At 42.8% G+C, this 115,343-nt stretch carries 114 protein-coding genes, 1 pseudogene and 1 riboswitch (1 of these 116 only partly in view); of the genes and pseudogenes, 21 read left to right on the top strand and 94 right to left on the bottom strand.

What is annotated here, in order from left to right:
* The 3 genes from QFZ78_RS04065 to QFZ78_RS04055 form a co-directional block, all read right to left on the bottom strand.
* On the bottom strand, positions 1 to 568 hold the 5' end (the start) of the coding sequence (locus QFZ78_RS04065; RefSeq protein ID WP_307545602.1) for an amidase family protein. The gene continues 917 nt to the left of window position 1, outside the view; 568 of the gene's 1,485 nt are visible here — the first part of the coding sequence; it begins with the start codon at positions 566 to 568; its stop codon lies off the left edge, out of view.
* Positions 569 to 842: 274 nt separating this feature from the next.
* The gene (locus QFZ78_RS04060) at positions 843 to 1,205 is read right to left on the bottom strand and encodes a nuclear transport factor 2 family protein (protein WP_307545600.1); all 363 of its coding nucleotides are present in this window, start codon (positions 1,203 to 1,205) and stop codon (positions 843 to 845) included.
* A gap of 217 nt (positions 1,206 to 1,422) precedes the next feature.
* Positions 1,423 to 2,085: an HAD family hydrolase gene (locus tag QFZ78_RS04055; RefSeq protein WP_307545598.1), complete on the bottom strand. Its 663-nt coding sequence runs from the start codon at positions 2,083 to 2,085 to the stop codon at positions 1,423 to 1,425.
* A gap of 204 nt (positions 2,086 to 2,289) precedes the next feature.
* Here QFZ78_RS04055 and QFZ78_RS04045 point away from each other — a divergent pair.
* A pseudogene (locus tag QFZ78_RS04045) lies at positions 2,290 to 3,566 on the top strand (IS110 family RNA-guided transposase).
* A 735-nt stretch (positions 3,567 to 4,301) separates the two neighbouring features.
* Here the strand turns inward: QFZ78_RS04045 and QFZ78_RS04040 are convergent.
* From QFZ78_RS04040 to QFZ78_RS04010, 7 genes are all read right to left on the bottom strand, one after another.
* The gene (locus QFZ78_RS04040) at positions 4,302 to 4,823 is read right to left on the bottom strand and encodes a CBO0543 family protein (protein ID WP_307545591.1); all 522 of its coding nucleotides are present in this window, start codon (positions 4,821 to 4,823) and stop codon (positions 4,302 to 4,304) included.
* A 328-nt stretch (positions 4,824 to 5,151) separates the two neighbouring features.
* Positions 5,152 to 5,355, bottom strand: coding sequence for a hypothetical protein (locus tag QFZ78_RS04035; RefSeq protein ID WP_307545589.1), 204 nt, complete (start codon positions 5,353 to 5,355; stop codon positions 5,152 to 5,154).
* Positions 5,356 to 5,448: 93 nt separating this feature from the next.
* Positions 5,449 to 5,883, bottom strand: a complete 435-nt coding sequence (locus QFZ78_RS04030; RefSeq protein ID WP_307545587.1) for a hypothetical protein — start codon at positions 5,881 to 5,883, stop codon at positions 5,449 to 5,451.
* Positions 5,884 to 6,097: 214 nt separating this feature from the next.
* Entirely contained in the window at positions 6,098 to 6,358 is a 261-nt protein-coding gene (locus tag QFZ78_RS04025; RefSeq protein WP_307545585.1) for a hypothetical protein, read from the bottom strand.
* A gap of 185 nt (positions 6,359 to 6,543) precedes the next feature.
* Positions 6,544 to 6,828, bottom strand: coding sequence for a hypothetical protein (locus tag QFZ78_RS04020; RefSeq protein WP_307545584.1), 285 nt, complete (start codon positions 6,826 to 6,828; stop codon positions 6,544 to 6,546).
* A gap of 182 nt (positions 6,829 to 7,010) precedes the next feature.
* Positions 7,011 to 7,460 (bottom strand): NUDIX hydrolase, encoded by a 450-nt coding sequence (locus tag QFZ78_RS04015; RefSeq protein ID WP_307545583.1) that lies wholly within the window; start codon positions 7,458 to 7,460, stop codon positions 7,011 to 7,013.
* A 288-nt stretch (positions 7,461 to 7,748) separates the two neighbouring features.
* Positions 7,749 to 8,321: a GNAT family N-acetyltransferase gene (locus tag QFZ78_RS04010; protein ID WP_307443646.1), complete on the bottom strand. Its 573-nt coding sequence runs from the start codon at positions 8,319 to 8,321 to the stop codon at positions 7,749 to 7,751.
* Positions 8,322 to 8,545: 224 nt separating this feature from the next.
* Between QFZ78_RS04010 and QFZ78_RS04005 the strand changes: the two genes are divergently transcribed.
* Positions 8,546 to 8,821, top strand: a complete 276-nt coding sequence (locus tag QFZ78_RS04005; protein WP_307443648.1) for a hypothetical protein — start codon at positions 8,546 to 8,548, stop codon at positions 8,819 to 8,821.
* Positions 8,822 to 9,318: 497 nt separating this feature from the next.
* On the opposite strand, the gene QFZ78_RS38365 is transcribed toward QFZ78_RS04005, so the two are convergent.
* From QFZ78_RS38365 to QFZ78_RS03905, 21 genes are all read right to left on the bottom strand, one after another.
* Positions 9,319 to 9,507, bottom strand: a complete 189-nt coding sequence (locus QFZ78_RS38365) for a DUF3973 domain-containing protein (protein ID WP_373460017.1) — start codon at positions 9,505 to 9,507, stop codon at positions 9,319 to 9,321.
* 344 nt (positions 9,508 to 9,851) lie between these two features.
* Positions 9,852 to 10,031, bottom strand: a complete 180-nt coding sequence (locus tag QFZ78_RS04000) for a hypothetical protein (protein WP_307443650.1) — start codon at positions 10,029 to 10,031, stop codon at positions 9,852 to 9,854.
* Positions 10,032 to 10,255: 224 nt separating this feature from the next.
* A complete protein-coding gene (locus QFZ78_RS03995) occupies positions 10,256 to 10,648 on the bottom strand; it encodes a hypothetical protein (protein WP_307545581.1) in 393 nt (130 codons plus the stop codon).
* Positions 10,649 to 10,859: 211 nt separating this feature from the next.
* Positions 10,860 to 12,638, bottom strand: coding sequence for a cache domain-containing sensor histidine kinase (locus tag QFZ78_RS03990; RefSeq protein WP_307545579.1), 1,779 nt, complete (start codon positions 12,636 to 12,638; stop codon positions 10,860 to 10,862).
* Positions 12,639 to 12,743: 105 nt separating this feature from the next.
* Positions 12,744 to 13,577: a carbohydrate ABC transporter permease gene (locus QFZ78_RS03985; RefSeq protein ID WP_307545578.1), complete on the bottom strand. Its 834-nt coding sequence runs from the start codon at positions 13,575 to 13,577 to the stop codon at positions 12,744 to 12,746.
* Between the two features lie 29 nt (positions 13,578 to 13,606).
* Positions 13,607 to 14,500, bottom strand: coding sequence for a carbohydrate ABC transporter permease (locus QFZ78_RS03980; protein WP_373460095.1), 894 nt, complete (start codon positions 14,498 to 14,500; stop codon positions 13,607 to 13,609).
* Positions 14,501 to 14,544: 44 nt separating this feature from the next.
* Complete coding sequence (locus QFZ78_RS03975; protein ID WP_307545576.1) at positions 14,545 to 15,921, bottom strand: ABC transporter substrate-binding protein; 1,377 nt, start codon at positions 15,919 to 15,921, stop codon at positions 14,545 to 14,547.
* Positions 15,922 to 16,080: 159 nt separating this feature from the next.
* The gene (locus QFZ78_RS03970) at positions 16,081 to 19,473 is read right to left on the bottom strand and encodes a polysaccharide lyase family 8 super-sandwich domain-containing protein (RefSeq protein ID WP_307545574.1); all 3,393 of its coding nucleotides are present in this window, start codon (positions 19,471 to 19,473) and stop codon (positions 16,081 to 16,083) included.
* A gap of 110 nt (positions 19,474 to 19,583) precedes the next feature.
* Entirely contained in the window at positions 19,584 to 21,677 is a 2,094-nt protein-coding gene (locus tag QFZ78_RS03965) for a heparinase II/III domain-containing protein (protein ID WP_307545572.1), read from the bottom strand.
* Positions 21,674 to 23,329, bottom strand: coding sequence for a response regulator transcription factor (locus tag QFZ78_RS03960; RefSeq protein WP_307545570.1), 1,656 nt, complete (start codon positions 23,327 to 23,329; stop codon positions 21,674 to 21,676). The genes QFZ78_RS03965 and QFZ78_RS03960 overlap by 4 nt, the downstream gene beginning before the upstream one ends.
* A gap of 526 nt (positions 23,330 to 23,855) precedes the next feature.
* Positions 23,856 to 24,623 (bottom strand): hypothetical protein, encoded by a 768-nt coding sequence (locus QFZ78_RS03955; RefSeq protein WP_307545568.1) that lies wholly within the window; start codon positions 24,621 to 24,623, stop codon positions 23,856 to 23,858.
* Between the two features lie 223 nt (positions 24,624 to 24,846).
* On the bottom strand, positions 24,847 to 25,446 hold the full coding sequence (locus tag QFZ78_RS03950; protein WP_307545566.1) for an SMI1/KNR4 family protein: 600 nt from the start codon (positions 25,444 to 25,446) through the stop codon (positions 24,847 to 24,849).
* A 706-nt stretch (positions 25,447 to 26,152) separates the two neighbouring features.
* A complete protein-coding gene (locus QFZ78_RS03945) occupies positions 26,153 to 26,608 on the bottom strand; it encodes a DinB family protein (RefSeq protein WP_307545565.1) in 456 nt (151 codons plus the stop codon).
* Between the two features lie 51 nt (positions 26,609 to 26,659).
* Complete coding sequence (locus tag QFZ78_RS03940; protein WP_307545563.1) at positions 26,660 to 27,001, bottom strand: immunity protein TriTu family protein; 342 nt, start codon at positions 26,999 to 27,001, stop codon at positions 26,660 to 26,662.
* Between the two features lie 189 nt (positions 27,002 to 27,190).
* The gene (locus QFZ78_RS03935) at positions 27,191 to 27,724 is read right to left on the bottom strand and encodes a hypothetical protein (protein WP_307545561.1); all 534 of its coding nucleotides are present in this window, start codon (positions 27,722 to 27,724) and stop codon (positions 27,191 to 27,193) included.
* A 72-nt stretch (positions 27,725 to 27,796) separates the two neighbouring features.
* Positions 27,797 to 28,243 (bottom strand): hypothetical protein, encoded by a 447-nt coding sequence (locus tag QFZ78_RS03930; RefSeq protein WP_307545559.1) that lies wholly within the window; start codon positions 28,241 to 28,243, stop codon positions 27,797 to 27,799.
* 344 nt (positions 28,244 to 28,587) lie between these two features.
* On the bottom strand, positions 28,588 to 29,814 hold the full coding sequence (locus QFZ78_RS03925; RefSeq protein ID WP_307545557.1) for an immunity 26/phosphotriesterase HocA family protein: 1,227 nt from the start codon (positions 29,812 to 29,814) through the stop codon (positions 28,588 to 28,590).
* Between the two features lie 562 nt (positions 29,815 to 30,376).
* Positions 30,377 to 30,967 carry a hypothetical protein gene (locus tag QFZ78_RS03920; protein WP_307545555.1) on the bottom strand — a complete coding sequence of 197 codons (591 nt, stop codon included), beginning with the start codon at positions 30,965 to 30,967 and terminating at the stop codon, positions 30,377 to 30,379.
* Positions 30,968 to 31,116: 149 nt separating this feature from the next.
* Positions 31,117 to 31,491 (bottom strand): hypothetical protein, encoded by a 375-nt coding sequence (locus QFZ78_RS03915; protein WP_307545552.1) that lies wholly within the window; start codon positions 31,489 to 31,491, stop codon positions 31,117 to 31,119.
* Positions 31,492 to 31,761: 270 nt separating this feature from the next.
* Positions 31,762 to 32,094 carry a GNAT family N-acetyltransferase gene (locus QFZ78_RS03910; protein WP_307545550.1) on the bottom strand — a complete coding sequence of 111 codons (333 nt, stop codon included), beginning with the start codon at positions 32,092 to 32,094 and terminating at the stop codon, positions 31,762 to 31,764.
* 441 nt (positions 32,095 to 32,535) lie between these two features.
* A complete protein-coding gene (locus QFZ78_RS03905; RefSeq protein WP_307545548.1) occupies positions 32,536 to 32,943 on the bottom strand; it encodes a hypothetical protein in 408 nt (135 codons plus the stop codon).
* A gap of 1,274 nt (positions 32,944 to 34,217) precedes the next feature.
* On the opposite strand from QFZ78_RS03905, the gene QFZ78_RS03900 reads away from it, so the two are divergent.
* The gene (locus QFZ78_RS03900) at positions 34,218 to 35,555 is read left to right on the top strand and encodes a cation:dicarboxylate symporter family transporter (protein WP_307545546.1); all 1,338 of its coding nucleotides are present in this window, start codon (positions 34,218 to 34,220) and stop codon (positions 35,553 to 35,555) included.
* Positions 35,556 to 35,704: 149 nt separating this feature from the next.
* Here the strand turns inward: QFZ78_RS03900 and QFZ78_RS03895 are convergent, their stop codons facing one another.
* The 5 genes from QFZ78_RS03895 to QFZ78_RS03875 all read right to left on the bottom strand — a co-directional run bounded on the left by QFZ78_RS03895 (position 35,705) and on the right by QFZ78_RS03875 (position 39,346).
* Positions 35,705 to 36,076, bottom strand: a complete 372-nt coding sequence (locus QFZ78_RS03895; protein WP_307545544.1) for a histidine kinase — start codon at positions 36,074 to 36,076, stop codon at positions 35,705 to 35,707.
* A gap of 107 nt (positions 36,077 to 36,183) precedes the next feature.
* Positions 36,184 to 36,966 carry an ankyrin repeat domain-containing protein gene (locus QFZ78_RS03890; protein ID WP_307545542.1) on the bottom strand — a complete coding sequence of 261 codons (783 nt, stop codon included), beginning with the start codon at positions 36,964 to 36,966 and terminating at the stop codon, positions 36,184 to 36,186.
* Positions 36,967 to 37,219: 253 nt separating this feature from the next.
* Positions 37,220 to 38,059, bottom strand: a complete 840-nt coding sequence (locus QFZ78_RS03885) for an immunoglobulin-like domain-containing protein (RefSeq protein ID WP_307545540.1) — start codon at positions 38,057 to 38,059, stop codon at positions 37,220 to 37,222.
* Positions 38,060 to 38,286: 227 nt separating this feature from the next.
* Complete coding sequence (locus QFZ78_RS03880) at positions 38,287 to 38,793, bottom strand: GNAT family N-acetyltransferase (RefSeq protein ID WP_307545538.1); 507 nt, start codon at positions 38,791 to 38,793, stop codon at positions 38,287 to 38,289.
* 142 nt (positions 38,794 to 38,935) lie between these two features.
* Positions 38,936 to 39,346, bottom strand: coding sequence for a MerR family transcriptional regulator (locus tag QFZ78_RS03875; RefSeq protein ID WP_307440055.1), 411 nt, complete (start codon positions 39,344 to 39,346; stop codon positions 38,936 to 38,938).
* A 169-nt stretch (positions 39,347 to 39,515) separates the two neighbouring features.
* Between QFZ78_RS03875 and QFZ78_RS03870 the strand changes: the two genes are divergently transcribed.
* Positions 39,516 to 40,637, top strand: a complete 1,122-nt coding sequence (locus QFZ78_RS03870) for an NADH-dependent flavin oxidoreductase (RefSeq protein WP_307545536.1) — start codon at positions 39,516 to 39,518, stop codon at positions 40,635 to 40,637.
* 569 nt (positions 40,638 to 41,206) lie between these two features.
* On the opposite strand, the gene QFZ78_RS03865 is transcribed toward QFZ78_RS03870, so the two are convergent.
* The 9 genes from QFZ78_RS03865 to QFZ78_RS03830 form a co-directional block, all read right to left on the bottom strand.
* Positions 41,207 to 41,488 (bottom strand): hypothetical protein, encoded by a 282-nt coding sequence (locus QFZ78_RS03865; protein WP_307545533.1) that lies wholly within the window; start codon positions 41,486 to 41,488, stop codon positions 41,207 to 41,209.
* 497 nt (positions 41,489 to 41,985) lie between these two features.
* Entirely contained in the window at positions 41,986 to 42,684 is a 699-nt protein-coding gene (locus tag QFZ78_RS03860) for a response regulator (protein WP_307545531.1), read from the bottom strand.
* Entirely contained in the window at positions 42,671 to 45,349 is a 2,679-nt protein-coding gene (locus tag QFZ78_RS03855) for a sensor histidine kinase (RefSeq protein ID WP_307545529.1), read from the bottom strand. The genes QFZ78_RS03860 and QFZ78_RS03855 overlap by 14 nt, the downstream gene beginning before the upstream one ends.
* Before the next feature lie 38 nt (positions 45,350 to 45,387).
* Positions 45,388 to 47,712, bottom strand: coding sequence for a histidine kinase (locus tag QFZ78_RS03850; protein WP_307545527.1), 2,325 nt, complete (start codon positions 47,710 to 47,712; stop codon positions 45,388 to 45,390).
* A gap of 79 nt (positions 47,713 to 47,791) precedes the next feature.
* Positions 47,792 to 48,355 carry a potassium-transporting ATPase subunit KdpC gene (gene kdpC / locus QFZ78_RS03845; RefSeq protein ID WP_307545525.1) on the bottom strand — a complete coding sequence of 188 codons (564 nt, stop codon included), beginning with the start codon at positions 48,353 to 48,355 and terminating at the stop codon, positions 47,792 to 47,794.
* 25 nt (positions 48,356 to 48,380) lie between these two features.
* Positions 48,381 to 50,423 carry a potassium-transporting ATPase subunit KdpB gene (gene kdpB / locus QFZ78_RS03840; protein ID WP_307545523.1) on the bottom strand — a complete coding sequence of 681 codons (2,043 nt, stop codon included), beginning with the start codon at positions 50,421 to 50,423 and terminating at the stop codon, positions 48,381 to 48,383.
* A gap of 69 nt (positions 50,424 to 50,492) precedes the next feature.
* Positions 50,493 to 52,166, bottom strand: a complete 1,674-nt coding sequence (kdpA, locus tag QFZ78_RS03835; RefSeq protein ID WP_307555474.1) for a potassium-transporting ATPase subunit KdpA — start codon at positions 52,164 to 52,166, stop codon at positions 50,493 to 50,495.
* A gap of 48 nt (positions 52,167 to 52,214) precedes the next feature.
* Positions 52,215 to 52,292, bottom strand: a complete 78-nt coding sequence (locus QFZ78_RS38360) for a potassium-transporting ATPase subunit F (protein WP_373461097.1) — start codon at positions 52,290 to 52,292, stop codon at positions 52,215 to 52,217.
* A 163-nt stretch (positions 52,293 to 52,455) separates the two neighbouring features.
* Positions 52,456 to 52,851, bottom strand: coding sequence for a hypothetical protein (locus tag QFZ78_RS03830; protein WP_307545521.1), 396 nt, complete (start codon positions 52,849 to 52,851; stop codon positions 52,456 to 52,458).
* A 442-nt stretch (positions 52,852 to 53,293) separates the two neighbouring features.
* A riboswitch (cyclic di-AMP (ydaO/yuaA leader) is annotated at positions 53,294 to 53,439 on the top strand.
* Positions 53,440 to 53,494: 55 nt separating this feature from the next.
* Between QFZ78_RS03830 and QFZ78_RS03825 the strand changes: the two genes are divergently transcribed.
* The 3 genes from QFZ78_RS03825 to QFZ78_RS03815 are packed head-to-tail and all read left to right on the top strand — an operon-like array spanning position 53,495 to position 56,783.
* Positions 53,495 to 54,847 carry a TrkH family potassium uptake protein gene (locus QFZ78_RS03825; protein ID WP_307545520.1) on the top strand — a complete coding sequence of 451 codons (1,353 nt, stop codon included), beginning with the start codon at positions 53,495 to 53,497 and terminating at the stop codon, positions 54,845 to 54,847.
* Between the two features lie 14 nt (positions 54,848 to 54,861).
* Positions 54,862 to 55,521 (top strand): potassium channel family protein, encoded by a 660-nt coding sequence (locus tag QFZ78_RS03820; protein WP_307545517.1) that lies wholly within the window; start codon positions 54,862 to 54,864, stop codon positions 55,519 to 55,521.
* On the top strand, positions 55,521 to 56,783 hold the full coding sequence (locus tag QFZ78_RS03815; RefSeq protein WP_307545515.1) for a cation:proton antiporter: 1,263 nt from the start codon (positions 55,521 to 55,523) through the stop codon (positions 56,781 to 56,783). The genes QFZ78_RS03820 and QFZ78_RS03815 overlap by 1 nt, the downstream gene beginning before the upstream one ends.
* Before the next feature lie 83 nt (positions 56,784 to 56,866).
* Here the strand turns inward: QFZ78_RS03815 and QFZ78_RS03810 are convergent, their stop codons facing one another.
* The 4 genes from QFZ78_RS03810 to QFZ78_RS03795 form a co-directional block, all read right to left on the bottom strand.
* Positions 56,867 to 57,028, bottom strand: a complete 162-nt coding sequence (locus QFZ78_RS03810; protein WP_307545513.1) for an N-acetyltransferase — start codon at positions 57,026 to 57,028, stop codon at positions 56,867 to 56,869.
* Positions 57,029 to 57,317: 289 nt separating this feature from the next.
* Positions 57,318 to 57,716, bottom strand: coding sequence for a MerR family transcriptional regulator (locus QFZ78_RS03805; RefSeq protein WP_307545511.1), 399 nt, complete (start codon positions 57,714 to 57,716; stop codon positions 57,318 to 57,320).
* A 27-nt stretch (positions 57,717 to 57,743) separates the two neighbouring features.
* Positions 57,744 to 58,001 (bottom strand): carboxymuconolactone decarboxylase family protein, encoded by a 258-nt coding sequence (locus QFZ78_RS03800; protein WP_307545509.1) that lies wholly within the window; start codon positions 57,999 to 58,001, stop codon positions 57,744 to 57,746.
* A gap of 373 nt (positions 58,002 to 58,374) precedes the next feature.
* Entirely contained in the window at positions 58,375 to 59,004 is a 630-nt protein-coding gene (locus QFZ78_RS03795) for a hypothetical protein (protein WP_307545507.1), read from the bottom strand.
* A gap of 276 nt (positions 59,005 to 59,280) precedes the next feature.
* Between QFZ78_RS03795 and QFZ78_RS03790 the strand changes: the two genes are divergently transcribed.
* Positions 59,281 to 59,982, top strand: a complete 702-nt coding sequence (locus tag QFZ78_RS03790) for a Crp/Fnr family transcriptional regulator (protein WP_307545505.1) — start codon at positions 59,281 to 59,283, stop codon at positions 59,980 to 59,982.
* Positions 59,983 to 60,045: 63 nt separating this feature from the next.
* Positions 60,046 to 60,651, top strand: a complete 606-nt coding sequence (locus QFZ78_RS03785; RefSeq protein WP_307545502.1) for a peroxiredoxin family protein — start codon at positions 60,046 to 60,048, stop codon at positions 60,649 to 60,651.
* Positions 60,652 to 60,985: 334 nt separating this feature from the next.
* Here QFZ78_RS03785 and QFZ78_RS03780 read toward each other — a convergent pair whose 3' ends face one another.
* The 9 genes from QFZ78_RS03780 to QFZ78_RS03740 form a co-directional block, all read right to left on the bottom strand.
* Positions 60,986 to 61,516, bottom strand: coding sequence for a hypothetical protein (locus QFZ78_RS03780; protein WP_307545501.1), 531 nt, complete (start codon positions 61,514 to 61,516; stop codon positions 60,986 to 60,988).
* Between the two features lie 260 nt (positions 61,517 to 61,776).
* Positions 61,777 to 62,133: a DUF3221 domain-containing protein gene (locus QFZ78_RS03775; RefSeq protein WP_307545499.1), complete on the bottom strand. Its 357-nt coding sequence runs from the start codon at positions 62,131 to 62,133 to the stop codon at positions 61,777 to 61,779.
* 148 nt (positions 62,134 to 62,281) lie between these two features.
* Positions 62,282 to 62,743 (bottom strand): hypothetical protein, encoded by a 462-nt coding sequence (locus QFZ78_RS03770; RefSeq protein ID WP_307545496.1) that lies wholly within the window; start codon positions 62,741 to 62,743, stop codon positions 62,282 to 62,284.
* A gap of 388 nt (positions 62,744 to 63,131) precedes the next feature.
* A complete protein-coding gene (locus tag QFZ78_RS03765; RefSeq protein ID WP_307545494.1) occupies positions 63,132 to 63,812 on the bottom strand; it encodes an aspartate/glutamate racemase family protein in 681 nt (226 codons plus the stop codon).
* Positions 63,813 to 63,883: 71 nt separating this feature from the next.
* A complete protein-coding gene (locus QFZ78_RS03760) occupies positions 63,884 to 64,060 on the bottom strand; it encodes a hypothetical protein (RefSeq protein ID WP_307545492.1) in 177 nt (58 codons plus the stop codon).
* 28 nt (positions 64,061 to 64,088) lie between these two features.
* A complete protein-coding gene (locus tag QFZ78_RS03755; RefSeq protein ID WP_307545490.1) occupies positions 64,089 to 64,337 on the bottom strand; it encodes a hypothetical protein in 249 nt (82 codons plus the stop codon).
* A gap of 100 nt (positions 64,338 to 64,437) precedes the next feature.
* Entirely contained in the window at positions 64,438 to 64,545 is a 108-nt protein-coding gene (locus tag QFZ78_RS03750; protein WP_307545488.1) for a YjcZ family sporulation protein, read from the bottom strand.
* A 1,408-nt stretch (positions 64,546 to 65,953) separates the two neighbouring features.
* A complete protein-coding gene (locus tag QFZ78_RS03745) occupies positions 65,954 to 67,507 on the bottom strand; it encodes an alkaline phosphatase family protein (protein WP_373460408.1) in 1,554 nt (517 codons plus the stop codon).
* Between the two features lie 115 nt (positions 67,508 to 67,622).
* Positions 67,623 to 68,087, bottom strand: a complete 465-nt coding sequence (locus QFZ78_RS03740) for a YhcN/YlaJ family sporulation lipoprotein (RefSeq protein ID WP_307545484.1) — start codon at positions 68,085 to 68,087, stop codon at positions 67,623 to 67,625.
* 365 nt (positions 68,088 to 68,452) lie between these two features.
* On the opposite strand from QFZ78_RS03740, the gene QFZ78_RS03735 reads away from it, so the two are divergent.
* Entirely contained in the window at positions 68,453 to 68,965 is a 513-nt protein-coding gene (locus QFZ78_RS03735; protein WP_307545482.1) for a class I SAM-dependent methyltransferase, read from the top strand.
* A 185-nt stretch (positions 68,966 to 69,150) separates the two neighbouring features.
* Here the strand turns inward: QFZ78_RS03735 and QFZ78_RS03730 are convergent, their stop codons facing one another.
* From QFZ78_RS03730 to QFZ78_RS38355, 6 genes are all read right to left on the bottom strand, one after another.
* Positions 69,151 to 69,519 carry a MerR family transcriptional regulator gene (locus tag QFZ78_RS03730; RefSeq protein WP_307545480.1) on the bottom strand — a complete coding sequence of 123 codons (369 nt, stop codon included), beginning with the start codon at positions 69,517 to 69,519 and terminating at the stop codon, positions 69,151 to 69,153.
* 73 nt (positions 69,520 to 69,592) lie between these two features.
* The gene (locus QFZ78_RS03725) at positions 69,593 to 70,573 is read right to left on the bottom strand and encodes an aldo/keto reductase (protein ID WP_307545478.1); all 981 of its coding nucleotides are present in this window, start codon (positions 70,571 to 70,573) and stop codon (positions 69,593 to 69,595) included.
* A gap of 326 nt (positions 70,574 to 70,899) precedes the next feature.
* Positions 70,900 to 71,160 carry a group II intron maturase-specific domain-containing protein gene (locus tag QFZ78_RS03720; RefSeq protein WP_307555471.1) on the bottom strand — a complete coding sequence of 87 codons (261 nt, stop codon included), beginning with the start codon at positions 71,158 to 71,160 and terminating at the stop codon, positions 70,900 to 70,902.
* Positions 71,054 to 71,365: a hypothetical protein gene (locus QFZ78_RS03715; RefSeq protein WP_307556119.1), complete on the bottom strand. Its 312-nt coding sequence runs from the start codon at positions 71,363 to 71,365 to the stop codon at positions 71,054 to 71,056. Before QFZ78_RS03715 ends, QFZ78_RS03720 begins: the two co-directional genes overlap by 107 nt.
* Before the next feature lie 659 nt (positions 71,366 to 72,024).
* A complete protein-coding gene (locus QFZ78_RS03710) occupies positions 72,025 to 72,828 on the bottom strand; it encodes a metallophosphoesterase (RefSeq protein ID WP_307545476.1) in 804 nt (267 codons plus the stop codon).
* Positions 72,829 to 73,129: 301 nt separating this feature from the next.
* Complete coding sequence (locus QFZ78_RS38355; RefSeq protein WP_373460103.1) at positions 73,130 to 73,330, bottom strand: DUF6199 family natural product biosynthesis protein; 201 nt, start codon at positions 73,328 to 73,330, stop codon at positions 73,130 to 73,132.
* A gap of 202 nt (positions 73,331 to 73,532) precedes the next feature.
* Here QFZ78_RS38355 and QFZ78_RS03705 point away from each other — a divergent pair, with 202 nt between their 5' ends.
* Together QFZ78_RS03705 and QFZ78_RS03700 are read left to right on the top strand one after the other, a co-directional pair.
* Entirely contained in the window at positions 73,533 to 74,711 is a 1,179-nt protein-coding gene (locus QFZ78_RS03705) for a CapA family protein (RefSeq protein ID WP_307545474.1), read from the top strand.
* A gap of 236 nt (positions 74,712 to 74,947) precedes the next feature.
* Positions 74,948 to 75,703, top strand: a complete 756-nt coding sequence (locus QFZ78_RS03700; RefSeq protein WP_307545472.1) for a YheC/YheD family protein — start codon at positions 74,948 to 74,950, stop codon at positions 75,701 to 75,703.
* A gap of 139 nt (positions 75,704 to 75,842) precedes the next feature.
* Here QFZ78_RS03700 and QFZ78_RS03695 read toward each other — a convergent pair whose 3' ends face one another.
* The 5 genes from QFZ78_RS03695 to QFZ78_RS03675 all read right to left on the bottom strand — a co-directional run bounded on the left by QFZ78_RS03695 (position 75,843) and on the right by QFZ78_RS03675 (position 79,787).
* A complete protein-coding gene (locus QFZ78_RS03695) occupies positions 75,843 to 76,157 on the bottom strand; it encodes a DMT family transporter (RefSeq protein ID WP_307545470.1) in 315 nt (104 codons plus the stop codon).
* Positions 76,157 to 76,498 carry a DMT family transporter gene (locus QFZ78_RS03690; RefSeq protein ID WP_307545467.1) on the bottom strand — a complete coding sequence of 114 codons (342 nt, stop codon included), beginning with the start codon at positions 76,496 to 76,498 and terminating at the stop codon, positions 76,157 to 76,159. The genes QFZ78_RS03695 and QFZ78_RS03690 overlap by 1 nt, the downstream gene beginning before the upstream one ends.
* A gap of 21 nt (positions 76,499 to 76,519) precedes the next feature.
* Positions 76,520 to 77,098: a TetR/AcrR family transcriptional regulator gene (locus QFZ78_RS03685; RefSeq protein ID WP_307545465.1), complete on the bottom strand. Its 579-nt coding sequence runs from the start codon at positions 77,096 to 77,098 to the stop codon at positions 76,520 to 76,522.
* A 198-nt stretch (positions 77,099 to 77,296) separates the two neighbouring features.
* On the bottom strand, positions 77,297 to 78,547 hold the full coding sequence (locus QFZ78_RS03680; RefSeq protein ID WP_307545463.1) for a S1C family serine protease: 1,251 nt from the start codon (positions 78,545 to 78,547) through the stop codon (positions 77,297 to 77,299).
* 193 nt (positions 78,548 to 78,740) lie between these two features.
* Positions 78,741 to 79,787 (bottom strand): YheC/YheD family endospore coat-associated protein, encoded by a 1,047-nt coding sequence (locus tag QFZ78_RS03675; RefSeq protein ID WP_307555469.1) that lies wholly within the window; start codon positions 79,785 to 79,787, stop codon positions 78,741 to 78,743.
* Between the two features lie 197 nt (positions 79,788 to 79,984).
* On the opposite strand from QFZ78_RS03675, the gene QFZ78_RS03670 reads away from it, so the two are divergent.
* Positions 79,985 to 80,962, top strand: coding sequence for a collagen-like triple helix repeat-containing protein (locus QFZ78_RS03670; protein ID WP_307545459.1), 978 nt, complete (start codon positions 79,985 to 79,987; stop codon positions 80,960 to 80,962).
* Positions 80,963 to 81,181: 219 nt separating this feature from the next.
* Here QFZ78_RS03670 and QFZ78_RS03665 read toward each other — a convergent pair whose 3' ends face one another.
* The 4 genes from QFZ78_RS03665 to QFZ78_RS03650 all read right to left on the bottom strand — a co-directional run bounded on the left by QFZ78_RS03665 (position 81,182) and on the right by QFZ78_RS03650 (position 83,044).
* Positions 81,182 to 81,571, bottom strand: a complete 390-nt coding sequence (locus QFZ78_RS03665) for a hypothetical protein (RefSeq protein ID WP_307545457.1) — start codon at positions 81,569 to 81,571, stop codon at positions 81,182 to 81,184.
* 39 nt (positions 81,572 to 81,610) lie between these two features.
* Positions 81,611 to 82,375: an SDR family NAD(P)-dependent oxidoreductase gene (locus QFZ78_RS03660; RefSeq protein ID WP_307545455.1), complete on the bottom strand. Its 765-nt coding sequence runs from the start codon at positions 82,373 to 82,375 to the stop codon at positions 81,611 to 81,613.
* 85 nt (positions 82,376 to 82,460) lie between these two features.
* Positions 82,461 to 82,787 (bottom strand): TetR family transcriptional regulator C-terminal domain-containing protein, encoded by a 327-nt coding sequence (locus QFZ78_RS03655; RefSeq protein ID WP_307545452.1) that lies wholly within the window; start codon positions 82,785 to 82,787, stop codon positions 82,461 to 82,463.
* A gap of 80 nt (positions 82,788 to 82,867) precedes the next feature.
* Complete coding sequence (locus QFZ78_RS03650; RefSeq protein WP_307545451.1) at positions 82,868 to 83,044, bottom strand: hypothetical protein; 177 nt, start codon at positions 83,042 to 83,044, stop codon at positions 82,868 to 82,870.
* Between the two features lie 179 nt (positions 83,045 to 83,223).
* Here QFZ78_RS03650 and QFZ78_RS03645 point away from each other — a divergent pair, with 179 nt between their 5' ends.
* Positions 83,224 to 84,324, top strand: coding sequence for a GerAB/ArcD/ProY family transporter (locus QFZ78_RS03645; RefSeq protein WP_307545449.1), 1,101 nt, complete (start codon positions 83,224 to 83,226; stop codon positions 84,322 to 84,324).
* A gap of 215 nt (positions 84,325 to 84,539) precedes the next feature.
* On the opposite strand, the gene QFZ78_RS03640 is transcribed toward QFZ78_RS03645, so the two are convergent.
* From QFZ78_RS03640 to QFZ78_RS03625, 4 genes are all read right to left on the bottom strand, one after another.
* Entirely contained in the window at positions 84,540 to 85,712 is a 1,173-nt protein-coding gene (locus QFZ78_RS03640; protein WP_307545447.1) for a Ger(x)C family spore germination protein, read from the bottom strand.
* A complete protein-coding gene (locus QFZ78_RS03635) occupies positions 85,709 to 87,307 on the bottom strand; it encodes a spore germination protein (protein WP_307545445.1) in 1,599 nt (532 codons plus the stop codon). The genes QFZ78_RS03640 and QFZ78_RS03635 overlap by 4 nt, the downstream gene beginning before the upstream one ends.
* Before the next feature lie 227 nt (positions 87,308 to 87,534).
* Positions 87,535 to 89,013 (bottom strand): protein adenylyltransferase SelO, encoded by a 1,479-nt coding sequence (locus tag QFZ78_RS03630; protein ID WP_307555467.1) that lies wholly within the window; start codon positions 89,011 to 89,013, stop codon positions 87,535 to 87,537.
* A gap of 95 nt (positions 89,014 to 89,108) precedes the next feature.
* A complete protein-coding gene (locus QFZ78_RS03625; protein ID WP_307545443.1) occupies positions 89,109 to 90,089 on the bottom strand; it encodes an NAD(P)-dependent alcohol dehydrogenase in 981 nt (326 codons plus the stop codon).
* 276 nt (positions 90,090 to 90,365) lie between these two features.
* Here QFZ78_RS03625 and QFZ78_RS03620 point away from each other — a divergent pair, with 276 nt between their 5' ends.
* Together QFZ78_RS03620 and kamA are read left to right on the top strand one after the other, a co-directional pair.
* Positions 90,366 to 91,772, top strand: coding sequence for a sigma-54 interaction domain-containing protein (locus tag QFZ78_RS03620; RefSeq protein ID WP_373460104.1), 1,407 nt, complete (start codon positions 90,366 to 90,368; stop codon positions 91,770 to 91,772).
* 128 nt (positions 91,773 to 91,900) lie between these two features.
* On the top strand, positions 91,901 to 93,310 hold the full coding sequence (gene kamA / locus QFZ78_RS03615) for a lysine 2,3-aminomutase (protein ID WP_307545440.1): 1,410 nt from the start codon (positions 91,901 to 91,903) through the stop codon (positions 93,308 to 93,310).
* 66 nt (positions 93,311 to 93,376) lie between these two features.
* Here kamA and QFZ78_RS03610 read toward each other — a convergent pair whose 3' ends face one another.
* From QFZ78_RS03610 to QFZ78_RS03580, 7 genes are read right to left on the bottom strand one after another with little or no spacing between them, the layout of a single operon-like run.
* Positions 93,377 to 94,795 (bottom strand): aldehyde dehydrogenase family protein, encoded by a 1,419-nt coding sequence (locus QFZ78_RS03610; RefSeq protein ID WP_307545438.1) that lies wholly within the window; start codon positions 94,793 to 94,795, stop codon positions 93,377 to 93,379.
* A 59-nt stretch (positions 94,796 to 94,854) separates the two neighbouring features.
* Positions 94,855 to 96,225 (bottom strand): 4-aminobutyrate--2-oxoglutarate transaminase, encoded by a 1,371-nt coding sequence (gene gabT, locus QFZ78_RS03605; RefSeq protein WP_307545436.1) that lies wholly within the window; start codon positions 96,223 to 96,225, stop codon positions 94,855 to 94,857.
* A 2-nt stretch (positions 96,226 to 96,227) separates the two neighbouring features.
* Positions 96,228 to 97,508, bottom strand: coding sequence for a peptidase (locus QFZ78_RS03600; RefSeq protein WP_373461096.1), 1,281 nt, complete (start codon positions 97,506 to 97,508; stop codon positions 96,228 to 96,230).
* A 60-nt stretch (positions 97,509 to 97,568) separates the two neighbouring features.
* Positions 97,569 to 98,231, bottom strand: coding sequence for a 3-oxoacid CoA-transferase subunit B (locus QFZ78_RS03595; protein ID WP_307545434.1), 663 nt, complete (start codon positions 98,229 to 98,231; stop codon positions 97,569 to 97,571).
* Positions 98,198 to 98,926 (bottom strand): CoA transferase subunit A, encoded by a 729-nt coding sequence (locus QFZ78_RS03590; protein WP_307545432.1) that lies wholly within the window; start codon positions 98,924 to 98,926, stop codon positions 98,198 to 98,200. The genes QFZ78_RS03595 and QFZ78_RS03590 overlap by 34 nt, the downstream gene beginning before the upstream one ends.
* On the bottom strand, positions 98,926 to 100,278 hold the full coding sequence (locus QFZ78_RS03585) for an aspartate aminotransferase family protein (protein WP_307545430.1): 1,353 nt from the start codon (positions 100,276 to 100,278) through the stop codon (positions 98,926 to 98,928). The genes QFZ78_RS03590 and QFZ78_RS03585 overlap by 1 nt, the downstream gene beginning before the upstream one ends.
* A 34-nt stretch (positions 100,279 to 100,312) precedes the next feature.
* A complete protein-coding gene (locus QFZ78_RS03580; protein ID WP_307545428.1) occupies positions 100,313 to 100,576 on the bottom strand; it encodes a YokU family protein in 264 nt (87 codons plus the stop codon).
* Positions 100,577 to 100,857: 281 nt separating this feature from the next.
* On the opposite strand from QFZ78_RS03580, the gene ablB reads away from it, so the two are divergent.
* Positions 100,858 to 101,715, top strand: a complete 858-nt coding sequence (gene ablB / locus QFZ78_RS03575) for a putative beta-lysine N-acetyltransferase (RefSeq protein WP_307545426.1) — start codon at positions 100,858 to 100,860, stop codon at positions 101,713 to 101,715.
* A gap of 16 nt (positions 101,716 to 101,731) precedes the next feature.
* On the opposite strand, the gene rpoN is transcribed toward ablB, so the two are convergent.
* The 8 genes from rpoN to QFZ78_RS03535 form a co-directional block, all read right to left on the bottom strand.
* On the bottom strand, positions 101,732 to 103,057 hold the full coding sequence (gene rpoN / locus QFZ78_RS03570; RefSeq protein ID WP_307545424.1) for an RNA polymerase factor sigma-54: 1,326 nt from the start codon (positions 103,055 to 103,057) through the stop codon (positions 101,732 to 101,734).
* 419 nt (positions 103,058 to 103,476) lie between these two features.
* Entirely contained in the window at positions 103,477 to 103,779 is a 303-nt protein-coding gene (locus QFZ78_RS03565; protein WP_307545421.1) for a Gfo/Idh/MocA family protein, read from the bottom strand.
* A gap of 98 nt (positions 103,780 to 103,877) precedes the next feature.
* Positions 103,878 to 104,024: a hypothetical protein gene (locus QFZ78_RS03560; protein WP_307545419.1), complete on the bottom strand. Its 147-nt coding sequence runs from the start codon at positions 104,022 to 104,024 to the stop codon at positions 103,878 to 103,880.
* A gap of 192 nt (positions 104,025 to 104,216) precedes the next feature.
* A complete protein-coding gene (locus QFZ78_RS03555; protein ID WP_307545417.1) occupies positions 104,217 to 104,402 on the bottom strand; it encodes a hypothetical protein in 186 nt (61 codons plus the stop codon).
* A 217-nt stretch (positions 104,403 to 104,619) separates the two neighbouring features.
* The gene (locus QFZ78_RS03550) at positions 104,620 to 105,273 is read right to left on the bottom strand and encodes a M48 family metallopeptidase (RefSeq protein ID WP_307545415.1); all 654 of its coding nucleotides are present in this window, start codon (positions 105,271 to 105,273) and stop codon (positions 104,620 to 104,622) included.
* Between the two features lie 169 nt (positions 105,274 to 105,442).
* A complete protein-coding gene (locus tag QFZ78_RS03545; RefSeq protein ID WP_307545413.1) occupies positions 105,443 to 105,979 on the bottom strand; it encodes an NADPH-dependent FMN reductase in 537 nt (178 codons plus the stop codon).
* A gap of 66 nt (positions 105,980 to 106,045) precedes the next feature.
* The gene (locus QFZ78_RS03540) at positions 106,046 to 106,471 is read right to left on the bottom strand and encodes an ester cyclase (RefSeq protein ID WP_373461095.1); all 426 of its coding nucleotides are present in this window, start codon (positions 106,469 to 106,471) and stop codon (positions 106,046 to 106,048) included.
* Between the two features lie 39 nt (positions 106,472 to 106,510).
* Positions 106,511 to 106,858 (bottom strand): ester cyclase, encoded by a 348-nt coding sequence (locus tag QFZ78_RS03535; protein WP_307545409.1) that lies wholly within the window; start codon positions 106,856 to 106,858, stop codon positions 106,511 to 106,513.
* A gap of 228 nt (positions 106,859 to 107,086) precedes the next feature.
* Between QFZ78_RS03535 and QFZ78_RS03530 the strand changes: the two genes are divergently transcribed.
* Together QFZ78_RS03530 and QFZ78_RS03525 are read left to right on the top strand one after the other, a co-directional pair.
* Positions 107,087 to 107,842 carry an ArsR/SmtB family transcription factor gene (locus QFZ78_RS03530; RefSeq protein ID WP_307555462.1) on the top strand — a complete coding sequence of 252 codons (756 nt, stop codon included), beginning with the start codon at positions 107,087 to 107,089 and terminating at the stop codon, positions 107,840 to 107,842.
* Positions 107,843 to 107,946: 104 nt separating this feature from the next.
* Positions 107,947 to 108,099, top strand: coding sequence for a hypothetical protein (locus QFZ78_RS03525; RefSeq protein WP_154669613.1), 153 nt, complete (start codon positions 107,947 to 107,949; stop codon positions 108,097 to 108,099).
* A gap of 486 nt (positions 108,100 to 108,585) precedes the next feature.
* Here QFZ78_RS03525 and QFZ78_RS03520 read toward each other — a convergent pair whose 3' ends face one another.
* Positions 108,586 to 112,284 carry an FIMAH domain-containing protein gene (locus QFZ78_RS03520; RefSeq protein WP_307545406.1) on the bottom strand — a complete coding sequence of 1,233 codons (3,699 nt, stop codon included), beginning with the start codon at positions 112,282 to 112,284 and terminating at the stop codon, positions 108,586 to 108,588.
* 587 nt (positions 112,285 to 112,871) lie between these two features.
* Here QFZ78_RS03520 and QFZ78_RS03515 point away from each other — a divergent pair.
* Entirely contained in the window at positions 112,872 to 113,429 is a 558-nt protein-coding gene (locus QFZ78_RS03515) for an NADPH-dependent FMN reductase (protein WP_307545404.1), read from the top strand.
* 234 nt (positions 113,430 to 113,663) lie between these two features.
* The gene (locus tag QFZ78_RS03510; RefSeq protein WP_307545403.1) at positions 113,664 to 114,734 is read left to right on the top strand and encodes an SDR family oxidoreductase; all 1,071 of its coding nucleotides are present in this window, start codon (positions 113,664 to 113,666) and stop codon (positions 114,732 to 114,734) included.
* A gap of 57 nt (positions 114,735 to 114,791) precedes the next feature.
* Here the strand turns inward: QFZ78_RS03510 and QFZ78_RS03505 are convergent, their stop codons facing one another.
* Positions 114,792 to 115,166, bottom strand: coding sequence for a winged helix-turn-helix transcriptional regulator (locus QFZ78_RS03505; protein WP_307545401.1), 375 nt, complete (start codon positions 115,164 to 115,166; stop codon positions 114,792 to 114,794).
* Positions 115,167 to 115,343 lie beyond the last annotated feature (177 nt).

Below are 115,343 nucleotides of genomic sequence, written 5' to 3'. Positions count from 1 at the left end.
AACCTGCGGTTTCTGTTCCGATCGCTACTGCTGCCAGGTTTGCCGCTACGGCTGCAGCCGATCCTGAACTTGACCCGCTCACGAAGAGCTTGCCAGGTCCATATGGATTCATTACATATCCGCCTCTGGAACTGTATCCAGCTGGCATACGGTTGGACATAAAATTCGACCACTCGGTCATATTTGCCTTACCTAGAAGAACTGCGCCGGCAGCGCGGAGCTTTGCGGCTATGAACGAATCTTCATGAGCAAACGACTCAGCCAATGCGATTGAACCAGCGCTCGTATGCATCCGGTCGTGCGTATCGATGTTATCCTTGAGCAGGATTGGAATTCCGTGCAGCGGGCCCCTACTACCTGTTGTATTTCGCTCAAGGTCAAGATTCCTTGCGATTTCAAGCGCATCTGGATTGATCTCTAATACGGCATTAATCAAAGGATTATACCTATGAATGCGTTCGATATATGCAAGAACGAGGGCTTCGGATGTACATTCACCCAAAGTCATTGCCTTTTGCATGCTCACCAAATCGGCTTCCTGAATCCAATCTTGTAAGTTGATGCTCATATATTAAGAAACCCCCGGTACTGGTAAATTTTCGGACAACAGTAATATGGTAACATGCTGCCTTACCAAGGGGATAGGGAAAGTTTTGATTAGATAAGAAAGTATCGATTGGGCATCGCAATAGAGCTTGTATTTTCCCGAACGTCAATGTTGTAACTAAAGAAATCTGCCCGTTAGCGCAACGACGGCAGCCGATCGCTTGGCCGGCTGCCGTCATGTCGTGATTGAACTAACGTTCACCGTCCAACAATTTTGTGTTGAGCATAGTATTGTATCACGTTACCGAACAACAATGACCTGAGACGATTTGCCATGTCCCAGTACGATTCTGCCAAACACGAGTGTACCAAAACTCACCTTCAAATGGAGTCCCGAAAATACCGCTTAGATTGACTCTTGTAATGGTTACGGCTACCCTATCCAGAAGTCTAATTCTTTGATCCAAAATATCAATTCCAGTCATTTTCAAGTTTCCTGAACGATGTGCTTCAATATCCATTTCTTTTGATAAAACTTGTCCTAAATGATTTACAAAGATAAGGTCGTCAGCAATCAGTTCATCTAAAAGTTCCACATCACTGGATAGCATTGCTGTCCGAAGTCGTTCTTCATAAGCAATGATAAAGGTTTCATCCACAAAAATACCTCCTTTTGGTGTCTTCTCTCCAACTTATGTACTGCTCTAAATATTTTACGTTAGTTTTGTACTTGTACCTATATAAATCAACATACCATAAATTTGGTTATTTTTGGAACGTAAGATTAACCATTACTGCCCGTTTAGTTAGCGGAATAGGCCACCGAATTTATCTCCGGCAGCCTGCTAGATCTTGTTATGAAGCTATCGTTCGCCGTTAGTTGAATTGTTCAATTAGTGATTTTAAACTCATTTGTTTCATTGATATCAATCTTAAATCTATGTCTACATCATCGAATTTTAATTCTTTCGTAATATCGTTGGGAATTACAATACAGTGCATCCCAGCTTGCTTTGCAGCTCGAGCACCATTTGGAGAATCCTCGAAAGCAATTGCCTCTTTAGGCTCGATACCAAAGTAATTTAAAACCTGAAGGTACAGTTCTGGATCAGGTTTTACTTTTTTAACATCATCACGAACACGAATACAATCAAAGTATTCAACTACATTTAAACTCTTTAAATGTTCGGTAACCCAATCCTTGGTCGAGCTTGAAGCTAACCCTATTTTTAATCCTAAATCCTTAGCAACTTTCAAATATTCCTCTACTCCAGGTCTTATTTTTTCTTTAATTATCAAGTTCCCATACTTCTCTCTTCTCAAAGAGCGAATTTCCTCTCGGTTCAATGGTTTACCAACACATTCATCAAGATAATCATAAGGATTAAATCTACTGCTATCTGTTCCTACCCATTGGCCCCACATCTCAATTTTCAATTCTAATCCATGCTCCTCATATATCTCTTGAAATGCTCTAAACTCAGGGGTTTCTGTATCAAAAATAAGGCCATCAAAATCAAATATTATTGCCTTAATCATAACTACTAATCTCCCTCTTAACCTCGAACTAATTGCGATAGTAATACCAATTCTCTATGATTTTCCATATTCCTTTTTACATTATCCTGCCCGTTAACATTCCTGTAGGTGTTAGTAGATTGAACTTGCAGAAAAAAGGACGCCTCGCTAGGATGAGTATGAACTGGGTTGCAGCCCTCAGAACTCACCTTAGGAGGCGTTATCATGAAGTCTAATCCAATTAAGTCTCAAAATCAACGCGTAGAACGAATCTCCACTACCACTCTGGTCATAGGCATCGACATTGCCAAGGAGAAGCACGCCGCACAAGCCATTAATTTTCGAGGTATTGTCCTCACTAAGCGGCCTATTCTATTTTCGAATGACCTAGCTGGCTTTGAGCATTTAGAACACAGTATTCGGAAATACAGAAGATGCACGGCATGAATGACCTCGTTGTAGGAATGGAGAGCACCGGTCACTACTGGTTCAATATTGCCAACTGGTTGGTGGGTCAAGGAATTGATGTGGCTCTTGTCAATCCAATGACAACCAAACGCAATAAGGAAAACAGAGATAACTCACCTTCCAAGAACGACCCAAAAGATGCTCTGGTCATCGCCGATGCGGTGAGTCGTGGGTTCTACACGCCCTTCTCTCCAAAGGATGAAGCATTCCGCCGCTTACGGGTTATGGTTACAAACAGAGAGCACTGGGTTGTTAAATCAGGACGGATTAAGAATAGAATCCACCGCTGGCTCGATATCCGGTTTCCAGAATACAGACAAGCATTTGATGATATTTTTAGCGATCGTTCCTTGGCCACTTTGCGCCGGTTCCCAGCCCCTTCTGACCTATTGCAGCTAACTCCGGAGCAAATGGTACAGATCTGGGGTGAGTATATGGCCAGACCTGACGGGGTGCGAGGTAAGAACAAGGCGATGGAACTTCAATCACTCGCTAGACATAGCGTGGGAGACACTACTGCCCTTGAAGAAGACAAATGGGAGCTGAGGCACCTCATCGAAGAGTATGAAAGAATCTGCCGAATCATTGATGAAGCGGACGAGATGATTGAAAAGGTACTGCCTGAAATTCCTTGTTCAGATCTCGTTCGATCAGTCGGTGCTTCCGTTCCTGCAACGGCTGCCATATTGGCATTTGGCGGGGATTTACGTAAGCTGTCTCGCGGAAATCAATTATTGCGCAAGGCAGGATTGAACTTAGCAGAACGAAGTTCAGGCAAGTATAAGGGGCAAATCAAGCTCACCAAACGAGGCAACTCACTACTGCGCAAGCATCTCTACTTCACTGTGTTTCACCTGTTATCTTTCAATGAAGCGTTCCAAGCCTTGCATGCGCATAATACCGAAGTGAAACGAATGACGAAAATGCAGTCCATGATGAAGCTGATTGGGAAACTAGCCCGTATGCTTGTAGCCATGGCAAGAGAAGGACAATCATTCTCCATGGATAAGGCCCAGCTACCATTAGCAGCATAAAAAGCGAATCGTAACCCTGACACGTAGATTGGCTCATTCGCAGGATCTAACAAAGAAAGCACCGAGTACCGAGATTTTTCAGCTTTAGGGCATAGACCCGTTCCGTTAACGTTGATCGGACTCCACACCTTGGGAAGATAGGACGAAGGAATGTGAGGGCATAGACCCGTCGAGATTTGGGAGAGTGAATCCCCAAGGACCTTGTGGAGAGAAGCGTGCAGTATAACTTTTTCATGGAAGATGTTGTAAAAATAATCAGCACCTTCTGTTCCCGCATGCTCTCTAACGGAACTGCCTGCCACACACTACCCAAACACCTGAACTCCTATTTAACATGCATATTGAAATCCTGCGAATGAGCGAGAATTCGTGAGAAAAACCTTATTCTCTGAGGGAGCTTAGTGACAATCGTTAATTGTAGCGGAGGAAAAACAACACGACTCCATAACCATAAGGGTAGTGTATTAAGGGTTCAGTTTTGAGGTGGAAAGTTATTAAATGTCACCTAATTTGACAAAGGAATTGGATATCAAATAGAAAAAAAGCCTAGTCATTAGACCAGGACATCCTTCGCATAAATCACAACCTGCATTTCCTACAGGTAATTACCTCATTTCACCCCGATTCCAAGCCATATCGCTCAAATGACCTGCATGTTGTGCAGAACAACTGCCTTCTGCCATCAATTCCTTAAAAATGACATGCACTTTTTGCATCTAGATCAGCTATAGGGCGCTACGATCCCCTAAGCTCAATTGGCACATTCACCGGAACCTTGAACAGCACCACCCAGAAGACCGTAAGCACAGCTGAAGCTAAATACGCCAGCAGGGGCTTCACCGAGAAAAGTCTCAACATAGGAAACATCGTGCAGTCAAATAACAAGGACCACCAAAACCCCCAGCCATATTGATACTGAATTCGCCCGAACATATGCAAAACGTATTCTGTACCGCCGTAAATGAGTACCCATTGGATATAGTGAAAGACGACCTTCATCCGACCCTCTGGATAGTTCGTTAGGAATAGCAGCGCTGTAGCCGGGAAAACAATAAAGGTATAGATCATTTCGGTTATACTATGACTAAGGGAAAAGTCAGGCATTAACTGCCATAACAGATGGTTGGCACAGAGATAGTGGTACAGTAAGTTCCCCAGCGCAAAGTACATCATGGTCGAATGATACTTCTTCCAGTTCCGCCAATCCCCCCACCGATAAGCTGCCCCAATGATGATGAAACCTATTACAAAGTGCATAGAAGTTCCCCTTGTCATATCAAATTTACACAAAGGTCATTATTACCATAATTTACCTATCTATGCACACAATAGAAAAGAGAGCTACTTGCCAGCCCTCTCATCCTAAACTGTCTTGCTGTTCGTTGAAAATAAAGTTTTAGACTGGAGTTGCTGATCCCACGCGGGTTTTAGAATTACAAAATCGGCAGCCTTCGTAAAATAAGTTTTAGACTGACCCCAATAAAAGAAACAGCGGCAGCCTTGGACGAGAAAATAAAGTCCTAGACTACCACTGTTTTATTGAGCTATCGTTCTTCGTTAGTTGAACGACTTGAGCATTCTTGATTCATGGTGTTCGCTTGAATAAACGGTAATATAAATAAACGATAATGAAATAAATTGGGAATAAAATTAGCCCAGCAAAAGCAGAAAACAAAACAAATTCAACCTTTTTACTTTCATTATCTGAATCAAATTTATTAAATCCGTAAGCAACCAAGAAAAACCAGAATACTGTTAGTAAATATCCAACTTTATAAGGCAGTTTCATTTTTCACTTCCTTTAGAAATAAACAGGAGTATCAAAGGACATCGGCTGCCGATTGTGTGACAGTTGCCGTCGTTAGTTCAATGAACCCTTTGTTTAAGTACCATGTCCAGTATGAAACATATTCTCACCTTTCATTTCATCAATATATCCTTTAATTTCCACATAAGGTTGATCTAAATCCAAATTACTATTGCCTTCATACCCTTTTTTTAGAGCAAAAACATTAACTATTAATTCCTCATTGTCCTTTATGTTTAGCTTGTTTCCAGTTGCTTCAATTTTAAATGTATTTCCTAATATTCCATTATCCTGAGTCTTTAAAGGGAAACTCAAATATATGTTATTTTGTTTAATTACGTGTCCTGATTCATTTGTTAGCTTTATGGAATAACTAACGCCTTCTGGCTGATTTGTTTTATTAACTATTTCTAATTTAATATTATCTAACTGAGCAACAGATATTTCATCATTTTGACAACCTGAAAGCACCAATATAATGAGTAAAGATAAGAGTTTACTTTTTATCATTTTTCCATTCCCTTCCAATTATAAATTTAGAACCGAGGTAACTTCCATTATTATACATATATAGACGTACAGAACCAATAAAGTTACGTATATAATTTTGAACTATTGCGTAAAAATGCCCGTTATTTCAACGGAAAACGGCAGCCGATTGCCGGCTGCCGCGGTGTCTCTATTCAGCTATCGTTCACCATTAGCTCAATGCTGGTCTACATCCTCATTTCTGAGATATCTTTGAATCCATATAATCCAATGCTTCATTTAGACTGTTAAATGATTCATCGTGACCACTGAAGTCTAAGCCCTCTGATTCCTTCCATTTTGATATTCCTACCCCATCTTTTGGGGTTACTTGTAATATAAATGAATTGTACCCATCATTCATATTTATCCAGATTGCCACTCCAGATTGGCTTAAGTATATATTCCAGAGGGGGTATCTTCTTTTGACTAAATCTCTGATTTCATTAATATTCATAAATTCAATGTCTCCCCACAATTTCTTTCCTTGAGCTTAACATTTTCCCACTTTAAGGAAAATGATTTATTTGAATTAATCTGCCCGTTAACGTAACGAAGCTGCCGATCGTGCCGGCAGCTTCGTCCATTGATGTTTATTCAACTATAGTTTCCGTTAGTTCAACGAAATAAAAACACCCACCTTTACATGTCCACAAAACTCCCCGTTAACCCCACCAATATTGCTCCTAAAATAAAAGCAGCAATATGTATTAAAATCTTGTATCGTAATTTAGTTGTTTTTAAAGAAGAATATAATTTAAACGTAAAATATAGTAAGACACCATTTATTAATGTCTCAATTAGTGCTGGAATATATCTATTATTAAAAAAGGACGAATCATATATAAATTCTCTAAACAGAATATCAACTGAAATACCGAGAAATGAAAGTAAAACTTGATAAACAAAAAACTTAAGGTTGTTCATCTAAATCAAACTCTCCTTCAAAATTATTAAAAACTTATTCTCTGATTACACCTGATATTTGAAGTTTTTTACCCTAAAGAGTACCCAATAATTGATTAAACTATTCTCTGAGGGAGCGGAATAGGCCACCGAATTCATCACCGGTAGCCTGCTAGATCTTGTTATTAAGCTATCGTTTTTCGTTAGCTTAACGAGTTGTATGTTCGTAAGGTTTGTTTGCCTTGAAAATCATAAGGAATTACATCTGATTCAATCAGTTTCTTTAATCCACATTTATAGTAAGGCATTTTATGATTAGCCTCATCAAGATCTACCCACATTACTTCAGCTATTTCATGAGGTCGTGTAATCATAATATCTGTTTTTACTGTCTTTGCTTTAAATGTTACAAATACTACGTGTTCATTTTTTTCTTCAAAAAAGCATTCGTTTACTGCACAAATACCCAATAATTCAACTTCAAAACCTGTTTCTTCTTTGGTTTCCCTAACAGCTGCTGAAGACCACGATTCTTCAATCTCTACAGATCCACCTGGTAACGACCAACTCGAAGTATGTATATTTCTAACAATTAAAACTTTATCTTTCTCTTCATTTGTAATCAAAGCATAGGCAACATCAACTCGGTACAAGGCTCTACCCCTTTCTTGACCTATTTCAATCTAATTCTAAAATACTAAAGCGTTGGAGTAAACTCCCATTAATTCAACAAACAAAGGAGAAGCCTCTTTGAATGAGCTTCTCCACTATCTTTCTGCGTTAGTTAAGTCCAATGATTATGTGCTTATAATGTGGAGGCAACTCATAATCCTTAATATGTTTGTAATCTACAACAGACATATTCCTGCCCTTTAGTTCAACGAACAACGGCATATCAGTGCCGGCTGCCGTCGTGTTGTGATTGAGCTATAGTTTCTCCGTTAGTTGATCTTTGAGAGATGCTCAACATATTCATCCTTGGTTAGCCCAAACAAAATGGAATCAAAATATCGTCCATTAGTATAGAATACCTGGCGACGAACCCCCTCTTGAACGCATCCGACCTTTCTCATCATTGCAGTGGATGCTTCGTTTCCTTCAAGTACGTAATCATTGAACTTATTTAGTCTACGTTCAAAGAAAGCGTACTTTAAAAGTATGTTTACTGCCCTTGTGCCGTAACCCTTGCCGCGGTGGTCTCTGTCAATTTGAATACCGATGCTAAACGTTCCGTTTTTTTCGTCGATGCTGTTTAGGTTGATCCCGCCGACATTTTCACCGTTCAAGTTTTCGATAGTAAACATAAGACGATTCGATGAGAAGTCAGAAAATGATTCTGCAAATGATTTTGCCTCTGTAACTGTAGGAGGCAATTCAACCGCACACTCTAAAAGGCGCCGTGCAGGAGTATCAAAACGGTTGATATAGTGATTCTCCCAATCTTCTGGTTGTATTGCACGCAATCTTATTGCTTCATCCTGCCAGAAATAATTGCTGTAATCTATATCTCGCATATGTGCCTCCAATAATTTTATGTGTTCAGACAATTTTAACCCTCAAATCAAACACGTAGGTAGTATTTTTTCGTTATAAGTATTCTGCCCTCTTGAATCTCCTTTTTTTGCTCAAAAAGAGCCTATTTCTAGGCTCCGTTCATGCAAGAATTACATTTAATTACTGACTTCAAAACTACATAATGGTATAATTTTCCTATTAATTATAGGGAGATGATGATATTATGCCAGATGACATCCAGCTCTATATTCCAGTCAAAAAAGAATCTGTTGAAAAATCCTTTAATACACTCGACGACTTAACAGAAGACGACACCAATGAAGAACTTGTTCCCTTTACTCAAGAAATCGTTGAAAAAATCGCAGCCAAGTTTACCAACTTTGAATTAAACAATCTTCAAGTATCTGTAAGTGCAAAAATAGGATCAGGCAACGCATTAAAATGGGTTGTGAGTCTAGAAGGCACTGGTGGACTTGTTCTTAACTTTAAGAAATTGTAGAGTTACCTACCTTCGGGTAGTTTTTTTGTATTACTTACCAGTGTGAATCCAATAGGGCCTATCCATCCTTTCGAGAATACATTGCGTCATCCCCATCAATAGGTCAAAGGACTCCACAATGGATCTACAAGAGTAGTAAATCTTACTCTTGAACTAATTACAAGAAAATCGATAATGAGGGTTTGCTAAGATTGGCAAAATCTTAAAGGTTTAGTCCATTTTCATCCAAAAGTTTTCCAAAGAGCAAGCCCTTCACCTTTCAGGCATGGAAGCAAAACCGGTTTGCATTCCCCTTTTGTGAAGCAAAAGTGGTTGCAAACAAAATAAAGCCCTGAGTACCAAGGGCTTTATTGTAACCTATTTATGTTCACCGTACAGTACGGTGAAGTGTTTTATATATTGTTACACACAAGCCATGTGCTCTCTTAAAATAGTTTGAAGTTCTAGTTATTTTCTTCAAACGTCTGTGGATCAGCTGACTATTAACTTATTTATTATCAAATAGCAATATTGGTATCTATTTCTATTTTAGCTTCTTCAACAACTATGATGGCTGTTTGCTTTGATGAACAGCAGTATCCTAATGGAATTTTCTTACCTCCGAAGAACATAAAACCAGTTTTGAAAACTTCCCCATTACAGTCCGACAATTTATGAGTTTCTTCACAGGATATACAATAGTACAAAAGGAATCACCCTAATCTATTGTTTATATTACTATCATTATATCAGAATAATCAGACTATTACATTAATTTAATGTTAAGTTTTCTTACATTGGTTAGTTATTCGATTCCAAAATAATGATACAAAAAATATAAGGTAACATCTTTTGTTATAATTGCGTTTAGTTTGGTTCGTGAACGTACACCTATGCTTCAAGTTCCTCGATCCGCTTCCTTGGCGCAAAGGTATCCTCAATTTTACATATTCATTGATAAATTGCATAAATTCTTCACCCCGAATTTACTTTTCTTGTTATTATTACCACTCAAAGAAAATGTGAAATAAGTGCAGTTTAACAAGGTACCTCATCTTATTACTTTGTGTTTGTTCTCTTCTATATACGACATTGGAACTTCCATTAAGTCACCTTCATCTTCCTCATTGCCTGTAGATAAGACCTCAAAAACAATTGATTTATCTTTGATTTCAACTACTTTTACTCTAATGCTTTCGAATGTTAATGATTCTCCTACTTTGAAATCCATCTTTTTTTACTTTCTCCTTCTGATACATGAACTACTTCAAGTTTTGTCCTATTTTCGAGAATATAAAACCACTTTATTGAACTATGCTGCCCGTTAGCGGAGCGAACAGACTAAAAATATAAATCATTAACAACTGCTCCCAATGAACCCGTGATTATGCGCATATGTTTGTGTCGTGGCTTCGCGACACAAACATATGCGCTTTCAAATAAAAAATCCCCAATTTATGGGGATCTCAAAGCACCTATGTTTATGTCGCCGGACAGTATGTAAGCGCACACATCCTTAATGTACGTAGAGCTGTTTCGAATGGCATTGAGCCGCTGCTGGAGTTTTAGAATGCTTTGCATTTTCTCGATATCATTCAATGAATCAGGAATAGCTCCGAGCGCGTTTAAATTGTCGTCGCTTAAGACATCGTACTGCAACGTTTGAATTCGTCTGAACTCCTCCTCCAACCCGCTAAAATATTGGGATACTTGCAAGATCATGGATTTGGATATTTCGTCTTGTAACGTACGGATCCCCCAATTGTAAATGATCATGCTGAGGATATAGAGCGGTAGAAGAATGCAAATAAACGAGAGAATCAGTCTTCTTAGCGTATTTTTTTCCACGGATGTCTCGTTAGATTCATAGTAGTCCCCCTTGACATTTTATTACCGATTCCTGCAATCCTATCGATTCCAAAATAAATTGAGGCTATTATAAACTTATGTATTGAAATTTTACTAGTGATAAAAAAAATAAGCTAGAAACCCTTATTTACTAAGGATTCCCGGCTTTATAGTTGGGGATGGATTAAATCTACATAGATGAAGACGCCGTTCAAATTTCATCCAAATTTCCTCCGATGCGAGGAATCATAAGCGTAATTCTTGTAAACGCCCCGATCTCGCTCTCCACTTTCACTGTAGCCTCACTACCATAATGAAGTTCCAATCTTCGCTGAATATTAAAGAGCGCATAGCCCGACGAATTTGCACTTTGCTCCCGTTGGACACCCGATGCACCGACAACCATCCCCTCGCCGTTATCCTCAACGGTCAGAATTAAATAACGTTCGGATTGCTTGATCGCAATTTTGATCTCTCCGCCTACATGGCGATTTTTAAATCCATGTAATATCGCATTTTCAACCAATGGCTGAATAATGATTTTTACAATCGGTTGCTGAACGTCGATGCCCTCATCGAGCTCAATAAAATAATCGAATAAGTTCTCATAGCACTCCTGCTGGATCAGTAAATAGTGCTCCATATGCTGCAGCTCGTTCTTTAACGTCGTAAGTTCCCCCCCTTTATTCAGTCCGAGTTGAAATAACTTAGACAAGTCCAGCACCATTTTTTGAACAGCCTCAGATTGCTCAAGCTGACTTTTCCAATAAATCGTATTTAATGTGTTGTATAAAAAATGAGGAGCGATTTGCGCCTGCAGGGCTTTCATTTCAGAAATATGCTTCTCTTTTTCGGCAACGGAAACCTCCTGAAACAAGCGGTTGATTTCATCCAGCATCCGATTGAAGCGAAAGCCGACCTGTGTAATTTCATCCACATAATCACTTTGAAACCGGACGCTCCAATCATTATTTTCCACCTTTAGCATGACATGCTGCAAATTCAAAAGAGGCTTCATTAGGAACCTGGTCATGAACCTTGCAAAAATAAATCCGATCAGCAGGCAGGAGATAATAATCGTCATGATCGTCCATTTCAGGCTTTCCAGTTGTTCGAAAAGCTGCGATTTTGGGAGAATACTGAAGAGTGTCCAATCGCCGGCAACTTTAAGCTTAGTAAAATTAATCATGTAGTGTTGACGATTCGCTTCATACTCAAAAAAGCCGTCCTGTTGCTGAAGCGCCTGAATAAAATGGGGGTCCGCTTTTAATTTCTGCGAAAAATTGGCATCCGCATCCGACTGAAATACATCCAAGCCTTGCTGATTCACCAACATATAGCTGCCGTCACGCCAATTTAAATTGGTATAGACGAACCTCTTCAATTCATCTTCCTTGATGTTCGCTACCACGAAAACCTCGCGAGACACATCATTCAAAATACCTTCTGTCACAAAGGTGATAAATCGTTTGCCACCTTCAAAAATGGCGTCCTCATGCCCTTCGACCCAAACCTCTCGATGTTTCCCCTTTTGTGCCATGATGCGCTGATACAGGTCAGACTGATAGAACGAGTACTTCGGCTTCAAGGCCTGCGTAATTTGATAATAATTGCCGTTCGGAGTCGCTACCAGCGCGGATACGATCATAGGCTCGATTGTTCGCAGTTGAACATAGACGTCCTGCATGCTCGATAAATACGTATAATAATTGGCATCCTGTATTGAATTGGCGTTAAACCCCACCGCTTTCTGGTAATCGGGATTCATGATCATGGAAAAAATGGAGGTGCGAACCTTCCCCAACTTCTCATCCAGTGCTTGAGACGTCTTATTCAAGGTATCCTGGCTCAGCTTATAGGCGTTGCTCTCGGAGATATTCGCCGCGATACGATAAGACAGCAAACCCGTAGCGGCTACCACTACGGTGACGACAAAAATGAATCCGATCCAAACTCTTTGCTGAAACGATATGCGATAAATGAGCTTCATTTTTGCCCCCGGTTCCTTCTATGTCTTATGATCATTGTAACGAATTTCACCCTCGAATAGTAGACTCCTCGCTTTCTTCACATCCCTGGTAAATCTGGCCAACTCTTAGCCCTTTAGTCCGCCAACGTTCATTTGCATGAAAGTTTTATTCGCCAGCACATAAATAATCAGCATGGGAATCATGGAAATACAGGCGCCGGCCAGCATGAGGTGGCTCTGCATCGCTCCCGCAATGCCGTAGCGCAGGTTCACAAGTCCGACCGTTAACGGCTGCAGCTTCGGTTGCGACATGGTAAAGACCAGCGGAACGAGATACGAATTCCACCCACTGCGGAAGGAGAATAAGCCGACAATGCCGATTGCTGGAAGTGTTAGCGGGAGAATGATTTTCCGATAAATATGGGCAAAGCTCGCCCCATCGATCATCGCCGCTTCATCCAGATCTTTTGAAATGCTTTTTATAAAGGCATACATGATAAAGAAGGAGCTTCCGCCCGCACCGGTCATCATGATGATCATCCCGATAATAGATTTGTGCAAATGAAGGGAGACCATAAGCTCGAACTGCGGTTTAAGCGTCAAAGCTCCCAGGGAGATGAACATCATGGAGGTGTAAATACCGAGCATCAGCTTCTTGCCAGGAAATTCTTTACGGGCAAACGCATAAGCAGCAAGCGAAACGACGATAAGCGTGGTGACGGTCCCCCCTAAGCTGTAAATCAAGCTATTCACAACGTAGGATGAAAACTTAGCCTGCACCCAAGTCGTCGCATAGTTGTCAAACTGCCAGCTCGCAGGCAGGATCGACGTTCCGGCATTCAGCTCGTGGTTGCTTTTCAATGAGCCTAGAATGGCCATAACGACCGGGAATAGGATCAACACAGCGATGATGAGCAAGAACAGCCACATCGCAGTTTTGGATATCAAACGAGAAATCATCCGGATCAACTCCGTTCTGTCACGATTAGTTAGTAAATATTGTTAATTTTCCTGGATACCCAGAGATAGAGTCCTGTAATGGCGCCAACGACGAGAGCCAGAATAAAGGCAACTGCCGAGCCATACCCAATTTCCTGCGTCATCGATTCACCCGTTGATACAGGGAACAGCAGCTTAAACAAATATAAGTACATGACTTCCGTCTTCCCCGCAGGTCCGCCGCCAGTCAGCACCATGATCGACTCGTAGCTTTCCAAAGCGCTGATAATAGCAATCATCATAATGATATTTAGCACAGGGCCGAGCATGGGAATCGTAATATAAACCAGCTTCTGCAAGCCATTCGCGCCATCGATTGCTGCGCTCTCATAGACATCCTTGGGAATCCCCTGCAAACCAGCGATAAATAACAGCATGTAATTCCCGAGCCCGCCCCAGAAGGCAATAAGGATGGTCGTGAGCAACGCATGCTCTGTCCCCAACCACTCAACGGATGGCAGTCCGACCGATTTTAAGATCTGATTTAAGAGCCCGTTATACGTATTGAAAATGATATAAAACACCGTCGACATGACGGCTGTACTTAAAATCGTCGGCATGAAGTAGATGCCCCGTAGGAAATTTCGTCCTTGAAGCTTCCCATTCAAGATGACGGCCAGCAGCAGCGCCACCGGAAGCGTAATCAGCACTTTGCCCGCTCCATAGATGAGCGTATTCTTAACGGCGTGCCACAGCTGTTCATCATGCATCAGCCTTTGGAAATTCTCGATCCCGATAAACTTCGCCGCACCATATCCTTTATAGTCGTAAAACATATACCGTAATGCCCACAGGATCGGATAAATGCCGAGTGCGGCCATTAAGGTCGCACTCGGTAAAATAAACGTATAGGCCTCTGTGTAGCTTCTCCATCTTCTTGTCACAGAAAGTCGCCTCCACCAGCAGCATGCTTCGCCGCTTCGCTTACTTATTTGCCTTGCAAGGAACGCGGGTCAAAATTCGGATTCGCTTGCACTGCTTTAATCGAACCGTCTTTTACCCCTTTGTCATAAGCCTCGTTGTAGCGTTGGTTCAGACCTTTAATGAACTGATCAAGATCGCCGCCGACAAGAATGTAGGCGTTAAAATCTTCCGCCCACGTTTTGCCCTGCGGCTTCACACCTCTTGGCGGGAGCGGCCATGCTGCATCATATTTCGTCGGAAGAAAATTTTGGATTCCCGGGATCGACGGCACCTTGGCGCCTTCAAGCACATGTTTGTTCGTTGCCAATCCGAAGCCGTTCTCATGGTATCCGCGCATAATGTCATCCCCGTACATGTACTGAATGAACTTCCAAGCTTCCGCTTTATGTTTGGATTTGCTGCTTATCGACAACCAGGTTCCGCCATTGAAGTTAATAACGCCCTTCGGATCTCCGCCGCCGATGGTCGGAATTTGTACCGCATCCCATTTGATTTTCGGAGGGAATTGGTTTTTGTATACGCCAGGCTCCACGGAGTAGGACATGTACATGCCGATTTTACCTTCCGCGAATTGTGCACGCATCGGGTCCATATCGAGCGCTTCGGCGCCTGGCAGTGTGCTGCCATCCGCTTTCATTTGACGCAGCGCTTCAACTGCAGGCTTCCAGCCGGTGAAATCGTACTTACCGGTTTTAAAATCAAAGCCGCTCGAGTGCATGCCGTTCAGCTCAACCATTTGCTGCAGAGAACGCGTAAGTGAGCTGGACGGATTTTTGTAAGGAAGCGCCCAGCCGTAGATGCCGTCCTTCTTGCCGATCTCTGTAATTTTTTTCGCTGCGGCCACCATTTCATCTAACGTTTTCGGCGGCTGCAAGCCGGCTTTTTCAAACATATCTACGTTATAGACAAGTCGTACTGTCGATCCCACATTTGGAAGCGACACGATATTTCCGTCGAATTGGTTGACGCCTTCGTTGATCGTAAATTTCTTTTTCATATCGTCTGTCAAATACTTATTGAGCGGCTCGAAATAGCCTTTGGTGTAGTTGTCCAGTGCGCCGTTCGGCACAAACACGTCCGGTGCTTGATCGCTGGCAAAAGCCAAATCCACGGATTGCGGATAGTTCTCCGCCATCATGGTCATTTCCACTTCAATGCTGTCTTTGTTCGCTTGATTGAACGCCTCGATTTTGGATTTAATGTAATCCGCATCGTGACGTTGATATGTCCAGTACGTCAATTTTACTTTTTCTTTCTTGGCGGCTGCCGTTGCCGAGGAAGTGTTCGTGGCTCCCTGATCGGAACTGGTACCGCATCCTGCTGTTAATCCCGTAATGATAGCGGCGCTCATCAGAACGGTCAGCGACTTTTTCATGTTCATAAGTGATCCTCCCTTTGTCTCTTGCGATCTTGTTTACACTCTCATCTTAACGGGTTTTCCCAGGCAACACAGTGTGGAGAAACTACTGTGAAGGGCGAATATCCACTTTTATTCGGAAAGAGCTGATATCGGTTTTCCCGGTATCAGCTCTTGTTCAATTTATGGCTGGATAATAAGAACAGGTCGTACCGATGCATCCGACTTCTCTCGGGAGCCATACGTAATATCCCCGGCAGAGCCCACGTCGGTTGGTGAAGAAATACGCAGCGAAATGAGATGATCTCCGGCTAAAGCAGTTTGAACCTGGCTGGTGACATCGATTTCAACAGGAACCCCCACAACCATCCCGCTCCAAGTGCCCAGCATTGTGCCAGAAGCCGGTTTATTATTCCACGTTAAGGTCGATTCTCCCCAGCTGTTGTCGCTGACGAGCTCCGCCTGATTCGTCGTCAAGGACGAACCGACGCCTGTCGGCACCAACCTGACTTTAGCGCTGGAGATTGTGCCAGTGATGGCGGATACATCAAATTTAACATAGCTTTCCCGTGTGAATCCAGATGTGCTGTTCTTCGTCACGAGTCCGGTTGCCGTGCTGTAGTTAACTCCCGCATAGGTTCCGTTGCGCACATAGCTGTCGGCTGCCGCAGCGACGCTAATCGGCTGCACGATGACAAGTACGGGACGTTTCGCAGGATCAGTCTGCTCTTTCGAACCATAAAAGGCGAAACCTTGGGTCCCCTGATTAGTCGGCGCATAAATACGCAGTGAGAGTTTTTTATCGCCGCTCAAAGCGCCCTGTACTTGAGAGGTCACATCCAGCTCAATGGGTATATTTAGCACTGGCGTCCAGGTGCCAATCACAGCGCTTGAAGCAGGCTTGTTGTTCCAGGTGAGCAGCGTTTCCGTCCAGCTGCTGTCACTTACAACCGCTGCTTCATTCGTAATTCCTGCCATGCCGACATTCACTGGCGTCAACTTCACCTTCGCGCTTGCAACAGAGCCCGAGAAAGCAGAGAGATCAAATTGCACGAATCCCTCCCGTGCATAAGAAGCGATGTCATTTTTCACCTCAAGTTGGACACTCGAGCCATAGTTATTAGCTACATAGGTGCCATTGCGCACGAAGGCATCGGACGACGGAGCTATGCCCAGTATTAGCTTTGCGTGCAGCGACTTTCCCTTTTGGCCATTCACCTGTACAGATAGCTTGATTGTAGGGCTAAGCTGAACAACCGTCACGCCTGAATCGGCAGTGACAACGGCGGCTGCGCTCTTATGAAGCTCCAGTTCTATCGTACCTGTATTGGCTTGTGTAGGATCCGAAACGCCCAGCTCAATTTCGCCGCCATTCTCTACAGCCATGACCGAAGCCTTCTTGTTGCTGGTCAAATACGGGGCGCCGTCAACGGAAACCGTTGTAACCGCATCGCTCCAGAAATTGGCGCCTACCGCACCGATCGTCGTTTCTTGAACAGCCTGCACGTCGGCCGTGTTGGCCAAAATCGTAAAGTCCGGATTGGCCGCATAACTCGCAACCTGAGCACTCGACTGATTAGGCAAGATCGCATACGCATATTGTCCATTAGTCGGGTTAGCGCCATGATCCTGCCAAAGCGTTAAGAAGTTTTTGGTGAGCACCGTAGTATCCAACGTTTTGGCGTACGTATTGACGCTGTCCCAGCCTCCGGTTCTCGCTTCACGAAGTCCTTTAATCGTCGTACCGCCTGGGAAAAAGTAGCCGATATCAGAGCCTGCCGATTGACCGGCCAGATGCATCCAATTCACGCCAGTCATCATTTCCGACCAGCCGAGCGCCGAGGATTTCGCACTGCCGTTTACTGTGAGCGCATTGTCGCCGGCATCGTTGATTTTCCGATTCTCCATAATCGTTTCAATCGCGCGATTGTCCGTGCTTGTAATACCCGAACCGAGCGCTACAACTTCATTGTCAAACATAAACCAGGATTTTTTAGCTGTGAGCGTACTGCTCCACGCGTCTAACTCCATGCCGGATACGCCATATTGGTTCGCTGCGCTTGTGCCGCCGACCCAATTATTAGCGCTTTTGTAATTGCTCCCCGAGCTGTCCGCACGCGTTCTGACGTCCACAGTTGTTCCCGGCAGCCGGTATTTATCCACGAGGGCCCAATACTCGTCACTGTACTGCCCCAAATCATTGTTATATAAATAGGTCATGCCTTCGCCGGTGTACCAGCCCTTCAGGTTTTCCAAGTTAATCGATTCATAGTTGTATATCCGGCTCGAGGACATGCTAAGCGCAAAGCCAAAGCCCGGACGCAGCTGAACCGCACGATCCATGGACGGATACTGATTATACTTAATTAATTCCCCTCTCGAAATTATGGATGTATCGTTGAGGATCTGCTTGGCTAACCCCAAATGATAAAGGGTCGCATTGGTATTGAAATTGTAGTACGTATCCTCCTGCAGCCAGTATTTGACCATACTTTTCAATCTTGCTGCATCCGCTGCCGGGGCGAATTGCGTCATCTGAAGGATCGGTGCCATCACTTTGGCACCTAGTGCATGATCTTGGGAAGCCCGTCTGGATATTTCTCTCCCCCGGGACATATCCATCATGGCTCCCTTATAGATGAGCGGTTCAAACGAATCATAGATCCAGTTATACAAATTTTGTGCAGCGGGAGTCACGACCGCCCACGTCGAGCCATTTAACAAATAAATAAAAGGGACGATCGTTTCCAGCAGCGATTTACCATATCCGCCTGTATATGGGTGAGCCGTGTGCTGGATGAACGAACCGTCTGCATAAAACCCGTCGCCCGACGTCACATAAATAAAGACATCCGTCAGCGCATCACGCGAAGAAGCCAATTTGGCACTGTCTTTCACAATCATTCCGCGAATGCCGACTGCGGTCGCTTTCCACACCCGGTTTGCTCCCGTCGCCGTGCTTCCGTTCGTTATGGTAGCGTCGGGTGCGAATTGATTAATCGCTGCCATATAGTTCGTTTTCTGCGCAGTCGTTAATTCGGTGTATAGGACGACAGTCATATTGTTCAATGTTAACGGGACGTTAACTTCCCAATCGAACCAATTACCGACTATGGAGGCGGAAGCATTATATTTGTTCGTATACATCCAATCAAGACCGCTGATAATATCGCTGAGCAAAGCAGCGTTCTGATAGTAAGCCGATCCATGCCTCGCATACCCTAAAGCCAGTGTATATAATCGGCTGTACGTAATCGACATATAGCTGGATTTCGTCAAATTATCGACCGAGGTGTCATTGAGATCACTCCATAAATACGTTCGGCTGCTCGACTTTTCCATACTGTCCCATGTCGATTGCACAAGGGTCGATTGTTCATTCAGCTTCGTTATGACATCGGGATCCGATTCCGAGTAGGCTCCCCCGAGTAGATAGGATCTCCACTTTTCCCTTAGTCCGTCATACTCGTCATCCGCATAAGCCTTGCCCACTGGTACGACCGAGGTCACCAAGAGGCTCACGAACAACAAACAACTCAACACAGCTTTCAGTAAGGTGCTGCTCTGCAATTTCATGCCTTTTCCTCCCTATATGTGTAATTGAAAACAGAAAACGTTTTCATCCTCAGCATACATAAAATCATGACGAAAGAAAGGAGAAAAAAGCACGATTAAAGTACGGAAATTCAACTGTGTACGGCTGAAACGATGGATAACTCGTTTGAAATTGTGTATTCATGACAGAATTGGAAGTTTCTAATGAAAAACTTCCAATCCTCAGTGCCCGATTCAACTTCAAGCTTCAGAGTGTCTTGCTGAACCTGCTTCCCATAACCAAAAACATTGATGATCACAACCGTTCCCTGCGTCTTAATTCGCTCTACGATAGTTGTGCGCCGCTTCGTCGGCGGGTTATCAGGGGTTTGCGCCATATAAAGCCCTGCATCATGCGAGCACCAAATCGAATGGCACATAGGACCAGCTTTCACTGTCCAAGTCAGCGTTTCCGATGAAAGCAGCGGTTTCGACCGCTTTTCCTGAAAAAGCTCGGAATCCAAACGGCTTAGCGGTTCACTGGCAGGCTGCCATTCACTTGTTTCGTTCAGCTTCCCGCTTACGTGATAAATCAAATCGATTTCTCGTGCATCCGGTACGTGAATGGTCACGAAATCGATCAAGTACTGCTCATGCAGCAGATTCAGTCTGCGAATGACGGCGCCCTGATAAGCCTTTTCGTCCCATGGGCACATTTCCTCCGGCAGGATTGTTTTCTCCTTTAAATAATAATCGCTTTGACGCCAATCCGCTTCACTGACAACCCAGCTTCCCCAAGTCTCTTTCTGAAAGGCCACTCGGGTTGCATCAACCGGCGACTGATCGCAGCCGTCCAAGCAAATTGTATTATGCGAGTAGGTATGCTTGTACCAGGCATAGTGCATCGGCACACCATAAGCTGTCGTCCCGATATCCTCGAAAATCGGCGTATCCTTGCACCCAAAAGATAAGCCCAGCCGGTCCATATGATCATGCTCACCGCCAAAAGGGCTGTGCTTAACAACCAGATAGGCGCCATTACCTTCGACTAGCATGGTTAACCCGCTTCCTGAGAAGGAGCAGCTTGCGGCTATCGTATACGCTAAAGTCCATTTCCCAGTTTCTGTCGCATCCTTTTGCAAATCACACCCATACATCAGCGCAAATAGGGAATTGCGAGAAACAGCGGCAAACCGTTCTCCTGCGAGAAGCGGCTCTTGTATGATTCCATAGGCGCAGCGTAATAGTTCCAAATAGCGAGGGTCCCCATACCAGTTATAGGCAAGTTCATAGTAAGGAGCATAAGTAAACAGACTGCTGACGGAGCTTGCATCATTTAATCTCGGAAACGATCCGTCCGGTAAAATAAAATCGAGCGGAAAGTCAAACATGCTCCGGAGAGCAGGATGCTGATGCAGATCCCATTTGGTATTTTCAACAAGCATGCTGTAGTAAAGAATCGAATCAAAGGCATAATAATGATAGGTAAAAGCCCCTTCGTACCAGAAGCCATCTGGCAGCACGCCTCTTTCTAGCTGATCCAGCAGACCATACTCGCCCTGTAATCCTGCATTCGTAACGTTCTCATCCTGCAGCACAAAGCCCAGCATAGCGATCGCCGATGTAATTAACACGGCGTGATTGTGCAATTGGTTTTCCTTATGCGCAATGAGAAAGGCTGCGCAGCTCCGAAATAGTCTGTTCTGTATCGTTCTTCGATCCTCTTCGGAAATGCCTTCTTCTATACATCGGTAAGCTAAAATGAGATCAATAATCCAATGCGCTTCATCCAGCGTCTGGGCAAAAAGTTTTCCCGGACCATTATAGGGGATGTCACCATGGATCTCATAGCATTCATAATGCGCTGCATATTGCAGCAGCACATCTTGGACAAGCGTTCGCCATGCTTCGTGTCCGTCCATCCGGCTCGCGAACGCGACTTTTTTCATACCAACGCCGATCCCAGCATGACGGAGCGAAACCCAGGCGCCGTTGAAGGGCTCGCCGGTCCAGACTTTACCGCAGACCGGACATGGATGCTGAAGCGGTCGCTGCGGGTCGAATGACAACCGGGCTCCGTCCTCCGGGCAGTAATAGTAATGCCCCCAATTCCCCCGCTCGACAGCTCGAATTTCGATCGGCAAGCCTGCGGCTTCCTTCGCTGCCTGTCGCAACGCTTCGGCTGCCGCCTTGAGCTCCGGTTTTTCTGCATTCTCTCTTCCTATGCTCCAGCGGATCTCGTTCATGAACTCGACACCTCTCCCTGATGATTAGTGCTCACGGGTTTGCCTAAATAATGCTGTTTGAATTCGGAAGGGGTCATGCCGACCTGCTTTTTAAACACATCGCTGAAATATCTCCGCTCCACAAACCCCAGCGTATCGGAAATTTCTTGCACATTCAGATCATCAAGCAGCATCGCTTTCGCCCGCTCCATCCGCTCTTGTGTAACAAACTGATTGAACGTCGTTCCGGTATGCCGCTTAAACAAATTAGCAAAGTAACTTCCGCTTAAATGCACCTGCTTCGCGCAATGATTGACGGAAAGATTCATATGCAGGTTGCTTCGCATGTAAGCGACCGCTTCGTCGATGACCTTCGCTGATTCCGTCGAATACTTACCTGCGATTAATCGGCAGCCTTCCTCCCCCAGCTCCTTGATCTGTCTTTGCAAGTCCTTCAAGGAAGCATGCTGCGCCTGTCTCATTTCTCTGGCGTTCGATTCAATGGCCGACAGCTCGTCTTGCTGCAGCTTTTCCTGGAACACGCGGAGCATCATATAGCCAAGCTCATTCAACGTTTTTTCAATCGTTTCCGGCTCAGGTAAAGGGATTGTCCCCATCAGCTCGGCAAAGAGCTCTTCCAACATCGCCAAGGCTTGCTCGCGATTTCCCGATCTTAACGCATAAAACAGCTCTTGCTCTTTCGCTAACGCATAGCGTGGCAACTGAGGCTCTGAACACGCGATGTCTCCATACACAATCACGCCGTTGCCTCCCGTATAAAAATGGTAAGACAATGCGCTAATCGCTTGCCCATAGGAATCCGGCACCTCATGAATGCCATTTACGCATTGTCCAACACCGATCGAAACGGTGAATTTCGTATATTGGGCAATATGCTCACAGCACTTTTCAGCCAGCGAAGTCCCGCCCAAGTCTTCAGTAGCATTAAAAATCGCCACAAAGCGCGAATTCGTTTCACGGAATACAATGCATTTTGTATAGACTTGAAGGGTCTCCTCCACGATATTTTGCAGGGAAAACCGGATCAACTCAACGTCGTGCACAGGAAGCTTGCCCAAATTCTCATGAAATTGATCGATCTCCATGACCATGATGACTAGCCGCTCCGGCGCTACTTGAATTTGGAGAAAATCCCATTTCTCTCTTATGTTTTCCTCACTTGTCCGATGATGAATCAGCAGATTGAAGTACTCCTGCCGCAAAACAGGCATGCTGTCTTTCACGCGCTGCTCTAAATATTGCACTTGAACCGCCTTCACCCGCTCCACATCAAGCGCACGCTTCGCTTTCAGAACCGCTTGTTCAATTTGCTCCAAAGAGAACGGCTTTGTAATAAAGTCAAAAGCACCCAATTGAACCGCTTTTTGTGCATATTCGAAGTCATTATAACCGGTAAGAAGTATGATTTTGCTATCAGGATTCATTTCTTTCGCTCGTCGGGTAAATTCGAGTCCGTCAATGATCGGCATTCGGATATCGGTGACAATGATACCGGGGCGATGCTGTTCAACAAGCTTTAGCCCCTGTTCGCCGTTTAACCCCGTTCCGCACACATGAATGTTGTGACGTTCCCAATCAATCTTGGTCGAAATGCCTTCGATCACACTTGCAATATCGTCGATGATGCACATATCGATCGTTGATTTTATCATCTGTCTGAAGTCTCCTCGCGAAAAGTAGTATAGCCTCATAAAAAACTTCTTCTCTTTAATTTATCAAGTTTAGCCAACCCTGCGAAAGCCAAAAAAGAAAGCAAAAGGGAAGAAATGCAACTATTTTTGCATTTCTTCCCTTCTCGCGCTTGCTTAATCAACTCCATCGCCTTTGTCAATCCCGCCGATCCGTACTCTTCTTGCTTTATACATCTGTAGAATTTGCAACATCATCCTTACCCCGCCTGCTCCTCTAAATGATTCGCACATGTCCAAAAGCAAGCGGAGTATGATCCAAGTTCCCATTTGATAGCCGCTCTCAAAGAGAAATTGCGATTCACTGCCGTAGTAAGACAGGTTTGCTTCACAAATAATAAAAGATATTCAATTATTCGCGAACCAATGACAAATTACCTTTAACGCTATTCAACTAAGCTGCCCGTTAGCACAGCAGGCCACCGAGTTTATAATCGGCAGCCTGCTTGATCTTTGTTATGGAACTATCGTTTCCGTTAGTTTAATCGCTTCATCTCATGGATTCCGCAATTTTAATTAAATCGTTAACTGTAAATTTTTTCTTCAAATATTTCTTATTACCGATTGCCACAGTGTAGTGCATTCCTTCTTTTTGAAATCTTATTTCATAACCTAAGTCGAACCTTGTTCTATATAGAACTCTTGTTCCATCTTTCAATGTATGAAATTGATCGTCTTTCCCTTTATACCTCTCCAACCCCAAAGTTACAGGTTTGATATGTATCTGAAGAAAACCGTTTATAGACTCGTTTAGGTATCGCAGTACCAGTCGCTCATGTTCATATTCAATGTTTCCACTAAAATGGGTAATTTTGAACGGAAATTCTGATGGCACTAATACTTTTCGTTGATACAAATTTTGGTAATTTTTGATAAGCCTTACTTCATCTATTAAAGGATTTGCACCATCAAAAACCGTTCTAATTTTTGTGATTTTATTGTCTTCAACCGTCAGTTCCCAAACAAGTGCAAGTCGTTCACCACCTAGTTCTTCATCCCAGAAATTTGCCAACAAAACCTTTACATGATTTGTTGGGGATGCGACTAGTTGATAACTCTTTATCGGGCTATTTTCTCTAATTTCAGGTAGTTTGACTCCATTAGCCAGACACGTTTGTGCTAAAATATTATCTTTCTTCCAAACTGCTTGTGCGAATTTTACTGCAACATCAGAATCGTCAAGAGCCTCTGCAATCTCAGAGGAGAAAAGAAAACCTGCAAACACCAGGAGAAATAAAATCAACCTTTTTATATGCATTTTCATCACCCATGGTTACTTTATCCAAATTTATGGGTACGTATGTACATACTCTTCAATTCTGGATACTTTTCCATGCTATTTTGCCCGTTCAACGAACAAGAGCAGGTCGCTTCCGCGCCTGCTCCTGTTGTTATCATTTCACTATCGTTTCTTCGTTAGCTTAATTCGTCAAGCCTACATAGACTAATCCAACGCTAAATAGCTTGCTTCATTAGCGTGATTACTGTTTTTCACTTTTGAACTTTTCAACCAGTTTTAGAAATTCAGGTGTCGTCTTTACACTAACAATACCAAGATCCTTGGGTAGATTTTCATCCTCTTCTATTTGAAAACTTAGGATAAACTCCGAGAATGAATTTGCTATTAAGTAAACATTATTCCATAATTCTTCTTCTGTGGGGTCGAAGTGTTCTTGGTCATGATCCCAAAAGTAAATTTTTCCCCATCCATTCTCAGTAACTCCAATGCAAAGTTGATCCCCACCTGTAATATCCGCAAACGGTATCATGCTTTCAGGCATTCGCCCTAGATAGCGTTCGATATTAGTAATTAAATCATTTTTGTCATTTTGCAAGTTATAAAAATACCCCATTCTCCCTCGTTCATTGTGCTTTGGAATGTTGGTTAATTGTGAATAGCTTATTTGATGGTTATAGTTTATTATCCCATATGTCAAAAGAAATTCTTTATAATCTTGAGGCAAGTGAAACCCATATTTCTGCTCAAATGAAATAATTAAATTACCAGAGTGAATACCACTTTCACTAGTGATGCCTACCTCTAATAATTTCTGTTTTACTTTTTCAAAACTACTCTGCATCTTTATTCACTCCACCCATATAGAGACATTTACTGGGAATATCTTACCACAAATTACTTATACTTAACTACGTTATCCTGCCCGTTAGCGCAATGACGGCTGCCCCGCGGCTGCCGTTTTGTGTTGAACTATCGTTATCCGTTAGCAGAGTAAACTTTAACTTTACCTCAACTATAATTAAAGTCCCTTGTGTCGAGACCTACTATATTCCCTAATCATTAAAATGCCCGATATAAGATATAGAACTGAAGTAATTCCAAACAATTTAAAAATACTCGGGGTCATGGCGGTATAAATGCTGATAGGAAGTGACCAGACAAATGCAATCAACATAAGGGAAGGCTTTTTGATAATGGACGCAATCAGCGCTACACAAGCTGGAAAAAAAAGCGTAAATAATGTATTTATCAAAACGTCATTATCAACATTCTCATGAGTGTACGGATTATAAAAGGTAAATATAAACCAAAGTATCATTGAACAAACTGAAGATGATAACCCAATGAGCCTCGTTATTTTCATTTTCCATCCTCCTCCTTTTAATACATTACCATAATATAGGAAATAAGGAGTTATAAATTCTTTGAACTAAACTGCCCGTTACTTCAACAAATTCAAAAAGGAGCCGCTAAGCAAGCTCCTCCACTATCGTATCCGTTAGTTTAATGCCAATCCCATTCCGAGTAATGGTGATTATTAGGCCCTGTTAGAGCCTCGCGAACGTGATGTAATCGACTTGGACTGGCTCTGCCGATTCGATCAGAAGTGCCCGGTTGATCTGTCCCCGGTGATATTGCCCATGTAAGAGGACCTGCAACAGGATGTCCCGGACGGACGTTCGGAACGGAACCCCGCTCTGGTTCGCATAGTCGATCATCTCGTCCAACTCGGATTCCTCGAGCCCTTCGATATAGACGCGATATTGCTCGGCGTTTTCTTCGAACATCGTCCGGATCACCGTCATGTCTTCCGCTTCCTCCCACAACGAATATTGCGCGCTGCCCTTGCCCTGCAATCGGGACAGCCAGACTCGTTCCGCGACCGCGACGTGCCGAACCAGCTTCAGAAGGTCCTTGCTCTTCGTCTCACTCTCCTCGAGCGCGTCCAAGATGCGTCCGTCCGCCCAGTACAGGTGGTCCATCATGCACTTGATCGTCTTCATTTCGGTTTCCCCCTCTTCGTCTCATCGATTACTTGAACCTACTGTTTTGCGTTAGTTTAACGATTTTTTGGCATCAGGTTTCAATCCTGTTTGCAGGACATGAAAATACTCAGCTAATATTTCGTCAAAATTGGGTTCAGCAGGTAACTTCTCAATATATCTCCATAAAAGCATTTCTTCCGTTGCAATGTGAACAACCTCATACTCCATCTGTGCAGATTCCCAGACAGTAACCTGACCCAAACATCGTTCAGATTCATTAATTATGCCAGTAGACGGGTCAGGAACACTGCTCTCAGGAGTATTATGCTTCACATATTCCGTAGAAATAGATAAATATGCTAAATCACTCTTATTCGATTCCACCCATAGCTTAAATTTATCTCGAATCATTTTACATTCTCCCTTACCTTATGGAGTAAACATATCAAATCGAGATAACAACTGAAATACATTGACTGAAAATATGGCCTTGTTTCACGGCGCTGCCTGTTAAAGCAACTTCGGCAACTGATATCTTGGCCGGTTGCAGTCGTGTTAAGATTGAGCTATCGTTACTGTTTACTTTAATAAGCCGATTGCTTATTTGAGAAATATTTCAAGCTTTGTTTTAAAGACTTCAATATCGTGATTAGCCTTAAGTCCATTTTCCCTTCGTAAATCATTTATTTCTGCCAGTTTAATAATAAGTTGCTCAGTAATGAGTCGGATATTTCCCCTAGAAAATAGATGCTTTTTATAAGTGGACTGTTCTGCACCCCAAATTACAATATCGTCTTTATAATGAACATCAATATAGAATCCTCCACAACCAAAAATGCCACAAGAGCAAGTGAACATAGGAAATTTCCCTTGGCTCGTTAGAGAATTATAAAACTCCGTGACGACAAATACTTCATCCTCATCTTCATTAAGCCTAATATCATTGATATAAAGATATATTCTTTCGTTTATTACAGGAGTCAATATCCTTTTGTGTTTAGATACGTTTATATACTTTTTTGATACATCCACGAAAACTTTAACTGTTAATTTATCATAATCTTTTTTCTTGAAAGTCCACACATCACTTACCGCCCTTAATTTAATACCCAATATATTCAAGGCATTTACCACGTTATCCTGCCCGTTAACGTAACGAAGCTACCGATCGTGCCGGCAGCTTCGTCATTCAACTATTGTTCACCGTTAGAGCTCAATGACCAATGGTGATACTTTTGAAATGTCCAATCTTAGCAATCTACCTGTCGTTGTATCAATATAGGCATAGCCCATAAAAAAACGGAAACAAAGCAAACCATCACACCATTTTTCTGAAAGGTCTATTCCCTTGTAGTTATAAGAATTTAAAACACGAAAGTAATACAACTTTGCCCTATCTCCTGTTTTTAAATTATTGATAAATACTGTTCTTGAACCCTCACTATTACTTAAATTATCCATTTCCGGTTGTGAAGTTTCGTCTGTGAATGTTATATTTCTGATTTCAGTTCTCACAATATTGACTTTTGCATTAGGCAGATATGGTGAAATGGCTCTAACGACAGTATGATTAACATAATATTTGTATCCAACATAACCAAACCAAGTAATCGCAATTGCCACTAAAAGTATCAGTATCTTTTTGTGCTTCAAAGTTCGACTCTCCCAAACTACATAAAATCATTCTTTCATTAAAGCAATAATACCATATACTGGAACAAACGTCTTTATCGTATCGCTTCAAATTTCACTCATAGTCGAGCGGTTGAAGTGCTATGACCCTTTCATCATTCAAACAACTTCATTTTGATGAAAACCACTCCCCCACCTCTAACTACATAACAACATCAATAAGCGTTCCACCACGCTAAACTGCCCGTTTGTTCAACGAACAAAGCAGACTGCCGAGACAGTCTGCCTAATTTCACTATCGTTACCCGTTAGCTTAATCAACGTTGCAATCAAGATTAGCTCCACGGATTACAGGAAGCCTCTCTCTAAAACAACTTGTAATTTGAAGATACTAAGTCAATATATTGTTGCCGAGTATAGCCATTGTGCTGCAGATTAAAAGTATCGAGATCCATCTCTTCCGGAAATCCAAACCATTCATAGACTTTTTGTCTCTTCTGAAAATTGTTCGGGTGAAGCAGGTCACTCCACTCACCAAATTGTGGTTCACAATTAAGCACCCTTAACAGCTCATACATGGGAAGACTTAATGCTACCCCGCGGTTGCTGAAATCACACTGCGGCCTATCCTCTAAAGTTGTTTTAATTTCTTCCATATCTAAGGCCTTGTCCGCGATTGCTGTACCGAGTCCCCATGAGAAGCGCAGTACGTGGGGACCATGATTTTTTCTTAAGAAACTCAGGTGCATGGGAAAATCAATATCTTTCTCTTCGAGCTGCTTATGGCCCACAATGTCATGCGTTCCCCAAATAATATCCCCATCAGACATAAATTCTGCACGCAATAAAGGGTAAGAGCATATGTCTTCAAAGGGTAAATCTTTATCTGTCGTCTTTAGTTCGTAAAATCGAAAGAGTATTGGCACTGTCATCAGAGAGTTCCAGTTGTGTTCAGCAGGTAATAAGGGTGACAATTTCTTTTTCTCACCTATGATTAAAGCGAATCCGTAATGCGCGCGATCTATCTCGAATCTAAAGATATCTCCGGGCTTGTATTTGATCGTTCGATGTGGCATTGTTCTCATCCTCTCCACTTTATTGAAATAATCAGGCGGACAGGTTTCAATATAATGTGTAATCCAATGCCGAAGCTCGTCGAGAGTATGAAGGTTATCGTCCGAATCAATTGGCAGGTTGATGTGATTTCTAGGATTATACGCATGTATGCCAGAGCCTAACCTTTCACTTGTCAGACGGAAACTAACTGTACATCCAGATGGGGTTGGAGCAATGATATTAGTTGGCGTAATTTTCTTTTCCTTGCCTTTTTCTGTTTTCGGTAAGATGGTGGTCCGATTCTTCGTAGCCATGACCGTATCGAACTCCGTGTAGTGAAACCGAAAAAACGGATCAAATTTGATCACTTTTCGTATTACGTCCTCTTGATCATAATAAACGGTCGTTCCAGATTTAACTTCAACCTCTTCCCACTCGTCACGCACCGGATCTAAGCCGAAATAAGGCCGCTGTTCATTCGTTAGCCGAAAGGTTAAAAACTCTTTCATCTCTAATTCGTCCATGCTGATCTTCATCTTTACTCCCTCTCATCTGTTAAGGTAGGCTAACTAAGGCAATCATACAAACCTCACCCGATGCTTATAAATCACCCGCTGTTCAGCGGCAGTGGTAGATCCATATTCCGATTTACTACTCAGGATAAATTCGATATGCTAGCCACTTCTTATCCACCTTTTCAGCCTCCACCCAAGCTCAATAAACCACTACACTTATTTTACCATGATTGATAACTAAACTGCCCGTTACTTGAATAGGCTGCCTAATTGCCCGCAGCCAGTTTTTATTATTTCGTTATCGTTCTCCGCTCGCACTTACTGAGCAAAAACGACTACACTAATGAAGAGAATAGCTGCAAAAAAACTGAAGTCGTGAATATGAGTATGTCACTCTTATCTTTGTTTAGAATTGCTCGAATTGTACTTAAGAAAAACAACATAAAGAAAAAGGATAATAAAGCTAAGGCAATATCCACTTATTTCATCCCTCCGTTCTAAGTATTCTTTCTACCAATTATATAAGGATCTGCTTCCATGTCACTCTTGAACTCTCGTTTCTCGTTAGTTGAATCATAAGTCTTCATCGAAAGAATATTGACTCCAGCTCCAATGACCTATCTTTTGTTCCTATAGATAACTCTTCCGTAATTTCCCTCCATTGTTGTGGATCAGGAACGGATTTACCTCCGCCTAATGCATCTATCCACTGCTTATGAATGTCATGCATGACTTGGATTTGTTTTTCTAGTCCTTTAATCTGAAAAGTATCGGTATCGGGTAGCAGTACCTTATTATCTAAGTATTGTGTCATCGTATACGCAATCACCGCAGGTTCCATTGAAAACTTCTCTGAAGGTTTTCCCGAGCGTTGGATTACCAAACCATGTAGATCACTGTACGATTTCGAAAAAGTAAGGGTCCCTTCCCGTAGTGTACGCATTTCCTCAATAGGCAATGTTTCGCCAGCGACTAACCGCTCAATCAATTTAACGTTATCGTGGGCCGCTTTGAACAAAACCGTTACTTGATTTCCTAACATCGCGTCGTAATTGCCTTCGTATCGGACAACCTCCTGCCGGGTTACAATCAACCCCCACGACACAATTATTAATACAATAAATTCTGATAAAGCGATGAATAACCAAAATCGCCGTTTCCTCAACATTTGCAAAGTTCAACACCTCCCCTTGATGGGAATTTTGATTTATAATATACCATAAATTGGATCTATCTGCTGCCCGTTAGTTGAGAAAAGGCAACCAGTCGTCTGACCGGTTGCCTTGATGCTAACTTGTTTCCCGTTAGCATAATAAGAATATATTATCCTTCACGCAAACCTAAATATCGTATTTCTTTGTTGTCAACAATTGCGATATAGATATCGCCTTTTTCAACAGGTTTATATATTAAAGTTCCGACTGGTAGTTTGGTAGCAATATAATTCTCGAATTCACCACTTTCTTTAGTTTGCTTCTTAATCTCCCCGACTTCTTCACCTAATGTTAATTCCAGTTCATTTACCCACTCACTATCTTCTGCATTACTATATATAATGCCATTTAACATAAAAATATCTGCATCTTTATTATTTGTTAAAATATCTTTAGCAGTTGGATTTCCTATATATCGAGAATTACAAGAAGCAATTATAAAAGTGATGGACAGTATTCCAAAAAGTAAGCACAATTTTCTCATTTAAATCCCCCTTTTATTTTTTGACGTTATGAATATTAAAAAAGTTTCTCGCTTTTCCACTATCCTGCCCGTTACTTCAATGAACAAAAAAGTGACCCACAGCAACGGGCTGGGGGTCATAATTATTTATATTTTAAAGGGGGTCAGTTTTATTATAGGCTTGATTCATTAAAGCTATATGAAAATAAGATTTCATTCTTGTTACATTTATTCAGCTAAAGTTCCTCGTTAGTTGAATCAAGCAGTTACCTCTACTAATTACTACTATATTTATGAATATTTATTAGCTAATAAGTAGTGGAGATTTTCTTTTACATTTGGCCATTCTGAATCAATAATGCTATAAAAAACATTGTCATGAATTGAACCGTCCGATTTTATTCTGTGATTGCGAAAAACTCCTTCCTTTTTGGCCCCTATCCGTTCAACAGCTCTTTGTGATCTTAAATTTTGGCCACTAACAGAAAACTGCACTCGGATAACCTTCAGTTCTTCAAAGCAATATTTAAGCAGCAGATACTTACATTCTGTATTTACACTTGTTCTCCAAAAATCGGGAGACAGCCACGTCCATCCTATTTCGATTGCCTTCCAAAGTACCATTGGTACTTGTTTGCATCCCGATCTACTCTCCTTTAGTTTAGCTTACCTACAGCTTGCTCCAAGTATAAACCACCGCAAATAGCAGATCAAATATAAGTGCAGTTTTACTTGTTAATAATTTCAGTAAATGTCTTTTTATAATGATGTAATCTTACCGATAAATAAGCTGTTAATTTGCCTTACATCTAATACTTTCACATTTCCGACTCCTCACCAAAGGCACCTCGGCAACGGTAATTCTACTATAATTTTTCTGTTTATCTACCATGTTATCCTGCCCGTTAGCACAACAGGCCACCGAGTTTATCTCCGGCAGCCTGTTTGAACCTTGTTATGAAGCTAACGTTTCCGTTAGTTCAACGAACCCTTCCTCGCGAAACTCTTTCTTGTTCTTGTCCGTTCATAATGCCCCACCATTTGAGAAACTGATAGGAATCCTCTTCAAATCGAGTTAGCTACCTGAACCAAAACATCTCCAGTTATTGTCACTGAACGTCTATCGCTACTTATGATATACTGCCAACCGTCTTTCTCAAAAACCAATACATTAAATAACATCCTCCTAGGTGTTGTACCAAATATAGCTTCGGTTCCATCGTTTAAGGTATAAGTTTGTGTTGTATCACTTAACCGTGGAAATCTTTTTATCTTATATTTTATCGGATTAACCCGAATCATAAAATGATTCTCAGCTTTATTTTGATTGAGATATTCAACTTCATAATGGTTATTAATCTCTAATTGCGCATCTTTTGAATAGTTACATCTCCCGAAGCGATGAGTAAAATCAACTGGCGGCTCGATTTTGGGCAATTTAATTTCTCTTTGAAATTTTTGTTCACATTCCATCAATGATTCCTTTAACGTTTTGTATCCACCGTCATAATACGGTTGTTCAAATGATGGATTTACGCATAAAGTGTTTCTGAACTCAATAAAAACAAAAAAATACAGAGCAGTGATATTTTTTTCACAGCAATAATACCCCTTTTTTTAGAGTATATTATGCCTAACTAATCAAGAAATATAACAATTTACTTATTCAACTATGCTACCCGTTAGGTGAGCAAGAGGCTGCCCTTTTTTTTCAATCAGCATGGGGGGATACAAAAACCCGTATTCCGAAATCCAACCATTTTTCTAATAAGGATTGCGCTTTGGAGAAATACTTTTATGGAATAAGACAGGAGGTGCACAATAAACATGAGCAAAACTAAAGACACTAACAACCCAAAGCATGCCACGTCATCTGGTAAAACTGGAGAGCAAAAGAAATCAAAGTAAAGCTGTTAACCAGGTCAAATACTATCAAAGCATCAACAAACCCGGTTTACTTGACCGGGTTCTTTTTTTGGAAATATAGCAACAATTCACTCCTGACAATGGAGTTAGTAAGAGATGGTAATTGCTTTATTATGCCAGTTAATCAATAAACAAAAAGAGGGGTTGCCGCAAGCAAGTTCTTAACTATCGTTCTTCGTTAGTTGAAAGATCTGTCCATTAGAAATCAATATATCTATTGCGTTAATAACAACTTCTCTCTTTTTCCCTTCTGAACTTCCTTCTGCTTCCAACATGTCTAAAATATCTTTGCTCTTTCTAAGTAATAACATGGATATTAGATGGGTTCAGGTCTCCGTGTATTAATCCAAATACTTATAGCGATTAAAGAATACATAGAGTTTTACAACCACAACAGATTTCAAAAAAACTAAATAACCGTCCCCCGGTTGAGTACCAGGAAACGGTCGTTGCATAATCCGACTTTTTTGACTGTCTACTTGACGGGGGTAAGACCATTTAGGCGGATATTAATCGGACTATTTTCTTGTCACCCGACAACTGATGACAAGAACATTATTACATTCCTGTCCCTCCCCTCATTCAAATAACAACACAACATAAAAACTACTTTGAGGATTGGACATAATTATGTTCATCTCAATGATGTCGGCAGTTATGCAGTGTTAACAACGGGGGATTCTTATTTTGTATTTTCAAACAATGTTATAAAAATAAACTATTCATGTAATATAAGTTAACATAAAATAATGAACAGAGTAGAAAAGAAATATTACATTAGGTCTATTGATATCAAAAAAATGAAGAAAAGAGGATGCATAGTGAATCCAAAAACGGCAACTGTAAAGAAACCTTTTTATCAAGGCCTTTTTTTTCAGATTATGGTTTCAATCATCGGGGGTATTTTAGTCGGTTATCTTTGGCCGACAATTGGTGTCACGCTTAAACCAGTCGGCGACGGTTTCATCAAGCTTATCAAAATGATCATTTCACCGCTTGTTTTTGGTGTTGTCGTCGTTGGTATTGCGAAGGTCGGCGACATCAAATCAGTTGGTAGGATAGGCGGAAAAACCCTCCTTTATTTCGAAGTTATTACAACCTTTGCCCTAATCATAGGCATGGTAGTGGCGAACTTATTCAATCCCGGCGCGGGAATGAACATCGATCCTGGAACCTTGACAACGGAAGCTGTCAATAATGTCACTAAGAGTTCTACACTTCCAAGCGGAGCGCAATTTTTCCTGAATATCATCCCGGATAGTGCCGTTTCAGCGTTTGCGAATAATACAATGCTGCAGGTACTGCTCATCTCCTGCTTCTTCGGTTTTGCGCTTATCCATGTAGGCGGACGAACAGCGGAGGTTGTTGTCGATCTTCTAGAGCATTTCAATAAAGTCGTGTTTCAAATTATGAGCTATATCATGAAGCTTACGGCTATAGCGACATTCGGCGCGATGGCGTTCGCTGTTAGTCAGTATGGGGTTACCACACTCGTGTCGTTCGGTAAACTCTTTGTGGCCATGACGATCGCTTGTCTTGCATTCCTCTTTGTGTTAGCTATCATCACACGAATATTCGTTGGCATCAGCCTTTGGAAGTTAATCCTCTACATTCGAGAGGAGATCATTCTCGCGTTTGCAACAGGTTCGACGGAAGCAGCAATGCCGCAGCTCATGAATAAATTTGAACATGCCGGCTGCAACCGAGCTGTTGTCGGTCTGGTTGTTCCGACCGGATATTCATTCAACCTAGACGGGGCGTCAATCTATTTATCACTCGCTCTGATATTTCTTGCCCAAGCAACCGGCGTCGAATTGAGTCTTGTCGAACAGCTTATGATTCTGGGAGTCCTTTTGTTAACGTCCAAGGGGATGGCTGGTATACCGGGTTCTGCATTTGTGGCCCTGTCAGCGACTGCGGCGGCAACAGGTTCGATCTCTATGGCAGCAGTTGCTCTAATGCTTGCACCGGACCGATTCATGGGCAATTATCGTACGACAGTGAATATTATCGGCTACGCTGTTGCCACCTTCGTCATTGCACGTTGGGAAGGTTTGCTTGACCATAATCGCGCGAAAAGCGCCCTCGATGGCAGTCTTCCATATATTTCGGTTGAAAATAACGTCTTAGCTGCGAATAAACAGCAATTAAATGCTTAAAATCAAATTACTAACGGAGTCCTTTGAACATGTAATAATTTCACTTTAAGTAATTTCCGCTAATCTGCCCGTTCAATAGGCTGCCGCATATTGCCGGTAGCCTATTTGTAATTTAGCTATCGTTCCCAGTTAGTTGAAGAAAGCCCTGCTCACTTTTTGTTATCTTCCTCATTTTCATATAAATAATCCATGAACTTGTCGTGAAATTCTATACCATCACGTAAGGATTGTTTGGTTTCTTTGTCAATTAAATCTACTTCAAAACTCAAACCACCATATCCATCAATCATTTCCATGATGTGATAAATAACTGTCTTAACAAGCTCATTTTGAATTACAGTAATTGCCTCTAGGTCCTCTTCCGAGCTTAACTTGTTTCGGAGCAATTTGTATGCTTCACCGGAGTCAGCCCACCACTTTGTGTTTGATTGAGGGTGAAAACTCCCCACTGATATATCAACGTAAGTGTCTTTAATTTGTTTTAATTTTTCGAATAGTAATCTCTGCTTTTCAGTCAACATTTCAAATTTCCTTTCCTTAATAAATGCTCTTAAACATTATTGCCCGTTACCTCACAATAAAGAACTAGGAGCCACCGCAAAGCATGCTCCTCCACTATCGTTTTCCGTTAGTTCAATGGTTTATTAGGATCAGTACCCACAACAACTGTTCTATTTGGTAACCAAACTAACATATTTTCAATCCTTCTTTTTGATTCTTCGGTAGCATCCCAACCACCACGTTCGTGCATTGTCTTAACGACAAAAGGCTGGAACACTTTTTGTAATCTCCAGTTTCTTATGTATTTTGATGAGGTAATTATTACTCCAAGATTTTTTCTGTTTTTTAGCCTTCCGATTACCTTGATTTCTTCATATCCGTCACCCCATAATGGAGGAAAACAATAAACCTTGGTATTTGGTGTAAATTTTTTCGTACCTCTTCGAACTTCTCGTTTTTCTCCAAAGTATCTATTTTCAACAATATTTCCAACAAGGCACCATATATATGATGCTTGCTTTTCTATTCGTTCACTACTATTTTTCATTAATATCTGAGCTATATGAGAATCCTCTCCAAACCGAGATAATGCATATTCAAGAGGTGTATTACCATTCTTGTCGGCTATTTCAAACTTTGCTCCACTAGTAATTAACATTTCAACTAATTCAGTATCATTATTCTGACAAGCAAAGTGAAGTACGCTACAGCCATCGAAATCACATTTATTTATGTCGCTGCCAAAGGCCAATAGTAACTGAGCAAACTGCATATTACCCATGATGACTGCAGAGATTAATGGAGTTTTGCCACTTTCGTCTACAGCCGTAAGATCACCTCTTCTCGATACTAAAAGAAACTTAAATGTACTAATATCATTATTTTTAATAGCTTCAAAAAGAGGATCCACATGCTGCACTCCTTTATTACCAATTTAAAGTCGTTAATGTTAAAAATATGTATTCCTAATCAGTATATTAACACCATACTGAAGTTTATTGTTCCATTCGTTTTAAAACATTGAAATACACTAGTGGTAGCTGCCTTTAGCACTATGAAAACAGGAAGCATCTGCCGCGGCAAACTGCTCCCTGTTTGTTTTACTATCGTTCTTCGTTTGCGTAACAACAAGAAAAAATCAGTAATTATCAATTCATGTTTTTTTAATTCTTAACATCAAACTCAGCGTAAATCTGTAGTTTTATATTAGTTCCTTCACCTTCGACTTCTTTTGTGAAACGATAGTGACCTAGTGCTAAGTTCTCTAGTTGTGCTTCCTGCTCCCATGTTCCCCCTGGTTTTACCATAATTCCGATCATGGTGAACATTACACTTCCTGCTGGTTCTATCGGTACCCATTTTTTATCCTCCATTTTTTGTAGAGAGTACGGTGTACCAAAAAATAAATCAGTCGGTCCCTCATTATTTACTACTAATTTCACCCTTTCTGTCCCTTTATAATTTTGTTCCTTTGTTGACATGGAAGCAACAACTTGTTGAATGGGTACTTCGAGAGAAGTGAGTAATGTATCTTCAACATTTTTACCATTTATTGCCTCCGCGGATAAAAAGTAAAACGTTCCTTCCTTTCCCGGCAGTTTTGTTGTATATCCTGATGGATGACTATTCGTTGTTTCATAGTACAAGGTAATCTCATCCACTGTACGGGCATATGTTCTGTCTTCGTTTCGTTCGGTAAGTCTAAACCTAATGTCTCGTTTGACTGTAACCTCTTCACCGTTTGGCTTTAATCTTATAATTACTTCACCACCTGGAATTATTGTGCCAGCTGAGCTTTCTATCGAAAATTTCCCTTGTTTTCCTTCACAACAAAACCAATCCCCCGTTGGGTTCTCGAATTCGAAGTTTGATGCCTTTAGGATAGTTGAATTGACTTGTACCGGAGTGGCCGTCGTTGGATATTCGGATTGTTTATTGCTCGAGCATCCAGCTGAAACTATTGTCAAACCAATTAATATGAACAGTTGGGCAAAGTAGTTCATTTTATTCCTCCTTTAGTAAGACTCAATAGCTACCATTTCATCAGACGAATAATATTGCCCATAAGTTTCCATGAAAATGAAATATACTGTTCGTTAAGATAATTGGTTTTAAGTATAAGTGAACAATCTTGTCCGTTATTGAAGTAGGTCGCCGAGCGAATCATCGGCAACCTAGGCAGTAAAATATTATGGAGCTATCGTTTTTCGTTAGCTTAACAACAAAATGGTTAGATTCTATCCCATCCAATAGCTAATTCATCTAAACTGTCTCCACCTATTGTAATTTCCTTCTGTCCAATTATCTGACCACCTTGTAATTTATAAAATTCAACGGACGGATTGTCTTTGAGAACCCACAACATCATTGATGAGTAACCATTATCTTTTAATGACTCTGTGACCGAATTTAACAGTTTTTTTCCTAACCCTAATCGTTGGTAGTCCTTTAATAGATAGATTGCATATAGTTCTCCATCATGATCAAATTCATCATTCCGACTTCGCCCCCCACACGAAAATCCAACGATATTACCTGGCATGTCCTCTGCAACGAAAATTTTTTCGTGTACGTTTAGATTCTCAAACGTCCATAACCAACTTTTCGTTCTCTTTTCAACGGAGAGATTGGACAAATACGATTCGGAAATAAAACCTTTATAAGTGGATTGCCAGCTATCAACATGAACAATTGCGATTTTTTCAGCATCTTCAATGCGAGCTTCTCTTATTTTCATCGGTTTCCCCTCAATCCGATTGTCCAGTTTAACCCTATATTACCATAAAAGAACATTGAAGATAACTGCCCGTTAGGTGAGAAAACGGCAGCCGATCAAGCCGGCTGCCGTTTCGTGTTGTATATTGAACTCTCGTCTCCCGTTAGCTTAAGTAACCGTGACATTTAAAGTTATAGTTGGGATTTTTCATAACCTCTTCTTTCTGAAGTTCATACATGGCTATTTTATAGTTTATTTCTTCCAAGTGTTTTAGACTTTCGTCAATTTTCTTCTGCACTTCCAATTTATGCTGCATCAACATTTCTTCTCTTTGCAAGAAGGTAGGACTTCCTAATTCATAAAGTTCCTTGTAATCCTTGATTTTTGAAAGAGGCATTCCTGTCTCTTTGAGACAACGAATAAAAGAAATCCAGTCTATTTGTTGTTTGTTATAAACTCTACGGCCTTTTTCGTCACGAGATATATTTGGTAATATCCCTTGCTCTTCATAAAATCTAAGTGTCTTTGCAGATACATTTAAATTCTCCACTACATATGTCATTGAATACAACATCTACTTGTCCCACCTTTAGTTACAGTTACTGTAACTAAATATATATCATATGGAGAATGATAAGACAACTATTCTATTTGTAATCATATAAAAATAAATCCTTTACTTACTGTAACGGTAACCAATTACACTGAAATAGAAAAGAAAATATGATAGCGAGGTTAAAGAAATGAATCAAAAATACAGTAGGTTATTTGAATCCTTCACATTCAGAAGTGGAATAACAATAAAGAATAGTATCGTTATGGCACCTATGACAACCTGGTCAAGTAATAACGATCTTACCATTTCGGATGACGAAGTAAAGTATTACAAACAAAGAGTGAACGGGGTAGGACTCGTCATTACAGGGTGTACTCATGTTACACCTAATGGGCAGGGTTTTACGAATGAATTCGCTGGGTACAATGATGAATTTACTCCAAGTTTACGAAAATTAGCTGAGGCAGCGAAAAGTGGAGGCTCTCCTGCGATCCTACAGATTTTCCATGCTGGCAATAAAGCCTTGCCTGGATTGGATGCAGTTAGTGCGAGTGCATTGCAATCTGAGGCTACTGCTCTTGGCCCAACTGTAGAAACAAGAGAGCTATCACATGAGGAAATCCTGTCGATTATACGTGCTTTTGGAGACACAACGAGAAGAGCGATTGAAGCCGGATTTGATGGCATCGAAATTCATGGGGCTCATGGATTTTTAATTCAAAACTTCTGGTCGCCAGCGACAAATCAACGGACGGACCAATGGGGAGGATCACTTGAAAATCGCTTGCGTTTTCCATTGGCGATTATTGAAGAAATCAAAAATGTCATTGAAAAACATGCTACAAAACCATTCATTTTAGGATTCCGATTTTCCCCTGAAGAGTCCTCCAAAGTGGACGGATTACGCATGAAAGATACGTATGAATTAATTGATATCCTTGTTGAACAAGATTTAGATTATATACATGCTTCATTAGATAATGTGTCTTCAAAGCCAGTAGATAGTCAAGATGAAAAAACACGGCTTGAATTGATTCTTGAAAGAGCAAACGGTAAGGTACCTGTGATGGCTGCTGGTTCCATAATAACACCGGATGATGCTCTTAAAGCTGTGGAATTAGGATTGCCGCTAGTCGCCATTGGACATGCGTTAATTATGGATCCTAATTGGGTTGAAAAGGTCGCAAATGGACGTGAAGCCGAGGTAGATTCTGAGTTGAACGTTTTAAAACTCGACCAGCTTAATATTCCAGAAAAACTTTGGAATGTAATTCAAGCCATGCCGGGTTGGTTTAATATTAGTAACTAAAAAGTAGTCCTAAAGGCTACTCAGATTGACGAGAACCCTAAGTCTTTTATGAGACTTCGGGTTTCTTTTGCTAACTCTAAGGTGCTCCGTCCATCCGTAGTTCGGTAGGGCAATTCTTGCTGCTGCGGACACACATACCGCGTGTATTTCGATCTTGAAGGTCTTTGCAAATTAGGGGCGTTAAATAACCTGAATCTACTACTGCTCCAGAATACTGTTGCGTTAATCTGCCCGTCCACACATTCAGCGCAAGCGCCACACCACAGATGATGAATGGAGGTTTCCTTATCGGTCTTTCTTACAGCGGCTAAGACTTAATTTCCATGGGAGCTTAATGCCGCGGTGGCAGTCTAATACTTTATTTTCTCAGTCTACAACTATATTAACCTAGTTAACACTTTATTTTTCAGTCAAATACTTTATTTTCATTGAACATCTGTTGTTACTTCCCCTTCATGCCCTAGTGAAAATAGCCGTTTGCCACCACGCTCTACTGCCCGATAGTTGAATGAAAGCCAAAAAGAAGCCGCTTCAAGGCAGCTCCTCTTCCACTATCGTTCTTCGTTAGCTTAAAGTTCGGGCAATGAATCGATATGTGATTCGACTTCAAAAATAAATTCTTCGAGGTTATCGCAGTCAAACCAACCACTTTTTTCATTGATTTCATAAAGCACTTGAAAACCATGATATTCAATCAATACTTTCCAACCGTCTCTTGAAATCATCGCTTCTAATATCTGACAGTAATCAAATAAACACTCAACTTCAGCTTTGTTCATTAAATTGGAATTCTGATACTCGGTCCCAGATGGTTCTGGATAAATTCGATATGCTAGCCACTTCTTATCCAACTTTTCATCCACCACCTTAGCTCGATAAACCAATACACTTATTTTACCATGAATTGTAACTATCCTGCCCGTTAGTTCAATCTGCAAGGTACAATGTAGGTTGATTTGTGTCACTGTACGACAATGTAGGCACATTTGTGTCATTGGACAATTTCATTATTATTATTATTGCTAACTAGTCTGAAGTCTAACGACAAGAATCTATACCCATTAGCGACAAGAATATCCCTACAAACATTAAAATCACAGAATTTCATAACAAGAAAGTACCTCAAAAACGAACAATGCGACATGAAAATCCCTCGAATGTGTACAGAAAAAACCTTGAATTAACAAGGTTCTTTATAGGTATTTTCATGTCGTTAAACTTTAATGATAGATAGATTTCATTGTGACTGTCGGATGACAAGAATCTTATCCGATAAATGACAAGAATTTGATCCGATTCCCGCACAATCCGCTAGATCAGACGGCATTATTCAGTTTACGTGTTTCACTTAATCTTGCAACAGAAACCTATAACCTATCCCCGGTTCAGTTTCGATAAACTTAGGTCGCGTCGGCTCCTCCTCTATTTTCTTTCGTAGATGCCCAATATATATGCGTAAATAATGACTATCTGATTCATTGTGATGTCCACCCCAGACTTGCTGAAGCAGCTGCCGTTGCGTGATGACCTTGCCTGCATTGGAAGCCAGAATTTTCAAGAGATCGTATTCCGTTGGTGTTAGCTTCACCCGGTTTCCTTCAAGTTCTACTAACCGTTGCGCTAAATCAATCACAAGTTTACCAAATTGAAGAATAGGCTCATTTGCAGATTTCGCCACATGCCGAAGTGCTACGCGAATTCTTGCGACTAGTTCCCCCATACTGAACGGCTTTGTCACATAATCGTCGGCACCACTATCCAGTGCCATAATTTTATCTTCCTCTCGGTCTTTCACCGTAAGTACGATTATCGGTATCCTTGACCACTCCCGGATCCTGCGCAAAACTTCCATGCCAGAAATATCAGGCAATCCGAGATCCAATACAATGAGATCGGGGTGGACAATACTCGCTTGATACACACCATCTTCTCCAGATGAAGATTCATTAATTTCAAAGTTATGGGCTTGTAAGGTAACTTTCAATAGCTTACGGATCTGAGGCTCGTCATCTATGATTAGTATGCGTGCTCCATTAGTTGTTGTCATATTGTGCGCCGTCCCCTTCCGGAGTTAATTGGTAAAGAAAACTCTGTTCTCCTTTGGGAAGAGTGATCGTGATAACGGTACCTTTTTCAAGGTTTGGTTCTGCAGTAATGGTTCCCCCGTGCGCTTCAATAATACCCTTGCAAATGGCAAGCCCTAAGCCGGTTCCAGGTACATGTTTTGTTATGTCAGCACGATAAAATTTATCAAATATTCTTTCCCGATCAGCGGCCAGAATGCCTATCCCTGAATCCGCTACAGTAATGATCGTGTTACTATCGTCCTGTCTGACTGAAATAATGATTTGACTGTCATCAGGTGAATATTTGATCGAGTTGCTTACTACGTTAACCAACACTTGCTCAAGCAGGACATCGTCACCTAATAAGTAAGGAATAGGATTTGGTAATATGACGCTGATCTCTCGATGCTGCTGGAAACCCTTCACTTGTGATAGCACAACCCCCATGATGTCTTCTATATCACACCACTCTTTGCGCAAACGGAGCATTCCGCTTTCCAATTTCACCATTCCAAGCAGGTTGGTAACCAAGCGATTCATGCGCAAAGCACCGTCTTTAATGGTCGAAAGTAAATCAAGCCGATCTTTGGAAGAAAATAATCGGTCGCCTTCGATCAAGCCCGTTGCTGATCCTATAATGGTTGCTAAAGGAGTGCGTAATTCATGAGAAACCGAATCTAGCAACGCCGTTCTTAGTCTCTCTGATTCAGCAGTTAAATGGGCAAGCTTAGCCTCTTCACCCAATTTTACACGGGCGATTGCACTTGCGGCCAGTCCTCCAATAGCCTCTAGTAAACGAAGATTTTCCGGCGTAACCCCCTGATCCCGATCCTCGAGTTTAACAGCTAATACACCATATACTCGATCCTCCGTTCGTAAAGGAACGTATAGACCAGGAGATTCTCTAAGTGTGTTAGAGCCCCTTCCAGCCATCTCACCATGTTCATATACCCATTTAGCTATCACCATTTCCGATTCCCCTTTACTCCAGTTTGAATGAATAGGGGAGAAAATTGTTACTTTTAACTCATCATTATTATCAGGCAAGTAAATGGCAACTTGCGTGTTGATCGTGTCTGATACCTGACGTGAAACGTTCTCAAGCAAAGAATTGATGTCTGTAATGGCCGTCATTTGTCGGCTTAGTGCATATAGAGATGCTGTTGTAGCTTCTCTTTGCTTCGAGAAGTTTAGCTGCTGCCTTAATCGGGCAGCGAGACTAGCTGTTAATGCTGCAACTGCAAGATAAACAAGAAATGAAAAAGTGTAACGCAAATCATCTACCGTAAAGCTAAGAAAAGGCGGGACAAAGAAGAAATCAAAAGCAAGTACACCCACGCTAGCCGCATAAAATGAAGGTCCAAGTCCCCAATAAACAGCGCTAAAAAGGACGGGAAACAAATAAATTAATGCAATATTGACCATGTCAAACCCTAATCCGAAAGTATGTAAGATTATGGTTAACAGAGTAATAAAAAGGGTGACCCCTACATAAGGCTTCCAAGTGAAGGAACGTGGCGAGCGAGTTGTAACTTCACTTTCTAAGCTCGTTTTAGGTTTACCCGGAATGACGTGGATGCTAATCCCATGGCTGTTCTGGATAACCTGTTCCACAACGGAACTGCGGAACCATTCTATGATACGTAAACGATTTGGTTTACCAATAATAATTTGCTTAACATTACGTGTGCGTGCTAAAGACAATAACTCATGTGCAACATGGTTACCGGTAATGGAAATAACTTCGGCGCCCAGTTCTTCAGCTAGTTGTAGATTGCGTGCCAGCTGATTTTGCTTCTCCTCGTTCCCGGGCATCCCTTGAGGGGTTTGTACATAGGCAACCATCCAGTCTGATTTTAGACTAGTGGCCATTTGACGTCCTATACGAATGAGTTGAGACGAGAAGGGGCTGGCGCTTACACAAACCATGACTTTCTCTGAAACAGGCCAGGGACCTGCTATGTTCTTGGCCTGCATGTACTGTTCAAGCTGGCTATCGACACGCTGCGCGGCGTAACGAAATGCCATTTCACGCAGAGCATTGATATTGCCGATTCGAAAAAATCGCTCTAGCTCTTTTCTTTTGTTTTCATCGTGGATGGGTTGATTGAACCGCCCAATTAACTCATTAGTTGGGATATCAACCAATTGAATTTGGTCCACTAGTTCCAAGAAGGTATCAGGTACTGTCTCATTAATTTCCCAACCAATAATTTGAGTTACAATGTCATTTAGACTTTCCACATATTGAATATTGAGTGTAGTGTAAACGTCTATTCCATGAGAAAGAATAGCTTCTACGTCGAAATAACGTTTCGGTTTCAATGCTCCGGGTGCATTCACATGTTCAAGGTTATCAATTAGAACTAGTTGGGGACGCCTCTTGATAATTTCTTCAGTATCCATTTCATAAGTCACTTTGCCTAGATACTGAATGGAACGAAGTTTTACGTACGAGAATATCTCCTGAGACGCTAATTTCTGCGTATCTGGGTAAACTTCAGCTTCCACACATCCAAGCAGAACATCCATCCCCTTATTTCTTTGTTGCATTGCTGCCATAAGCATAGCGTAGGTCTTGCCCACGCCAGGAGCAGCACCGAGAAATAAAGTTAATTTCCCTCTTACTTTTCGCGATGAATCCATTTAGTCACATCCTGCATAAACTCGTATATTCAATTCCATTATAAAGCTATGTTCGGATCAAAATCAGCCACAATTAAAACATCCATGTGCCTAGAAAGGCCAATCAGTTGCTTTACAACAGAACCTTTCCATAATTCTTCCCAGAATGATAACTTAGATTGACCGATAACCAACTGTGTTGTTTCAACTTCATCTGCTTTCGAAAATAAAACATTTGCGATTTGCTTGGGATTTTGACTTTTATGAACAATAAATTTCCCGCCTAATCTAACGGTCAGCCTTTCTATAGCATCGAGCCTTTGCTTTAGTTCATCAGGTATAATGTCCCCAACATGTACATAATTGACATACCAAGCGGCTTTTAACCTGTATGCAGTCCGGAAACCGCGCCGAATCAATCGCTCTGCATGCGGCGTGCTGTTCACACATACAAAGATGACTTCTTTTCTTCTCCAAGGACCGCGGAGTGAGCTTTTTCGTTCCAAAGACTCTAACCTCTCATCTACATCGTCAGCGATTTCACGAAGTGCAAGCTCACGTAAGGCGATAAGGTTCCCCGTTTTAAAAAAGTTATTTAACGCTTGATCGACCTTAACCATGGCATAAATTTTACCTTCCCTCATACGATGCTGGAGAGCTTCCGGGGAGACATCAATTAATTGCACTTCATCCGCCATTTGAAGAATACTATCTGGAACAGTTTCTCTTACACGTATGCCTGTTATTTGTTCTACAGCATCATTTAAACTCTCCAAATGCTGAACATTCACTGTAGTAATAACTGATATTCCCGCATCTAAAATCTCTAGCACATCTTCATATCTCTTTTTATTTTTGCTTCCTGGGACATTCGTATGAGCAAGCTCATCTACCAGCACAACCTCGGGGCAGCTCCGGATAATCGCCTCGGTATCCATTTCCTCTAACGTAACGCCTTGATACACAATACTTTCACGGGGAATGACTTTCAGACTCCCCATTTGGGCAATAGTTTCTTTACGATTATGCGTTTCCAATAGTCCAATTTGGACATCGATGCCCTTTTTCAGGTGATCGTTACCTTCTCGTAACATCATGTAAGTTTTCCCTACGCCTGGAGCTGCTCCTATATACACTTTGAATTTGCCGCGCTTGATTTTACCGATTTTATCAGCTACTTCTTTCTCACTCAAGCGCTTATATTTCTGCTGTTCTTGCGTGGATATGATTTTGGCGGGGAGGATCCGTTCACCCTCATGCTCAGCACGGTCAGCTACCAGAAATACATCGATATTTTTCATGATTTTCAAAAGATCGTTAACTACCGATCCCTGCCAAAATTCTTGCCACCTTGTATGTTTGGTATGCCCCATTACAATTCGTGTAACGTTATGTCGAGTCGCATACTGGACTAATGCCTTTGGAATGCTTCTGCGGTTTGGAAAGGGCAATTCTTCAAACTCACCGCTTACTTTTTCCACAAGTTTAATTATACTCCTACGGAAGGTTGTCACTTCTTTTGATAATGGTTTCTTAAAATTGCGGAAGGTGACCACCATAAGGTCCCCATTTAGTCGCTTGGCAATTTGTTGGCCTCTCCGAACATAAATCGAGCCATTCCAGTGATATTGAGTAGAAACAAGAATGCGCTCCGCGGCTCCGGATGGACCGATAAGTCCCATTTCTTCTCGATGCTCCTTTAAGGACTCATTTACATCCTCGGCAACAAGCCGAAGCGCCAATTCACGCAGAACTCCTAAATTGCCGCGCTTAAAAACAGCATTATCTTTATGAACTTTCAGATGCCCTTCTGCAAGCCGGCTTAATATCGTTTCGGGTGTCACGTCGATCAGTCTCACTTCATCGGCCATCTCTAACGTATCCGCAGGTACCGTATGCTCGACTTCGATCCCCGTCAACCTTTGAGCGAGTTCAGTATAGCCTTCAAGTTCGTACACGTTAACCGTTGTTATTACACTAATATCTTGAGAGAGTAAAAATTTGATATCCTCTAACCGTGTCGGGAAACGGGTATCCGGACGATTCCGATGAGCTAGCCCGTCAACAAGGACGACTTCTGGATTTCTCTCCAGTATGGCATCCAAGTTTAAATCTTTCTGTTCGGTGCCGCCCTGAAACCAATGAATACTGGGGACCCTCTCTAAATCTCCCAATTGTTCAACTGTCTCGGGTCTTTGAAGTGTTGAAACGGCGCAGATTACGACATCGATCCCCTGCTGCCTCAAGGTATGTCCTTCACGCAGCATATGATACGTCTTACCGGAACCGCTCACCGGACCGATATAGATCTTCAATGTGCCGCGGAGGAGCTTGGAGATAGAGTATAAAATTTCCTCAGGTGTTTTTCTTTTAAAGCTTCCCAATGCCTATTTCCCCTTTATGAAAAGAGATGAATGAAAACTTAGAAAGCCACCCCCATGTGTGGTGGGAGCGGCTGCGTTTTTATAGCTTCACTTGCTTCATTAATTCAATGTTTAATTCCGTTACATTCACACGCGGTTCTCCGAAAATACCAAGCTGGCGGTTTTTCGTATGTGAGTCAACTAATTGGTTTAATTTCTGCTCACTCATTCCCGTTTCTCGGCTGATTCTTGAAATTTGAGCTTTTGCCGCTTCCGGAGTCAGATCAGGATCGAATCCGGAGCCGGAGCTCGTTACCAAATCGGCGGGGATGTCTTTGATATTCGGGTTATCCTTTTTTAAAGCATCGATTTGATCAGCAATCCCATTCACATAATCCTCGGAGGCAACCGCCTGATTGGAACCGGCGGAAGCAGTAGGATCATATTTGGCAGCTGATGATCTGGGGTGAAACAGCTTTGGCGATTCAACGTTTTGAGCCAATAATTCAGAACCGATAACTGTGCCATTTGACTGAATCAAACTGCCATCAGCTTGTTTAGGGAAAATGGTTTGAGCAATCCCGGTTGTAACCAAAGGATAAATAAGTCCGCAAATCAGCATGAGTACTACGGACACTCGGAATGCGGTCAGCGTCATTTTCATATTCATATATCTCCTAACTTCTTTATTAGACGATGTGAAGTCCATGCAGTAGAAAGTCAATCACTTTAATACCTAAGAATGGAACAATAACCCCGCCGATACCATAGATCAGAACATTTCGTGTAAGCAGTTTATCGGCTGTCATGGCACGGTACTTCACGCCCTTCATAGCAATCGGGATAAGCAACGGGATAATGATGGCATTGAAAATCAATGCGGACAAGATTGCCGATTGGGGCGAAGCCAGATGCATGACGTTTAGCGCCCCAAGCTGAGGCATTGCTAGAATAAACATGGCCGGAATAATCGCGAAATATTTGGCGATATCGTTTGCGATAGAGAATGTCGTCAAAGCACCGCGAGTAATCAGTAACTGTTTACCTATGGAAACGACAGACAGCAGCTTCGTTGGGTCGGAATCCAGATCGATCATATTGGCGGCTTCTTTCGCAGCCATCGTACCCGAATTCATAGCTAACCCAACATCTGCTTGCGCTAGCGCCGGAGCGTCATTCGTACCGTCGCCAGTCATGGCAACCAACTTGCCTTCTTGCTGTTCCTTTTTAATCGCGGCTATTTTATCCTCCGGCTTTGCTTCGGCAATGAAATCATCCACTCCCGCCTCAAGAGCAATCGTAGCCGCCGTTAGAGGATTGTCGCCTGTACACATGATCGTCTTGATTCCCATAGCTCTAAGCTCTGCAAATTTCTCCTTCAGTCCAGGTTTCACAGTGTCCTTCAAGTAAATTACACCATATATGCGATCGCCTACAGCTACAGCCAGCGGCGTTCCTCCGGCTTTTGCTATGCGGTTGGTGATCTCTTCCAAATCGTTAGGAAGGCTGCCGCCTTTGGATGAAACATGCTTCTTGATGGCATCGACCGCACCTTTACGGATTAGAGTTCCGTTCGTTAAATTCAGGCCGGACATTCGGGTTTCCGCCGTGAATTCGACGACTTCTGCACCTTCATATTCGCTTCCAGCCCATGACTCGCCTAACTTACCTGCGAGCTCTACTACCGAACGTCCCTCTGGCGTTTCATCCTTTACAGACGCTTGCAAAGCTGTAAAGGTAATGTCTTTAGCGGATACTCCCCTTACAGGTATGAATTCGGCTGCCATCCGATTTCCATAGGTGATCGTGCCTGTCTTATCCAAGATTAGCGTATCGATATCGCCTGCGGCCTCTACCGCTTTACCAGACATAGCGAGAACGTTGTATTGCGTAACCCGATCCATACCCGCGATCCCGATGGCGGAAAGCAGCGCGCCGATGGTGGTCGGGATTAAACATACTAATAGGGCGATCAAGGTAGCTAAATCTAATTGAACGCTGAGATATTTAGCCATTGGGACCATCGTAATGATGACAATAAGGAATATTTGCGTTAATACGGCAAGTAAAGTTGTTAAAGCAATTTCGTTCGGTGTTTTTTGCCGCTTGGCTCCTTCTACAAGTGAAATCATACGATCTAAGAATGATTCGCCGGGGTCAGTCATCACTTTTGCTACAATGTAGTCGGAAGCCACTCTCGTTCCCCCGGTAACCGAAGAAAAGTCACCGCCTGCTTCCTTAATGACAGGTGCGGATTCCCCTGTTATCGCCGATTCGTCGATGGATGCGAGCCCTTCAATAATTTCTCCGTCCGTAGGAATAATCTCGCCGGCATCCACACGGACAATGTCCCCTTTTTTCAACTGGGTAGACGGGACCTGCTTGTAGGATCCATCTTTTTGAACAAGTTTGGCCATGGTTTCGGATTTTGTTTTCCGCAGTGTATCCGCCTGCGCTTTACCGCGTCCCTCTGCGAGGGCTTCAGCAAAATTCCCAAAAAGAACAGTAAAGAGCAGGATAAAAAACACAGCAATATTATAGCCCCTGCCTACATTCGTTGTGCTGAAAAGATCAGGTGCGAACGATAAAATTAAGGTAATTACAGTTCCTACTTCAACAATAAACATGACCGGGTTTTTAATCATAACCGCGGGATTTAGTTTCTTAAAGGCATCAAAGATTGCCTGTGATACGATTTCCTTCGTCATTGTGTTTTTACGGGCAGTAGTCATATAGATCCTCCTGAGAGTTTCGCGTAGCGAAACTTACTTCGTAAGCATATGCTTAATTTTACGCCACTCTTAATGCGGCATTGCCAGATGTTCAGCAATCGGTCCCAATGCAAGAGCAGGGAAGAACGTAAGCGCCCCGATTACGAGAATGATCATAATTAAAATTCCCGTGAACAAAGGGGTATTCGTCCGCAGAGTTCCTGCGGTTACAGGCACTATGCGCTTAGTCGCGAGAGACCCGGCGATTGCAAGCATCGCAATGATGGAAACATATCGACCAAACAACATAACGAGTCCAATGCCTACATTATAAAAGTTTGTATTGGCGTTCAGACCGGCAAATGCGGAACCGTTATTGGCTGCGCCCGAAGTAAAGGCGTAAAGCACTTCTGAAAGACCATGCAGGCCTGGATTGGATATGGACGTAATTGCTTCCGGACGCATGAGTGCCAGAGCAGTCGGAGCAAGAATAATTAAAGGATGCACAAGAAGTGCAATGGATGCGAGCTTTACTTCCTTACCCTCAATTTTCTTACCCAAGAATTCCGGCGTACGTCCTACCATCAGACCACAAATAAAGATGGATAAAATGAGATAAAGCAAACCATTAAGCAGACCTACACCTTTACCGCCAAATACGTTATTCAGCATCATTTCGGCAAGAGGGACAAAGCCACCCATAGGTGTTAATGATTCGTGCATATTGTTAACAGTACCTGTTGTGGCAGCTGTAGTTGCCGCAGTGAATAATGCTGATTCTGATATTCCGAACCGGACTTCTTTGCCCTCCATATTTCCGTGAACGCCTAATGTATCAAGCGCGGGTACTCCTTTATACTCTGATACAAAAACGGTAGTAAGCATGACTAAAAAGATGAGTCCCATAGCCGCAAAAACAGCCCAACCCTGTTTCTTATTCTTGATCATCAGTCCGAAGGCATACACAAGAGCGGTCGGAAGAAGCATCATGCAAACAATATGAACCATGTTTGTTAACGGAGTCGGATTTTCAAAAGGATGTGCCGCGTTTGTACCGAACCATCCCCCTCCATTCGTTCCAATATGCTTGATGGATTCAAGCGAAGCTACCAATCCTCTGGTAATTGTCTGCTTTGCACCTTCGAGAGTAGTAGCATCTACATTGCCTTGCAGCGTTTGAGGAACACCTTGAAATACCAAGAACAGTGCAACAATGAAACTAAGCGGCAGGAATATACGAGTAATCGAACGAACCATATCCACATAAAAGTTTCCAAGGTTATCCTGCCGGCCAATTAACCCGCGAATGAAGGCGATCGCCACTGCAAAACCTGTTGCTGCGGATGTGAACATCGGAAACGTAATCGCAAGTAATTGAGACAAATACGATAGCGCGTTTTCCCCGCTGTAGGATTGCCAATTCGTATTTGTAATAAAGGATACTGCCGTATTAAAAGCCTGCGCTGCCGGCATATTGTCGATCCCGTCCGGATTAAGCGGCAAAAACTTTTGAAGTCGCAGGACAAGATACATAAGGATCAACATGATGAAGTTGGTCAGAAGCATGGCGCCCAAATACTGTTTCCACCCCATTGCCTCTCCTTCGCGAACCCCCATAATTCGATAGGTCATTCGTTCAAACGGGCCAAAAACGCGGTTCAAACCCGTTTTTTCATAATCAAACACTTTTACCAGATAGCTGCCTACTGGCTTTACTAATAACATGATAATAATTAGCGTTATCGCTACCTGTACAAATCCCATACCCATGTTAAGATATCCTCCTCTTTCAATTAAGCAAATATCTTGTCTTTAAAACTTTTCTGGATATACTAAAACAAATCCGAGGTACAAAATCAGGGCAAATGCAATGATTCCAATGATAATCATGAAGCTACCTCCCTAGGCTTTTTCACATAACTTAAGAAAACCCCAAAATACTAAGAATGCAAAAATGAACAATAAAACCATTGTAATATCGTTATACATGCTTTTTACTACCTCCTCGCAGCAGTAAGCAGTTAATTGAGAATCTTTTTGGATAAAACGTATACTAAGTGACTAAGAATGAAACGTTACCTGTCTTTGAATAAATGACATAATCAGCACCGAGTCCCTTATAAATAAATCTTGCGTTTTCACGCTCCGTTATGACATAGAGCGATTCTGAGGTCCACTTACGGACGATTTGAAGATAACGACAGCATAACGATAAACTATCTTCGAACAAGAAGATTTTGCTAATTGAATAATTGGGAGCTTTCCAAGTCTCTTGTGCATCCGTATCCAATAAAATAAAATGATCCACATCAAACTTAGTAAGATGCAGCTGTTCATTTTTGTTATTCACGACAACTACGAAAGGCAGTCCCTTAAGCTCTAAATGATGAATAAATTGTTCACCGGCTTTCGTGGGTGCTACGACTAGTAAAAATTCTGATTCATTCATTACTTACCCCTCCATGTGGTTGAAGGCCACAAGCGGCTTCTTAGGTGAAATAGTCATACTGTACATTCCTTTGAGTGCAATTAGTCTTGTTAATAATAATGTCTATACGTTTCCTCTTGCTTCCTCCGAAAGGATTCACCCTCATCGGTATATTGAAATCTTAATACGTTTCGATGTAAAAATGGGGTAAATAATTCATGCCCCAGGTGTAAAAAAAACATAAAAATTGTTGAATTATAGTGTCCACCCCGAGAAATGGTCAAACAGTTTACATAGAGATCCAATTAACTCAAAATCACTCGTAAACAGGTGCAAACACTCGATTACGAAGGGTAAGTCCCTCGCCAGCCTCCTAGAAGCGATGGATTTATCGGAAAATACTCCCAAATCCGCTGAAACAAACTTTGTGCGTGAACGTAAACAGTTATATAATTCATATCAATTGAATAAAAAGCCGAATTTCTTTATGAAAACGGGGGAACCATGTAAATGGGGTGAATTTTGCTTCAGACCTTCAGCGTCTTGCAAATAGGGTGATCCGCGCATCCGAATCCGTCAGCTAACCTCGTAGGCTTTACGTCAGGAGCCATACCGTTAAGGGCATTGGATATCCAGTGTCTTTTTTGCATGCACAGGGGGCAATATGAAGAAAAAATTGGAAATTTGGCAGTTGACACCGCCGCAAATTCTTGTACTTGGCTTTGCTGCCATCATCTTTATCGGAGCAGTTCTTTTGAGCCTTCCCATTGCCTCGGCAACGGGGCAATCACTTCCGTTCATCGACGCACTATTTACAGCGACATCGGCAACTTGTGTAACAGGGCTCGTTGTGGTGGATACAGGGAGTATGTACACCATGTTTGGCCAAATCGTTATAGTGACCTTGATTCAAGTAGGCGGTCTAGGTTTTATGACGATGTCTACGCTGATCGCTTTCGCATTTCGTAAGAAGATTACGCTCAAAGAGCGATTGGTTCTGCAAGAAGCTTTTAATCAAGGTAGCATGGAAGGCATCATGCGGCTCATTCGCAAAGTCATTATTTACTCACTTAGTATTGAAGCCATAGCAGCCGCCATTTTGACGGTCCGTTGGACATTCGATTTAGGGTTTTCCAAGGCGCTATACTTTGGAATCTGGCATTCCATATCGATGTTTAATAATGCCGGGTTCGATTTATTCGGCACAATCGACGCTCCCTTCGTTTCCTTTACTGGGTATGCGGATGATTTCGTTGTGAATGTAGTTGTCATGGCGATTATCGTTCTCGGAGGCATCGGTTTTATTGTCTTGTCCGATTTGATGGATTACAAAAAGACTAGAAAGCTTTCCCTGCACTCGAAGGTTGTGCTAAGTATGACCGGACTGCTGATTATACTCGGCGCAGTTGTTATATTTATTTTTGAATATACAAATATCAAGACGCTCGGATCACTCAATTTTGGTGGAAAAGTGCTTGCTTCCTTCTTTCAATCCATAGTACCGCGTACAGCAGGCCCGAATTCTGTTGATATCGGAGCCATGCGGCAAGCATCTCAATTTTTCATTGTTATTCTCATGTTTATCGGCGCGTCTCCCGGATCTACAGGGGGTGGTATTAAAACAACGACCTTCGCGATTTTGATTAGTGCCATTGTAACGATGATCCGCGGGAAGGAAGACATCGTGATTTTCCGTTTTCGTTTGGCGAAGGATCGCATCCTTAAAGCAATTACGCTTACGATGATTGCATTGATTCTCGTTATCTTTGTCACGATGCTGCTAACGACGACGGAAGATGCGCAACTCCTCAAAATTTTATTCGAGGTCACCTCCGCCTTTGGTACGGTAGGTTTGTCAATGGGACTTACGCCGGAACTGACGACATTCGGTAAAATTATGATCAGCCTGACGATGTTCACCGGACGTCTTGGTACGATCACGCTTGCTTACGCATTACAACCGAAACAAGAGAAAGAATTATATAGATACCCAGAGGGTAAAATCACCATTGGATAGGGGGACAAGGAAAGATGAAAAATCAATACGCGGTGATTGGCTTAGGCAGATTTGGCGCTAGTATTTCTAAGGAACTCATCAAGCTTGGATACGAAGTGTTGGGGATTGATAAGGACGAAGAAATAGTTAATGAGTTGAGTTCCGAGCTTACACATACAGTTGTGGCCGATGCAACGGATGAAGAGGTGCTGAAGTCTTTGGGTATGCGCAATTTCGATTGTGCAGTCGTCGCGATTGGGGATGATATTCAATCCAGCATTTTAACAGCGATTGTGCTTAAAGATTTGGGTGTAAAGAAGGTTGTAGCGAAGGCACTCTCCGACTTGCATGGCAAAGTATTAAACAAAATTGGAGTAGACCGGATTATTTACCCGGAGCGAGACATGGGTATCCGTGTTGCACATCAACTTGTTTCTCCGAATTTACTCGACTATATTGAGATATCCAAAGATTACACGATTGCTGAACTTTCTGTATCCAAGCGGATCAGTGGTTTAACGATCAAAGAGCTGGATCCGCGCGCGAAATATGGTTGCAGCGTCGTAGCCATTAACAAGAAAACTGGCGTCATCATTGCTCCAACCGCAACAGATACTGTCAATGAACATGATATTATGGTCATCATAGGCACGAATGATCATATTGAAGATTTCGAGAGAGAAGTAATTGGCTAATGGAAAATACAACTTCCGACATGATTGACCACGTCATTATTCTACTTGTTTTAATTTTCGGATTGGGGATGTTATTCGGTAAAATAGCCCAATTTCTGAGACTGCCAGATGTAGCACTCTTTCTAGTTGCAGGTATGTTAATCGGGCAAGGCCTTCATTGGATTAATGAATCCAGCACATCTTTTACGAATCAATTTATTCTAGTCATTGGTTCTACGCTTATTTTATTCGACGGGGGTCGCAATATCAGACTATCGGGTCTTCGCCAAGTATGGATAACCGTGAGTTTACTTAGTATTCCAGGTGTTATCGTTACTTGCGGAGCCGTTGCAATTACCGCGCATCTGCTTTTGGATCTTCCGTGGTTATATGCACTACTGTTGGGAGCTATTATCAGTTCGACAGACCCAGCTACGCTCATCCCGGTATTTAAACAGGTGCGAATTCGTACGAGAGTAAGGGAAACTGTAGAGAGTGAGTCGGCTTTTAATGATGCTACAGGTTCGATTCTTACCTTTTCATTGTTGGCTATTATTATGGGAACCCAAGCAGTATCCCTCTCATCTGGTGTTGGTGAATTTGCGAAAACAGCGCTGGGTGGACTTCTTCTTGGTGTTGTCATTGGTTATGTAATGACCTATGTAACTGCGCATTTGAAGTTAGGTTTCCTCAGAGATTACGCGACCACTGCAATGGTAGTAACTTCCTTGGGTGCTTATATAGCCGGGGAACTGATAGGAGTCAGCGGCTTCATGGCGACTTTTACAGCGGGACTTATTTGGGGGAATGCAGGAACATTCAAGTTGGATATGAATGATAAGCTACACGAAATGGAGCATTTTTCCGAAAATATTACGGTAATTATGCGTATGCTGATTTTCATTCTTCTCGGCAGTCAAGTCAACTTCACCGTTATTTTGGAGCATTTCTGGACGAGTTTGGGTGTTATTTTTGTCTTTATGTTTATTGCGCGCCCTCTGACGGTATTACTTTGCACGTTACCAGATCGTAAAGCGAAGTGGAAATGGAATGAAATTGTTTTTATGTTTTGGGTGCGAGAAACAGGTGTAATTCCTGCAGCTTTGTGCGGGATGGTGGCAGGTATGGGCGTCCAACACAGCGAGCTAATAGCGAGTGTTACCTTCATGGCTGTTCTGATTACGATCTTATTCCAGGCAAGCTCAACGGCTTTTGTGGCTCGAAAACTTGGACTTGAAGTTAAGGCCGGTGAGGTAGAATCTAGAACTAACCATCAAAATTAAATAGGGGTTGAAATCGTCCTAATCGGCTTTTGTGGCGGATTAGGGCGTTATTTGTGTCTTTATAGAAACCTAAGATATCAGTTCTAAATTTCCACAATCGTTTGCTTTACTTGCACACCCTTACCTGGTATTAATTTAAATCCGAGATTATTATATAAAGTGCTAGCTAAAGTATCATCATCATCTGTTTCAAGCTGTAATCGGGTCGCTTTGTTCTCAATAGCTAAGTCAATTGCATACTGCATCAGCTTCCGACCTATACCCTAACTGCTCAGGCGATGTATCAGATTCGTCTACCCCATTGGAAGAAGAATTTATGTATCCAGCTATCTAGCCTTTAACATTAGGTACAAGGGACTCATTCAAAGATAGAATCTCTTATTCATTCACAACGCCCTCCTTACATGATTTCATTCCTCAATCATATTCACGAATTTCAATATTCTGCCCATTAAGGGAGTAAAGGCTGCCGTTCATGTGGCAGCCTTTATGAGTGTCTATTGAGCTCTCGTATCCGTTAGTTCAAAAGAAACTTCAGAGCGGTTTGGTTCGTGTTCGCTCTTCAATGTCCCGCTCCAACATCTTGTAATAATCGGTTTTCTCGTTTAAGGCTTCTAAGTTTACGATAAGCTGGTCGATCTGCTCCCGGATCTGTTTTTTATGGTCCTCGAGCATCCGTCTGCGTTCGGCGACCGTCTCGTCACCGAGGTAGCGCATCTCGGCGAAATGCTGCATTTCGCGAATCGGCATGCCGGTATCACGTAGGCGGATGAGGAACTGGAGCCATTCCACGTCCTTTTCGGAATAATAGCGGTAGCCGTTATCTTCTCTCCCAATGGTTCGGATGAGACTGACCCTCTCGTAATAACGCAGCGTATGAGCGGATAGGCCGGTCATCTTCGTAACTTGCTGAATGGTATACGTCGTTTTCATACTATTATTATATATCAGAATGCAGCGTTATTTCCCTTCACCCGGCAGAGTCATGCTGTTTAGCAGGTTCATTCCGTTAATGGCCGTCGGGAATCCCCCATAAAGAACCGATTGAATGATAACCTCCTCCATTTCCTGCCGAGTCAGCCCTACGTTGGATCCGGCCTCGATATGTACCCTCAATTGCGTCTCCCTGTTCAGCACCGTCAGCATGGCTATCGTTGCGATTTCTCGTTCCCTTAGAGTTAACCCTTCGCGGCCGTAAATATCGCCGAACCATTCCACGAGAATGTTCCCTAAATCGGCCCAAAGGGGTCACAACGGCTTCTCCTGCATGCCCGTCTACCTTCTTCAACATTTCCATTCCGAATTCATACCGATTTTTCATATGATCAGCTCCTTATGTTTTAGCTGATTCTCATTCTAAACTTTAGAGTGCGCTCTAAAGCAAGACATTTTTAAAAATCGTCATGGTAGGGGTCACCTCACGAAACGGAAAAAATCGTACGCTAAGCAATTCATTACATGAAAAAACCGGACCCTGTATTCTACAAAGGAATCCGGTTTTCGTAATCGGGTGGTAGCTAGAATTCGTTAAACTAACGTTATCCGTTAGCGCAATGAACATTTTATTATTGGGGAACTAATATCATCAAATTTAATCCAGTACATTGATGGTTAATTCAGATTGTATAAAAAAATCCTTGCCTTCTTTAATACCATAGCCTGGTACGTCTTTACTATCCTTTATATCCACATTTACTAGATCACCTAAGTTAAAGTTAACATTAGCCGTTATTTTATAAGTGCCTTTGGGAAGAAGTAAATCTTTTTCCTTATAAAACTTTTCATAAAAAGCTCTATTAGGATCATCAGTAGAGTAACCTCCTGATTTTACGTATTCTTTCCGATAAACAATATCCCTCTTTATTTGAGAAGTATGAATATCTTGAGTCACAGCCCCAAATGATTCAAACCATCCATCCAACTGTTTAATGCTAGAAGTTATATAGTCTCCCCCGTGTATGATCATTACATCTTCTTGATTTCCGTTGTATCTGAAATTTGCCCATAGTTTAATCGGTTCGTTTGATTTATATGTCTCTTTGTTCGAATAAAGCTTTAGATCAAAATCGTTCTTTACATCATTAGCTATTTCTTGATTAGTTGCGGTCGATGAACCTTGTACCGCATTGGTTTGGGATGGTTGTATTTTCATTGGATTAAAAAAGTATATTGATAGAGTAATTAGAATTACAAAAAAAATTATTCCAGATTTTACTTTCATGCAATGATGCCCCTCTTCTAAGTTTTAATTGTCATCACTATTCGGTTAGAAAATAGAAAATCCTTTGTTTATCCGTGTGGGAATTTATTGAAAGTATTCTGCCCGTTACTTTAATACACAAAAGAGGAGCTGCCGCGAAGCAAGCCCCTCAATTATAGTTTCTCGTTAACTGAGTGCTTTCATGGAGCTGGATCTAGCTTCCTTTGAGTGACTAGTCATAGCACGCATCGATCCTGTAAAATAAAGATATCAATCTATCCGATCGGAGAATCTCTCATGACAAATGTCTTCCCTGAGTTGCATACCTTGACCGACACTTTCCCCTGTTTCCAAGCTATCCCATCTGATGAGTGGGCCGCCGCTCAACCTCGGCTTAGAACATTTTCTGTTAAATCTACCTTATTTCGTAAAGAGGATGCGGCTGAGTATGCCTTGTTCCTCATTGCAGGAACAGTACAGATCTCGACTGTAACCGAAGGGGGCCGTGAAGCGCTTTCCAACCGGCTGTCGGCCGGTGATATATGCGCCATTATGGTGTTAAGCGGTTTAAGCGAACGCGAATACCCCGGCACCATTACGGCGGAGACCGAGGTGACAGCCCTTTTCGTGGCGAAGAGCTCGTTTATACGATGGATTCAGATGTACGCGCCTATTCGGAATGCGGTATTTGGCAACATTTTGGATGGGTTGATCCGTATGGGCAGCATCCTTTCAAGTAAAATGGCGCAACCGCTGGACTCTCGGATCGCCGGAACATTGTTGAGGCTGACGTTGGAGCAGCAGCCTACCATCCAGATTACACATCAGCAGTTAGCTGTCGAACTAGGGACCGCTCGTGAAGTAGTCAGCCGCGTTTTGAGCCGAATGCAAAAGAAGAGTTGGATCACTATGGGACGGGGTTGGGTATCGGTTCGGCAGCGGGGAGTATTGATGGAGCTCGTAGGTGATCAGGTCACAGAAGGAAAGGGCATTTCATGATAAAGTAAAGTCAGTCGGGCCAGACTGAGGTTTACCAATTATATGACTAGGAGGCTTATCACAATGAGAATTCCATTATCTAAGGGGGAAATCGCCCCTGATTTCACGTTCACAGGTGTCGACGGAGTTCCTCTCCAGTTGTCCGATCTTCGCGGTCGCAAGGTGCTGCTCGCGTTCTTTCGCAACGCCACCTGCGCGATGTGCAACTTGCGGGTGCGGCATTTCATCCGGCGCTACGACCAGTGGCGCCTGCAAGGACTGGAGATAGTAGCGGTGTTCGAGTCTCCGGAAACTAGCATGTCCCAGTATGTCAGCCGGCAGGAAGCGCCATTCCCGTTAATTGCTGATCCTCAAGCCAATCTCTATGACCTATATGACGTCGAAGTGTCCGAGGAGAAGGTGCAAGCGACGATGGCTGATACGAATACACAGAAGTTCGTAGCTGAGGCGGCGGCTGAAGGTTTTGCTTTGACTAAGGAGGAAGGATCCAACTTCTATCGCATCCCGGCCGAATTCTTGATCGACGAGAACGGCATCGTACAGGATGCGCACTACGGCCAACTTGTGATAGATCACTTACCGCTCGACGTAATTGACCGTTTTGCTGCTGGTAATTACGGCGCAGTCGATTCAGGAGTGTCTGTTGAATCTAAAGTGAAGCCAGAATAGTACTGGTGATTTACATAGGTTTCATTCAGTTGGTGTCATGCTCACATATGCGACAAAACGTTGGCACTTTCAATACACGACAAAGGCGAGTTGTTGGCAAAACACGAATAAGACTTTAACGTCGGTACCACCCGGTGTTAAGGTCTTTTCTTTTGCGATTTCAGCGAAAACTACACAGGCTTCTTTATGAGATATCTTGTATTGAGCAAACCCAAACTATCTTCCCGTATTTTAGCAAACAAAAAGGAGCCGTGACGAAAGCAGGCTCCTCTACTAACGTTTCCGTTAGTTTAATTCCCTCTAACTGTTTCGAATAGACCATACAAAATAACTTTTATTCGATATTTTCTTCAAGAACAATTGCCCACTCATTTCCTTTTTTTTCTAGATGGGCTACATGTATCTTACCATCATGCTTTTCCCAAACGATTTTAGCTTTGTTTTTATCTTTGTGGAGCAAAATGCAGTCAAGAAAGTCTCCCATTTCGTATGCTTCCTTTGCTTGAATTGATGCTTTTGAATAGGCTGAAGCTTCTTGGCTGGATAACATGTTTTTAAATCGAATATCAATATCTGGATCAGCAATTAGTTCCCAATCTTTTTTATCGAAATCCCCTTCATACTTACTAATGATTTTTTCGGTAGCTTTTTCCCACGTTTTGTACAACTTATCATATACATCTTTTTTTTCTGTTTGAGCGTATTCTTTATGAACAGTTATATGGGAATTAATTGCATTTTGTTTAATGAATTCTTTTTCAGGCGACATTGAAGCGTTGGTAGTATTATTTAAATAAGCAACACTACTAAGTACCAAAGCACTACCAGTTAATACAATAGCAAAAGTCTTTTTACTCATTTTCATTGGGTTACTCCCCCTCAACTATTCTCATTAATACAGCGACCCCTTCTTCCATAAGCATGAAAAATCATTACTCCGTTCTCAGAGATAACAAATAATACCATATTTTTAGACGCTGTAAATACATTAGAAGTTGCGCATAACTGCCCGTTACTTGAATGAGCAAAAGAGGAGCTGCCTCGGGGCAAGCTCCTTCACTATCGTTACCCATTAGCTTAACGACGATACGATTATTGATTTGGTTCTCATTCACAACTACCTAATTATTCCTTTTGTCTTTCTATCTTATCAGCTACAATTTGAGGGGGATCAGATTGCATCACAGCATATTCGCCTTTATCATTTGTTTTGGGAGTTACATTAACTTTTTCGCCTACTCTTAGTTCGTTGTAGAGTTGGGAATCTTCTACAATATAATAGACTAATTCAATATTACTCTTTTTGAAGGTAGTAAAGGTCTTACTTTCTGCATCCTTCTTAGAAATTTGCTTCGCCACTAAGATTCTTTGCTCTTCCTTTGCAATAATGTAATTTCCCTTTTCAGCTTCAGACGAAGCACTACAACCACTAAATACACATACGGCAAGTGTTAAGGCTACGCCTAAAACTAACTTTTTCAATATTTTCACTCCTCCTGGTAAAAAAAAGTCTTTATCCTACCCACTTTATTAGACGGATCTCTGGTAATAATTTGTTGCGTTAAACTGGACGTTACTGTACAGGCTGCCAATGCTGGCAGCCTGTTGTCATGGTGCTATCGTTCTTACGTTAGCGTAACGAAGGTTCGGTTAGATTCAATTCTGAATTGAATAACCTATTTTTCTTTAGAAAAGTCTTTAAATTGTGGTTTTTAACATAGACTGCAACAAAACCATTTTCTTTCGTAAATACCAGTAGAGTAGGAAAATATGTTTTGGACGGACTAATAAACATTACTACTTCTGTAACTGTTCCAGAAATCAAATCGTTATTAACCTTGTAAGGAGGCATTAGCGGGATCTTAATTGCTATGCCCTCGCTTGGTTCTATTTTTAAAGATCCTACGGTACCATTTGCTGAAGACAACCATTCTTTAACCTGGTTTTGTAAAGAATTTGAGTTTTTAATTGTAAGGATTATCTCACCATTTTTAATATCGAACACTTCTGCGCCATCAGATGCCCCAACTGTTTGAGAAAAAAAGAGACTAAATGCAATTACAAGGAATAGCATGCGAGCTACCGTTTTCAAGTATAATCAACCTCCATTCGAAAGTAATATTCCCCAATATAAAAAGAACATTTACATTTACATTCGGTCAATTGAACTATGCTGCCCGTTAGCGGAGCAATCAGACTAAAAAAATAAACCATTAAAAACTGCTACAAATAAACCCGCGATTATGCGCATATGTTTGTGTCGTAAAACGATTATGCACCTATGTTTGTGTCGTGGCTTCGCGACACAAACATAGGTGCTTTCAAATAAAAAATCCCCAATTAATGGGGATCTCAAAGCACATATGTTTATGTCGCCGGACAGTTGGACATACAAAAAAGCCTTTGGATTTTATTCCAAAGGCTTTTGTCCAAATATCCCCTGCCCTAGCCTGCTGCCGCTGAACTGCTCCTTGTCTTGTCTATAGTTCACCGTTGAATAAACCTTGTAGACTCGATTCAATATGAGTTACTAATGTATTCAAGGGATTTCCGATTTTCACATCCATTTCACACTCAATTTTTTCGGCAGTTTCGACCATAGATAATTGTGCGACAGAGACGATCTTGTTTTGATTAGAGATAAGCAAACCCTTAATATAATTAGATAACTCGTTAACATATTGCTCTTTTTTCCCCTGCATTATTAGCTCGAATGTATTCTCTATGATTTGTACGTCGATATTAATTGGTTTAACATGTGTAGTTGCAAATTCATTAAGCCTTCTCATCGTTCCTTCGACTGTTGCTGGATTAGTAAATAGTAGCACTTGTGGCTCTGTTATACTGCAAACATAATGGAAAAACGGCTCGTCAATTTTTATGATAGGAACTGATGTCTTAAGTTGTTCGTCGTCGAGAAGAGCAATGTAGTTAGTACATGTAATTAGAATTGCATCAACCTTGGTACTGGCTATCCATTCAATCTGATCATTTACCTTGTTTTGGGCTTTTGTTAAATCAAAAGTTTCATCTGATGCGATTCTACTCATTAAGCCTGGGTCGACAAAGTGTACTAACTCCAAATCATTTGAAGCAATAGCTTTTTGAATATACTCAATATTAGAGTAGTGGGCATGCAAACAACCAATCTTTCTCTTCATTTAATAACCACCCCACTTAAATTTTCCTTATACTATCAGATTATTGTATTTTTATCCAGAACAATTTGTTTTCATTTCTTGAGCCTGTCCTTTCCTTCAACAGACATGTCGACTTCTTCAATTCCGTTAATTAAATCTTCTCTCAAACTACCCTGGTAGTAAATATCAATTATCCTTTCAATAAATTCATTGTTATTCATCTTAAAGAATTTTTGTTGATTCTGCCTTAATACATTCTTGGCTTTCAAAAATTATGTCCTCTCATATGAAGTCGCATTACATTATAGTAATTGCTTTCTGCACGGTCTCATCCGGTTTTCTGGTCTGCTCGACCAGTGCAGTCAGCCGTTCCGTAGCTGTACCGCCTCGGCCCTTGCGTACCGCCAGCTTCTTCGCATTTGCCTTATAATTTTCGATTATTGCCGTCATCGCAAGCACCCCGGCATTTTTGGCCGCAGTATTTTCGCCCAGCTTCACCGTCATGCCTGCCCTAACATGAACGTTTAGCGGAGTGCAGGCTGCCACCCGACAGCCCTTATGATAAGACAACAAGAAAAAACGGCCCTATCGCATCTATTTCGCGATAGGGCCGTTTTTGTATTTAAGATATTTTTATGTTGTTGGATTAAATTGCAAAAGCTGATGTGATGATTACCAAAAGAATAAAAAGAACCAAAATAAATGCTACGTTTTTGCCCATACCATAACCTTCACCATAACCTACTGCTCCCATGTTTACTCATTCCCTTCAGTGGTTTTTCACTACGGTATAAATATATGTTCGGTACATAGTGCTTGCTTGGACGTATACCATTGTGAGGCAAACGCTGAGGAAACGAGCAAACGTATCGTAATTGATGCTTTTACTGAAAAGGCTATTTCAATTGCAGTTACAAGAGAGATAAGCTTCTTCTTAAAAATACGACTCTTCGCCCCCAACATGCCAATCGAAAGCTGTGATCTCAATGGGCTTTAATACCTGCCTAAGAAAAAGGTCGTTTTTCTCAAACGCTGTTAAAGACCCATGCTTCTTGCTATTCTGTAGGGACGGGCAGCCTCACGAACTTAATGTCGACTGTTTGTATGTTAGAGTTGCATTTAAACCATTCACCGATTAGTTCTTCTAAGATAGTCCCTCATGCTTTCGGATGGTAGCTCGAATGTCCTTATTAATAAACCCTTAGCTTTATGAGACCAAGTTCTTGTCAAAATCGGGTCGGGATCAATTTCTTGTCTTTTGGTTTTGACAAGAACTTGATATGCAGTATCGGGGATGCAAAAACCCGTATTCCGGAATGCAAACATTTTTCTAATAAGGATTGTGATTTGGAGAAATACTTTTATGGAATATGATATGACAGGGGGTGAACTATAAACATGAGCAAAACTAACGACACCAACAATCCAAAACATGCCACGTCACGATCGAACAATCCGAACGATCAAGGAAGAACTGGAGTTCAAAAAAAATCGAAATAAAGCTGACGTACCAGTCAAATACTATCAAAACATCTCAAACCCGGGTACTTGACCGAGTTTTTTGGGAAATTATAACAACAAACCACTTCTGACAATGGATTTAGTAAGAGTAAGTAATTGCTTTATTCTGCCCATTAACGTAACAAGGCTACCGATTAATTCACGCGGCAGCCTCGTATTGTTCTTCTTTAGTTCAATGACTACCGTATGCTTTATTTAAGATATCCAAAAGTTTTTTTGTTCTGGATTCCTCGATTGTGTAGATTGTTCCCGTATTTGGAAGCTTCCTATGTGTACCTTTTTCGAGTTGGTTAATTATCCAGAGATAAAACTGATCATTTCCTAGGAGTTTCGGAAGAAATATGTTTTACCAAAAATTCATAGTGATTATAAAGACTATGTTGGGTGCATTAAGATTTATCAACATAGGCATGATTAGATAATTCATGTCCGTCCTTGGCAATGGTTCGGACTTTTTTGAATTCCCCCGATATATTGGCTTAGGTAACACATCGGAAGTTGGATTTTAGGCGATACTTCTTAATAAATAATTTAAAGCGGTTCCGTATTACCAATTGCTTAGTTCAATTGATAGGTCTTAAATTCCGCACTAAGGCACTCCCTTTTTTGCAACGTAACATTGATTCCGTAATTCGTTAAACTTATTCGTTCACCAATTGTAGGATCCAGTCTTTAATATCAACAATTCGCAGTGTTTTTGGCCGGGTATTCGTTCCGGATATAATTAATGGGACAAGTGAGTCTTTTTCATGCAACGAGCCATGTGCCCCTCCGCCGATGTGGGTAGGGGAGCTTTCACCGACGAGTTCATAACCAGGTTGGACCGTGACGACAACATATCTTCCTTCATGAGAATGCATAGCCCCGTATAGCCTCGCCAAAACGTCAGGATACTTCCCATACTTAATATTGTTATTAGTTGTCGTAATATCCACGAGACCTGGCTCGCCCGATATAGTCCACGATTGTCCATATTCATCCGTATAATCACCACCAGGACGATAATAAAACATTTTATCGTTTTTCCCTGCTATAACACGAACATTTTCATCGTCTTTCATTGCAATAATGTCGAGCTTTTCCTCATTTTGCAAAAGCTTCACTACGTCAGATAACTGCACATTCGCATCGATCGCATAGACATAGGCCATCCGTTCATTTGTGGAAATCACAATTTGGTCTTCGGTCCTTACCGGTTGATTTAATTTCGCAATGCGGTAACGGTTCAATAGCGGCCTTATTTCAACAGTGGCTGCCTGCCGATCATCGTAGACAGCGCTTTGCGCACTATCACCCATAATGATCCATACCGCATTCTTTACAGCCTGCTCCCACGATCCGTAAGCGTTAAGCACGACTTGAAGTCCTTGATCCGCTTTTTTAATCCCACCAAAATGATCCGTACCCTTTCTATGTACTTCGTTATCATTCTCCGGAAAGTAAGTGATGGTTACATTCGGAAGCTTTTTTTGACTAATTAGAAAAGCGGTGTCTTGTGCAGAAAACTCATCGTTCATTCCGTATTTTTTCCACATAGAAGCGTTCCGGTCATTCTTCGAGTCCAGTTGTGCAAGAGCTGCATAGGAGAACAACGTAGGTCCTGTTATTTTCATTTGTTTAGGCAAACGCGTGCTGAATGATAACAAGCGGGGCACTGTTAAGGTGTGTTCTGTTTTTCCTCTAAAAACAATAGCATTTATTGACGCAGAGTGTTTTCCTTTTTCGGCCAACTCTTCATGAATCGTTTTAATTTCTTTGTTTAGTTGAACCTGATTTAACTGATAAATAGCATCCGTTAATACTTGCAATTGATCAATTTTCAACGCTTCTTTGGCACCATTTCCGTAGAAAATCATGCGGTTCTCTTTACCACTGTACCAAACAAGTCCGGGCACATGATGCCGGTCTGCGTACGTCCCCGTTAATAAAGTGCTATCGATCGTCACGGACATCGTTGGAAACGAACTCACAATCTCTGGGAAGTATTGTCCGTTATTAAGCAGAAATTGTATCGCAGGTGCATGACCTTGCCCAATCGCTTCTTGCAAAGGTTTATCCATTAAAGAATCAATAAGGATACATATGACAGGTTTTGTATTTTGATTTGTTGTGATAGGAGACTCGACGCTTTGTTGGTTTAGCCGTGGGCTGGGGTTTGCCCTGCAACCGATACTAAGCAAACTTAGACTTATCATTAGCAGAATGGCAATTTTATCTTTTGTTTTCAATTGTTTACCCCTTTCTTTTAATCAAGAAAAAATCAAATGAATCCCACCTCGTTAATATAAGGATGGGATTCAAGCGTATCATTTATCGGGCGTTTGGAATAATTCGTTGGACCATTTCGTTAAATTCTTCGAAAAATCCGGTAACAGGTCTTCCTTGTCCTACATCCGTTACATACCTATTAGTACGATCCACAAATTCAGGATTGGTGGAAACATATACATTTTGAATACTTGGATCGACTGCCCTAATTTGCTGGGCGATTTGATCTTCCATCTCACGGGAGAGCTGGCCTTGATTATCGTTCACTGCGGCAGCTACATAGGCGTTTCTTCGCGTCACTAGCACATTCGCTTGCCTCACGCCATTTAATTGTCTAATCTTTTCTGCAGCTTGATTGGCGATATGAACTCGGGTATCCAAATTCTTCTGCGGTTGGTCTTGGGCTTGCTGCATTTGAATCCCTGGCTGTTGCGCTTGGTTATTGTTCGTCGTGCAACCCATCATAATAACCGAAATGATGAAAAGCAATGTAATCCCTTTAAACAATTAGCTCCACTCCTTCAGGTAATATGCTTTTAGTATGCTTTTTGATTCATTATTAATTCACATATTTTTCTTACTTTTGAATCAGCAAAGGTTTTACGTATCATACCAATTTTTCCAGCCGGTTTTTCTGAGGGAAATTTCACTCCCTCTCTTATCAAACTGAAAGTAAATATACCCAATTTTTGTTAACATTATTAAAATATAGGAATTATTAACCTGAATTTTTTTAAATTTCGCAGGTTAAATTATCTTTCGTGACATAATCCGAAAGATGGTGAATTGCCATTAACATTTCAATCTCGCCTAGGCTCTATCATTGGTTTGTTCGTCCGAAATGGTTTACCAAAAAGTATATTCACGAACACTTGCAATCCCATTTTACATTTGAGGGTCAGGCCGTACTGGATTTCGGCTCCGGAACTGGAGCGAATTGCTCTATGTTCCATCCGTTAAATTATCTAGGCATTGACCCTGATGCTAAGCGTATTGACTATGCAATGCGAATATATCCCCGCCATACATTTCAAGTCTTGGAAAGTGATAATTTACCTGTCAAGAATGAATCGGTCGATTACCTGCTCATCATCGCTGTGTTACATCATATTACTTCGAATGAAATATCAAGTTACATGAAAGAATTTCAACGAATTCTAAAACCTAACGGAACCATCATTGTAATGGAACCGTGCTTATGTATGAAAAAACCGTTATGCAACAGATTTATGAAATGGTACGACAACGGTGAGTATATTCGTAATGAAGAAGAATATATTAGATTGTTTCGAGATCACGATTATGACTGTAAGGTCATAAAACGATTTCGAAAATGCTTTTTATACCATGAATTGTTTTTTTCAGCAAAATTGAAATCACTTTAAAGTTGGTGAATAAAAGAATCCCTCCTTATGCAACCACCTTCAAGAAACGTAGCAAAGCAGGTTCTGTTCAACATTAGCACTTCTTATTTTGGAGTAAATCTGTCCGTTACTTCAATAAAAAAAAAAAAAACGGAGCTGCCGCTAGGCAAGCTCCTTCACTTATCATAATTAATGTTATGGTCTATTTAGCGTTTTTCTTTTTCAACAATTGTCTGTTCATATCTAGAAATTTTATTATTAAGACGTTCAAACACGTTCTTCATATCTTCCATTTTTGTAATGAGCTGCTTACGCTGCTCGATTAGGAGTTCTTTTCTAGCCTCCATGGTTTCATCACCCTGTTGAAACAACCCAACATACTCAATCAAAATTTCAACAGGAAGACCTACGCCACGCATACATTTGATAAATTCAACCCACCTACAGTCTTCTTCAGTATAATCCCTGATTCCGCTTTTATTGCGGTTCACCCGTGGAATTAGTCCGATTCGTTCATAATAGCGGAGTGTATCCTGTGACAAAACAAATTTTTCACTTACTTCGGCTATCTGCATTCAGATTTCACCTACCAATTTCATATCAAGAACGTCCATGAAATTAGTTAGGACGTTCTTGTCGTTTCTTATATCAAACTGCACCAATTACCCGATGGGGAACATAGAGCTCTTCCAGTGATGCCATTTCTTCAGGAGTTAATGTAATCGAAAGAGCAGCTACCGGATCTTCGAGATGAGACATTTTCGTAACACCGATAATGGGAGCTGTTACTGGTTCTTTTTGAAACAACCAGGCAAGTGCGATTTGAACCCGGGGAACGCCACGTTTTTCTGCGATTGCTGCAAGGCGATCTACTATCAAACGATCCGTACTTGCAGTCGCAGCATATTTAGATCTCTGAGCTTGATCGGTTTCGGAACGATACGTTGTTTCCGACCAATCACGCGTCAATCTTCCTGAAGCTAGCGGGCTGTAAGGGATCACACCGATTTTCTCTTCCTTACAGAGTGGCATCATCTCCCTCTCCTCTTCACGGTATATGAGGTTTAAATGATTTTGCATCGTCACAAACCGGGTCCACCCATTTTTTTCAGCTACATGTAATGCCTTTAGGAACTGCCATGCGTACATAGCAGAAGCACCAATATATCTGGCCTTCCCGGCCTTCACAACATCATGCAAGGCTTCCATCGTTTCTTCGATAGGCGTATTATAATCCCAGCGATGGATTTGATAAAGGTCTACATAATCCGTTCCCAATCTCTTAAGACTCTTATCAATTTCACTCATGATTGCCTTTCGGGAAAGACCAGCACCATTAGGACCTTGATGCATACGGAAATGAACTTTTGTGGCGATGACAATCTCATCACGATTCGCATAATCCTTTAGCGCTCGTCCAACAATTTCCTCGCTTGTTCCGTCTGAATAAATATTCGCCGTATCAAAAAAATTGATACCAAGCTCTAGAGCTTTATTTATAATAGGACGACTACTTTCTTCATTAAGTACCCATGGATGAGTCCACCGCTCTGCTACACCAAAGCTCATACAGCCAAGACAAAGCCGAGATACATCCAAGCCCGTATTTCCAAGTTTCACATAGTCCATTTGGTTGTTTCCCACTTTCCATTAGATATTTTTTCCTTCATATGTAGTTTACTCTCTGGAGTTAACTCCAAGTCAAGTGATTGTGCTTGCAGTGCGTGTTTAGCTATCCTGCCTATTACTTGAACTAGAGTAAAGGGCTGAATATTCAGCCCCTCCTCATCAAACCGTACATGAAGTTTTCCCTCATACGGCTTTCCGATGTTCTTCAATCATGAGCATGCGGATTACAACAACGTTTTAAGCCCCATTTGTCTGGCAATATATTTAACTTCTTGAAATGAACCCATCCATCTATTTCTTTGTCTTTTCTTAGCATACCAGCGGGTTTACCTTTGCAGTATGTACCAGTCCAACTTCGCTAATTTCCTATGGCTGTAGGTCGTGTGGTAGTAATTTCTCCATCCTTGAATTTTAGGATTGAGCCATCCTACCTGTTCCTCAAAAGAGCGTGAACGTGAACTCGGTGGTGCAAGTCTTTCTTTAACCACTTCCCGTATGCGTTCTTCTGCCTTTTTCGTTAACCACTGTTGCGTTGTGAAATACACGTTGCCTTGGGATGTTTCTGCTTTTGTTTTCCGATGGTGCATGCCTAGAAAGTCGAATCCTTCGTCTCCCAGCCGCGCCTTTGTTAGCACGCACTCTTTTCCATGCTTCGCATAGAACGTCCCATCTGTGAACCTTGTCGTACAAGGAGTGGAACTTACGTTTCTTGTTTTCCTCGGCTGCATGACCTAGCTTTTCTCGGAGTTGTTGAACTTTTTCCTTTGGTGTCGTTAGCCGATTGGCATTCACTCACTCGTACCTCCTTAAAAAGCATAAACAAAGCAGGGCTCCTTCCCTCCCGAAGGTTATGTTGTCCTTCGGTTCTTTGGTACTATGAGCCCCTCGGACTCCCTTCCTACAGACGGCTCACTTCGCTTTTCGAGCTTATAGAGTGTCTCTTTACGGTTTCTAAAAAAAAATCCGTGCAGGGGAGGGTCTCCCCAGTTCACTGCATTATCTTTCATACCATGCCGATCCCTTTACACCGGAGGATTCTTCACTGCTGTTCCAAGATCTACGCAGCTTCCTTGGCCTTCGTCTATGTTCACGAGACTCAGCTTCCTCTTGTCCCTCTTGCGAGGCCTCTTTGACGATGCGGCAGGATTCACTTGATGTTACGGCCTGGTATGTTGCTCGCCCTGCCTCTGACAAGTACTTTTGTCGATGCGCTTTTACGCACAGATTTCGCCATACGCAAGCATCCTAGCTACAAGGGTGGCTTGGTCCTTCCCGTGGTTGGACTTGCACCAACTAGATAATGCGTGCCTCTGGGCACGCTGAACAAAAATAGGAGCTGCGGCGAGCAGCTCCTTCACTATCGTTCTGAGTTAGGTCAATGTTTTAATAACAAAACATGCTTAATGAAACTCTGATTATTAGATGTGGTGATTCGATTTCAAATTTAATCTTTAAACTAGTGTTATAACAGTTATTTCCGGTCGACACATGAACCGAATTGGTCGTACCGACACACCAATACCTCGATTTGTATAAAGGGTGAGAGGCTTGTCTTTCCCAACATGATACAGTCCGGATGGATATTTGACGCCATAAGGAACCGAAGACAGTGGTCCGATTAGCGGGAGCCTCACTTGACCGCCGTGGCTATGACCCGAGAGTTGCAAATGGACGGATTCTAAGGCAGCAACATCGGCAAAATCTGGTGCATGGGATAACAATAATACCCACTCGTCTTTTTTCACCATTTTCATAGCAGTCTTTAGATCAGGTACGCCCTCCCACATGTCTTCTACCCCAGCGATCCAAATGGATTGGGTGCCTTTTTGTACCCTAATACCTCTATTACGCAGGCAGTGAAAACCACCATCCTCTAGAACGCCCGCAACTGCATTAGCATTCCCATAGTAATCATGGTTGCCGAGCACTGCATAACAGCCGTATTTCGCTTTTATCGTATTTAATACATCACGAATATCTTTATTATGGTGACCGAGAGCATAATCAACTAGATCGCCAGTAAAGCACACGATGTCCGGTTGTTCCGCCTGAATCTGCTCTACTACGCTGGTTAATTGCTTTACATCTAAATGGAATCCAAAATGAAGATCGCTGAATTGCACCACACGTAGTCCCTTGAATGCTTCCGGCAGTGTAGGAAACACCAACGATACACGCTCCACTTGTAACCAGCGGGGCTCTACCAATGTGGCATACCCGTAACTCAAAGGCGGTATTGATAGTAAACCACCCATCCCCAGGACACTTTTCTTTAAAAAACCACGACGAGTCATTTTCTCAATGTTTGACATATCACTATCATATATCAAAAAGTTATAAGTTACTATTTACTAATCTCTATAGTTATCTAATTTAAACAGCCTACCGTATCCGGGTCGACAACCAAATTGTCTTATTATGAAACTCTCATTTCTCGTTAGCTTAAAGCCCAAGATAGATTATTCAACTTACTTTTTTTAGATCAAGATCTCTTTATCCATAAACAATTCCCTCTTAAAACTTAAAATTGTTGTTGATCGAACTATAATTTCCCGTTTATAAAAACCAAAACGCTAATACACCGCCCAAACCTGCAAGTGTAACTATAATCCCGCCAAAACGTGTTGACCATACATACAACTCCGATGGCTTTGTTGCATCATTAGACTTCCAACTCTCTGTAACTGTCCACACGATTGACGGCTTAAGTAACATTATTAATCCCAGAATAACAAGAAGAACGCTTATAAATCCCATATAATCTCCCCAATCGAAACAATATTAGCAGCTTTCTCATGTTAAACCTTCTTTCGACTAATTCTCATCACTCTCACATCATAGGTGTACGCCGATTTTTATTTTCTCTAACTCATCGTTCGATAACTTCTGCATTTACTAATTATTAATATATATAAGAAATAACAACAAATGTACCGATCGATTGAAGGAGTGGGTTTAGATGTCCCGAAAGTATATGCCTTTCCTTTTAACCGCATTAACTGCATTTTTGCTGTATGGTTGTCAAGGAGAATTGTCTTCCGAACTGTTAACTGCTGACCATTTATCTACAACACCAGCTGAATCACAAACGCCGGTGTCTTCTCCTATACCAACTTTACTTCCAATTTCAATTACCTCACCAGAACCTCAACCCCTACCCTTACCGCAAGAACCAATAACGATCCTGTTTGCGGGAGACGCTATGTTTGACTGGTCTGTTAAAGAAGCAATCGCCCAGTACGGCCCTGATTTTCCGTTCGTTCATGTTAAAGCAGAAGTAGAGAAAAGCGACTTCGCATTCGTCAATCTGGAAAGCGCAGTTACGCTTGAGAATGACAAAGATACCAACCAGATTTATAATTTTAAATCCAATCCGGAATCACTAATAGGGCTAAAAAATGCAGGCTTTGACATGGTTTCGGTCGCCAATAATCATTCGATGGATTTTTTACTGAAAGGTTTTCTGGATACACTTGATAACCTTGACAACGCGGGATTGCTCTATGTGGGGGGCGGTCATAATGCCAAAGAAGCATACAGTGCGAAGAGCATCGTTTTAAAAGGAAAAACGGTAAAATTCCTGGCATTCTCTCGCTTCATACCAACAGGTGATTGGTTCGCTGGTCCGAATACGCCGGGGATCGCCCAAGCCTACGACAGGATACCGGTGCTGGATGCAATAGCCCGTGAACGTGAGGACGCTGATTATGTGTTGGCTTACATCCATTGGGGGGTGGAAATGAAAAACCAACCGGAAAAGTGGCAGCGCGACTTCGCTCGCCAAATGATCGATGCTGGAGCGGATGCGATCGTTGGCAGTCATGTGCATGTGCTGCAAGGGTTTGAATTTTACAAAGGGAAGCCTATCGCTTATTCCATTGGCAATTTCCTCTTTCCTGACTATGTAAGCGGTCCGAAGGCGGATACAGGACTGCTCTACCTAACGCTGAACGGCGACCGTATCGATATGTCCTTTCACCCTTATTACATCGAGAAAAACCAGATTGTTCCTAAGGGGGATGCATATGTCAAAAAGCAGCAAACATATCTGAAGTCGATTTCCTACGGAGTGACGCTGGATGGACCGAATGTGCGAATGCAAGAAGGAATAGCAAGCCTACAAGCAAGTACTAAATAAGTTTGCTTAAGAAAGCCCAATCATTTCCAATTGTCAGATGAAGATTACGGAGATCATTGACGTGTGATCTCAAATAAAAGGCAGTGGTAGTATCCGACGGAAAATAATGTCTTATACTGCCGCTGCCCTTTTTTCAACTATCGTTTCTAGTTAATTCGATAAAAGATCACGTCTAGGCAAATGGAGTGACAAGCAATTATCATAAAGCGTATTCTGAGACATGGGAGGTTATCAATATGACATACAGGAGCAAATCAGTCAAAAGCAAATGGATTAAAACGAAATGGTTAATTAAGCATAGAAAGCTAAAAAAATACATCCCTCGTACGATGTTATTCAACAGTAAAACTCTAAATTTGATGCTGTCGTCTTTTTCTACCATATACTTTAAACCTACCGACGGTACAGGTGGAGCAGACATTATTCGGATCAAAAGAAAAGATAGTGGGTATCAAACTCAATTTAAATCAGTTAAATCGTACTACTCAAGCAGGAAAAGTTTATACATGAAGCTTCGCCGATTTTCAAAAAGAAGATCATTTTTGCTTCAGAAGGGTATACACTTGGCCACAACGAAGGGTAGACCATTTGACGTCCGTGTTATGGTACAGAAGACGACAAAAGGAAAATGGGTAAGCAGCGCAATATTCACAAAAATAGGCAGGACGGGTAAGGTCGCTACGAACTATCATCAAGGCGGAAAACTTGGTTATTTCTTTCAAACAATGGCCGGAGCAGGATATAAAAGCGCATCTATCCAAAGAAAGAAAACAGAACTAGAATGGTTGGGATCTACCGTTGGAAATCATTTCGATTGTTATAAGAACGGCTTTAGGGAGTTAGGCTTGGATGTTGCTTTAGATGCAAAAGGAAAACCTTGGATCCTCGAGGTTAACACAAAACCCCAGTTTTATCCCTTAAAACATATGAAGGATAAAAAAATGTATCATCGTATTTTATCTATTTCCAAGATGTATGGAAGGTCAAAATAAGATCATTAGGGAGCTGTGAATTTCAATTCTTTCCTTTAAATTGTATACAAAAACAGCAGTCCAATAGTCTTTGAACTGCTGTTTTTATTATATCTTGTCAACCAACGGTTTAGTTGTTCTTTCAGCGAGCGATTTGTGGTTATGAAATTAATTTTAAACCAACTGCAGCGCTTAATACCATCGCGATGAACATAATCCGCTTCCAATCACTGGATTCGCCATAGTACAGCATCCCAACGACTGCGCCGCCAACTGTACCGATCCCTGTCCAGACCGCATAAGATGTGCCCATCGGCAGGCTTTTCATCGCTAGGCTCAGAAGCGCAAAACTCATAACAATGCCTACGATGAAAATGCTAAAGGAGCGGATGGTTTTCGCTTTATTTATTTGGTTCATGCCAACGACGCCTACGATCTCGAACATCCCGGCAAACATGAGAAAAATCCAACCCATTAGACGGCAGCTCCTTTCTTATCTGGCTCTTTTGTCACAAATTTGAGCCCAAATACGCCGGATAAAAGCAGCAAAATAAGGAATACTTTAAGAAATCTGAACGGCTCTCCGAACAGCAGCATTTCCACTAATACGGTGCCGGCTGTCCCCATTCCGGTGAAGATAGCATACACAGTCCCCACAGGAAGCTTGGTAGACGCGCTAATAACTAGATGAAAAGAGATATACATCGCAATAATAGTGCCTATCCACATCATTGTCGTATCCGAATGTTTTAATCCTGTAACCCACATCACTTCAAATAAAGCGCCGACAAATATATAAACCCAATTACGATTCATGTGTATGATCCTCCTGCTGTTTTACGATTTGATGCCACGCCAATATACGAACCAGGAAGCTTCAATCCTCTTAAGCGACCGTTCAGCTCCTCCAAATAACAACTCAACAAACATGCCATCCAGTACAGCAAGAAAAGCAACTGCCGCCATTTCACTGCTGACATCTGCATGAATGATCCCGTCTGCTATCGCATGATCGAACAAAGGGATTAACATGGTTTCAAGTGTATCTAAATAATTATAGCCTTGTTTAACAATCTCATCATAGAGATGGGTAGGCGGAAAAAAGGCAACCCGCAAGAAAAATTTGGTGTTATCATCTTGTTCGTAGCAATCTTTATATTGGATAAGAAAGCCATAAAAAAGCAGATCAATCGATAGATGCTTATGGCGATCGAGATACTCGACAACAAAATTTAATTCCTTCGCTAGCACATCGTTAAACAGATCAAGAAAAAGTTCATCTTTCCCCTTGAAATGTGTATAGATGGATTGTTTTTTGATGCCTACCTCCGCAGCAATATCTGCAAGCGACGCACCTTCATATCCGTTTTTGGCAAACTGTCTGAGGGCCACCTCTTTGATCCGAGTTGCAGTCATTTGATCCATCCTTCCGAACGTTCGTCAGGAAGATTGTATCACGTTCTCCGATTTGGGGCAACCACTACTATTCTATCCGTTCAATAAAACGAGGAGCAGCTGTAACATGACAAAGATTGCCAACCACCTAGCCAGATTGGCAGGATAGCAGGCAATCTTATTTTCTTGACCCATGATGAGGTTTCTCAACCATTTATATTAACCTTGATGGCTGGTCATTGCGTTTCTATCCTCTACTTCAACAGTAACATCCATCGTTTGACCATCACGAGAGATTGTTATTTTCAGTTCGTCTCCCACGGCCGCGGCTTGCACAGTTTTTGTAATGTCTGCAGTGCTTGAAATTGCTGTGCCATTCACATCCAAAATAACGTCGTACTGACGAATGCCCGCTTCAAAAGCTGGTGTGCCTTGCTGCACCTCAGCAACTATGGCACCTTTTGTGCTGTTGATTTTTAAGTCTGCTAGCATATCATCCGAAATATTTTGTAGAGCTACACCAATGTATGGTGCTGGCTCTTTTGGAATCGTTTCGTTATTTTTCAGTTTTTCTACAACAGAACTAATCGTACTTGCGGGGATTGCAAAGCCCATTCCTTGCGCTTCAGCGTTTACAGCTGTATTGATACCGATAACTTCACCATTCAAATTCAAAAGCGGACCGCCGGAGTTACCTGGATTGATCGCTGTGTCAGTTTGCAGCAAATGTTTGTAATTTCGAGTACCCTGCTCATCGTCGATGCTAATCGTGCGCTCTTTGGCGCTTAAGACGCCCGTGGTTACGGAGTAATCAAAGTCATACGGGTTTCCGATCGCAACAAGCCAATCCCCTACTTGCGTATTGTCGGAGTTACCCATATTCAGAGCAGGGAGAGCTTTATCCCCATCAATTTTGAGTATTGCCAAGTCTAGATCATAGCTGCTTCCAAGTAGTTTTGCCGTAAAAGGTGTGTCGTAGCCCTGCACATAGACATTAATTTCGTCTGCGCCATTAATAACATGCTCATTCGTTAATATATAACCACTCGCGTCGAAAATGAAGCCGGATCCAATTCCATTTTCAATGGTGTTTCCGTTTTCAGTACCTTGCCCAAGTGTGTTTCTTCTATTCTGTCCAATATTCGTCTGTTTTACTTTGGTCTCGATTTTAACAATGGCTGGACTCGCAGCTTTTGCAATGGATGAGACACTTTTCGTCCCTGTAGGGGTTAACGATGCAGTTTGGACACCAGCAGTTGCCGAGTTAGCTGCAGCTGCGGCGACGCCTGATTGAATGGGCCCGGCATCATACCCAAACAGATTCATTTTATCCGATGTGAACATCAACCCACCGACAACAACCGCGCCAGCCATAAAAGCTGCAAACATAGATCTTAATTTACTGCTCCCCATCTTGTTTTCAACCTTTATATCATCTAAGTTAATCAATTTTTTCATATCTTCATTCATACGATTACCGCCTTTCTTGTGCGATTAATTTTATTGTTGTTGATAGATAGAAGTATAGGGCGCTAACCTGAAGTGTTACTTAAGTTTGGCTGATAGGCATATGAAAGTTAACTGAAAGTATGCTGAAGGTGTCGATTGGCGCAAAAAACCTCTTATTTAACAAGAACTGTTAAACAAGAGGTTTTTGTGTAGTTTATTCTCTCTCAAATTGAGAGAGAAAATAAGCATATTCCAACGGTCTACTATAAATTTTGCGTTCATAACACTTAAGTTTTTCGTATATATTTTTTTGGGGTTTTCCGTTAAGTTCAATAATCCATAACTTTCTTTGTTCATCTAATACAAAATCGACACTCAACTCTCCCAATGAACCTATATGAGTTTCTGCTTCTTTGGCGGCCATTATACTTATCTCATGCAGTGATCGGAGGATTTCATTAATCTTTTCGGGCGAAACTAATCGCGGAAGAATGTCAACAATATCATAAATGGTTTCACACATACTCGTGTTAAAGTACTGTTCATAAGCTACTCTACATGTAATGGTAGAAACTGTCCATTCTCCAAGAATATCTTTTTGGACAAGGACCCGGATATCAAAATACTGATGATCAAGTTGACTCATATGAATCCCTTGCTGAACCATGAATTTCTTTAGACGGAGTCCATCCAACTTTTCCTGAATGCTTTCATTTTTTCTACAAATATATCTTGGAGCCAAGCAGTGCAAAGAAATGTGAATATCACCATTATCCATTAGTTTAACCCGATACACAGACTTCCCCATAGATCCGTAAGAAGGCTTAATGTATATTAGTTTATATTTCTCTAATAGTTCTGATATATTCACTTCTTCATTATATAAAAATGTGTCTGGTACATAGGGTTTAAGATTTGACTCTTTTAATAGGTTATGAAGATCCCATTTATTAAAAAAATTGATATTGTTGAAACATTTATTTCTACCAATCGCCTTCTCTAGGCGTTCAATAGTTACTAATTTTTTGTTAAAACAGCGGTTATAGACGACATGAGGAAAAGGAAACGAACTTTGTTTCCATATGCCTTTTTTCAGGCTAAGTCCAATAATTCGTTGTTCCTTCCAACGTATATCGGCCGGTGTAAAAGCGTAAAGTTTCAGGTTTAGATTGTGATAACGTTGATAAAGCTCCAAAATTCTTTTTCTACTGATCCTATTAGTTACCATAATACCTATTAATGGGTTATTCTCCAATCTCATCACTCCCTAGCCTTCGATCTCTGTTATTATCTAATGCCAGAATAGACATAATGCTATGGGACAAGAACATAGATGAGTAGAAAATCAGCGAATTTATTACTCTATTAGCCTAAATTTCAATTGATAGGTATTTGCTGTGTGTATATTTTTAGGTTTTTAATATGATAAATTACGCTTGATAATAGGGAGATGAGACTATGGGAAGATGTAATTGTCCGCCAGGACCTCCTGGACCAGAAGGACCACGAGGGCCACAAGGACCTCCAGGACTAGAAGGACCCGAATTGCTTCAAGAACTTGGAGAAGCAATTGCAACAGCTGGACCCACTGGACTTGCAGGAGCACTTGGACCAGCTGGTCTTGCAGGACTTGTAGGAGCAATTGGTGAAGCTGGACCCGCTGGACTTGCAGGAGCACTTGGACCCGAGGGACTTGCGGGAATTGCGGGAGCACTTGGACCCGAGGGACTCGCAGGAATTGCAGGAGCAATTGGCGCAGCCGGACTGGCAGGACCAGCAGGACCAGCAGGACCAGCAGGGCCAGCGGGGCCAGCGGGGCCAGCGGGGGCGACAGGTGCGACGGGAGCTACAGGGGCAACAGGGCCACAAGGTGTACCAGGAGGTGGAGGATTAATTCCCTTTTCAACGGGTATTATCATAAGTGGTGCTACAGTAGTATCAGCTGCTCCAATTTTAATGGGTTTTGGCAGTCACACGGTTGAAGTTATTAACGCTGCTGGAGAATCAACTAGTCCACCGGAAGCAGGTGGCTTTGCTTTCCCAATTCCCTTTAATGGTACCGTTCATGATTTACAAATAAGTGCAGATTTATTGGTTGCTTCTGAGGTTTCTATAAATACTCTCGGTCTTCAATATGATTTTACAGTATTCCGTGCACCGTCATTTCCTAATAGTGGGATTGATCATGCTTCTTCACCTTACTTGACAACTCCGCTGACTAGTTCGGTTAGATTCGGGGCTCCGAATACGACCATTACACCTGGTAACCCAACCGGTTTCCGTACTGCAACGAATAAAAATGTTGGGGGAACATTGGTAGTCGCTGCGGGCGATCGTATTGGTATTCGTGTAAGGACGCTTGATGAGACTGATCCCTCGGCAGCTGATATCACCCAACTCTCATTTAGCGCTAGTCTAATGTATACTCCTTCTTAATAATCTCTAGCATTGTAATCCGCCATATGTATCATGGGTAGCATGCAAAAGGGACAGGCGAATCATAAGCTGATTCAGCTTGTCCCCTTTGGGATTACTATCCTACTAACTCGTTTTGACCTATATTAGGCCATCCACTCTGCTTATAAATGCGATTTAATAGAAAAATAACGGCACCGCTTCTATTGCCATCTAGCCAGACCGACAGTTCCAACGGGTTTATGTGAAGGAAATGTCGCTTATGTCGATGGTTACCAACAGAGGCTCCTGTGCCTTTTGCCCGTCGGCTTGTTGGGGGTAGACCCGCCGCTTTGTCGGCACTATGCTGCCGTTGACTTCGCGGTAATCGGATGCGTAATTGGCGCCGGTCGCGCCACCCATCACATTGACCGTATAGTCATGCCGACGCAATAAGCCGTCTTCCCCGAAATAAGAAATCTGCTCGCGGCTATGACTGGCGATATGGTCAGGGAATGTAATTTTTAAACGGCGCCATGTTTCGCCGTTTTCCTGCCACGGGGCCAGTTCCTCGGTAACGAAACCGGGATACGTATATAAAAAGGGGTGAGTCAGATAAAACCACATCGCATAACTGGCGAAATAAACCACATGCAGAGCCGATACCTTTATTTTATGATATCCTTTTTCTTAACGATAAATTGGAGCGCCAAGCGGGGATGAGCCAGCCCCTCCATCTACGCTAATTTCAGCACCCTGGACAAAGGAAGAGTCATCTGAGGCCAGGAACAGTGCGACTTTTGCTATCTCCTCCGGTTCACCCATGCGGTTCAGCGGAACCATACGCGAAAGAATGGGATCCATTTGTGCAATTCCTTCAGGTTGCCCCCAAATTGGCGTCCGCGTCGCTCCCGGTACGACGGTGTTCACGCGAATGCCGCGCGGTGACAATTCGGAAACCAGCACGCTCGCCATACTTGTGACCGCCCCTTTACTCGCCGCATAGGCCGACCATCCCGGGCTTCCAGCCTTAGCAAGAATCGAGCCGTTTAAGATCACCGATGCCCCCGCCTTCAGATGAGGCAAAGCGGCTTGAACAGTAAAAAAGACTCCGGTAACGTTAACCTTGAGGATCTCCTCAAAAACGGAAAGCTCTGTCCCACCTACTGGCGTTTGACCAGAAATGCCTGCATTAGCGAATACGACATCCAGACGGCCGAATTTTTCAAACGCTGCGGCCACAGCTTTTTCCGCACTAGTTGGATCGGCGGCATCAGCCTGAACAGCAATAGCGTTGGTGGTGCCAATCTCCTCCACTGCCGAGTTTAACGCGACCTGATTACGGCCGGTAATAACGACCATTGCGCCTTCTGCCACAAACAATTTTGCGGCTGCCAATCCAATACCACTGCTACCCCCAGTAATTAATGCAACTTTCCCATTCAGTTTTCCCATATTCTATTGCTCCTTTGTGATTTATAGTTTTCGTCTCTTCCATTTCTTTTTTTGAGAACGATCATTCTCAAATAAATAAATAAATTTAGTTGATCTTTAAATTTGATATTGTTGTTTCAATTATTTGCTTTAATTTCTCTCTGTCGACTGTCGTCTTCGCCAAAACCCGCAGCCCAGTAAATGCATTATTAAAATAACACGACAGCCATTCCGCATTGAGCGTTTTGTCAAGTTCGCCCGATTGTTGACCTGCCTCAATAAGCTCACGTATCAATTTCTCGATATAGGTCAAGCTCTCATTGACCCAAGCTATGGACTCAGAATCAAGTAGAGCCAACTCGCCCGCGGTATTTACCATCAGACAGCCTTTAGGAAACTCTTCCCCATCCCGTCTAATTGCCGTTTCTAACACCAGCCTAATAGTTTCCTTTGCAGAAATGGATCCATTAATAATGTGTTTAATATATTTACCTATCATTTCACTATATCGTATTAACGCCTTGATATACAAGGAATGCTTATCGCCAAAGGAGTCATACATGCTTCTCTTGTGATCCCCAAATGTGAGTCTAAGTCCATCATGGAAGTCTTCTCATAACCCTGTTCCCAGAATAACAGCATGGCTTTGAGCAACACCGCATCCTCATCAAATTCCTTGGTTCTGGCCATTCCAATGATTCCTCCTTTCGATTAGATCTTAGCATATTGAGAACGATAGGTAAAGAATTATTTATACATCATAGGCGATGTTCTTATGCATTGTTTTATCTCTCTTTAAACGTATAAGTGGATAACGATAAGTCAATACTTGGAACAACCTCTGTGAGGTAAGGAGAGAGAGTGTGAAGATGCAGTCAACAGAAAAAATCACGGGAACTCAGCTAGGCTTTTTAATAATGAATTTTATCGGTTCCACCGTCATCTTAACCATTCCTGGATGGATGGTGATGATTGCAAAGCAAAATGGTTGGATATCCTTTATTCCTTCTACTACAACAGGTTTATTAACTCTGTGGGCGCTGATTACACTCGCCAATCGTTATCCTGGTTTGACGATTATACAATACAGTTCAAAAATCTTAGGGAAATGGTTAGGGAAATGTTTGGGATTGTTTTACATTTATTTTTGGCTTAATGCTATTTCGGTTATGACCATACAGCATACCTTTTTTATTAAAACGCTTCTATTACCAAAAAGTCCGACCATAGTAGGAAGTCTGACATTATTGATCCTATGCGGCATAGCCGTTATTGCTGGGATTGAGGTCATAGGAAGATGTAATGAGTTTCTTACACCCTTGATCTTGGTTTTTTTGATTCCGATCTTGATTCTGGCGATTGGGGAAGCAGATCCCGTCCGGCTAAAGCCTTTTTTAGGAGAGGGAATACTGCCGGTATTGCAAGGAGCTATCATTCCAGCAGGAGCATTCATGAATCAAGTATTTATATTAGGATGGCTCCTTCCTTATTTGAATCAGCCGAAAAAGGCTTTCAAGGTCTCGCTGATTGCGTATTTCAGCCTTTCCATTATTGTATTTACCATTATATTACTTACGATTATGGTCCTCGGTACATTATCAGGTAAACTGACCTATTCATTTTTAAGTCTCATGCAATATATAGGTATTGAAGGTTCATTTGAACGTCTGGAGGCCATCGCTGTTGCGGTGTGGGTGTTGGGGAATTTTGTGAAGGTATGTGTATCGTTGTTTATATTATGTCTTTGTGTAAGCCAGCTTTTCGGGATCCGAAATTATCGTGATATCGTAGCTCCGCTAACACTTTTGACCATCATTGGATCGGCTTCCATTTTCAAAAGTGCCGCGGAGCTTCAAGCTTATCTTGCTTTCATTTACCCGAGTGTGGGTTTTATCACACAGAGCCTCATACCGTTGTCACTTCTCATGATAGACACTATAAAAAGAAAAGTGGACCATTCAATGCATTAAAAGCATTTTTCCGATGGGTTCAAAAATAATTTTGAACGGGAAAACTATGCTCGGTATGTCAACACGGGCAATTAATAGGGATCCGGAAATGGATGATACTCCCATTAAAACGCCGTATATCGCTGCTTCCTTGCTTTTTTGCATACTCAGCAAGGATTGGATTCTAAAAAAAGACCATACAACCAATATACATACATATCCCACGATTTGGACGATCATTTTATGATCTCCTTTTCCTTCAAATGTAATGGAGGACCTGCCATCCCGCTTCCGATTATATTTAACTTAACTGCAACGGAAACGTCTACCTCCGGAAACTTATGATCCCATTGTTCTTTCAACACTTTCCATTGTTTTGGCTTATCACGGTAAATTTCTTGGCCGAAACCCACACTATCAACTTTGTACCGCTTCTGGACTTTGGATAATGTATCCAGGACTTGTTTCTCGACCGTTTTCTCTAATGCTTTCTGTACAAGTCTAAGATTCTCTGGCAAACTGATATCCAACGGGGTATTATTTTCCCAGATAGCTCCTTCCCCTTCCAGCTGAATCTTGAATTTGATCTTATCACCACTTATCTCCGAGGTGATTTTTCGGTTTGCTTTGTCCAGAACCAACCCCACTATTCCGTCACCTTCTGGTAATCTGACGTTGATTCTACCACTCTTCATTCTACCTGTAACCCAAAGAAATCCATTTGTTTCATTCTCGTTTAGATAACCGACTAACTTGAAATCCTTGAAAATGGCAGTTCCAGCTAGCTTAAATATATGGTTTTCTTTCACTCCTTCTGATAAACCCTCAGGCATTATGACTCCCAAAATAGGACTGATCCCATCACTTGATGACGCTAAAAAAAAGTCTCGCAGTGTAACCGCCAACTCGCTTCTTAAAGCTTCCATTTCCTTGATTGCTTCGCTGGGAGCTTGTTCAAAAGGGTAATTAACTTTCAGAAGTCTCCGCCCTTCTGCCCCCTTTACAACCATCATGTAGGTTTTTAATCGTTGCTTCGATTCGTGGGTGTAAACATCGAGAATATCTTGAATCCCGTGTTTGGATAACGATTCACCTATAAAAATAACGACGCGATGTGCGGTAAACAACCTGCGCGAACTTTTTTTCTGAAGCCTATAGAACGCTTCATTAATATTCTTTCCAACAGCCGATATAACAAAAAACTTCTCTTTTTGGCTTCCTCCACTCCCTGGTCCCCCTTGAGCGGAGGCAGGGATGACAATTTGATGCGATAATAAATATTCCCCATTATCCGTTAAGTCAAATGCCGTACCCGCAATGAACGCAAGATCATTAATCTCCGTACGATCCCAACAACCGCTTGTGGTTAATATTGTGAATAGTAAGCCGATGCATAGGAATGGTTTCATTCTGAAGTTCCTTTCCTTTTCCTCGCAGATTCTGGACTTGGTTTTTGACCTGCCGGTTCACGGACCAAATTATTAGATCCTGTTGCCTGTGGACGACGAGTTTTAGCCCATATTGGCGCCTGGATGATTACATCCTTCAAATCCGTGATGGTCATCGGGGCTGCCGGAGTGAAATAAGGGACGCCGAAAGAACGAAGTGACGTGACATGTAACAAGATGCCTAAAAAACCCAGTACAATGCCATAAAGTCCAAGCGTACCCGCCAAGAATAGCATCGGAAAGCGAAGAACTCGGATTCCATTTGCAAAACTATATCGTGGAATTGTAAACGCTGCAATGCCAGTAATCGATACGATAATGACGACTGGAGCTGAAATAATTCCCGCCTGCACAGCTGCTTGGCCGATGACCAATGCCCCAACAATGCTTATCGCTTGCCCGATTTGTTTGGGTAATCGAATCCCTGCTTCCCGCAATGCCTCAAATATAATTTCCATTATTAAGGCTTCGAACACAGCCGGGAAAGGAACAGGCTCCCTAGAGGAGGCAATACTCAGAACGAGATTAGTCGGAATCATTTCCTGGTGGAAGGTCGTAATCGCAACATATAGGGGAGGAGCAAATATGGCGATACTGATGAAAAGGAATCGAATCCACCGCACAAAAGTTGCAATGGGCCAGCGAATATAGTAATCCTCGCTTGCCTGGAGTCCACTCCAGAATGTCATGGGAACAATTAATACAAATGGAGTGGTATCGACAAGAATGGCTATTTTCCCTTCCAATAGCTCTGCAGCTACAACATCTGGTCGCTCTGTACTATGCACTAGTGGAAAAGGAGAGAAAGGTGAATCCTCAATAAATCCCTCTATGTAGCCTGAATCGAGGATCCCGTCGATTTGAATCCGAGATACCCTTTTTCGAACTTCCTCAACTACAGATTCGGAAACAATACCAACTATATAACTAATGACTACTTGGGTTTGAGTAAGCTCCCCGAGCGTAATGGATTCCATTTTTAGTCGAGATGTTTTAATTCTATTTCGTATTAGACCAATATTCGTTGAAATCTTCTCGATAAATCCATCCCTAGGACCGCGAATGACAGGTTCAGATGAAGGTTCTTCAAGGCTTCGTTGTGCTGTACCGCAAACCTTGACCATCAACGCATTGCTGTCTCCTATTGTAAGAACGGCTGCATGACCCTTTAACACATGACTAACAATGTCAGTTACTTTGGATGTCATATTCGTCGTTCCTATAGAGATAATCTGGTCATCCAGAGATTCTGTTGTTTCATTTATCAAAGTATCTTGTTTTGTAAAATTAAATATCAATGGTTTCAATACATGATCGTCAATCAATTTTTCTTCAACCAGACTTTCAAGGTATATGATAAGCCAATGATTTTCTCCAGCCAGCCGAACTTTACGGAATACCATATCAGAGCTGTTTTGGAATATACGCTTAAAAATCATCTCATTTTGTTCTAAATCCGAGCTTAAGCTGGGGTTCTCTTCATCATCAGTTTGATGAGCCTCCGGCATATTTGGAAACTCAGGTTTAATGTGCATCCATTTCCTAAACCATTTCACTAAATAGACCCCCAAAAGAAAACACTGATTCAACTATTCTTCCAATTTACGTCAAAATTATTCTTAAGCTAGTTCGATGTCGAATAAAGACTTCATAACATTTATTATGTAAACAATTATCCCTTCCTGCTAGCATTTTTATTTAACGAAATTAACGATTCAATTACTGAGAAAGCTACAATTTCAAAAAAAATAACCTGCTAATCAGGTTATTTTCACCTTCTATCTCAGGTACCGCAAAAGGTTTGGTAAGGACAGTCTGATAACGCAGGCAATGTAGAGTAATCAGCCTGTTCAGGGGAGTGCGCGAAGGGTCTCGACAGAGCATCAAGAAGCCTATCCATCACGCTGTAATCACCTTGTTTTACCGCGGCTTCTAAAGCGTCTTCTACCCGGTGGTTACGGGGGATTATCGCAGGATTGCTGCTGCGCATCAGCTGATGTGAGGAGTCTTTCGTTTCCTGCTGCCTGCCTAGTCTCTCCTGCCACTGCTCCTGCCATTGAGTGAATTCCGTGGTGCCGTACAGGGCTGTCTCTTCCGGCTTATCAAAAGTTAATGCGCGGAAAGTATTGGTATAGTCCGCACTATACTTCTGCATCATCGTGAGCAGGTCTTTAATAAGAGATTCATCCTGCTGTTCTTCATGAAACATTCCCAGTTTTGCCCTCATGCCCGCGAACCAATTGCGGTGATACACCTCGGAAAAACTCGCAATCGCTCCCTCGGCTAGTTTGACTGCTTGCTCCTCGTCGTCATGAAGCAACGGAAGTAAGGTTTCAGCAAATCTGGCGAGATTCCATGCGGCAATATAGGGCTGATTACCATAGGCATAGCGGCCCTGCTTGTCAATAGAACTGAATACGGTTGCCGGATCATAGGCATCCATGAAGGCGCAAGGACCGTAATCAATGGTTTCTCCACTAATCGCCATATTGTCGGTGTTCATCACTCCATGAATAAAGCCAACGAGCTGCCATTTGGAGATGAGTACGGCCTGCCGCTTGATCACTTCCTGAAGTAAGAAAAGGTAGCGGTTCTCATCAGCAGCTTCAACTTCTGGAAAATGTCTTTGCAAGGTGTAATCAGCCAGGGCTTGGAGATCCTGGGCAGTGCCATATTTAGAAGCATACTGAAAAGTTGCGACGCGCAGATGACTGGCAGCAACGCGGGTAAGAATGGCACCGGGCTGCTCGGTTTCACGGAATATGGACTCGCCGGTTGTTACCACCGCTAGGCTGCGTGTAGTAGGAATACCAAGCGCATGCATGGCTTCACTGATGATGTATTCACGCAGCATCGGACCAAGTGCCGCTCGACCATCGCCCCCGCGGGAGTAAGGCGTCCTACCTGATCCCTTAAGCTGAATATCAACCCGCATACCTTGGGGAGTGATCTGTTCGCCAAGCAGATGAGCCCGGCCGTCCCCTAACCGGTTAAAATGCCCGAATTGATGCCCCGCATAGGCTTGGGCAAGAGGCAAAGCGCCTTCAGGAATCTGGTTGCCAGCCAGCACCGCTGCACCATCATTGCTTTGCAGTGATTGGACCGTTAACCCCAAGGATGTTGCCAACTGATCATTAAGAATAATGACCTTCGGTGAGCGAACAGGAGTTGGATTAATTCTGGTAAAAAGTGATTCCGGTAGACGAGCATAACTGTTATCGAAGTTCCATCCTGTTTCTATCTTTGTTTTTTTCTCTGTCATCATAGCTCCTTTTTCATTTGTCTTTTGTTTTTTAGTATTTCTAACCTGTTAGACTTATATTATCACAGTTAACCGCCTTCAACTGAAACGCTTTGTTAGCTCTTACTATTATGTCCCACAGTGATGACTACACTTCCCTTTTTGTGTCCTTTATCTACATATCGGTGAGCCTCGGCAGTCTGCTCCAACGGATATCGTTGATCGATGACTGATTTTATCTTACCCGCCTCATACAGTTCTTTAAGGAAGATTAGATTTTCTTTACTCTGCATTAAGCCAGCTGTCGCAAACATTGCTTTTTTGCCGCCGATCCTTGAAGTCCATAACATTTGCAGCACAATGGACAGCTTAGGGACAGTAGAAAGATAGACACCTCTCGGAGTTAGCGATGCTTTACATTGAGCAAATGAACGTTTGCCTACCGCGTCGAAAATAACATCATAGGACTGGTTGGCTTGTGTAAAATCCTCTTTGGTATAGTCTATTACCTTATCAGCTCCCAATGACCTCACCAAACTTACATTCGTAGTACTACATACTGCTGTAACTTCTGCCCCATAGAACTTGGCAAGCTGAATCGCATGAACACCTACCGATCCTGAAGCGCCATTGATCAGGACTTTTTGTCCGCTCTGTATCTTTGCCTTATCTCTAAGAAAAGTCAACGCAGTTGTTGCCCCATCGCAGACGGCTACGGCTTCTTCATAAGACATAGAGGACGATTTGATTGCTAGCGGGGCGTCTTCAGACAGACATTTGTACTCGGCATGAGAACCAGAGATCTTTGCACTTAAACCAAAAACCTGGTCGCCTACTTTATATAATTTCACATCCTTACCTACTGCCTCAATTTCCCCGGCAAGCTCAAACCCCAGTATGGGGTTTTTCGGTTTGCTAAGACCGTAAAAAAGTCTAACAATAAACGGGTCGCCTTTTCGAAAGGCGCAGTCCGCTGGCCCTACTGTTGCCGCGCATATTCTGATCCGTACTTCATTGTCCTTGGGGGTTGGCTTATCTACCTCTCTAAGCTGAAGAACATCAGGCGATCCATATTTAGTGCATACGATTGCTTTCATTTTACTCCTCCTGTACGTTAACCTTTACTAAAAGTAAAGTATTATATACACAATGTAATTTATAATATACGTCGTGTCAAGATTAATATACACTAACTTGTCACTTATTTAGCCAATCATCCAATAAAGGAAAACGATTTGCCTTTTGTTCTTCCGCTGGTCATTTTTCCAGACAAAATATCATATGGTGTTAATTGAACCATTGAACCATTCTTCGTGAGGCGGGTGAACTTAGTGTTCGAGCAGAACGATCATGGATCGAAATATTTTGAGAAAATGTTGAATATCATTGATGTCGGTGTTCATCTAATTGATAACAAGGGAATAACCATTTTTTATAATGATAAGATGGCAGAAACCGATGGTTTTAAGAGCGAACAAGTTGTTGGAAAGAACTTCTTCGACCTTTTTCCTTCCCTAACGAATGAAACGAGCACCTTCATTAAAGTTCTACAGACAGGCATAGAAATAAGAGAAAAAATTCAAACATACGTAAGTGTAACCGGGAAACGGATCACTACCATTAACAGTACGTATCCTCTTTTGGAAAATGGTGAAATCATTGGTGCTTTAGAAGTGGCTAAGGATATAACAAGCATTGTTCATCTCCACGACCAAATCCTTGATCTCAGGCATCAAATCTACGAATCACCGTCAAAAGATAAGAAAAACGCCAGCTCCGCTCGTTACCATTTCAGTGATTTAATTGGCAAAAACGAGACCTTCCTACAAACAGTCTCCTTCGCCAAGAAGGCTTCACGTACTAGCTCTCCTGTTTTGATATCCGGACCAACCGGTACCGGTAAAGAATTGTTTGCCCAGAGCATACACAACGCAGGAGCCCGCCGAAACCGTCTATTTATTGCCCAAAATTGTGCGGCAGTCCCCAACGAGCTTATGGAAGGTATTATGTTCGGAACTGCGAGAGGCGCGTTTACTGGCGCTATTGACCGTGCTGGATTATTTGAGCAAGCTAGCGGCGGAACTCTTTTTCTGGATGAGTTAAACAGTTTGGATTTATTTTTGCAGGCCAAACTATTGCGGGTACTTCAAGACGGGATTGTTCGCCGAGTCGGGGGAACCCAGGAACAGCATGTCGATGTCCGCATCATTACCGCCATGAATATAGATCCGAAGGAAGCATTAGACAAAGGATTGCTGCGCAGCGATCTCTTCTATCGGCTAAATGTCGTGAGTCTGTACCTTCCTCCTCTTGTGCAAAGAAAAGAAGATATTCCTCTCCTCACCCACCACTTTATTGATACATTTAATCACATATTCGGCATGAAAATAACAGGCATTACGCCAGCTGCAATGAATAGCTTAATGAACTACCATTGGCCCGGCAATATACGAGAATTAAGCCATGCTATTGAATCCACATACAATATGATGGAGCTGGAATGTGAAATCATTGAAGAAAATCACCTTCCCGCTTACTTCTTAGGGAATCATATAAAAACAGCCTCTCTCTCTCTTCAATCCGCTCCGTGGGGTGACCAAATGACAACTAACTCTGCCGGTAGATTGACTGATAAAATGAAGCAAATGGAAAAGGAAACCATCACTGATGCACTGGAAAATCATCAATATAACATCACGCACACCGCACAAGCACTAGGAATCAAGCGCCAAGCTTTACAATATAAACTGAGCCGCTACGGCATCGTCAAAAAGCCATAAACATTATCAGATCAATCAGTTCAAGACTCCGACAGGAGTCTTTTTTGCATTTCTGTTTGCGTGGAAATGTTGGCACGCTTTTTGCATCTTACTACTTATGAGAAGGCATCATTACTGGAGGTGCAATAATGGAACGACGTGACTGGAAGCAAGTTGAGCTATGGAAAAACGTAACGGATGAGCAGTGGAATGATTGGCTTTGGCAGCTGACACATACCATTCGTACTTTGGAAGATCTGAAGAAAGTAGTGAATTTAACACCCGAGGAAGAAGAGGGGGTTCGGATTTCAACGCAAACCATTCCATTAAATATTACCCCCTATTACGCATCATTGATGAATCCAGATGACCCGAGATGCCCGATTCGCATGCAATCTGTTCCCATTTCCGCCGAATTATTGAAAACAAAGTATGATCTCGAGGATCCCCTCTATGAGGACGAAGACTCCCCTACCCCTGGGTTAACACATCGTTATCCTGACAGGGTTCTATTTCTAGTAACGAATCAATGCTCGATGTACTGCAGATACTGCACTCGCCGCCGTTTCTCCGGTCAGGTGGGCATGGGGGTTCCCAAAAAACAATTGGATGATGCGATTGCTTATATTCGAAATACACCAGAGGTGCGCGACGTTCTGCTTTCTGGCGGGGATGGACTATTAATTAACGACAATATTTTGGAGTATATTTTGAAAAATTTGCGGGCGATTCCCCATGTTGAGATCATTCGTATCGGTACGAGAGCTCCAGTTGTTTTCCCGCAGCGGATCACGGAGCATTTATGCAGCATTATCAAAAAATATCATCCGGTTTGGCTGAATACCCATTTTAATCATCCTTTGGAAATGACGGACGAAGCGAAAAAGTCCTGCGAAATGCTAGCGAATGCCGGTGTACCTTTAGGCAATCAGTCGGTGATTCTGGCTGGTATCAACGACAGTACCTATATTATGAAGAAGCTTATGCATGATCTAGTGAAAATTCGTGTTCGTCCTTACTATATTTATCAATGCGATTTATCTGAAGGGATCGGTCATTTCCGGGCACCCGTTTCCAAAGGTCTTGAAATTATCGAATCGCTTCGCGGCCACACCTCCGGGTATGCGGTACCTACCTTCGTCGTTGACGCTCCAGGAGGAGGCGGGAAAATCGCACTTCAGCCTAACTATTTGATCTCACAAAGCCAAGATAAGGTCATTCTGCGTAATTACGAAGGTGTCATCGTCGGTTACCCCGAGCCGAAAAACTATGTACCGGGCCGTGCAGACGAATATTTCAATGAAATATTCGGTATCGAGAAACAGCCGGAAAGCACTGGAATTATTGCTCTCATGAAAGATGAAAAATTTACACTAGTGCCAGAAAATTTGCACCGGATCGGCAGAAGAAAAATTTACCAAGATACACCAGAGCACGCGTCGTTGAAGGATCGTCGGCCAAAGAGAGATGAAATGAAAGACAAATTGATGAAAGCTCAGCAGAGGGTTAATAAGGAGGATAATGAAAGTATTGCGAATACAGAAAGCCCAGAATCTTAAATGTCAAAAAGACCTCGCCTACGCCAAACATCATTTGCGTGGATGAGGTCTTTTCCCATGTGTCGCCTACTTTTTAAAACAAATCAATTTCTGCTCCGTCAATTCCTGAATGGTATACTTCACACCTTCACGCCCAGTCCCGCTTTCCTTAACGCCTCCATACGGCATGTGGTCCACACGGAAGGTGGGAATATCATTAATCATGACGCCGCCTACCTCTAAAGCTTCAGCAGCGGCAAAGGCCGTTCGGATATTTTCTGTATAAATACCCGCTTGAAGTCCATATTTGGAGTCATTAACCAATCGTATGGCTTCCTCTATCGTGGAAACTTTATTGATCATCACAATCGGGGCAAAAACTTCTTGGCAAGATATTTTAGATGAAGAATCAACATGAAGCAATACTGTAGGTTGGACGATATTACCGTCTTTCCTATTACCGGTCGCGACTGTAGCGCCAAGCTTCTCAGCTTCTGCGATCCATTGCAAAGAACGCTCAGAGTCGCGAAGACCGATTAAAGCCGAAACATCCGTAGCGGGATCCAAAGGATCACCTAAATGAAGCGTCTCTGTCTGTATGACGAATTTACTGACGAATTCATCAAAAAGCTGCTCATGAACATAAATGCGCTGTAGCGAAATGCAAACCTGACCTGCATAGGAAAATGCGCCTGTGACCGCTCTTGCGATCATGGCATCCACATCAACCCCTTGATCCACAATGAGAGCGGAATTGGACCCTAATTCTAAAATCACCTTTTTCAAGCCTGCTTTGTTGCGGATTGCGATCCCAACCTCCGGACTTCCAGTGAAAGTCACGGCCTTTATTCTATCATCTCTCACTAGACAGTCCCCAATCACGCTTCCACTGCCAGTAACTACGTTTAGAGCACCTGCCGGAAGACCCGCCTGCTGCAAAAGCTCTGCTAAAAACAAAGCGGATAAAGGCGTTTGGCCGGCTGGTTTCAATACGATGGTGTTGCCCGCAGCGATGGCTGGGCCTACCTTGTGTGCAACCAGATTCATCGGAAAATTGAATGGTGTGATGGCCGCAACAACCCCCAAGGGCTGGCGGATCGTGTACGCTACGCGGTCCTCTCCCCCCGGGGCAGCATCCATAGGGATCGTTTCACCGTGGATCCGCTTCGCCTCTTCTGCGGCAAATTTGTAGGTTGCGATTGTTCTCTCTACCTCAAGCCTCGCCGTTTTTAACGGTTTAGCTGCTTCTAGCGCAATCAGACGGGCGCACTCTTCCGACTTCTCTCGGATTAAAGTAGCCAGCTTCTCTAAAATCGAGGCCCGTTCATGCGCCGGCATACTCGCCATTATAGGCCTGGCTCTTTCAGCAGCCTCAATCGCACGCTCAACTTCGGCTGCTCCTGCATACGCGACCTCAGCGATTTGTTCACCGCTGTAGGGAGAGAATAAAGGACGATACTCGCTTGCTTCCACCCATTTCCCGTCGATGAATAGATGCTTCCTCATGCTGCGCCCCCTTCCTTGTTAGCGTTTTGCTTAAGAAAACTGACATCGTAAGCATAGGCTTATGAAGGAATATTCTTACTAATACACGCCTTAACAGCCTGCTCCAGAACATCCAATCCCTCAGCAAGCTGCTCATCCGTGATGACCAGCGGACTTAGAATACGAATCACATTGCTGTATAGACCAGCCCCCATCACGATGACCCCGTGTTGATGCGCCTCCTTTAAAATCTGAGTCGTTAGCTCTTTATCTGGTATTTTCGTCACCGGATCCTTCACCAACTCAATCGCACTCATCGCGCCCAACGTTCGTACGTCGCCAATGCAACCAACTTCCTGCTGCAGCCGGAGAAACCGTTCGCTAACCGCTGCCCCAATCGATACAGCCCGTTCAGCCAGCCGATCCTCCTCTAGCATTTCAATTACTTTTAATGCAGCTACACAGCCAAGCGGGCTGCCTCCATAAGTACCCCCGATTTCACCGATATCGGGTGCATCCATGATCTCCGCCCGTCCGGTCACGGCACTAATTGGGAGCCCGGCGGCAATCGATTTGGACATTGTCATCAGATCCGGCACAACTCCGTAGTGCTCCATCGCAAAGTTCTTCCCTGTCCGTCCGAATCCAGTCTGCACTTCATCGGCAATTAGCAGAATACCGTATTTCTCGCACAACACCTTCACACCTTGAATAAACCGGAGGGATGGTATGACAAAGCCTCCTTCTCCTTGAACCGGCTCCATAATGATAGCAGCAACCTCATCACCAGGGACTTCCGACAAGAAGAAGTCCTCGAATTTCTGCAATATTTGATCATCCACCTCATCCGGTAACATCCCTAAAGGGGCACGATAGTAGTAAGGATAGGGCATTTTGTACGTATCAGGAGCGAAAGGGCCAAAGCCGTTCTTATAAGGCTTTACCTTGCTGGTTAAAGACATAGCCATATAGGTTCTGCCGTGAAAGCCGCGTTCAAAGGAAATCACGGCTCTTCGCCCCGTATATTTACGTGCAATTTTCACCGCATTTTCAACAGCCTCTGCACCGCTGTTCAAGAAGAACGTTTTCTTCTTATGATCCCCTGGGGTCAACGCATTGAGCTTCTCAGCCAATGCCACGTATGGCTCATACATCATGACGTGAAAGCAGGGATGCAGATACTGATCCAGCTGGGACTTCAGCGCTTCCACGACTTTAGGCGGACAATGCCCGACATTTAAGGAACCTATCGCCCCCGCAAAATCGATAAAGGTATTCCCGTCAACATCCGTGAACAGCGCCCCCTCCCCTTTAGCCGCAAAGGTAGGAACTGTATGGAAAGGACCTCTCGGGATATTCGCCATGCGCCGCTCTAGCAGAAGCTGAGCCTGAGGACCCGGGATCGCCGTCTTCATATCAATATATTTCGTAAGTCTTGGGTTCCGATCCATCCCTACGCCTCCATTTCATCAAAACCACACCAATGAATCAGGGTCAATGCGATGATCTCCGCTGCTTCAAACACATGATCCAGCACAATGTGCTCGTTCGGATAATGGGCCACTTGAGTGATGCCTGGACCGAAAACGATACAAGGCGTTTCTCCAAGCTGCGTTAGCAATCCGCCGTCTGTTCCCCATGGCGATGCTTCAATTCTAGCTTCTTCTTGCTTAACCTCCCTATATTGCTCCTTAAGAACCCTTATCAAATCATGCCCAGGATCGACGCTGCCTGGGACCCAACGGGCTCCAAACCATTCAACTACAGGCGGATGTTCTTCAAACCAAGGGTCTTTTCCCTTAAGCTCCTCCATCCAACGGGCCATTTCCTCCTTAGCCTCATCAAGCTTTTCCTCAGGTGCAACGCCCATTCTTCCCTCTAACTTGACAGTGTCCGCTACGGAGGAAGGCCAATTCCCTCCATGAATGACCCCTATATTAATAGGGATTGGAATAGGGTTTTGAGCGTACAAAGGATCCGAGATACGGGCATTTCTTTGCTCCTCAAGCTCACGGATATGCTGCATCACGATCATGCTTTTCTCAATGGCACTAACCCCTTCGTATCTGGTTCCGCCATGTGCTGAACGGCCTTTGACCTCGATGCGAAACCACATAGAACCCTGCTGCTTTGGAAATATGCGTAAATTGGTAGGCTCAGGAATGAGGGCTGCATCTGCTCGATATCCCTTCACGATCGCAGCTAGAGTCCCTACTCCGCCGCTTTCCTCTTCAATGACGCTTTGAATTATGACGTCGCCCTTCAAACTAATGCCAAGACTCTGAATAGCCTCCACAGCGAGAAGGAGAGAGACGTTTCCGCCTTTCATATCCGTTGCCCCACGTCCATACAGCTTCCCATCCACCACATTGCCGCTAAAAGGATCATCTTGCCATTGATCCCGATTCCCTTCCGGAACGACATCGATATGACCATTTAGTAGGATAGAACGTCCACCTCCGGACCCCTTCATGACACCGACTACATTGGGACTGCCTGTAAAACGGTTTCTAGGAGAACAAAAATAAGGATGTGTCTCAAGGGTCTCTCCATCCGGTTCCCATACATCAACGTCTAGTCTCAACTCACGAAATTTATCGGCAATTAAGGTCTGGACTTCCTTCTCATTGCCTTGTGTACTAGGTATCCTGACCATATTCTGCAGCAAACAGGTTCCTTCTTCGCGATGAAGCCTAATCCACTCATGAATTTGCTTTTGCAGCTCAGCGTTCAGATTGGGCAAAGGAATTCCCTCCTTCAGATAGGCATATGAAGACGCGTCTACAACACACGTTTATGGAATGTACGAGATGTTCTCCGGAATGATCAATTTAGCCTCCGTGTGATTTACAACGTCCTCTATCGTATAAGGCAGCATGATTTCTTTTAAAAGCAATCCTTGATCCGTGACCTCCATCACGGCCATTTCCGTAACAATCAATTTGACACATTCCCGCGCTGTTAGCGGCAAGTCACATTGTTTTTTAACTTTGGATTCCCCCTGCCGGTTGACATGATTCATAAGCACGATGACTTTTTTGGCTTTTTGCGCAAGCTCCATCGCCCCTCCGATCCCTGCCACCCGCTTCCCCGGTACAATCCAATTGGCCAAATCCCCGCGCTCACTGACCTCTAGCGCCCCAAGTATTGTGATATCGATATATCCCCTGCGTATCATGGCAAAAGCAATGCTGCTATCGCAGTAGGAAGCCCCATTGGTAATCGTGACGGGGTATCCTCCTGCGTTGCAGAGAAAAGCATCTTCTTCCCCAGGAAGCGGGGCACCCCCTGCACCCAATATCCCATTTTCCGCATGAAAAACAACGTGAATGCCTTCAGGAACGTAATCTGCAACTTGGGTCGGGATGCCGATTCCTAGATTGACAGCCATGCCGTCCTTTAATTCTTGAGCAGCCCGCTTTGCTATACGGACGCGGGTTTCTTTTCCCATACCCATTCCCAAGTCACCCCTCTGCTCAATATCACCATATCTACAAAAATGCCCGGTGTTACAATGTTTTCGGGGTCAAGCTCGCCTAGCGGTACAATCTCATCGACTTCCGCAATCGTAAATTTCCCAGCCATGGCGACCAATGGATTTAGATTTCTGCCGCTTTTATCATAGACAAGATTCCCGTACGGATCGGCTTTTTTCGCATGAACAATGGCAACGTCCGCCGTCAATGCCGGCTCCACCAGATATTTTTTCTCGTCGATGGAAACGGTCTCCTTTCCCAGCTCCATGATCGTTCCAACGCCGACATCCACCAATATACCGCCAAGACCTACGCCGCCTGCCCGGATTTTTTCCGCTAAAGTTCCTTGCGGGTAAAACACCACCTCCATGGTGCCTTCCTCCATCCTTAGACCAGCGTTAGGATTGGAGCCGATATGAGAGGCAATCACCTTCTTTACTCTGCCTGCTGTGATTAATCTACCAATGCCGATGTGCGGAAATCCAGTATCATTGCCAATGATCGTGATATCTTTAATCCCCTTTTGCAACATACCTTCGATCATCGTTGGAGGGGTTCCAATGCCGCCAAACCCGCCATACATCAGCGTACAGCCATCGGTTATCACTTGAAGTGCCTCTTCCAAGGTCCTTACTTTGCCGGATGCGACCGCATGTGTGTTCTCATATGGCTCCATCAAATCTCCTCCAATACGGATCGGGTAACCTCAGCCATGACTTCCCGAATAGATTCATCCAAAATCCGCACGAGCTGATCGATTTCTTCTTCTGTAATCACAAAAGGAGGGGCCACAATAATGGCATCCCCTACCCCGTCCACCGCGCCTGCCGCAGGATACACGAGAAGGCCTTTTTGGAAAGCTACTTCGACGATTCGAGAGGTGACACCTAGCCCAGATGGAAACGGCAGCTTGTTGGTCCGATCGGAAACAAATTCTATAGCCAGCAGAAGTCCTCTACCCCTTACATCGCCGATGGTCTCGATCTGGTCAGCCATTTGGCGCATCTTTCCCAGCAAATAGCTGCCCTTGATCTCTGCTGCCCTAACTAACTGATGCTTTTCGATATAGGCAAGAACCGCAAGTGAAACTGCCGCCGATTGGGGATTTGCGCTATAGGTGTGGCCGGACATGATACTTTTGGATCCCTTCAAAATAGGTTCCATCACGTGATCTTTGGCAAGCGTTGCCGCCATCGGCGTATATCCGGCGCTCATGCCTTTTCCTAGAGCTATCAGATCCGGTTCGACGCCATAGTGCTCCATACCGAACATAGCTCCTGTGCGGGCAATCCCCGTCATGACCTCATCGGCGATGAATAAGATCTCATTCCGCTCGCAAATCTCTTTGATCCTCGTGAAATATCCTTCGGGTGGTACAATAGCACCGCCTGCAGCTCCGATTATCGGCTCTGCAATAAATGCGGCGATATGTTCGGCGCCGATCCGCTTTATAGCGGTTTCCAAATCGTCCGCACACGCTAACTTGCAATCTGGATAGGTCTTGTTCAAAGGACATCGGTAGCAATAAGGGGGCACGACGACCGGAAAGTCCTCCAATAACGGAATAAATCGTCTTCTTCTAAGTACATGGCCTGACATCGAAAGAGCGCCCATCGTTATACCGTGATAGCTCATCCGTCTTGAAATCACTTTATTTTTACCTTGGCGCCCCTTCTCCTGCCAGTGTTGGATGGCAATCTTCATCGCCGTCTCCGTAGCTTCGGACCCGCTGTTCACAAAGAAAGCCCAGTAATCATTGCCTGGCGCCAAATCGCTCAGCTTCTTTGCCAGCTTTTCGGCTGGTTCACTTGTAAACTGAGAGCGGTAGACAAAAGAGACCTTGCCCGCTTGCTCCAGCATCGCATCGATGATTTCATGAACCCCGTGCCCGATTCCGGCTGTCACAGCACCCGAGGATGCATCTATATAGGCTTTGCCTTGATCATCGTACAAATAAACACCTTTTCCATATTGAATGGTGGGATAATGGTGGTCCAAAACCGGCTTGATTAAATGCTCCCGCTTCATTAAGCACCCCCCTTTGTTAACCATCGCTACGGTTTTATTTGAGAAACATATTCTTAACCCGCGGAGCCTTCAACAGATCTTCATAGCGAAATGTAGTTCCAAGAGCAGACACATCATGCCAATAAAGTGTCTCTTCGATTTGCTGCGCGGTGCTCTCCAATACGTAAGTACGACAGTTGGAACATTCGATAGCGGGAACTTCCAAAATCTGAACTGCCACTCGCCCATCCGGCAAAACCCAGTAGCAATCTTTCACGCTTTCACGGATATCCTCCGTTTCACACCACATGCATTTCATACACTTCCTCCTTTATATTTGTTTAGAACATTCTTATCTCTACCTGATTACTATGCAAAATAGATGCCAACTTTTCGAAATAGGCATCCAGACTTCTATCAGGGTAAGTTTTCGCGGGAAAAGCCGCCAAATATTTTGCAGCTGCTATTTTTTTGGCAGCAAAATTAATAATTCATACGGTATTGCTCACAGACTTTACCTATCGTGGTCTTGGTTTACAGTTGGCACCATTTTTGCGAATAGATGAATGGAACGATTTTAGGGAGAAAGGGGAATGCAGGATGCCAAATAATCTGCCAACGTACACGAATCAGGTTGAAAGAGGCGACGATTACACGGTAAGCTTTTGCCTCGATTTTTTTAATAAAAGGTTGCGGGTGGATGACTATCAGGGGAATGTGGATGCCCTCTGCAAGCGAATAGCCGAAATTGCCAAAGCTAATGCATTAACCAAAGTGTTTATTAAATCGCGAGAGGATGACTGGCAAACCTTTCTATCCAAAGGCTGCATGCTGGAGGGAATTTATAAAGGATATTTCAACGGTCGCGACGCTTACTGTATGGCACTGTATGATGATCTTGAGCGGCGGACTAGCGATTATTGGATGGAGGAGGATCACATTCTAAAACAAGTGCTAGCTCTTCCCCTCAAGCCAGGTCGGCCCTTGGTTCCGGAACAATGTACACTGCGTATAGCTCGGACGGAGGATGCTGAGCGGCTTGCTGTCTTATACGATCAAATATTTCAAACGTACCCGACACCGATGAATGATCCTTTGTACGTTGAAAAAACAATGCGGGATGGAACGATTTATTATCTCGTAGAATCGCCGCATCAACTGATTAGCGCCGCCTCCGCTGAGATCAATTCGGTCTACGCCAATGCGGAAATGACGGATTGCGCCACTCTCCCTGCCTATCGTAATCAAGGACTCATGAGATTGCTTATGCATGCCTTGGAAGATGAATTACTCGCGCGAAACATTACTTGCGCCTACTCCTTATCCAGAGCCCTATCTTTCGGTATGAACGCTGTTTTCTTCCAGATGGGATACCGTTATTACGGCAGACTAACGAAAAATTGCGATATTTACGATAAATTTGAGGACATGAATTTGTGGACCAAGATGTTGAAGTGAATTTGCCCCCTTTAAACTATATGCGTTTCCTTCTCAGGGAAGAAGAAATGCCTAACTCCTCCCGATATTTGTTCACAGTGCGGCGAGAAATTTGAATGCCTTCCTTCATCATTAGCTCTGCCAGCTTCTGGTCGGAGTAAGGCTTCGCATGGTTTTCCCCATGGATCCATTCCTTTATTCTCGCTTTTACGCGCTCCGAGGACGCTGGATCTCCTAGGTCCATTTGCAAACCGGAGGGAAAGAAATACTTCAGCTCGAAGATGCCCCATGGCGTTTGGGCATATTTGCCAGCCGTCGCGCGGCTGACCGTCGATTCATGCACATTGAGTTTATCGGCAATATACTTCAAAGTCATCGGTTTGAGATGCGAAGCACCCTTCCAAAAAAAATCGGTCTGTTCCTCCACGATGGCTTGCGCTACGCGGAATATGGTCTTTCGTCTTTGCTCCAAACACTTCAGGAAGAACATCGCTGAGTTTATTTTACCAAAGAGGAACTTTGTTGCTTCGTAATTGTCGCTGCCATCCTTCGCCATTCGTTCGTAATAACCATTAACGGAGAGGCGGGGCGATGCTGCTTGATGAATCAGCACAACGAGCTGCTCACCTTCCTTTTCGATGATGACCTCGGGAATAATATAGGGCACTGCTTCTGTATGAAATGCTGCCCCAGGTCTAGGATTCAATCCTTTGATTACTTCAATCGCAGTCTTAATTTCTTGAGCAGTCACTTGCAGTATCGTCGACAATTTATGAATGTGATAATCAGCCACATCCTTCAGATGACTACGAATGAGTACGGATACTAACGGAAAGCACTCCGACAAGGACTGAACCTGAAGAAGCAGACATTCTCTCAAATTTCTTGCTCCTACGCCGACGGGCTCAAAGCCCTGTAAGATCCTCAGCGCAAGCTCTGCTTGAGCAAGATCAACCTTAAATACGTCGGAAATTTCATTTAAGGAGGATCCAAGGTAGCCATTATTGTCCAGATTTCCGATCATAAACGTGACAATTTTACGAATAGTTGGCGGGATTTTTTTTGCAAAGCTCAACTGCTCCTTTAAATGCCTTTCCAGGGTCACCTCATTCGACGGGGCATGTTGTAAGGGGTCATAGATTTGATCATTCCTCCCTATTGCATTAGGGAATTTACGAGTGCCATTATACGCATCCCATTCGTTTCCGGTGAATTCCAATACCGGGTTATCATTCATCTCCTGCTGGATAACCTCCAACAATTCCGGTGTCGAGAGCTGGAGAATCGTTATGGCTTTTCGCAATTGCGGAGTTAACCGCATTTTGGCGGTTTGCTGTTGGAACATTCCGTATCCTGGGCGCATGTACATCACCCCTTTATGTTTTTGCTTATATATGTATTCAGGTACGATCCCTTTTTGTCCATTTCGACTTGAAAAGAAAGAAGACACCGTTTGAAGTAACGGCGTCTTCTCCTATTTACACTAAATTCCGAATCTTTGATGGTCGGAGTTGGCCTCAATACATCGCCGGTAAACGGCTGCGGTTTTATTTGATTAACAATATTAATTATTAATGTAATTAAATATAGGCCAAATCAACATTGTTATTTTTCATAATCGTTACTACATACATTTTGCTTGTCATTTACAGCATGGATCCCATACTCGCGGCCGATACCAGAATGTTTGAAACCGCCAAAGGCGCTTTCATCACAAATCCTACACCGTCCACCACCCAGAATGAACGGAGTGGTTTTTCTATCAGCAATATTTGGGGATCTCTATAACCATTCTCGCAAAAAAGATATACTTTCTTTGCGCATTTTCTGTAACTCCACGTTCTTTTGCCGTGGTACAAGTTCTTCAGCATCAAGCGTGTTCATCGCGATCGGTTTTTCCATAACTAGATGCTTTCCAGCGTTCAAAACATCTAGCCCAATGCGGGCATGACTTCCGCTTGAAGTCGTCACACAGACGATATCTACATCCGGACTATGGATCAACTCTTGATAAACTGTCGTACAAGCGCAGTTCTCCTGCTTCGCAATCGCTTTCACTCTTGCTTCATTACGGCTGAAAAACAAAGGTTAAGCTTGCGTCCTCAATTTCGCGGATTGCCTCGATTTGAAAGTCAGCGCCGGATCCGCATCCAATAATGCCAAATCTCCACGTGGTCATTGTGCTATACCTCACTTAGAAGCGCACGCAGCGCATCGAGCATCATACGAGTACCCGTCATCTGGCTGCCGCCCTCAGGAATGAAATGCGTTTCAATCGTGAAGAGTCCATCGTATCCGTCTGCCAACAATGCTTTGAGTTGTGGAATCACAGGTACACTGCCTGAGCCAAGTGGCACACAACGGGCAGTTCCGTCTGCACATACATAAGCATCCTTAAGGTGAACAAGCCAATATATCCTTCATGAATCCGAAACCTACCGAAAATGCCTCACGACCACCGTATGCCTCATTCCCCGGGTCCCACAACCCCCTTAAAGCGGATGAATCGACACTGCGCACAATTACCCGCGGGCTTCGACCTGACGCCGGACTTCCATGGCTTGATCGTCATTTAGAGTGACCACATTCCGTCCGTTAATGACTCGGACTTCAACATGCTTTAAACCCTGTTCGACTGCCCAATTCAACGCTTCCTCGAAATTAGCTGAAACCTCATCCGTTAAAACACCCAGTCGTTCCAATATCAAAATTTAAATCCCACCCTTCCTTTGGTTCTATCCAAAGCATTGCATTCTTGTTCCTTGATTCTTATCCTATCAATTAAATTTCATGAAAAGTTGACGTATTTTTCGAAGTAAATTCACATTTTTTAAGCTTTACACTCGGCTAAATGTTGAATAGAAAAAAATCACCCGATCCACTTAGACCGGCTGACTTTTCCAATTGTTATTGAATTTTCGTTTCTCAAAGAGTCATAGCATGTCCATGCCTTGCCAAAAACGCTTCCTTTTCTTTATAATCCGGCATAATGCTTCCAACGCGTCTCCAAAATGATCGATCATGATTCATATGAAGGAGATGACATAGTTCATGGATGATGACATAATCAATCACTTCAACTGGAGCCATGGCTAACCGATAATTAAAGGTTATTTTTTTATCCGAGCTGCAGCTTCCCCACTTGGTTTTGGACTCATCTACCTCAATCGTTTTGGGTTTTACTTTCAGCTGTGTTTGATAAATTTTGATTCGTTCCCCTATAATCTTTTTACAGCTTGAGAAATAGAACTTCTTAAGATTCATTTTCAATTCTTCTTCATTTAGGTCATTAATCTCAATTAACTCATGGAGATAATAATATTTTCCAAGATGAAGGAACTTTCCCTTATCTTGATATTCTCTTGTCTTAGGGGTTTCTCGAGCTTCCGCAATGAGTTGTAATTTCTCCAAAATCGTTTTCCCATGATGACTCACAGCACTCATTACCATCTCTTTACTTGTATCATTAGGAGCTTTAACGGTAATGAAACCCATAGAATCAATATGAATCGAAATCTTTTTTCTAATTCCATATTGAACATTAAATTCTATCGTATTATTTTCAAATTCAATTTTCATAATCATCATCGTTCCTATAAGGTTATTTATAAATCGTATAAGTATCAAATCACTATTCCGTTTAAATTGCAATGCGGGAATCCTTTTATATTTGTTAACGTTAATAGAAAACGCTTGATCCCTTAATTTAAAAGGACCAAGCGTTTTTTATCTGGCAATAATCTAGTATCTAATTGCGTAGTGTTTTAAGCGCTCCACTCCATGCGATCACTTGATCCAGCATAAGTTTAACATTAATGAGATGTAAATCAGCTGGTTTAAATGTACTATAATTCTCAAAATCGGTAAATATCGATAAAGTTGGATGTGCTTTCACATCAGCAACTAGCAGCTCTCCTAATATTCCTCTCAGATGTTCCGCCGCTCGTGCCCCGCCAGTTGACCCATAACTGATGATACCCGCAGCTTTGTTATTCCATTCCTCGCGTGCTAAATCGAGTGCATTTTTTAAAGCACCAGTAATGCTGTGGTTGTATTCTGGCGTAATAAATACAAAACCATCAAGGCTATTCAATTTTCCAGTCCAATTTTTGATTTGTTCTTCGCTACCTGGCTCACCAAAAAAGGGTAATTTGTAATCTGCAATATCCACTAACTCGTAGCTTGCATCTCCACGTTTATCTGCAATTTCTTTGAGCCAATTTCCCACTTGTGGACTCACCCGTCCAGGTCTAGTACTTCCTAAAATAATTCCAATTTTCAGCATTTAAAGAGCCTCCTCATAAATTCCTATTTTGAGCTTATGATCCGATTCTGCAACTATTCTCATCTGTTAAGTGACTGCATTCGGAAATGTTTTGCCTTGTATTTGGCGCCACATTGTCATCATATCGATCCAACCACGGTGCTCGGCAATCTTACCATCTACTACTCGATATTGACGGTACAGCGTGACATCAATTGAATTGCCCGTTGGTGAGGTTCCAAAAAACACCCCTTTATGCGTACCTTTTACAACCATTCTTACGATTACCTTCTCCCCTTGGGCTACGATCTCTTCCACTGTGTATTGTTTATCAGGAAATGCTTCTAATATTTTTCCAGCAAATTGTTTCAGCCCTTCTTTTGATTGATAAGAGTGCTCTTGATAATCGGTTGACAAAAATCGTTCAGTACTTTCCATATCACTTTGATTCCAAAAAGCCTCGATAAACGCTGTTATCGTTTCAATATTTTTCTGTTCAATCGTTATCACAATAAAACATCTCCTTTGTTGTTATATGTTTGCTTTTACTAATTAATTAGCTTTAATTTGGGGCAAAAGTGTCGCTGTATCGAACCAACCACGATGTTCAATAATCTTACCTTCTACTACACGAAATTCACGAAACTGAGTGGCCTTAACTGAATTGCCCGTTGGTGGATTTCCTGCAAAATCACCTTTATGTGTATCAGTCATAAATATTCTTGCTATTACCTTCTCCCCTTGGGCTATGACCTCTTCCACGGAGTAGTGCTTATCAGGAAATGCCTCCCCTATTTGTTTAGAAAAGAATTGATCTGTATGATCTAAATCACTATGATTCGAAAAAGCCTCAATAAATGCTGTTACCGTTTCAATGTTCTTTTGTTCAATCGTTTTCATAATCAAACATCTCCTTTTTTGTAATTTTTAAACTGGGCGATTATGTTAAAATAACTAGTTGAGTTAGACGGGTCTATTTGTCGCCGGCTGACAAATAAACTTGTTTATGCTAATATGTGACTATACTGTCACCTTTATAATACGTTACCATTTGGTAACATGTCAAGAGTGAAAAAAGCATGCTTGTAAGCATACTTTTAAAAGGAGGCGTTCCAAGTAGATAACGATATATTCAAGGCACTCGCCGATCCCAGCCGTCGCACACTTTTAGATCTGCTTCACGCAACTGATGGGCGCACGTTGAACGATCTTTGTACCCCTTTGCAAATGTCCAGATTCGGTGTAATGAAGCATCTTCATATTCTGGAGGAAGCTAACCTCATTACCACCAGAAAAGTAGGCAGAGAAAAGCTGCATTATCTAAATTCAGTGCCCATACGGCAAATATACGACCGATGGGTGAGCAAATACGCCGAGCCCTGGGCGATCGAATTAACCTCACTTAAAAACGAATTGGAGCGTGAAACGAACATGGAGAACAAACCCCGGCATGTAAACCGAATTGCCATCAAAGCGACACCCGAGCAAGTATGGCAAGCCATTACAGATCCGGCCAAGACATCAAAGTTTTGGTACAATTGCTCGATCCGATCCAATTGGGAAATCGGATCCTCTTTCGAACTATGGAACCCAGAGGAGAAAAAACTAGCAGCTGGGATCATTCTCGAAATGGCTCCTCCGCATAAGTTGGTGATGAGTTGGCAGTTCCCTTCCTTTCCAGATACGGCCTCAGAGAGCCCATCACGTATTACGTGGGAAATTGATTCTCATACCGAGTTAAACGGTGTGACCCTCGTAACAGTCGTGCATGATGAATTTGAACAGGCACTAAACACTGCCAAGATTCTTGAAATGGGTTTGCCGATTGTACTTTCAGGAATGAAGACTTTACTTGAAACTGGGTCAACACTCACTAGAGATTAATAATAGCAATTTAGCAAACGACGTTTCTGCATTAGCGTCCAAATCACGTCTCGAATAATTGGCTTGATCTTGGAAACTCTAAGTCAATGAAAGGAGGTTCAAACATGGTTGAGTACACTAATATTCAAGACAACTCCGAAGAAATAATGAATTGTATTGTTAACTGCGACACCAACACCGAGCAAGATCAGAAAAAAATAGACAAAAACCTTTTGAACAGCATCCCGAACGAAGAAGAATATATCGATGAACCTTAATTCTCTAACCGCCTAAGATGGCGGTTTTATTTATTAATGACTGATGAATCTCACCTTACTTCGTGCTTCTCTTTTCTCCCCTCCATACAAATGTAGCTGCTGCTCCTGCAGGAAGCGTGTATGAGATCCTCGATATTTCCACTGCCGAGCGGTATTCGAATCAATCCTATACGCTCCTGCCCTTACAAACTTACTCGCATACCCAAATGCATAATACTCCGGGTTATAGGAAATTGCCCCGGTCTTCTGATCGATCTTCACGAAAGAATCGTGTTTTAAAAGTGGATTCTGAACTGCTGATCCGCGGCTCCTCCGACTATAAAAAAATGGGCAGGAATAATCCCCTGCCCATTTTTTTCCTATTTATTAAGGTACGGATGTTATAACAAAGGATTCCCAAGCTCCTCCAACTGAGGTTCTATTGGCAACCAGTGTGGTCTTTATCAATGGCCGGATGCTTTTGCATCTACAATACGTTAATGTTCTTTACTGCGCGGACCAACTTTCGATCAAAGCGTTAGCGTCAGCCGTGAGGATGGACTTTACTGTTTCGGAGACGTTATCCTCCATCGACTTGTTATTCAGATGCTTCAGGAAATCCTGCATATGTTTGACCGCTTTGTCTTTGTCGCCTTTGTCCAATTGATGCAGCGCCTGATCCAAGCTGTTGCGCAATTGGTTAACTAGAGGTCCCTTCAATTCGCCGGCTTTGGCATAGCGGTCAATCAAGCTGGACAATCCTTCGGGGGTGGCTGCAATGGTAAATCGGACAGATTCATCCGTCTTATTGCCGGCCTGATCGATGATAACGATTTTCAGCGTATGGAGGCCAAGCTTGCCGGCCAAATCAATGGAAGCGCCGTTGTCCAAACGCTTTCCGTCCAGGGTGAGCTCCTGACTCGCTATGCCGGACAGTGGATCGCTCGCATTCAAAAGCAGCGTAATCGAACGGTCGTCGGAGAAAACAGCGCCATCCGCAAGCGGTTCCCCGTTTGCCGTCAGTACAAAGGCCGGCTTCGTTTTATCAATCTGGACGCTTAGCTCCTTCGTTTGCTCCATGTTACCTGCAGCGTCAGCTGAACGGAACTGCAGACGATACACACCTTCATTCTTGAAGGAGATAGGCCCGGCATAGGTTTGCCATTCCGTGTTATCCCCCACCTTGTATTCCGTTTTCACTACAGCGGAGAGATCGTCATGTGCCGTCAGTGCGACGGACCCATCCGTGTTTAGCCAGCCGTTTCGCGTTTCGGGTTCGATTCGCGCTTCTGTCTTAGGAGGAGTCACATCTTGCGGATCTACTACTAAGGCCGGTGCCGATATCATAAACTTGCGGGAGTTCGGGTCTGTTCCCTTTGTCTTTACAGCAACTTTGGATACATCGGTTATGCTGCTTGGTAAAGTATAGCTTGTTGCGCCTGCCGGTAAGTCAACAAGTACCGTTGTGCCATTATAAACTGTATAACCCTCGCTTAAGTCATTTGCATCCCATTTCACCATTTTAGCTGAGTCGTTAGTTTCAATAACAAGATTCTGTGGAGGCGTTGGCGCATTAAACACTTGAACCTGTGTAAGGCGTGGAGGTCCTGTTAGATCCGTGCCGGAATTGCCACCGGATGTGTTCTCTACCGTTACTTTGATATATCTGGAATGATAGGTCTTACCGAGGTTAATTGGATAGGAACCATCTTCTGAATCAGTTCCTCCATTATTGTTGCCTGTTGCATACGTATAACCTTGAGCAGTCTGTCTATCCACTTGTTTAAACGTCATTGCGTCAAATTCAGCAGCCGATGTATGGTTTCCAAAATCATCAGATACATAAACGGTCGCACCTTTTAACCTGGTGGATTTTGCAAATAGTCTTAATTGGCTAAAATCCATGTCCTGGCCAAGGTCAATGACGAAGCTGCCTTTTCTCTCTCCATCGGTACCCAGCCATGAATAATTTCCGATTTGATTCAGATTGGAGACGTTGGTAACATGCCATTTTGTCGGGTCTTCCAATACACCGCTCACCAGTTTGTTTGCATTGCTGTATTCGTTAGCCATAGCAGATTGTATCTGAATCGAGTTGGCGCCTTCTGCCCGGCCTACGTTATACGCTTTTTTATGAAGTGCAAGGTTTACAGAAGACAAACCTGATGCCACCTTGCTGATGGTGATATCGGCAAGTTGAAGCGAAGCGTCATAGGCAGAGTTGGTTCCGTTAGCGGAGCTGCGGTAAATGCCCCATTTGGGACGCAAATATTGATCAAATGCAGCTGGATACTCTGTCTCGAAGCCGCCGACTCTTTCCGGTCTTCTCCATACGTCTTTCGTACCATCGCTTGCACCTTTGTTTGTAAACACTTGATAAACATCCGTGCTGTCAAAAGTGTATACCTTACCGGTTACCCTATCCGTTATCTTAATGGTGAACCAGCCGCTATCCGAAATAAGCGCGTTAAGCTCTACCTTAATCCAATGGCCATCGATTTCTTTTAACGGAATTCGCATCATGGTCTTATCGCCGTCATATCGGTTATGATTCACGACCAGATCCCTGCTGTTCGTGCCCGAAATCGACATCGCTAGGATATAGGCGCCGTTTTCTCCGCCGTTGTTTCCGCCTGGTAACGTATCAGCTGCTTGGCGATTCACAGCCTTCAACTGGAAGATATGTCGGAAATTTGACTGATTCCATTGGTTGCCGTCCGGAATATTCCAGAGCCATTCATAGGAAACCAAGTCGCCTTCATAGGCTACAAAATCGCCGTTTGAATCTTCGCTGGGGCGAATTTCAATTCGCTGCCTGTCCGTGAAAGCCGCACCCTCAACCACATAACCAAAATTTCGGTCAAAAACACCTTTATGGGCATACTCACCGTCGCGAACCTTATCAAGGAATTCATTATTCAAACCTCTACCATTGGCAATGACTTTGAAGACATTTTTTTGCAAGGTACTGTCCCCAATGCTCTTAATATGGTCGTCGGCCGCAGTCGCCTGAGGCTGATTTCCGTAAAATTCGTGGTAAGCGTCTCTAATCCTTTTGGTCACGCCTTCTACCGGCTCATCCGTCCCCATTGCGCCGCCTAGTATGTTATATGGTGATACGCCTTCAATTGCATTCATCTTGATCGTCTTGTCATTTGCGCCATAACCGCGGGCTGTTACGTCCAGTGCAAATATGGATGGGTTGCCGTTGTTAAAATGGAAGGTGAATTCATTCGTACCGAGTGACAGTTTGGCAAGGTATGGGAGTGTGAATGTAACTGTGCTGCCATTTAACGTGTAATCGATATTCGGACGTAGCGTAGTATCGCCTCTGGCAATGCTCGTTAGCGTCTGTCCGCTAGCAAGATTTATATTAGTAGATTTAGGTGCGACCTGATCCCATGTACTGTAGGTATCCTTAGCCGGTACCAGTGCGGTTGCGTTAGATACCGAATCTTTGCCGTAGATAGCCAAGCCGGATATACCCATCATCGAACTGGTATCATTCGCGCGCTTATCGCTGGGACCAACTAGTACCGTATTGATCATCACATATCGGGCTGTAAACGGATATAGGAATGTTTTCGTATCATTGCCCCATTTTTGTCCTTTGTAAGTGACATAAGACCATAACCCCTCCGTTTCCGTCCCGCCGGCCAGCGTCCAGCCGTTTGCCTTCCAATTGTAATTGTTCGCTGTGCCGGAGGCCGTGGGTGCACTTGCCCAAGAATTAGGATCATTTGTGTAATAAACCTCAAATCTTGTCGCATTGCTTTGGATATTTGCAATTGTATTGGGTATTTCAAGGTAAAGTTTATCAATCGTTTTAGGAGCGCCTAAGTCGAGGGTTAATGCCAGCGAGGATGGCGAATAGTTACTCATATAGACATTTGAGCTTGAATTTCGCCAGTAGCCGCTGCCTCCCGATCGCAAAGCGTCTACCCCAGGATGATCAGCAGTTTCTGAACTTACCTTGAGATTCACGCCTGCTTGAGGTGTAAAACGAGACGGAGCCAACAGGTTGACTGAACCGGTTGCTGAGGGATTATAAACAGCATCCGTTACTGAAGAGTTGGGTTCGTTGATATCTTGCGTATTGGCATGAACCGTTGATGCTGGAAGAACGGACAGATTAACAAACGAAAATGCAAGTGCAAATGAAAGAACTGAGCTTACTATCTTTTTTTGAACTTTTTGCTTAAACATTTAAAAGCCTCCTATTTTCGTAATATTAAACGTCTACGGTTTCTGAGCTTAATTGTTCGGAGGCGCCCGATTAAGCGCGTGTTCTGAGCTTAATCGTCAATCGCGCATGGCACCGTCTGCTGAGAAGTAAATGCGGCATCTCACTCGATCCCGTACTTAAAAACGATTCTGCTTACAACAGATAAAATCAGGCTTACCTTCTTCTCATTATGAACCCCTTCTTTCCTCATTTTCGCGAGACTAGTAAACGCTTTCAACTACCATCATAATGAATCGATGAAATTTCTGTATTAGTTAATTTATGATGCACATGGAGTTTTTTACGATTTTACATGCCGCTGATCCCGTACACAGTAAGCAAAGCGAAAATACTCAACCTCCCCGACGGTAAATAACCGGCTTATTCAAAAAAACCAAGCTTCCTCTTGCTGTCGCCTCATGCCCAACGTAACGGAAACTTTGGTTATAACGGTTGTTTCGTTGGAAATGAAATGAAGTGATCTGTTAAGCTTTTCCATGGGGGATATAGCCCAGGCAATGGTTTCATTTTGAAATAAAAATACCGCCATCATAAAGGAGGAAATAACATGCTGAAAATCGCAATCATTATTGGCAGCACGCGTCCAGGACGCAGAGGTGAAGCCGTCGCTCGATGGATTCACGAGATCGCACAAAAACGCAGTGACGCTGAATACGAAATCGTGGATATCGCCGATTTTAATTTACCGCTATATGATGAACCAAAGCCGCCTATGTTGGCTCAATACACGAAGCCGCATACGGTGGCATGGTCGAAAGCAATCCATAAGTATGATGGCTTTGTTTTCGTAACGCCCGAGTATAATCATGCGATCTCTGGAGCGCTCAAAAACGCCATTGACTTTCTTTTTAATGAATGGAAAGATAAGGCCGCAGGTATCGTCAGCTATGGCGGTGGCACAGGCGGCGCTCGTGCAGCAGAAAACCTGAGACTTATCTTGGGTGAACTGCATGTGGCTGACGTACGTGCTCAGGTCACCCTTTCGCTTTTCACAGATTTTGAAAACTATAGCATTGTGAAGCCCGCACCTCATCAGGAAGCAGCCGCCAACACGTTGTTCGATCAAGTCGTCGCCTGGAGCAGCGCTTTAAAAACATTGCGTTAAACTCCAACTAACCGAATACAAACAAGCAAGCTGCATAGGGTTCGCCTGATCCAGCTTGCTTGTTTGCTTTTGTTCGCTCGATCCAGCTTTTTTTGCTATTGTTCCCCGGATTCCCTCTCCACTGCCTTATATTACTTCTAAGTAACTATATGACCTCAAAGTGCGTACTTTTCATTCAACAATTCAAAGTGCACAATGATCATGAAACCACCAAGGAGTAGGAGAGGATATTTTATGAAAACAAATGAAGCCACGCAACGCAAAACTGCTCTTGTTGTTGGAGCTAATGGCGTTATTGGAAGAAACCTTATCGCACATCTGGAGCAGCTCCACGACTGGGAAATCATCGGTGTGTCACGGCGAGGCGGGGAATCCAACAATCGAGTTCGATATATAGCCGTCGATCTACTTGATGAAAATAATACCCGTGAGAAACTAGGAAGTCTTACAGAAGTCACCCATATCTTCTATGCTGCTTATCAAGATCGTCCTACCTGGGCCGAATTGGTCCCTCCAAACTTAGCCATGCTCGTCAACATTGTCAATGCGATTGAGCCTATCTCTCCTTACCTTAAGCATATCAGTCTCATGCAGGGCTACAAAGTATATGGCGCGCACCTCGGTCCCTTCAAGACACCAGCTCGTGAAACGGATGCCTATCACATGCCGCCTGAGTTTAATGTCGACCAACAGCAATTCCTTGAAAATCGGCAGAAAGGGAGCAGTTGGACCTGGTCGGCGCTTCGCCCTTCCGTCGTATGCGGATACGCATTGGGCAATCCAATGAACCTAGCAATGGTTATCGCAATCTATGCTTCCATGTCGAAGGAGCTCGGGTTGCCGCTCCGTTTTCCCGGTAAGCCGGGAGCCTACAACAGCCTGCTGGAGATGACCGACGCTGGATTGTTGGCCAAGGCCACCGTTTGGGCAGCGACAGATGAACGTTGCGCGAATCAGGCCTTCAACATCACGAACGGAGATCTCTTCCGGTGGAACGAGCTTTGGCCTAAGATTGCTGCGTTTTTCGGTTTAGAGACAGCACCTCCGCTGCAGATGTCCTTGGATGTAGTCATGGCCGACAAGGAGCCGTTATGGAACACGATGGTGAAGAAGCATGGGTTGGTGGATAACAGTTACAGTGACGTTTCCTCCTGGCGGTTCGGTGACTTTGTGTTTTCTTGGGATTACGACTTTTTTGCTGACGGTACGAAAGCACGTCGTTTCGGCTTTCACGAGTTCATTGATACAGAAGCAATGTTCCTGAACATCTTCGAAGATTTGCGCCAACGCAAGGTAATTCCGTGACCTCACATAAGAAACCGGCCTCTGAAATCCAGAGACCGGTTTCTGTTCAATCACTGATCATGTTTCATTCAGGCGTGGTGTATTCTCCAAGATCTTGACCTTATCACCGTATACACGCTCAACATGCCTATCTCCCCATCTGCACATGATATGAAGAAGTTCCTTTAAACTCCAGCCATACTCGGTCAGCTCATACTCGACTTTTGGCGGTACCTGGTTATACGAAATCCGGGTAACAACCCCATCCTCCTCCAGTTCTCGCAGCTGCTGGGTTAACACTTTTTGTGTAACCGTTGGCATCAAGCTCATCAGCTCACCGTTACGTTTCGTACCGAACGTGAGATGGAATAAAATGACTGGCTTCCACTTGCCTCCGATCACTTCGAGCGTCACTTCCACAGCCGTATTATACGTTTTCCCCGGTTCCAGCATAGGATTTGCATCGCCTCCCTGCCCTTTACGATACCGTCTGAAGCTCGAGGGTGCAAGCCCTAAGTATTTTAAACAATTGTGCTAATGTCTTCGTTGCTCCCTCTCTTCTCTTACTAAATTTGAGAAACCATAAATAAATGAGTTAATATAGATAATGAAGGAGGCGAAACATGATGG

The sequence above is a fragment of the Paenibacillus sp. V4I5 genome (genome assembly GCF_030817255.1).
Classification (GTDB): Bacteria; Bacillota; Bacilli; order Paenibacillales; family NBRC-103111; genus Paenibacillus_E.
This window is presented reverse-complemented; position numbering and strand designations above follow the sequence as displayed.

What these genes read in the sequence shown, in the direction of transcription:
- QFZ78_RS04055 (WP_307545598.1), bottom strand. Translation starts at nt 2,085, where the DNA reads ATGATTAAGGCAATAATATTTGATTTTGATGGCCTTATTTTTGATACA.
- QFZ78_RS04040 (WP_307545591.1), bottom strand. Translation starts at nt 4,823, where the DNA reads ATGCACTTTGTAATAGGTTTCATCATCATTGGGGCAGCTTATCGGTGG.
- QFZ78_RS04035 (WP_307545589.1), bottom strand. Translation starts at nt 5,355, where the DNA reads ATGAAACTGCCTTATAAAGTTGGATATTTACTAACAGTATTCTGGTTT.
- QFZ78_RS04030 (WP_307545587.1), bottom strand. Translation starts at nt 5,883, where the DNA reads ATGATAAAAAGTAAACTCTTATCTTTACTCATTATATTGGTGCTTTCA.
- QFZ78_RS04025 (WP_307545585.1), bottom strand. Translation starts at nt 6,358, where the DNA reads ATGAATATTAATGAAATCAGAGATTTAGTCAAAAGAAGATACCCCCTC.
- QFZ78_RS04020 (WP_307545584.1), bottom strand. Translation starts at nt 6,828, where the DNA reads ATGAACAACCTTAAGTTTTTTGTTTATCAAGTTTTACTTTCATTTCTC.
- QFZ78_RS04010 (WP_307443646.1), bottom strand. Translation starts at nt 8,321, where the DNA reads ATGCGAGATATAGATTACAGCAATTATTTCTGGCAGGATGAAGCAATA.
- QFZ78_RS04005 (WP_307443648.1), top strand. Translation starts at nt 8,546, where the DNA reads ATGCCAGATGACATCCAGCTCTATATTCCAGTCAAAAAAGAATCTGTT.
- QFZ78_RS04000 (WP_307443650.1), bottom strand. Translation starts at nt 10,031, where the DNA reads ATGGATTTCAAAGTAGGAGAATCATTAACATTCGAAAGCATTAGAGTA.
- QFZ78_RS03990 (WP_307545579.1), bottom strand. Translation starts at nt 12,638, where the DNA reads ATGAAGCTCATTTATCGCATATCGTTTCAGCAAAGAGTTTGGATCGGA.
- QFZ78_RS03985 (WP_307545578.1), bottom strand. Translation starts at nt 13,577, where the DNA reads ATGATTTCTCGTTTGATATCCAAAACTGCGATGTGGCTGTTCTTGCTC.
- QFZ78_RS03975 (WP_307545576.1), bottom strand. Translation starts at nt 15,921, where the DNA reads ATGAACATGAAAAAGTCGCTGACCGTTCTGATGAGCGCCGCTATCATT.
- QFZ78_RS03970 (WP_307545574.1), bottom strand. Translation starts at nt 19,473, where the DNA reads ATGAAATTGCAGAGCAGCACCTTACTGAAAGCTGTGTTGAGTTGTTTG.
- QFZ78_RS03965 (WP_307545572.1), bottom strand. Translation starts at nt 21,677, where the DNA reads ATGAACGAGATCCGCTGGAGCATAGGAAGAGAGAATGCAGAAAAACCG.
- QFZ78_RS03960 (WP_307545570.1), bottom strand. Translation starts at nt 23,329, where the DNA reads ATGATAAAATCAACGATCGATATGTGCATCATCGACGATATTGCAAGT.
- QFZ78_RS03955 (WP_307545568.1), bottom strand. Translation starts at nt 24,623, where the DNA reads ATGCATATAAAAAGGTTGATTTTATTTCTCCTGGTGTTTGCAGGTTTT.
- QFZ78_RS03950 (WP_307545566.1), bottom strand. Translation starts at nt 25,446, where the DNA reads ATGCAGAGTAGTTTTGAAAAAGTAAAACAGAAATTATTAGAGGTAGGC.
- QFZ78_RS03945 (WP_307545565.1), bottom strand. Translation starts at nt 26,608, where the DNA reads ATGAAGACGATCAAGTGCATGATGGACCACCTGTACTGGGCGGACGGA.
- QFZ78_RS03940 (WP_307545563.1), bottom strand. Translation starts at nt 27,001, where the DNA reads ATGATTCGAGATAAATTTAAGCTATGGGTGGAATCGAATAAGAGTGAT.
- QFZ78_RS03925 (WP_307545557.1), bottom strand. Translation starts at nt 29,814, where the DNA reads ATGAAGATCAGCATGGACGAATTAGAGATGAAAGAGTTTTTAACCTTT.
- QFZ78_RS03915 (WP_307545552.1), bottom strand. Translation starts at nt 31,491, where the DNA reads ATGAGAAAATTGTGCTTACTTTTTGGAATACTGTCCATCACTTTTATA.
- QFZ78_RS03910 (WP_307545550.1), bottom strand. Translation starts at nt 32,094, where the DNA reads ATGGTACTTTGGAAGGCAATCGAAATAGGATGGACGTGGCTGTCTCCC.
- QFZ78_RS03905 (WP_307545548.1), bottom strand. Translation starts at nt 32,943, where the DNA reads ATGGAATGTGAACAAAAATTTCAAAGAGAAATTAAATTGCCCAAAATC.
- QFZ78_RS03895 (WP_307545544.1), bottom strand. Translation starts at nt 36,076, where the DNA reads ATGTTGACTGAAAAGCAGAGATTACTATTCGAAAAATTAAAACAAATT.
- QFZ78_RS03885 (WP_307545540.1), bottom strand. Translation starts at nt 38,059, where the DNA reads ATGAACTACTTTGCCCAACTGTTCATATTAATTGGTTTGACAATAGTT.
- QFZ78_RS03880 (WP_307545538.1), bottom strand. Translation starts at nt 38,793, where the DNA reads ATGAAAATAAGAGAAGCTCGCATTGAAGATGCTGAAAAAATCGCAATT.
- QFZ78_RS03875 (WP_307440055.1), bottom strand. Translation starts at nt 39,346, where the DNA reads ATGTTGTATTCAATGACATATGTAGTGGAGAATTTAAATGTATCTGCA.
- QFZ78_RS03870 (WP_307545536.1), top strand. Translation starts at nt 39,516, where the DNA reads ATGAATCAAAAATACAGTAGGTTATTTGAATCCTTCACATTCAGAAGT.
- QFZ78_RS03860 (WP_307545531.1), bottom strand. Translation starts at nt 42,684, where the DNA reads ATGACAACAACTAATGGAGCACGCATACTAATCATAGATGACGAGCCT.
- QFZ78_RS03855 (WP_307545529.1), bottom strand. Translation starts at nt 45,349, where the DNA reads ATGGATTCATCGCGAAAAGTAAGAGGGAAATTAACTTTATTTCTCGGT.
- kdpC (WP_307545525.1), bottom strand. Translation starts at nt 48,355, where the DNA reads ATGAAAATGACGCTGACCGCATTCCGAGTGTCCGTAGTACTCATGCTG.
- kdpB (WP_307545523.1), bottom strand. Translation starts at nt 50,423, where the DNA reads ATGACTACTGCCCGTAAAAACACAATGACGAAGGAAATCGTATCACAG.
- kdpA (WP_307555474.1), bottom strand. Translation starts at nt 52,166, where the DNA reads ATGGGATTTGTACAGGTAGCGATAACGCTAATTATTATCATGTTATTA.
- QFZ78_RS38360 (WP_373461097.1), bottom strand. Translation starts at nt 52,292, where the DNA reads ATGATTATCATTGGAATCATTGCATTTGCCCTGATTTTGTACCTCGGA.
- QFZ78_RS03830 (WP_307545521.1), bottom strand. Translation starts at nt 52,851, where the DNA reads ATGAATGAATCAGAATTTTTACTAGTCGTAGCACCCACGAAAGCCGGT.
- QFZ78_RS03825 (WP_307545520.1), top strand. Translation starts at nt 53,495, where the DNA reads ATGAAGAAAAAATTGGAAATTTGGCAGTTGACACCGCCGCAAATTCTT.
- QFZ78_RS03820 (WP_307545517.1), top strand. Translation starts at nt 54,862, where the DNA reads ATGAAAAATCAATACGCGGTGATTGGCTTAGGCAGATTTGGCGCTAGT.
- QFZ78_RS03815 (WP_307545515.1), top strand. Translation starts at nt 55,521, where the DNA reads ATGGAAAATACAACTTCCGACATGATTGACCACGTCATTATTCTACTT.
- QFZ78_RS03810 (WP_307545513.1), bottom strand. Translation starts at nt 57,028, where the DNA reads ATGCAGTATGCAATTGACTTAGCTATTGAGAACAAAGCGACCCGATTA.
- QFZ78_RS03805 (WP_307545511.1), bottom strand. Translation starts at nt 57,716, where the DNA reads ATGAAAACGACGTATACCATTCAGCAAGTTACGAAGATGACCGGCCTA.
- QFZ78_RS03795 (WP_307545507.1), bottom strand. Translation starts at nt 59,004, where the DNA reads ATGAAAGTAAAATCTGGAATAATTTTTTTTGTAATTCTAATTACTCTA.
- QFZ78_RS03790 (WP_307545505.1), top strand. Translation starts at nt 59,281, where the DNA reads ATGACAAATGTCTTCCCTGAGTTGCATACCTTGACCGACACTTTCCCC.
- QFZ78_RS03785 (WP_307545502.1), top strand. Translation starts at nt 60,046, where the DNA reads ATGAGAATTCCATTATCTAAGGGGGAAATCGCCCCTGATTTCACGTTC.
- QFZ78_RS03780 (WP_307545501.1), bottom strand. Translation starts at nt 61,516, where the DNA reads ATGAAAATGAGTAAAAAGACTTTTGCTATTGTATTAACTGGTAGTGCT.
- QFZ78_RS03765 (WP_307545494.1), bottom strand. Translation starts at nt 63,812, where the DNA reads ATGAAGAGAAAGATTGGTTGTTTGCATGCCCACTACTCTAATATTGAG.
- QFZ78_RS03750 (WP_307545488.1), bottom strand. Translation starts at nt 64,545, where the DNA reads ATGGGAGCAGTAGGTTATGGTGAAGGTTATGGTATGGGCAAAAACGTA.
- QFZ78_RS03745 (WP_373460408.1), bottom strand. Translation starts at nt 67,507, where the DNA reads ATGATAAGTCTAAGTTTGCTTAGTATCGGTTGCAGGGCAAACCCCAGC.
- QFZ78_RS03730 (WP_307545480.1), bottom strand. Translation starts at nt 69,519, where the DNA reads ATGCAGATAGCCGAAGTAAGTGAAAAATTTGTTTTGTCACAGGATACA.
- QFZ78_RS03725 (WP_307545478.1), bottom strand. Translation starts at nt 70,573, where the DNA reads ATGGACTATGTGAAACTTGGAAATACGGGCTTGGATGTATCTCGGCTT.
- QFZ78_RS03720 (WP_307555471.1), bottom strand. Translation starts at nt 71,160, where the DNA reads ATGCACCATCGGAAAACAAAAGCAGAAACATCCCAAGGCAACGTGTAT.
- QFZ78_RS03710 (WP_307545476.1), bottom strand. Translation starts at nt 72,828, where the DNA reads ATGGGTGGTTTACTATCAATACCGCCTTTGAGTTACGGGTATGCCACA.
- QFZ78_RS38355 (WP_373460103.1), bottom strand. Translation starts at nt 73,330, where the DNA reads ATGGGATTTATAAGCGTTCTTCTTGTTATTCTGGGATTAATAATGTTA.
- QFZ78_RS03705 (WP_307545474.1), top strand. Translation starts at nt 73,533, where the DNA reads ATGTCCCGAAAGTATATGCCTTTCCTTTTAACCGCATTAACTGCATTT.
- QFZ78_RS03700 (WP_307545472.1), top strand. Translation starts at nt 74,948, where the DNA reads ATGACATACAGGAGCAAATCAGTCAAAAGCAAATGGATTAAAACGAAA.
- QFZ78_RS03695 (WP_307545470.1), bottom strand. Translation starts at nt 76,157, where the DNA reads ATGGGTTGGATTTTTCTCATGTTTGCCGGGATGTTCGAGATCGTAGGC.
- QFZ78_RS03690 (WP_307545467.1), bottom strand. Translation starts at nt 76,498, where the DNA reads ATGAATCGTAATTGGGTTTATATATTTGTCGGCGCTTTATTTGAAGTG.
- QFZ78_RS03685 (WP_307545465.1), bottom strand. Translation starts at nt 77,098, where the DNA reads ATGACTGCAACTCGGATCAAAGAGGTGGCCCTCAGACAGTTTGCCAAA.
- QFZ78_RS03680 (WP_307545463.1), bottom strand. Translation starts at nt 78,547, where the DNA reads ATGAATGAAGATATGAAAAAATTGATTAACTTAGATGATATAAAGGTT.
- QFZ78_RS03675 (WP_307555469.1), bottom strand. Translation starts at nt 79,787, where the DNA reads ATGAGATTGGAGAATAACCCATTAATAGGTATTATGGTAACTAATAGG.
- QFZ78_RS03670 (WP_307545459.1), top strand. Translation starts at nt 79,985, where the DNA reads ATGGGAAGATGTAATTGTCCGCCAGGACCTCCTGGACCAGAAGGACCA.
- QFZ78_RS03660 (WP_307545455.1), bottom strand. Translation starts at nt 82,375, where the DNA reads ATGGGAAAACTGAATGGGAAAGTTGCATTAATTACTGGGGGTAGCAGT.
- QFZ78_RS03650 (WP_307545451.1), bottom strand. Translation starts at nt 83,044, where the DNA reads ATGGCCAGAACCAAGGAATTTGATGAGGATGCGGTGTTGCTCAAAGCC.
- QFZ78_RS03645 (WP_307545449.1), top strand. Translation starts at nt 83,224, where the DNA reads ATGCAGTCAACAGAAAAAATCACGGGAACTCAGCTAGGCTTTTTAATA.
- QFZ78_RS03640 (WP_307545447.1), bottom strand. Translation starts at nt 85,712, where the DNA reads ATGAAACCATTCCTATGCATCGGCTTACTATTCACAATATTAACCACA.
- QFZ78_RS03630 (WP_307555467.1), bottom strand. Translation starts at nt 89,013, where the DNA reads ATGACAGAGAAAAAAACAAAGATAGAAACAGGATGGAACTTCGATAAC.
- QFZ78_RS03625 (WP_307545443.1), bottom strand. Translation starts at nt 90,089, where the DNA reads ATGAAAGCAATCGTATGCACTAAATATGGATCGCCTGATGTTCTTCAG.
- QFZ78_RS03620 (WP_373460104.1), top strand. Translation starts at nt 90,366, where the DNA reads ATGTTGAATATCATTGATGTCGGTGTTCATCTAATTGATAACAAGGGA.
- kamA (WP_307545440.1), top strand. Translation starts at nt 91,901, where the DNA reads ATGGAACGACGTGACTGGAAGCAAGTTGAGCTATGGAAAAACGTAACG.
- QFZ78_RS03610 (WP_307545438.1), bottom strand. Translation starts at nt 94,795, where the DNA reads ATGAGGAAGCATCTATTCATCGACGGGAAATGGGTGGAAGCAAGCGAG.
- gabT (WP_307545436.1), bottom strand. Translation starts at nt 96,225, where the DNA reads ATGGATCGGAACCCAAGACTTACGAAATATATTGATATGAAGACGGCG.
- QFZ78_RS03595 (WP_307545434.1), bottom strand. Translation starts at nt 98,231, where the DNA reads ATGGGTATGGGAAAAGAAACCCGCGTCCGTATAGCAAAGCGGGCTGCT.
- QFZ78_RS03590 (WP_307545432.1), bottom strand. Translation starts at nt 98,926, where the DNA reads ATGGAGCCATATGAGAACACACATGCGGTCGCATCCGGCAAAGTAAGG.
- QFZ78_RS03585 (WP_307545430.1), bottom strand. Translation starts at nt 100,278, where the DNA reads ATGAAGCGGGAGCATTTAATCAAGCCGGTTTTGGACCACCATTATCCC.
- QFZ78_RS03580 (WP_307545428.1), bottom strand. Translation starts at nt 100,576, where the DNA reads ATGAAATGCATGTGGTGTGAAACGGAGGATATCCGTGAAAGCGTGAAA.
- ablB (WP_307545426.1), top strand. Translation starts at nt 100,858, where the DNA reads ATGCCAAATAATCTGCCAACGTACACGAATCAGGTTGAAAGAGGCGAC.
- rpoN (WP_307545424.1), bottom strand. Translation starts at nt 103,057, where the DNA reads ATGCGCCCAGGATACGGAATGTTCCAACAGCAAACCGCCAAAATGCGG.
- QFZ78_RS03550 (WP_307545415.1), bottom strand. Translation starts at nt 105,273, where the DNA reads ATGAAAATTGAATTTGAAAATAATACGATAGAATTTAATGTTCAATAT.
- QFZ78_RS03545 (WP_307545413.1), bottom strand. Translation starts at nt 105,979, where the DNA reads ATGCTGAAAATTGGAATTATTTTAGGAAGTACTAGACCTGGACGGGTG.
- QFZ78_RS03535 (WP_307545409.1), bottom strand. Translation starts at nt 106,858, where the DNA reads ATGAAAACGATTGAACAAAAGAACATTGAAACGGTAACAGCATTTATT.
- QFZ78_RS03525 (WP_154669613.1), top strand. Translation starts at nt 107,947, where the DNA reads ATGGTTGAGTACACTAATATTCAAGACAACTCCGAAGAAATAATGAAT.
- QFZ78_RS03520 (WP_307545406.1), bottom strand. Translation starts at nt 112,284, where the DNA reads ATGTTTAAGCAAAAAGTTCAAAAAAAGATAGTAAGCTCAGTTCTTTCA.
- QFZ78_RS03515 (WP_307545404.1), top strand. Translation starts at nt 112,872, where the DNA reads ATGCTGAAAATCGCAATCATTATTGGCAGCACGCGTCCAGGACGCAGA.
- QFZ78_RS03510 (WP_307545403.1), top strand. Translation starts at nt 113,664, where the DNA reads ATGAAAACAAATGAAGCCACGCAACGCAAAACTGCTCTTGTTGTTGGA.
- QFZ78_RS03505 (WP_307545401.1), bottom strand. Translation starts at nt 115,166, where the DNA reads ATGCTGGAACCGGGGAAAACGTATAATACGGCTGTGGAAGTGACGCTC.